The organism is Metabacillus sp. SLBN-84, from assembly GCF_053629595.1.
In genome coordinates, this window is record NZ_JBRJIP010000001.1 from 3,848,122 (window position 1) to 3,963,464 (window position 115,343).

Annotated in this window: 122 protein-coding genes and 1 pseudogene (1 of these 123 running past the window's edge); 13 read left to right on the forward strand and 110 right to left on the reverse strand. The window is 44.6% G+C overall.

All coding sequences use genetic code 11. The annotated features are described in order from the left end of the window. Nucleotides 1–205: 205 nt before the first annotated feature. The 7 genes from RKD52_RS19390 to RKD52_RS19420 all read right to left on the reverse strand — a co-directional run bounded on the left by RKD52_RS19390 (nt 206) and on the right by RKD52_RS19420 (nt 7,857). Nucleotides 206–652, reverse strand: a complete 447-nt coding sequence (locus RKD52_RS19390) for a threonine/serine exporter family protein (RefSeq protein WP_029285736.1) — start codon at nt 650–652, stop codon at nt 206–208. A 14-nt stretch (nt 653–666) separates the two neighbouring features. Beyond that, nucleotides 667–1,428, reverse strand: coding sequence for a threonine/serine exporter family protein (locus RKD52_RS19395; protein ID WP_454100992.1), 762 nt, complete (start codon nt 1,426–1,428; stop codon nt 667–669). A 941-nt stretch (nt 1,429–2,369) separates the two neighbouring features. Then, on the reverse strand, nt 2,370–5,066 hold the full coding sequence (locus tag RKD52_RS19400; RefSeq protein WP_454100993.1) for a GTP-binding protein: 2,697 nt from the start codon (nt 5,064–5,066) through the stop codon (nt 2,370–2,372). 321 nt (nt 5,067–5,387) lie between these two features. Further along, nucleotides 5,388–5,774: an SseB family protein gene (locus RKD52_RS19405; protein ID WP_454100994.1), complete on the reverse strand. Its 387-nt coding sequence runs from the start codon at nt 5,772–5,774 to the stop codon at nt 5,388–5,390. Further along, entirely contained in the window at nt 5,771–6,175 is a 405-nt protein-coding gene (locus RKD52_RS19410) for a hypothetical protein (RefSeq protein ID WP_454100995.1), read from the reverse strand. Before RKD52_RS19410 ends, RKD52_RS19405 begins: the two co-directional genes overlap by 4 nt. Then, on the reverse strand, nt 6,168–7,490 hold the full coding sequence (locus RKD52_RS19415) for a hypothetical protein (protein WP_454100996.1): 1,323 nt from the start codon (nt 7,488–7,490) through the stop codon (nt 6,168–6,170). Before RKD52_RS19415 ends, RKD52_RS19410 begins: the two co-directional genes overlap by 8 nt. Before the next feature lie 43 nt (nt 7,491–7,533). Next, nucleotides 7,534–7,857 (reverse strand): hypothetical protein, encoded by a 324-nt coding sequence (locus tag RKD52_RS19420; RefSeq protein WP_029285724.1) that lies wholly within the window; start codon nt 7,855–7,857, stop codon nt 7,534–7,536. Nucleotides 7,858–8,189: 332 nt separating this feature from the next. Between RKD52_RS19420 and RKD52_RS19425 the strand changes: the two genes are divergently transcribed. After that, on the forward strand, nt 8,190–9,860 hold the full coding sequence (locus tag RKD52_RS19425) for a glutamine--tRNA ligase/YqeY domain fusion protein (protein WP_454100997.1): 1,671 nt from the start codon (nt 8,190–8,192) through the stop codon (nt 9,858–9,860). Between the two features lie 467 nt (nt 9,861–10,327). Here RKD52_RS19425 and nadE read toward each other — a convergent pair whose 3' ends face one another. The 10 genes from nadE to RKD52_RS19475 form a co-directional block, all read right to left on the reverse strand. Further along, nucleotides 10,328–11,149, reverse strand: coding sequence for an ammonia-dependent NAD(+) synthetase (gene nadE, locus RKD52_RS19430; RefSeq protein WP_454100998.1), 822 nt, complete (start codon nt 11,147–11,149; stop codon nt 10,328–10,330). Between the two features lie 12 nt (nt 11,150–11,161). After that, complete coding sequence (gene nadD, locus RKD52_RS19435; RefSeq protein WP_454100999.1) at nt 11,162–11,776, reverse strand: nicotinate (nicotinamide) nucleotide adenylyltransferase; 615 nt, start codon at nt 11,774–11,776, stop codon at nt 11,162–11,164. Between the two features lie 27 nt (nt 11,777–11,803). Beyond that, nucleotides 11,804–13,279, reverse strand: coding sequence for a nicotinate phosphoribosyltransferase (locus tag RKD52_RS19440; RefSeq protein WP_454101000.1), 1,476 nt, complete (start codon nt 13,277–13,279; stop codon nt 11,804–11,806). Between the two features lie 16 nt (nt 13,280–13,295). Beyond that, a complete protein-coding gene (locus RKD52_RS19445) occupies nt 13,296–13,844 on the reverse strand; it encodes a cysteine hydrolase family protein (protein ID WP_454101001.1) in 549 nt (182 codons plus the stop codon). 54 nt (nt 13,845–13,898) lie between these two features. Beyond that, nucleotides 13,899–14,672 carry an NUDIX hydrolase gene (locus RKD52_RS19450; protein ID WP_454101002.1) on the reverse strand — a complete coding sequence of 258 codons (774 nt, stop codon included), beginning with the start codon at nt 14,670–14,672 and terminating at the stop codon, nt 13,899–13,901. 348 nt (nt 14,673–15,020) lie between these two features. After that, a complete protein-coding gene (locus RKD52_RS19455; protein WP_454101003.1) occupies nt 15,021–15,281 on the reverse strand; it encodes a YwqI/YxiC family protein in 261 nt (86 codons plus the stop codon). Then, entirely contained in the window at nt 15,282–15,710 is a 429-nt protein-coding gene (locus RKD52_RS19460) for a YwqH-like family protein (protein ID WP_454101004.1), read from the reverse strand. It lies immediately after the preceding gene. Between the two features lie 692 nt (nt 15,711–16,402). Then, nucleotides 16,403–16,633 (reverse strand): excisionase family DNA-binding protein, encoded by a 231-nt coding sequence (locus RKD52_RS19465; protein WP_369735233.1) that lies wholly within the window; start codon nt 16,631–16,633, stop codon nt 16,403–16,405. Nucleotides 16,634–16,678: 45 nt separating this feature from the next. Then, the gene (locus tag RKD52_RS19470; protein ID WP_454101005.1) at nt 16,679–18,022 is read right to left on the reverse strand and encodes a DUF6612 family protein; all 1,344 of its coding nucleotides are present in this window, start codon (nt 18,020–18,022) and stop codon (nt 16,679–16,681) included. Nucleotides 18,023–18,151: 129 nt separating this feature from the next. Then, entirely contained in the window at nt 18,152–18,445 is a 294-nt protein-coding gene (locus tag RKD52_RS19475; protein ID WP_454101006.1) for a hypothetical protein, read from the reverse strand. 157 nt (nt 18,446–18,602) lie between these two features. Here RKD52_RS19475 and RKD52_RS19480 point away from each other — a divergent pair, with 157 nt between their 5' ends. The 3 genes from RKD52_RS19480 to RKD52_RS19490 all read left to right on the forward strand — a co-directional run bounded on the left by RKD52_RS19480 (nt 18,603) and on the right by RKD52_RS19490 (nt 21,660). Further along, nucleotides 18,603–19,565 carry a D-2-hydroxyacid dehydrogenase gene (locus RKD52_RS19480; protein ID WP_454101007.1) on the forward strand — a complete coding sequence of 321 codons (963 nt, stop codon included), beginning with the start codon at nt 18,603–18,605 and terminating at the stop codon, nt 19,563–19,565. Between the two features lie 88 nt (nt 19,566–19,653). Further along, entirely contained in the window at nt 19,654–21,168 is a 1,515-nt protein-coding gene (locus RKD52_RS19485) for a UDP-N-acetylmuramoyl-L-alanyl-D-glutamate--2,6-diaminopimelate ligase (protein ID WP_454101008.1), read from the forward strand. A 102-nt stretch (nt 21,169–21,270) separates the two neighbouring features. After that, nucleotides 21,271–21,660, forward strand: coding sequence for a hypothetical protein (locus RKD52_RS19490; protein WP_454101009.1), 390 nt, complete (start codon nt 21,271–21,273; stop codon nt 21,658–21,660). An 83-nt stretch (nt 21,661–21,743) separates the two neighbouring features. Here the strand turns inward: RKD52_RS19490 and RKD52_RS19495 are convergent, their stop codons facing one another. The 34 genes from RKD52_RS19495 to RKD52_RS19660 form a co-directional block, all read right to left on the reverse strand. Continuing rightward, complete coding sequence (locus tag RKD52_RS19495) at nt 21,744–22,757, reverse strand: toxic anion resistance protein (RefSeq protein ID WP_454101010.1); 1,014 nt, start codon at nt 22,755–22,757, stop codon at nt 21,744–21,746. Continuing rightward, complete coding sequence (locus tag RKD52_RS19500) at nt 22,757–23,413, reverse strand: 5-bromo-4-chloroindolyl phosphate hydrolysis family protein (RefSeq protein WP_454101011.1); 657 nt, start codon at nt 23,411–23,413, stop codon at nt 22,757–22,759. Before RKD52_RS19500 ends, RKD52_RS19495 begins: the two co-directional genes overlap by 1 nt. A gap of 313 nt (nt 23,414–23,726) precedes the next feature. After that, nucleotides 23,727–24,140: a gas vesicle accessory protein GvpU gene (gene gvpU, locus RKD52_RS19505; protein WP_454101012.1), complete on the reverse strand. Its 414-nt coding sequence runs from the start codon at nt 24,138–24,140 to the stop codon at nt 23,727–23,729. A gap of 28 nt (nt 24,141–24,168) precedes the next feature. Beyond that, nucleotides 24,169–24,918 (reverse strand): GvpT/GvpP family gas vesicle accessory protein, encoded by a 750-nt coding sequence (gene gvpT, locus RKD52_RS19510; protein WP_454101013.1) that lies wholly within the window; start codon nt 24,916–24,918, stop codon nt 24,169–24,171. Between the two features lie 15 nt (nt 24,919–24,933). Then, nucleotides 24,934–25,266, reverse strand: coding sequence for a gas vesicle protein (locus RKD52_RS19515; RefSeq protein WP_029285694.1), 333 nt, complete (start codon nt 25,264–25,266; stop codon nt 24,934–24,936). A gap of 21 nt (nt 25,267–25,287) precedes the next feature. Continuing rightward, a complete protein-coding gene (locus RKD52_RS19520) occupies nt 25,288–25,572 on the reverse strand; it encodes a gas vesicle protein K (RefSeq protein WP_029285693.1) in 285 nt (94 codons plus the stop codon). After that, entirely contained in the window at nt 25,544–25,813 is a 270-nt protein-coding gene (locus RKD52_RS19525; RefSeq protein WP_029285691.1) for a gas vesicle protein, read from the reverse strand. Before RKD52_RS19525 ends, RKD52_RS19520 begins: the two co-directional genes overlap by 29 nt. A 21-nt stretch (nt 25,814–25,834) precedes the next feature. Next, the gene (locus tag RKD52_RS19530) at nt 25,835–26,638 is read right to left on the reverse strand and encodes a GvpL/GvpF family gas vesicle protein (protein WP_454101014.1); all 804 of its coding nucleotides are present in this window, start codon (nt 26,636–26,638) and stop codon (nt 25,835–25,837) included. Nucleotides 26,639–26,641: 3 nt separating this feature from the next. Further along, entirely contained in the window at nt 26,642–26,905 is a 264-nt protein-coding gene (locus RKD52_RS19535; protein WP_454101015.1) for a gas vesicle protein GvpG, read from the reverse strand. Nucleotide 26,906: 1 nt separating this feature from the next. After that, on the reverse strand, nt 26,907–27,674 hold the full coding sequence (locus RKD52_RS19540) for a GvpL/GvpF family gas vesicle protein (protein ID WP_454101016.1): 768 nt from the start codon (nt 27,672–27,674) through the stop codon (nt 26,907–26,909). A gap of 19 nt (nt 27,675–27,693) precedes the next feature. Beyond that, entirely contained in the window at nt 27,694–28,605 is a 912-nt protein-coding gene (gene gvpN / locus RKD52_RS19545) for a gas vesicle protein GvpN (protein ID WP_454101017.1), read from the reverse strand. Between the two features lie 22 nt (nt 28,606–28,627). After that, on the reverse strand, nt 28,628–28,891 hold the full coding sequence (gvpO, locus tag RKD52_RS19550; RefSeq protein ID WP_029285681.1) for a gas vesicle protein GvpO: 264 nt from the start codon (nt 28,889–28,891) through the stop codon (nt 28,628–28,630). 76 nt (nt 28,892–28,967) lie between these two features. Next, on the reverse strand, nt 28,968–29,228 hold the full coding sequence (gene gvpJ / locus RKD52_RS19555; RefSeq protein ID WP_029285679.1) for a gas vesicle protein GvpJ: 261 nt from the start codon (nt 29,226–29,228) through the stop codon (nt 28,968–28,970). A gap of 3 nt (nt 29,229–29,231) precedes the next feature. Continuing rightward, nucleotides 29,232–29,720, reverse strand: a complete 489-nt coding sequence (gvpQ, locus tag RKD52_RS19560; protein WP_454101018.1) for a gas vesicle protein GvpQ — start codon at nt 29,718–29,720, stop codon at nt 29,232–29,234. 25 nt (nt 29,721–29,745) lie between these two features. Beyond that, nucleotides 29,746–30,237 carry a GvpT/GvpP family gas vesicle accessory protein gene (gene gvpT, locus RKD52_RS19565; RefSeq protein WP_454101019.1) on the reverse strand — a complete coding sequence of 164 codons (492 nt, stop codon included), beginning with the start codon at nt 30,235–30,237 and terminating at the stop codon, nt 29,746–29,748. A gap of 40 nt (nt 30,238–30,277) precedes the next feature. Continuing rightward, nucleotides 30,278–30,544 carry a gas vesicle structural protein GvpA gene (gene gvpA / locus RKD52_RS19570; RefSeq protein ID WP_029285673.1) on the reverse strand — a complete coding sequence of 89 codons (267 nt, stop codon included), beginning with the start codon at nt 30,542–30,544 and terminating at the stop codon, nt 30,278–30,280. A gap of 380 nt (nt 30,545–30,924) precedes the next feature. Beyond that, the gene (locus RKD52_RS19575; RefSeq protein ID WP_454101020.1) at nt 30,925–31,470 is read right to left on the reverse strand and encodes a DUF5381 family protein; all 546 of its coding nucleotides are present in this window, start codon (nt 31,468–31,470) and stop codon (nt 30,925–30,927) included. 35 nt (nt 31,471–31,505) lie between these two features. Next, a complete protein-coding gene (locus tag RKD52_RS19580) occupies nt 31,506–32,048 on the reverse strand; it encodes a DUF5381 family protein (protein WP_454101021.1) in 543 nt (180 codons plus the stop codon). A 71-nt stretch (nt 32,049–32,119) separates the two neighbouring features. After that, complete coding sequence (locus tag RKD52_RS19585) at nt 32,120–32,668, reverse strand: DUF5381 family protein (RefSeq protein WP_454101022.1); 549 nt, start codon at nt 32,666–32,668, stop codon at nt 32,120–32,122. 175 nt (nt 32,669–32,843) lie between these two features. Further along, nucleotides 32,844–33,404 (reverse strand): DUF5381 family protein, encoded by a 561-nt coding sequence (locus RKD52_RS19590; RefSeq protein WP_454101023.1) that lies wholly within the window; start codon nt 33,402–33,404, stop codon nt 32,844–32,846. Nucleotides 33,405–33,444: 40 nt separating this feature from the next. Then, nucleotides 33,445–33,990: a DUF5381 family protein gene (locus tag RKD52_RS19595; RefSeq protein ID WP_454101024.1), complete on the reverse strand. Its 546-nt coding sequence runs from the start codon at nt 33,988–33,990 to the stop codon at nt 33,445–33,447. A gap of 2 nt (nt 33,991–33,992) precedes the next feature. Then, a complete protein-coding gene (locus tag RKD52_RS19600; RefSeq protein ID WP_454101025.1) occupies nt 33,993–34,559 on the reverse strand; it encodes a DUF5381 family protein in 567 nt (188 codons plus the stop codon). Nucleotides 34,560–34,582: 23 nt separating this feature from the next. Further along, the gene (locus RKD52_RS19605) at nt 34,583–35,131 is read right to left on the reverse strand and encodes a DUF5381 family protein (RefSeq protein WP_454101026.1); all 549 of its coding nucleotides are present in this window, start codon (nt 35,129–35,131) and stop codon (nt 34,583–34,585) included. A 45-nt stretch (nt 35,132–35,176) separates the two neighbouring features. Further along, nucleotides 35,177–35,737, reverse strand: coding sequence for a DUF5381 family protein (locus RKD52_RS19610; protein ID WP_454101027.1), 561 nt, complete (start codon nt 35,735–35,737; stop codon nt 35,177–35,179). A gap of 15 nt (nt 35,738–35,752) precedes the next feature. Continuing rightward, nucleotides 35,753–36,520, reverse strand: coding sequence for a hypothetical protein (locus RKD52_RS19615; RefSeq protein WP_454101028.1), 768 nt, complete (start codon nt 36,518–36,520; stop codon nt 35,753–35,755). Between the two features lie 21 nt (nt 36,521–36,541). Then, nucleotides 36,542–37,771, reverse strand: coding sequence for a hypothetical protein (locus RKD52_RS19620; protein WP_454101029.1), 1,230 nt, complete (start codon nt 37,769–37,771; stop codon nt 36,542–36,544). Nucleotides 37,772–38,143: 372 nt separating this feature from the next. Continuing rightward, entirely contained in the window at nt 38,144–38,311 is a 168-nt protein-coding gene (locus RKD52_RS19625) for a hypothetical protein (RefSeq protein ID WP_454101030.1), read from the reverse strand. A 17-nt stretch (nt 38,312–38,328) separates the two neighbouring features. Further along, entirely contained in the window at nt 38,329–38,649 is a 321-nt protein-coding gene (locus RKD52_RS19630; RefSeq protein ID WP_369735259.1) for a WXG100 family type VII secretion target, read from the reverse strand. 359 nt (nt 38,650–39,008) lie between these two features. Next, nucleotides 39,009–41,414, reverse strand: coding sequence for a carbohydrate binding domain-containing protein (locus RKD52_RS19635; RefSeq protein ID WP_454101031.1), 2,406 nt, complete (start codon nt 41,412–41,414; stop codon nt 39,009–39,011). A gap of 416 nt (nt 41,415–41,830) precedes the next feature. Further along, a complete protein-coding gene (locus tag RKD52_RS19640) occupies nt 41,831–43,096 on the reverse strand; it encodes a glutamate-5-semialdehyde dehydrogenase (protein ID WP_454101032.1) in 1,266 nt (421 codons plus the stop codon). 19 nt (nt 43,097–43,115) lie between these two features. Beyond that, nucleotides 43,116–44,237 (reverse strand): glutamate 5-kinase, encoded by a 1,122-nt coding sequence (proB, locus tag RKD52_RS19645; RefSeq protein WP_454101033.1) that lies wholly within the window; start codon nt 44,235–44,237, stop codon nt 43,116–43,118. Between the two features lie 29 nt (nt 44,238–44,266). Beyond that, the gene (proC, locus tag RKD52_RS19650; protein ID WP_454101034.1) at nt 44,267–45,109 is read right to left on the reverse strand and encodes a pyrroline-5-carboxylate reductase; all 843 of its coding nucleotides are present in this window, start codon (nt 45,107–45,109) and stop codon (nt 44,267–44,269) included. 434 nt (nt 45,110–45,543) lie between these two features. Continuing rightward, a complete protein-coding gene (locus RKD52_RS19655; RefSeq protein ID WP_454101035.1) occupies nt 45,544–46,701 on the reverse strand; it encodes an ABC transporter permease in 1,158 nt (385 codons plus the stop codon). Next, complete coding sequence (locus tag RKD52_RS19660; RefSeq protein ID WP_454101272.1) at nt 46,691–47,440, reverse strand: ABC transporter ATP-binding protein; 750 nt, start codon at nt 47,438–47,440, stop codon at nt 46,691–46,693. The genes RKD52_RS19655 and RKD52_RS19660 overlap by 11 nt, the downstream gene beginning before the upstream one ends. A 188-nt stretch (nt 47,441–47,628) precedes the next feature. Between RKD52_RS19660 and RKD52_RS19665 the strand changes: the two genes are divergently transcribed. Beyond that, the gene (locus tag RKD52_RS19665) at nt 47,629–48,327 is read left to right on the forward strand and encodes a LytR/AlgR family response regulator transcription factor (protein WP_454101036.1); all 699 of its coding nucleotides are present in this window, start codon (nt 47,629–47,631) and stop codon (nt 48,325–48,327) included. Nucleotides 48,328–48,339: 12 nt separating this feature from the next. Beyond that, on the forward strand, nt 48,340–49,347 hold the full coding sequence (locus RKD52_RS19670; protein ID WP_454101037.1) for a sensor histidine kinase: 1,008 nt from the start codon (nt 48,340–48,342) through the stop codon (nt 49,345–49,347). Here the strand turns inward: RKD52_RS19670 and RKD52_RS19675 are convergent. From RKD52_RS19675 to RKD52_RS19750, 16 genes are all read right to left on the reverse strand, one after another. Then, complete coding sequence (locus RKD52_RS19675; protein WP_454101038.1) at nt 49,344–50,183, reverse strand: NAD(P)H-hydrate dehydratase; 840 nt, start codon at nt 50,181–50,183, stop codon at nt 49,344–49,346. The two genes, RKD52_RS19670 and RKD52_RS19675, sit on opposite strands and share 4 nt — an antisense overlap. Before the next feature lie 10 nt (nt 50,184–50,193). Continuing rightward, entirely contained in the window at nt 50,194–50,988 is a 795-nt protein-coding gene (locus RKD52_RS19680; protein WP_454101273.1) for a cytochrome c oxidase assembly protein, read from the reverse strand. Beyond that, nucleotides 50,985–51,425, reverse strand: coding sequence for a DUF2243 domain-containing protein (locus RKD52_RS19685; protein WP_454101039.1), 441 nt, complete (start codon nt 51,423–51,425; stop codon nt 50,985–50,987). The genes RKD52_RS19680 and RKD52_RS19685 overlap by 4 nt, the downstream gene beginning before the upstream one ends. Before the next feature lie 138 nt (nt 51,426–51,563). Further along, entirely contained in the window at nt 51,564–52,382 is an 819-nt protein-coding gene (locus RKD52_RS19690; RefSeq protein WP_454101040.1) for an SDR family NAD(P)-dependent oxidoreductase, read from the reverse strand. A 320-nt stretch (nt 52,383–52,702) separates the two neighbouring features. After that, nucleotides 52,703–53,245 carry a signal peptidase I gene (gene lepB, locus RKD52_RS19695; protein WP_454101041.1) on the reverse strand — a complete coding sequence of 181 codons (543 nt, stop codon included), beginning with the start codon at nt 53,243–53,245 and terminating at the stop codon, nt 52,703–52,705. Nucleotides 53,246–53,298: 53 nt separating this feature from the next. Further along, nucleotides 53,299–53,445 carry a hypothetical protein gene (locus RKD52_RS19700; protein ID WP_168713777.1) on the reverse strand — a complete coding sequence of 49 codons (147 nt, stop codon included), beginning with the start codon at nt 53,443–53,445 and terminating at the stop codon, nt 53,299–53,301. A gap of 233 nt (nt 53,446–53,678) precedes the next feature. Next, nucleotides 53,679–54,104, reverse strand: coding sequence for a DUF1801 domain-containing protein (locus RKD52_RS19705; RefSeq protein ID WP_454101042.1), 426 nt, complete (start codon nt 54,102–54,104; stop codon nt 53,679–53,681). Nucleotides 54,105–54,120: 16 nt separating this feature from the next. Beyond that, entirely contained in the window at nt 54,121–54,543 is a 423-nt protein-coding gene (locus tag RKD52_RS19710; RefSeq protein WP_454101043.1) for a GNAT family N-acetyltransferase, read from the reverse strand. Nucleotides 54,544–54,705: 162 nt separating this feature from the next. Beyond that, nucleotides 54,706–55,767: a cyanophycinase gene (locus RKD52_RS19715; protein ID WP_454101044.1), complete on the reverse strand. Its 1,062-nt coding sequence runs from the start codon at nt 55,765–55,767 to the stop codon at nt 54,706–54,708. A 236-nt stretch (nt 55,768–56,003) separates the two neighbouring features. Beyond that, a complete protein-coding gene (locus RKD52_RS19720; RefSeq protein ID WP_454101045.1) occupies nt 56,004–57,092 on the reverse strand; it encodes an ABC transporter permease in 1,089 nt (362 codons plus the stop codon). Beyond that, on the reverse strand, nt 57,089–58,018 hold the full coding sequence (locus RKD52_RS19725) for an ABC transporter ATP-binding protein (protein WP_454101046.1): 930 nt from the start codon (nt 58,016–58,018) through the stop codon (nt 57,089–57,091). The genes RKD52_RS19720 and RKD52_RS19725 overlap by 4 nt, the downstream gene beginning before the upstream one ends. A 142-nt stretch (nt 58,019–58,160) precedes the next feature. Continuing rightward, nucleotides 58,161–60,479, reverse strand: coding sequence for a glycoside hydrolase family 2 TIM barrel-domain containing protein (locus RKD52_RS19730; protein WP_454101047.1), 2,319 nt, complete (start codon nt 60,477–60,479; stop codon nt 58,161–58,163). Nucleotides 60,480–60,555: 76 nt separating this feature from the next. Beyond that, entirely contained in the window at nt 60,556–62,199 is a 1,644-nt protein-coding gene (locus RKD52_RS19735) for a sugar ABC transporter substrate-binding protein (RefSeq protein ID WP_454101048.1), read from the reverse strand. Between the two features lie 88 nt (nt 62,200–62,287). Beyond that, nucleotides 62,288–63,106 (reverse strand): carbohydrate ABC transporter permease, encoded by an 819-nt coding sequence (locus RKD52_RS19740; RefSeq protein WP_454101274.1) that lies wholly within the window; start codon nt 63,104–63,106, stop codon nt 62,288–62,290. A 115-nt stretch (nt 63,107–63,221) separates the two neighbouring features. After that, complete coding sequence (locus tag RKD52_RS19745) at nt 63,222–64,157, reverse strand: ABC transporter permease (RefSeq protein WP_152554780.1); 936 nt, start codon at nt 64,155–64,157, stop codon at nt 63,222–63,224. 145 nt (nt 64,158–64,302) lie between these two features. Further along, nucleotides 64,303–65,259, reverse strand: coding sequence for a LacI family DNA-binding transcriptional regulator (locus RKD52_RS19750; RefSeq protein ID WP_454101275.1), 957 nt, complete (start codon nt 65,257–65,259; stop codon nt 64,303–64,305). Between the two features lie 210 nt (nt 65,260–65,469). On the opposite strand from RKD52_RS19750, the gene RKD52_RS19755 reads away from it, so the two are divergent. Beyond that, nucleotides 65,470–66,132 carry a YesL family protein gene (locus RKD52_RS19755; RefSeq protein ID WP_454101049.1) on the forward strand — a complete coding sequence of 221 codons (663 nt, stop codon included), beginning with the start codon at nt 65,470–65,472 and terminating at the stop codon, nt 66,130–66,132. A gap of 73 nt (nt 66,133–66,205) precedes the next feature. Here the strand turns inward: RKD52_RS19755 and RKD52_RS19760 are convergent, their stop codons facing one another. From RKD52_RS19760 to RKD52_RS19785, 6 genes are all read right to left on the reverse strand, one after another. Then, nucleotides 66,206–66,793, reverse strand: coding sequence for a DUF2441 domain-containing protein (locus tag RKD52_RS19760; protein ID WP_454101050.1), 588 nt, complete (start codon nt 66,791–66,793; stop codon nt 66,206–66,208). Nucleotides 66,794–66,823: 30 nt separating this feature from the next. After that, nucleotides 66,824–67,000, reverse strand: coding sequence for an amino acid transporter (locus tag RKD52_RS19765; RefSeq protein WP_454101051.1), 177 nt, complete (start codon nt 66,998–67,000; stop codon nt 66,824–66,826). A gap of 29 nt (nt 67,001–67,029) precedes the next feature. Further along, nucleotides 67,030–67,440 (reverse strand): GNAT family N-acetyltransferase, encoded by a 411-nt coding sequence (locus RKD52_RS19770; RefSeq protein WP_454101052.1) that lies wholly within the window; start codon nt 67,438–67,440, stop codon nt 67,030–67,032. Between the two features lie 369 nt (nt 67,441–67,809). After that, a complete protein-coding gene (locus RKD52_RS19775; protein ID WP_454101053.1) occupies nt 67,810–68,490 on the reverse strand; it encodes a CPBP family intramembrane glutamic endopeptidase in 681 nt (226 codons plus the stop codon). A gap of 12 nt (nt 68,491–68,502) precedes the next feature. Next, nucleotides 68,503–68,940, reverse strand: coding sequence for a hypothetical protein (locus RKD52_RS19780; protein WP_454101054.1), 438 nt, complete (start codon nt 68,938–68,940; stop codon nt 68,503–68,505). 14 nt (nt 68,941–68,954) lie between these two features. Then, nucleotides 68,955–70,391, reverse strand: a complete 1,437-nt coding sequence (locus RKD52_RS19785) for a hypothetical protein (RefSeq protein WP_454101055.1) — start codon at nt 70,389–70,391, stop codon at nt 68,955–68,957. A 51-nt stretch (nt 70,392–70,442) separates the two neighbouring features. On the opposite strand from RKD52_RS19785, the gene RKD52_RS19790 reads away from it, so the two are divergent. Together RKD52_RS19790 and RKD52_RS19795 are read left to right on the forward strand one after the other, a co-directional pair. Continuing rightward, a complete protein-coding gene (locus RKD52_RS19790) occupies nt 70,443–70,766 on the forward strand; it encodes a DUF1433 domain-containing protein (protein WP_161781226.1) in 324 nt (107 codons plus the stop codon). A 498-nt stretch (nt 70,767–71,264) separates the two neighbouring features. Then, nucleotides 71,265–72,161 (forward strand): endonuclease/exonuclease/phosphatase family protein, encoded by an 897-nt coding sequence (locus RKD52_RS19795; RefSeq protein ID WP_454101056.1) that lies wholly within the window; start codon nt 71,265–71,267, stop codon nt 72,159–72,161. A gap of 151 nt (nt 72,162–72,312) precedes the next feature. Here the strand turns inward: RKD52_RS19795 and pstB are convergent, their stop codons facing one another. The 5 genes from pstB to RKD52_RS19820 form a co-directional block, all read right to left on the reverse strand. After that, on the reverse strand, nt 72,313–73,083 hold the full coding sequence (pstB, locus tag RKD52_RS19800; protein WP_454101276.1) for a phosphate ABC transporter ATP-binding protein PstB: 771 nt from the start codon (nt 73,081–73,083) through the stop codon (nt 72,313–72,315). 63 nt (nt 73,084–73,146) lie between these two features. Continuing rightward, the gene (pstA, locus tag RKD52_RS19805) at nt 73,147–73,971 is read right to left on the reverse strand and encodes a phosphate ABC transporter permease PstA (RefSeq protein WP_454101057.1); all 825 of its coding nucleotides are present in this window, start codon (nt 73,969–73,971) and stop codon (nt 73,147–73,149) included. Between the two features lies 1 nt (nt 73,972). After that, nucleotides 73,973–74,887 carry a phosphate ABC transporter permease subunit PstC gene (gene pstC / locus RKD52_RS19810; RefSeq protein ID WP_454101058.1) on the reverse strand — a complete coding sequence of 305 codons (915 nt, stop codon included), beginning with the start codon at nt 74,885–74,887 and terminating at the stop codon, nt 73,973–73,975. A 50-nt stretch (nt 74,888–74,937) separates the two neighbouring features. Continuing rightward, complete coding sequence (locus RKD52_RS19815) at nt 74,938–75,771, reverse strand: phosphate ABC transporter substrate-binding protein (RefSeq protein WP_454101059.1); 834 nt, start codon at nt 75,769–75,771, stop codon at nt 74,938–74,940. 308 nt (nt 75,772–76,079) lie between these two features. Then, nucleotides 76,080–76,682 (reverse strand): vWA domain-containing protein, encoded by a 603-nt coding sequence (locus tag RKD52_RS19820; RefSeq protein WP_454101060.1) that lies wholly within the window; start codon nt 76,680–76,682, stop codon nt 76,080–76,082. A 92-nt stretch (nt 76,683–76,774) separates the two neighbouring features. Here RKD52_RS19820 and RKD52_RS19825 point away from each other — a divergent pair, with 92 nt between their 5' ends. Beyond that, nucleotides 76,775–77,296 (forward strand): hypothetical protein, encoded by a 522-nt coding sequence (locus RKD52_RS19825; protein WP_454101061.1) that lies wholly within the window; start codon nt 76,775–76,777, stop codon nt 77,294–77,296. Between the two features lie 38 nt (nt 77,297–77,334). On the opposite strand, the gene RKD52_RS19830 is transcribed toward RKD52_RS19825, so the two are convergent. From RKD52_RS19830 to RKD52_RS19840, 3 genes are read right to left on the reverse strand one after another with little or no spacing between them, the layout of a single operon-like run. Further along, nucleotides 77,335–77,991, reverse strand: a complete 657-nt coding sequence (locus RKD52_RS19830) for a GAP family protein (RefSeq protein WP_454101277.1) — start codon at nt 77,989–77,991, stop codon at nt 77,335–77,337. Continuing rightward, a complete protein-coding gene (locus tag RKD52_RS19835) occupies nt 77,984–78,748 on the reverse strand; it encodes a MerR family transcriptional regulator (RefSeq protein ID WP_454101062.1) in 765 nt (254 codons plus the stop codon). Before RKD52_RS19835 ends, RKD52_RS19830 begins: the two co-directional genes overlap by 8 nt. Nucleotides 78,749–78,778: 30 nt before the next feature. After that, nucleotides 78,779–78,922 carry a hypothetical protein gene (locus RKD52_RS19840; protein ID WP_454101063.1) on the reverse strand — a complete coding sequence of 48 codons (144 nt, stop codon included), beginning with the start codon at nt 78,920–78,922 and terminating at the stop codon, nt 78,779–78,781. A gap of 241 nt (nt 78,923–79,163) precedes the next feature. Between RKD52_RS19840 and RKD52_RS19845 the strand changes: the two genes are divergently transcribed. Next, complete coding sequence (locus RKD52_RS19845) at nt 79,164–80,135, forward strand: M20/M25/M40 family metallo-hydrolase (protein WP_454101064.1); 972 nt, start codon at nt 79,164–79,166, stop codon at nt 80,133–80,135. Nucleotides 80,136–80,185: 50 nt separating this feature from the next. Here the strand turns inward: RKD52_RS19845 and RKD52_RS19850 are convergent, their stop codons facing one another. The 3 genes and pseudogenes from RKD52_RS19850 to RKD52_RS19860 form a co-directional block, all read right to left on the reverse strand. Further along, complete coding sequence (locus RKD52_RS19850) at nt 80,186–80,638, reverse strand: SRPBCC family protein (protein ID WP_454101065.1); 453 nt, start codon at nt 80,636–80,638, stop codon at nt 80,186–80,188. Between the two features lie 91 nt (nt 80,639–80,729). After that, nucleotides 80,730–80,825: pseudogene (locus RKD52_RS19855) on the reverse strand (M48 family peptidase); the annotation flags it as partial. Beyond that, nucleotides 80,785–81,024 carry a hypothetical protein gene (locus RKD52_RS19860; RefSeq protein WP_454101282.1) on the reverse strand — a complete coding sequence of 80 codons (240 nt, stop codon included), beginning with the start codon at nt 81,022–81,024 and terminating at the stop codon, nt 80,785–80,787. The gene RKD52_RS19860 and the pseudogene RKD52_RS19855, both read right to left, overlap by 41 nt. Nucleotides 81,025–81,122: 98 nt before the next feature. Here RKD52_RS19860 and RKD52_RS19865 point away from each other — a divergent pair, with 98 nt between their 5' ends. Then, complete coding sequence (locus tag RKD52_RS19865; RefSeq protein WP_454101278.1) at nt 81,123–81,683, forward strand: M28 family peptidase; 561 nt, start codon at nt 81,123–81,125, stop codon at nt 81,681–81,683. A 113-nt stretch (nt 81,684–81,796) separates the two neighbouring features. On the opposite strand, the gene rbsK is transcribed toward RKD52_RS19865, so the two are convergent. The 8 genes from rbsK to abc-f all read right to left on the reverse strand — a co-directional run bounded on the left by rbsK (nt 81,797) and on the right by abc-f (nt 90,424). After that, the gene (gene rbsK, locus RKD52_RS19870; RefSeq protein ID WP_454101066.1) at nt 81,797–82,717 is read right to left on the reverse strand and encodes a ribokinase; all 921 of its coding nucleotides are present in this window, start codon (nt 82,715–82,717) and stop codon (nt 81,797–81,799) included. Between the two features lie 13 nt (nt 82,718–82,730). Next, entirely contained in the window at nt 82,731–83,744 is a 1,014-nt protein-coding gene (locus tag RKD52_RS19875) for an aldose 1-epimerase family protein (protein ID WP_454101067.1), read from the reverse strand. An 80-nt stretch (nt 83,745–83,824) separates the two neighbouring features. Next, nucleotides 83,825–85,165: an L-fucose:H+ symporter permease gene (gene fucP / locus RKD52_RS19880; RefSeq protein ID WP_454101068.1), complete on the reverse strand. Its 1,341-nt coding sequence runs from the start codon at nt 85,163–85,165 to the stop codon at nt 83,825–83,827. A 45-nt stretch (nt 85,166–85,210) separates the two neighbouring features. Beyond that, nucleotides 85,211–85,882, reverse strand: a complete 672-nt coding sequence (gene deoC, locus RKD52_RS19885) for a deoxyribose-phosphate aldolase (protein WP_454101069.1) — start codon at nt 85,880–85,882, stop codon at nt 85,211–85,213. Nucleotides 85,883–85,970: 88 nt separating this feature from the next. Further along, entirely contained in the window at nt 85,971–86,993 is a 1,023-nt protein-coding gene (locus tag RKD52_RS19890) for a LacI family DNA-binding transcriptional regulator (protein WP_454101070.1), read from the reverse strand. 229 nt (nt 86,994–87,222) lie between these two features. Then, nucleotides 87,223–87,930 carry a M48 family metallopeptidase gene (locus RKD52_RS19895; RefSeq protein ID WP_454101071.1) on the reverse strand — a complete coding sequence of 236 codons (708 nt, stop codon included), beginning with the start codon at nt 87,928–87,930 and terminating at the stop codon, nt 87,223–87,225. A gap of 3 nt (nt 87,931–87,933) precedes the next feature. Beyond that, the gene (locus RKD52_RS19900) at nt 87,934–88,410 is read right to left on the reverse strand and encodes a YehS family protein (protein WP_411334343.1); all 477 of its coding nucleotides are present in this window, start codon (nt 88,408–88,410) and stop codon (nt 87,934–87,936) included. 121 nt (nt 88,411–88,531) lie between these two features. Then, nucleotides 88,532–90,424: a ribosomal protection-like ABC-F family protein gene (gene abc-f, locus RKD52_RS19905; protein WP_454101072.1), complete on the reverse strand. Its 1,893-nt coding sequence runs from the start codon at nt 90,422–90,424 to the stop codon at nt 88,532–88,534. A 715-nt stretch (nt 90,425–91,139) separates the two neighbouring features. On the opposite strand from abc-f, the gene helD reads away from it, so the two are divergent. After that, complete coding sequence (helD, locus tag RKD52_RS19910; protein WP_454101073.1) at nt 91,140–93,473, forward strand: RNA polymerase recycling motor HelD; 2,334 nt, start codon at nt 91,140–91,142, stop codon at nt 93,471–93,473. A 51-nt stretch (nt 93,474–93,524) separates the two neighbouring features. Here helD and RKD52_RS19915 read toward each other — a convergent pair whose 3' ends face one another. From RKD52_RS19915 to RKD52_RS20000, 18 genes are all read right to left on the reverse strand, one after another. Beyond that, nucleotides 93,525–93,920, reverse strand: a complete 396-nt coding sequence (locus RKD52_RS19915; RefSeq protein WP_454101074.1) for a VOC family protein — start codon at nt 93,918–93,920, stop codon at nt 93,525–93,527. Nucleotides 93,921–94,033: 113 nt separating this feature from the next. Then, nucleotides 94,034–95,032: a tRNA dihydrouridine synthase gene (locus RKD52_RS19920; protein ID WP_454101075.1), complete on the reverse strand. Its 999-nt coding sequence runs from the start codon at nt 95,030–95,032 to the stop codon at nt 94,034–94,036. A 166-nt stretch (nt 95,033–95,198) separates the two neighbouring features. Then, a complete protein-coding gene (gene rlmD / locus RKD52_RS19925) occupies nt 95,199–96,578 on the reverse strand; it encodes a 23S rRNA (uracil(1939)-C(5))-methyltransferase RlmD (protein WP_454101076.1) in 1,380 nt (459 codons plus the stop codon). A gap of 83 nt (nt 96,579–96,661) precedes the next feature. After that, entirely contained in the window at nt 96,662–97,573 is a 912-nt protein-coding gene (locus RKD52_RS19930) for a diacylglycerol kinase (RefSeq protein ID WP_454101077.1), read from the reverse strand. A 171-nt stretch (nt 97,574–97,744) separates the two neighbouring features. Beyond that, on the reverse strand, nt 97,745–99,175 hold the full coding sequence (gene gatB, locus RKD52_RS19935; RefSeq protein WP_320155066.1) for an Asp-tRNA(Asn)/Glu-tRNA(Gln) amidotransferase subunit GatB: 1,431 nt from the start codon (nt 99,173–99,175) through the stop codon (nt 97,745–97,747). Nucleotides 99,176–99,187: 12 nt separating this feature from the next. After that, complete coding sequence (gene gatA / locus RKD52_RS19940; protein ID WP_454101078.1) at nt 99,188–100,645, reverse strand: Asp-tRNA(Asn)/Glu-tRNA(Gln) amidotransferase subunit GatA; 1,458 nt, start codon at nt 100,643–100,645, stop codon at nt 99,188–99,190. Nucleotides 100,646–100,661: 16 nt separating this feature from the next. After that, nucleotides 100,662–100,952: an Asp-tRNA(Asn)/Glu-tRNA(Gln) amidotransferase subunit GatC gene (gatC, locus tag RKD52_RS19945; protein WP_029285534.1), complete on the reverse strand. Its 291-nt coding sequence runs from the start codon at nt 100,950–100,952 to the stop codon at nt 100,662–100,664. Nucleotides 100,953–101,049: 97 nt separating this feature from the next. Continuing rightward, nucleotides 101,050–101,973, reverse strand: coding sequence for a glycerophosphodiester phosphodiesterase (locus RKD52_RS19950; protein ID WP_454101079.1), 924 nt, complete (start codon nt 101,971–101,973; stop codon nt 101,050–101,052). A gap of 340 nt (nt 101,974–102,313) precedes the next feature. Next, a complete protein-coding gene (locus RKD52_RS19955; protein WP_454101080.1) occupies nt 102,314–103,306 on the reverse strand; it encodes a LacI family DNA-binding transcriptional regulator in 993 nt (330 codons plus the stop codon). 36 nt (nt 103,307–103,342) lie between these two features. Then, nucleotides 103,343–104,380 (reverse strand): aldose epimerase family protein, encoded by a 1,038-nt coding sequence (locus tag RKD52_RS19960; RefSeq protein ID WP_454101081.1) that lies wholly within the window; start codon nt 104,378–104,380, stop codon nt 103,343–103,345. Beyond that, nucleotides 104,331–105,884, reverse strand: a complete 1,554-nt coding sequence (gene galT, locus RKD52_RS19965) for a UDP-glucose--hexose-1-phosphate uridylyltransferase (RefSeq protein WP_454101082.1) — start codon at nt 105,882–105,884, stop codon at nt 104,331–104,333. Before galT ends, RKD52_RS19960 begins: the two co-directional genes overlap by 50 nt. After that, entirely contained in the window at nt 105,881–106,879 is a 999-nt protein-coding gene (galE, locus tag RKD52_RS19970) for a UDP-glucose 4-epimerase GalE (RefSeq protein WP_454101083.1), read from the reverse strand. Before galE ends, galT begins: the two co-directional genes overlap by 4 nt. Then, nucleotides 106,876–108,057, reverse strand: coding sequence for a galactokinase (locus tag RKD52_RS19975; protein ID WP_454101084.1), 1,182 nt, complete (start codon nt 108,055–108,057; stop codon nt 106,876–106,878). Before RKD52_RS19975 ends, galE begins: the two co-directional genes overlap by 4 nt. Next, entirely contained in the window at nt 108,054–110,006 is a 1,953-nt protein-coding gene (locus RKD52_RS19980) for a beta-galactosidase (protein WP_454101085.1), read from the reverse strand. Before RKD52_RS19980 ends, RKD52_RS19975 begins: the two co-directional genes overlap by 4 nt. Before the next feature lie 3 nt (nt 110,007–110,009). Next, nucleotides 110,010–112,235 carry an alpha-galactosidase gene (locus tag RKD52_RS19985; protein ID WP_454101086.1) on the reverse strand — a complete coding sequence of 742 codons (2,226 nt, stop codon included), beginning with the start codon at nt 112,233–112,235 and terminating at the stop codon, nt 110,010–110,012. Nucleotides 112,236–112,249: 14 nt separating this feature from the next. Next, nucleotides 112,250–113,971 (reverse strand): beta-galactosidase, encoded by a 1,722-nt coding sequence (locus tag RKD52_RS19990; protein WP_454101087.1) that lies wholly within the window; start codon nt 113,969–113,971, stop codon nt 112,250–112,252. A gap of 12 nt (nt 113,972–113,983) precedes the next feature. Beyond that, entirely contained in the window at nt 113,984–114,775 is a 792-nt protein-coding gene (locus RKD52_RS19995; RefSeq protein WP_454101279.1) for a carbohydrate ABC transporter permease, read from the reverse strand. 89 nt (nt 114,776–114,864) lie between these two features. Next, nucleotides 114,865–115,343, reverse strand: partial view of a carbohydrate ABC transporter permease gene (locus tag RKD52_RS20000; protein ID WP_369735337.1) — the 3' portion only. The gene runs 373 nt beyond the window's last position; 479 of the gene's 852 nt are visible here — the last part of the coding sequence; its start codon lies off the right edge, out of view; it ends in the stop codon at nt 114,865–114,867.

Below are 115,343 nucleotides of genomic sequence, written 5' to 3' on the forward strand. Positions count from 1 at the left end.
CAAAAGCGCAAGTGCCTTGTTCAGATCCGACAGGCAGATAAGAATCCGACGGAAAAGTCCGGTTCCCGCCTTTTTTGTCGGATTTGTTCTGATTAGGATCTAGGCGCTTCCGCTTGCCGAGGATAACTTAGTAAGATCATACAAACTTTTTCTTTTTAACTCACATAGTAAAAAAACCTCCCGCTCAAAAAACGGAAGGTTAACGTTATTTCACTTTTGTCCGAAGCTGGGATTTTCTGATTACCTGATTAATTACTTCAGAAAAGACAAGACCGATCGCGATGGAACCGGAAATCATGAAGGCTTTTGCTGCAAGCGTAATCGCCGTATTGTAGTCATTTTCCACAAAATTGCGCATGGCATCATAGGCCATTCCCCCAGGCACTAACGGAATGATTCCGGCAACGCTGAAAATAATGATTGGCGTCTTGTAGATCTTGGCAAACATCTGGCTTGCAACCGCCACAAACACAGCAGCGATGACAGTCGCAGGCACTGCGTCATATCCGAGCCCGACGACTGAAATGTAAATAAACCACCCGCACATCCCGACGAGTCCGCATTTGACCAGAGACGGTTTTGGCGCCTGAAAAATAATGCCGAATGCAGCAGTTGATATAAACGCTGTCAGCAGCTGTCCAATAACCCACATCATTCATTGCTCCTTTAAAATAGTAAAAATACAACCGCAATTCCCGACCCAATCGCAAATGCCGTCAAGAACGCTTCCGCTCCCTTTGAGAGTCCTGAAATCAAATGCCCTGCCATCAGATCCCTGACTGCATTTGTAATAAGCAGTCCAGGAACAAGCGGCATGACTGAGCCGATAATCACCTTATCCATCTCTGAGCCAAACCCTGTTTTCACAAACAAATAGGCAAACAACCCAATCACGAAGGATGCCAGAAATTCAGAGAAAAACTTAATCGGAACAAGGCGGTGAAAATAGATTACCGAAATAAATCCCAGTCCGCCCGCAAAAACCGCAGGCAGAAAATCAGACCACTTCCCCTGGAACATAATCAGAAAACAGCCGCTCGCTATTGCTGCTGCAAGCACCTGCAGCCCAAGAGAATAAGTGGAACTCGCCTCTTCAATCTCTTTTAAAAGATCATAGGCCTGATCCACATTAAGCTCGCCGCTGCTGATTCTCCTGGAAATGGCATTTACCTTCGTCACCTTATCCAAATCCGTCGTCCGTTCCATAATCCGAATCAGCTTCGTCTTCGTCGGCTCTTCCGTTTCAATGGAGAAAATAATGCCTGTCGGCGTTACATAGCTGTGTGAATTCCTTACACCGTATGAGGCTGCGATCCTCATCATCGTATCCTCCACCCGGTACGTTTCCGCGCCGCTGATCAGCATAATCTTCCCCGCCAAAAGGCAAACCTCCATAATTTCATAAGAATAATTTTGCTGCGTCTCCATCTATCCGTTCTCTCCAATAGGCTTTTAGTTTTGATGTTAGGTTTCAGTTTAGCTGAGTTTTTGGGGATTATCAATTTTTGCATGAAAATATGCGGGAGGGCGGGGCCTCAGCTTCTTGTTTAGAACCACCAAACTTTGTTTTTAATCTCTTGATGGTTCTTATCCGCTTGTTAAATGCCATCAAACTTTGTTCCTCGTCTTTTGAGGGTCCTTATCCGCTTGTTGAGTGCCATCAAACTTTGTTCCTCGTCTTTTGAGGGTTCTTATCCGCGTGTTGAGTGCCACCAAACTGTCATTTCCGTCTCTTGATGGTTCTTATCCGCTTGTTAAGTGCCATCAAACTTTGTTCCTCGTCTTTTGAGGGTCCTTATCCGCTTGTTGAGTGCCATCAAACTTTGTTCCTCGTCTTTTGAGGGTTCTTATCCGCGTGTTGAGTGCCACCAAACTGTCATTTCCGTCTCTTGATGGTTCTTATCCACTTGTTAAGTACCACCAGACTTTGTTACTCGTCTTTTGAGGGTTCTTATCCGCGTGTTGAGTGCCATCAAACTTTGTTCCTCGTCTTTTGAGGGTTCTTATCCGCGTGTTGAGTGCCACCAAACTGTCATTTCCGTCTCTTGATGGTTCTTATCCACTTGTTAAGTACCACCAGACTTTGTTCCTCGTCTTTTGAGGGTTCTTATCCGCGTGTTGAGTGCCACCAAACTTTGTTCCTCGTCTTTTAAGGGTCCTTATCCGCGTGTTGAGTGCCACCAAACTGTCATTTCCGTCTCTTGATGGTTCTTACCCACTTGTTCGGAACCACCAAACTTTGTTTTCCGTCTCTTGATGGTTCTTATCCGCTTGTTGAGTACCACCAAATTTTCATTTGCGTCTCTTGAGGGTTGTTATCCCTCCCCAACCAAAAGAGACCTCCTCTAAAAAAGAAGGTCTCTTTTCACTCATCCTCTAATATAAGCACTCTCTTCATTCGCCTTAACCATAAACTCAGACTGCAGCAGTCTTACTTCAAAGAGGCGCAATGGATCGTAGTAAATTTCCGGATTTGATTTCATTTTTTCAAGTGCAGCTTTGCTGCTCGAGATGCTTGTTTCTGACTCGCGGATCGTTTCATCTACGTAAAGAATCGGGTCCTGATAGAAGATCACGATGTCTGATTTGAGCGCTTTTTCAAAGAGATCGAATTCCAGGAAGAATTTCTTCGAGATCTCGGCTGTGATTTCTTCATAGTTTTTGCTTTCCACATATTTTTTATATTGTGTGTAAAGCATCGATTTGTTTTGCGGAAGGGCAGCAAACAGTTTCCCTGCGCTTTTCAGGAGGAATTCTGTCGGCTTGAACCGGAGCAGGATGTTTTGTTCTTCCACGTCTGCACGGCTCGTCATCCGGTTCAGGTCCCTTCTCCAGTCTTCTAATACCTTAAAGTCGCAGACAAGCTTCATTTTTTCTTCGCCGTACAGGCCGTTAAATGATGTGCTCATCTCATTCAGGTAGCCCTGGCTTTCATTGAGCTCTTCGTTTGTCCGGACAAGCCATTCGCGAAGGGCTGTCTGAAGTTTAGGGATCAGGCTGTCATGGACATATGTCCCGATTTCCTCGTTCATTTTACGGTTCAGCGTAATGTGAAGCTGGCTGAAGTCGCTGTCCTCTTTTATATGAGAAGAGCATCCGCGCAGGATTTTTGGAAGCTCGAGCTTCAAGTCACGCTTCATTTCAGCTGTTGCTTCGCGGTATGAAGCCGTAATTGCTGCTGCTTTTTCCTGTTCGACGTCTCTTAAGTGATTCATGAATCCGTTCAGTCTCACTAAAATATCTTCGTTCCATTTGACGGTTTCGACAAGGTGGTTCTCTGTTTGCACACGCTTGTTCAAGAGGTCAGTAAGCGTTCTGCGGATATAATGCAGCAGTTTCGCTGTGCGTTTCTCTTCGTGCTTCGCTCCGCGCGTGCTGAATACAGTTGAAAGGAATTCACCCAGTCCTTTCATATTTCCGGATGAAAAGGCGAATACCTGGGACTGAGGGAAAAACTGATTAATGGTTCCCTGAAGATCCTCTGCCGCTCTCCGTTCGGCCGTGTTCAGGATAAAATGGATCGGCGTGTTAAGCGCATATTCCTGAAGCTGCCTTAAAATTTCAAGCTCCTGCTCATTAAACGGCGTGTTTCTGTCAAGCACAAACAGCATTCCATCTGAAAGCGGCAGGAACTCTGCCGTTTGAGAGATGTCGCTGTTCCGGCTGATTTCAGCTGTATGCAGGAAGGCCAGACGGTTGTCTTCAAGCAGTTCTGCAGGCCATTTCACTTCAATCCAGACATCCGGGGAATCAATCAGCTCCGACTGATCGGAACGCTTTTCTGTTCCGTTGTCTGTAATCTGGTTCATCTCTGCCAGATCACCCTCCGAGCGGACGAAAACCGGTGAACGTGTTTCTGTTACAAGATTTTCGCCAAGGATGCGGTTAATAAATGCAGCCTTTCCGCCTTCAGGTGTTCCGCTGACAAGAACATGAGATGTGTTTAAATCTGCAAGCTCGGAAACAAGCCATTTTTTCTGATAACCGACCTCTAAATGGTTATTTTCAGCCCATGCCACGAGTGATTTGAACAGATCAAGGCTGTAGTCAAATCTGACGCTGTCGTGCTCCGAATCAAAGATTAATGTTTCTGCTGTTTTCAATGATTCTGCATCCATAGAGGCAGGGAAAATCTCGTTCCAGGCAAGCACTGCCGTAGCTGCAAACAGAGCTTTTGACTGATTGGCAAGCTTCTGCCAGTTTGACAGAAGAACAGGGACGATGTCTTCCAGTTCTTTCACAAGATACGTGCCGTTGATGACGCTTAAATAGGTGTTCTGATGTATATCAGACATTTTCGACCAGCTTTCAAACGGCTGAACCTCCACGTTCAGGAAAATCGTGTTGACCGTTTTCAGCCATGAAAGATAAAACTCTCCGTTCCGGTAGCTGTCCCACAGAGAGGCAGTGACACGCTGGAACAGTTTCTGGTTTTTGCGGTAAAGAGAAATGAGCGGCTGATAGAAAAATTCCGGGTCGAATGATTTTGTGTAGCCTGCCTGAACATATTCATCAAGCAGTTCGAACCATTCCGGCTCCTCTGTCCGCAGTCCTTCATTGACAGCAAGCTCGGCAGCCATTTTCCAGTCCTGCTGATCTTCATAAAACGACCGGGCAAGATCCGTGACATTCGGATAATCTGGATCGAGATCAAGAGCTTTTTTAATAACCTTATAGGCAAGCTCCATTTTCTCCCTCAGGAGATAAAGAGAAAACAGCTCAAGAGCGACTTCCATTTTTAACGTCTTAGAGTCGCTTTTAATGCCCGTATAAATATCTTCGGCTGCAGAAAGATGACCAAGCGCATAATAGGAATCGGCAATATTCTTTCGCGCCCACGGCTCAAGCTCATTGCTGATGTTCTCCCATTTAAAAATCGCTGTTTCATAGTCCTTGTTATGAAAATAAATCTCGCCCTGGGCATAACGGATATAGGAAAGATCGATCACTTCTTTTGCCTGCTCCTCAAAGTGAAGCTCACCGAGAACCTGAACAGGCTGCTCTGTTCTGCCTTCCATAAAACGTTCGAAATATGATTTATGAATCAGCTGTTTATCGTTTGTCATAGTATCCTCCACCTAACGTACGCTAGAAACTTATATAATGATCTATTCTATCAAAACTTTCTCCTATATGGCTTAGTTTGTGTTACCCCTTTTCTGAGGGTTTCACACCGACTATCGATCTAGTTAGTGGGATATTCATCCAAAAACAGCACAGCAAATGCGATGAATACGGGTTTTATGCCGACATAATTGGCTGAAATTAGAAAATACCCTCTGAGTTGTTTCACAGGTTATGAAGATCATCATACAAAAGACTTATTTTGTTTTTGCGGTTTTCTTATAAAAACAAAAAGAGAGATTCCTCTCTCTTTTGGCTGAATGCTATTTAAAATAGTTTTGCCCTCTCTTCATCATCCCGAGTTCCTGCGGAATGAGAAGCTTTGAGAGAGGAGTATCCGGGTTCAGGATGATTCCCGTCTGTTCGTCAAGCATCTGCAGAAGCTCTTTGAATGGAACCTGAACAGACGTGTTTTTCTGAAACATTTTCCGGATGGGGAATTCCGATGAGAAGACCGGAAGAAGTTTTTTTTGTTTCTTCTCCATGATGTGGACGTGCTCCAAGGAAAATGGACTGTTCTTTTGAAGGCCCTGCTTTTGTACAAGCCAAACGCTGCTGTCTTTTAAAACGTCGTAAAAACCGGCGACTTTCTCATTGCTGCTCATGGCATCAATCAATGCTTTTTCTAAGGTGTTGAATGGTGTGCTCATTTTTCGCCAAATCCCAGAATCGGACTTTTCTTTTCTTGAATCGTGACGTCTTGAATGCTTACTTGTTTGATGTATTCATATTTGCCAAGCGAAGAAAAGCCGAGTTTGTCTACAGAATCAGGGTCTATTGACTTGAGGATAACCGTTCCGTTCTCTTCGTTTACACCTTCAATCGCGAATTCCTGGCCGCTGTAGTTTGCAGACAGCTTATATTCATACGCATTTTCAAGCTCTGACTGGTCAATTTGCTTAACGAACACATTCTTTTTTAGCCCCGCTGCCTGAAACCCGTTCTGAGCTGACGCTTTATCCCGCGTCCGAAGAGTCACTTTTCCGCTTCCTTCGGGAATGATCGAGTATTCCACACCTTGGTAAATCCCGTATTCTCCTTTTTTAATCATCGCTGTTTAACTCCTCTATGCTATAAAATCGCTGATCATATTTATCGTACATGCCGACAAGTTCCTCTGTGCCGTCCCTGACAATATAAATTTCAGCGGCACTTGGACGAGCATTATTGCCGTAAATGGTTTCGTACTCAGGCACAATTTTCCCGTTCTCTGCAGCTGTAAATCCATGGCCTGTCTGCGGGTAGCTGATGTATTCGTTCGGTTTGGCTGCATGCGGACTGTTCATTTCCTCTGCATAAGGAATTTTGAGCCGGTCGCTTTGATCTGTGGTGAATCGGATGACGGCATATTCTTTATCCGGCGCAAACGGAGTATTCGGATAATCCATTCTAAGAGAATGATACATATCCGCTGAATCCGTAAGATCGCTGACATCTTCCATTTTGGCAATACATCCGCCGACATCTGTTATGTCACCGGATAAATATAAAGCAAGCTTCTCCCCGTCAATGACTTTTTGCAGGACAGTAGTGCTTGTGACAGGCGGAACCGCCTCCCGCACACGATGCATGCTGTCCAGTTCTTCAGGCGTAAGATCTTTATAGTAGGAAGACTGGAGGTCTAAAAACTCATCCTTCGTGAGTCCAGCCTCATCCAGCACACCGTTAATCTCTGCAGCAAACCCTTTTCCCTGCGGAAGCTTCGCAAAATCAAAACTTGTGTCCATGCCGTGAGTGACGGTTGTAAGTTTAGGTACAGACGGTGCCCCCTCCGGCACATCAGTAAGTTTCGCAGCTTTGCCGAGCTTGTCAATCCCCTTTCCCCCAAGCAGACCAAGCCCAATGGAGACAATCCCGTATGTAAAAAATTCCGTCCTGCTGTACACATCTCCATTGATCACTTTTGTTTCCCACGCTTCTGTCAGCGTGTTCCACATGGTTTCAAGCGTTTCAAGGGGATGGATAATCGCATCCCACATCGCTTCGTACGTTTCCCATTCAAACAGGGACACAAGCCCGTCCCATGCATCTGTGAGGCCGTTGCTTGCTCCGTCCCACAGCCCCGAGAAAAAACCGCCCCAGCCCGAAGAAGCAGATGCTTTTGCGGCCTCATCTGCTTCCCTCATGCCAGACGCAGTATTTTCAATATGTCTCTTGGCATCCTCGGTCAATGTATGAAAACGATTGACCAAGTGCCTGATTTCTTCCTGAAGATCGAGTGCTGTGCTCACTCTGGCGACAGATGTGAAGCGCAGCCTTGCTGATTCCCAGCTTAAAAGATCCAATGCATCACCGGTATAAGAGCGGGACCTGTCAATTCGACTTGCGAATGATTCAAGTTCTTCCGGTCTGATTTTTATTTCCATGAATAGCTACCTCTCCTTTATCCCGTGAATGCGGATCTTTCTTTTATGCGAAAGTATCTGCAAGATGTCTCAGTCTTGCAATTTCCCCTCTCAGTTCCTGGTACAGCTCATCTTTGACATCATCTATTTGAAAAGCAACAGAACGGATTTCTGCATGGATGCTTTCATAGGCAAGCTTTGCCTGTCCTGTCCATTCATCTGCATACTGCTGATGGCTCGTTTCAAAATGAAACACCCCGTCATCGAACGTGCCCATGGCATTTTTGATGGCAGCAAGATACGCTTCAAGTTCATCTGCATCCCGGTTGTATTCAGCCTGTTTTCTTTTCCTCTCCAAGTCTTCAAAGAAGTCCTCGATCGTATCCAACAAGTTCTTTCCACGTCCTTCTTCCTGTTTTAGAAGCATCTTACTAGTTATGTTAAAATATGGGGATGATTCCTACAACTATCTATTAAACTATTTTTACATATAGGCGAATATGACTAGAAACCTAATTCACCTTTCCTACTATTAGAATATATAGAAAACTCCGTACAGTTTATTCCTTCCTTTAAATGTTTATTTTATACAAAAAAGCGGCGCAAGCCAAGAAACAGCTGAATTCATTTGAATAAATGCCGCGGGAAACTTATAATTGTAAAATGAACTGATGATTTATGGATATAATGAAGGTTACATAGAAGAAAGGACGATACATTTTGGAAAATAACTCGTCAAATTTTATTAAAAATATTATGAAAGAAGATCTGGAAAGCGGCAAGCATTCGACTGTCATCACACGCTTCCCTCCTGAGCCAAACGGCTATCTTCATATCGGACATGCAAAATCGATCCTTATTAATTTCGAACTTGCCGATGATTTCGGCGGCAGAACAAATCTCCGTTTTGATGACACGAACCCTCTCAAAGAAGATCAGGAATACGTTGATTCCATTAAAGAGGATGTAAAATGGCTGGGGTATGAATGGGACGAGCTTCATTTCGCATCCAACTACTTTGAAGAAATGTACAATCGTGCGGTTCTGCTTATTAAAAAAGGAAAAGCTTATGTGGATGATCTGACGCCTGATGAAATCCGCGAATACCGCGGCACACTTACTGAGCCGGGAAAAGACAGCCCATACCGCAGCCGTTCAGTAGAAGAGAATCTTGAGCTGTTTGAGAAGATGCGAGGCGGCGAATTCGAAACAGGAACCAAAGTGCTGCGCGCTAAGATTGACATGTCTTCGCCGAACATGAACATGCGCGACCCGGTCATCTACCGCGTTTCTCACGCTGTTCACCATAACACAGGTGATGCTTGGTGCATCTATCCGATGTATGACTTTGCCCATCCTCTGGAAGATGCGATTGAAGGCGTTACTCATTCCATCTGCACAACCGAGTTTGAAGACCATCGCCCTCTCTATAACTGGGTTGTTGAAGAATGTGAAATGGAAACGAAACCGCAGCAAATCGAGTTTGGTCGCCTGAATATCACAAATACGGTCATGAGCAAGCGCAAACTGAAACAGCTTGTTGATGAAGGTTTTGTAGACGGCTGGGATGACCCGCGCATGCCGACTGTATCCGGTCTAAGAAGAAAAGGCTACACGGCTGATGCCATCCGCAATTTTGTAAGAGAAACAGGCGTATCAAAAGGGTACGGTGCGGTTGATGAGGCGATGCTTGAATATTATGTTCGCGAGGACCTGAAGCTGAAAGCACCGCGCACAATGGGCGTGCTCAAGCCTCTTAAAGTCGTGATCACAAACTATCCTGAAGGACAAACGGAAATGCTTGATGCAGAAATCAATCCGGAAGTACCTGAAATGGGCTCACGCCAAATTCCATTCGGACGTGAAATCTACATCGAACAGGACGATTTCATGGAAGATCCTCCGAAAAAATATTTCCGCCTTTTCCCTGGCAACGAAGTTCGCCTGAAGCATGCTTACTTCATCAAATGTGAAGAAGTCATCAAAGATGAAAACGGCCAGGTCATTGAGCTGCGCTGCACATATGATCCGGAAACAAAGAGCGGCACCGGCTTTACAGGCCGAAAAGTAAAAGGCACCATTCACTGGGTGGAAGCATCGCAGGCCGTTCCTGCAGAGTTCCGCCTGTACGAGCCGCTAATACGCGATGCAGACCTTGAAGCAGAAAAAAGCGAAGAAGAAGCAGAGGAAAAAACATTCCTCGATTTCGTCAATGAAAACTCACTGGAAGTGGCTCAAGGCTTTGTCGAGCCAAACATGAAAGATGTAAAGGCACACGACAAATTCCAGTTTTTCAGACACGGGTACTTTAATGTTGACCCTAAAAACTCGACTCCCGAAAAAGCGGTCTTCAACAGAATCGTATCGCTTAAGAGTTCGTTTAAATTATAATAAACCTGAAAAGACCTGATTTCACCAGCTGAAATCAGGTCTTTTTCCTATTTTTATTCAAAACATTTCTTCATCTTTCGTCAGCGGTCTATGTTAAAATCTGTCGTTTCATGAGAAGTGAAGTCGAATACACCTGAGATTCTTCCCATTTCCCCATCAGCGCCCCGAACTTTGATGAACATTGTGTGGTTTTACATATTTCGGAATGCGGTATAAACGTACTAACAAAGAAAATAAGCGAATGTCCAAATACATATTTATTCGAAAGGAGGAACGTGAGATATGAAGATCAAGGCAGGGAGCTGGAGAATGCTCAGCGCGAAGGAAAAACAGTTCATTTTACAAGCCGTCAGCCACCGGGTGAAAAAATAATGAAATAGCTGTATTGAGCGCGGGGATTCCAGAATGCCCTGCCACATGTAGAAAGCAGCCGGAAACCCTCCGGCTGCTTTCTTAGTGTCTGCTGCTTATTTCCACCATCCGTCAAACTTGCTTGCAGGCAGCTGGCGCTTGTGTTCGGTGATCAGATAGCGCTTCTCTACTTTAGACGCGACTTCTTCTGATACCGGTTTTCCTTCAAGGTAATCATCCAGCTCATCATACGTAATTCCGAGCTCTGTCTCATCTGCCTGCTGCGGTTTATTATCTAGCAGGTCGGCTGTCGGCACCTTCAGATACAGCCTTTCATCAGCTCCAAGCTCCTTAAGCAGACTTCTGCCCTGACGTTTGGACAAACCGGCAAGCGGAAGCAGATCGGCGCCGCCATCTCCGTATTTTGTAAAGAAACCTGTTACAGCTTCGGCTGCATGATCGGTTCCAATGACAAGCAATCCTTCCTGTCCGGCGATTGCGTACTGTGTAATCATGCGCGTTCTCGCTTTCACATTCCCTTTGTTAAAGTCGCTCAGCTTGTCATCAGCTGCCTGAGCGTACTGATTCTCAAAAGATTCGACCGTTGATTTAATGTCAAATGTGACGGAATGATCCGGCTTAATAAACGCAAGGGCAAACTGTGCATCATCTTCATCGTGCTGCACACCATGAGGCAGTCTGACAGCAATAAACTTCGCCTCTTTCATGCCTTCTTCTCTCAATTCTTCCACCGCAAGCTGCGCAAGTCGTCCTGCAAGCGTAGAATCCTGTCCGCCGCTTATGCCAAGGACGAATCCTTTAGCATGCGCTTTTTTGACATAAGCCTTTAAAAAGTCAATGCGTTCTCTGATTTCGGCCTTCGGATCAATTTCAGGTTTAACATTCAAGTCATTTCTAATTTTTTCCTGCATGCTCATCTTCATTGCCTCCTAATGATATAAAGAATGATTTTTGATGTATTCGTAACAGGCATCAGGCAGCAAATAGCGCGGCTCTCCGCCTTTTGAAAACTCATCTCTGATGTATGTAGAACTGATTTCCATAGCAAGCCCCTTATCAATCAGGTGAAAAGTGGACCCGTCATCATGGTTTCTGAGAAGCGGCGAGCGGGAAATCGTCCGCAGCATATCCATGCCTTCCCTTGCCATGACGATGAATTTATTGCTCGCGACCAGTTCCTGATCGTACTTCCACTTGCCGTCCGCAATATCCACAAGCAAATCGGCACCCATAATAAAATAAATCTCATCGTTCGGGTACTTCTTCTTAAAGTGCTCAAGTGTGTAGTACGTGTATACATTCCAGGCCTCCTGATTAATCTCATAATCATCGGCGAGGAACTTATCATTTCCTTCAAGTGCAAGCTGAAGCATATTCCAGCGGTGAAGATCGGACGTTTTCATTGCTTTGTCTTTCCTTTTTCCCGAACACGGCAGGAAAATGACCTTATCCAGCCTGCAGCGGTGTGCTACTGTACTTGCTGTCCACAAATGAACATTTGTTACCGGATCAAAAGATGACCCGTAAATTCCGATCTTCCCCATTTTGCTTCTCTCCCATCAAGCTTATGTTTAGTTGTTTCCCTCTTCAATCATTTCTTTAACCTTTGTTTTTACTTCCTCGATGTTTCTCATTTTGTTCTCCCAGCAAGCTTCGCTCAAATCAACCGGATACTCCTCCGGGTGCATCGTCCGCTTGTACTCATCCCAGAGCACATCCATGTTGTCTGCCGCATATTGCTGAATTTCCTGTAGCTCAGGCAGCTCATATACAAGCTTTCCATCTTTGAAAATATCCTGATGAAGATCCTTTGCTTCAAAATTTGTCACAAACTTGCTGACAAACGTGTGAACCGGATGGAACATTTTCAGGCGCTTTTCAGACCCTGGATTTTCATCCTCAAGGGCAATGTAGTCCCCTTCTGATTTATGGTTCAGGGTATTGATGATCCGGTAGACCTTCTTAATGCCGGGTGTTGTTACTTTTTCCGGATTTCCGCTGATCTTAATCGTATCCTGCATCTTGCCATTTTCATCTTCAATTGAAACAAGTTTATAGACAGCACCGAGAGCAGCCTGATCGTAAGCGGTAATCAGCTTCGTGCCGATTCCCCATGAATCAATTCTTGCCCCCTGTGACTTCAGGTTAATAATTGTATTTTCATCAAGGTCGTTTGAAGCAATGATCTTCGTTTCAGTGAATCCTGCCTCATCCAGCATTTTTCTTGCTTTTTTCGAGAGGTAGGCGAGATCCCCGCTGTCTAGTCGAATCCCTTTAAAATTGATTTTATCGCCAAGCTCTTTTGCAACCTTAATTGCAGTCGGCACACCTGATTTCAGCGTATCGTACGTATCTACAAGGAACACGCAATCCTTATGGCGGCGCGCATATTTATGAAAAGCTGTATATTCATCGCGGTATGCCTGCACCAGAGCATGAGCGTGCGTGCCTGCAACCGGAATGCCGAACATTTTCCCTGCACGGACGTTTGATGTAGCATCAAATCCGCCAATGTAGGCAGCGCGCGTTCCCCAGATGGCTGCATCCATCTCATGAGCCCGGCGCGTTCCGAACTCCATTGCACTCTGCTCCCCGACCACATGCTTAATGCGCGAAGCTTTTGTCGCAATCAATGTTTGGTAATTCACAATGTTCAGCAGCGCTGTTTCCACAAGCTGTGCTTCAGCAAGCGGCGCTTCGATCCGGAGAATCGGTTCATTGGCAAAAACAAGCTCTCCTTCAACCATCGACCTTACATTGCCAGTGAAACGCACTCCCTTTAGATACTCCAAATAGTCTTCTCTATAACCAAGCTCATCACGAAGATATTCAATATCACTTTCCGTAAAAGAAAAGTGCTGCAAGTATTCCACAATCCGCTCAAGACCTGCAAAAACCCCGTAGCCGTTGCTGAAAGGCAGCTTTCTGAAAAAAACCTCAAACACCGCCCTGCGGTTGTGCATCTTGTCTTCCCAGTAGGTTTCCGCCATATTAATCTGGTAAAGATCTGTATGAAGCATCAAGCTGTCATCTGTGTATTTCATCATTGGAACCTCCATCTATCTATTCAACCTTCGCATTCAGGCTATGTTTAAAATGAGAAAGCGCCCACGCATGCCCGTCCTGATTAAAACTTGCCGTTGCTTTTTCATAAACCGTTATGCTGAACCCTTTATTGTAAGCATCTACAGCTGTATGCAGCACACAAATATCTGTACAAACCCCAACCAGATGAACCTCTGTTATCCCTCTTGCGCGAAGCTTGAGCTCAAGATCCGTCCCTGCAAACGCGCTGTACCTTGTTTTATCCATCCATTGTACATGACTTTGCGCTTTATTCTGTTCATAAATGGCTTCAAGCTTTCCAAAAAGCCTGCGGCCGTCTGTTCCTTTTAAGTTGTGAGGGGGAAACAAAGCTGTCTCAGGATGAAAAGGATCATTTTTTTCATGCATATCAATGGCGAAAACGATCAGATCACCCGCTTCAAGAAAGTCTTTCGTTACGTTTACGATCTCCTCTTCTATTGCCTGACCCGGCTTTCCGCAAGTTAAAGCCCCGTCATCCGCTACAAAATCCACCGTATAGTCAATGTTAATTAACGCTCTTTTCATTAAAGTCCACTCCCCTATAGTATTTAACACTTAATGAATTGTTAATTATCAAGTCTAGTAACGTGCTGTATAAATCGGTTTCACAACATCCATTTCAACAAATGTATAAAGCTGTGTAGGCTTTTTTGATGTTCTCGAAGTCTTCCCCTCTGCCTCTTTAATAAACGGCAGGGTTTTAATTTTCCGCGAAAAGGACTGCTCGCTTACAATCGCCGGATCATTCGTGACCGTTTTAAGCACTGCCTGCAGCTCCGAATAAGTAAAAAATTCAGGAAGAAAATTCTTCGCCACAGTCGTCTGCAGCAGATCGTTTGTAATGACTTTGATCGCATCCTCAATAATTGTCCGGTGATCAAAGGCCAAGTCGAGCTTCAGCACTTCTTTCACAGAAAACAGCTCAACCTCGGCCGCATCATCCTGCGCTTTTCTCAATGAGAGGGAATGCTCAGGCACAATCGCATAATGGGCATTCGAGATAATCCATCCGCGCGGATCGCGCCCAGGCTGATCATACACGCCGAAATGCTTCACATGCACCCCGGAAACACTCGTTTCTTCCTCCAGCTCCCGCTTGGCTGCTTCAAACGCCGACTCATCCTCCTGAACAAACCCTCCAGGAAGCGCCCATTTGCTCGCCTCAATATTCGGATTTCCCTCTGCATCAAGTGCAGCACGCTGAATCATCATCAGCTTCAGATCCATCAGAGGCGGTTTGTACTCCCCGTCAAACTCAGACACAATCGTAAACACACAAATATCGGACGTATACCCGTCAGGAGTTCTGTATTTTTTTAGATCATACTTCTTTAGAGCTTCATCATTGGACATCTATACATACTCCTTCGGTTTTTATAATTAACAAGTTGTTAATTGTTAATTTATTTATACTCTATTCTTCGGAATGTGTCAACGGATTATGTGCGGAAAATGAAAAAACCTTGAAGACGATTGGATTCAAGGTTTTGGGAATGTGTATTTAGAAGGGGAATGATCTGATGGCGCAGGTGTTGGTTATTGTTACCCTGTGTTTCTGTGCCGTTACAGGGATGCATTTTGTCTTTTTGCTATCCTATATTTTTTCATCGCTAATTTATAGGGTTGCATTTTGCCTTTTTGGTACCCTATAATTCTGCACTTCCAATTTATAGGGTAGCATCTTCATCCAAACTACAAAAGTTACCTTCGGACAATAGCTTCGTCCTGTTCTTTGAGCGTATCCAAATTGGCGCGGGTGTCTTCAAGATTTTTCTGAACGACAGCAGTATATTGAGCGACAAATTGATGAAGAGCCGCTTCACGTTCCAGCCATTTCTGCGTAAAGTCCAGCTTATTTTCGCCCGCTTCTCCAGGTACGTCCAGGGTCAGGGCTTCAAGCGCCCGCCGGACTTCATTCAGTTTTCCAATCATCTCTGCATGATTCAGTTTAATCTGGGTCATTTAAAACAGCCGCCTTTGCAAGTCGTTTATTTTGCTGCCGATCTCGTCCAATGCATCATCGCCAATGGCCAACAGCTTGTCCGCCTCGTTTGCAAGCCCGCTTGCTGCGCTGAGCATATTCAGCTGAAAATTCAGCCCGTCGATTCGATCTTGTATGCTTCCTTTATATTCATCATAATCGTATTCTGCAATGTTCCTCATGATTTCATAGGCCTGGTTCCGATCATCATGAAAATCCTCAGCCCTTAAACCTTTCCACAGCTGGTCCTGCTCAGGATCCAAAATCTTTCTCATCTCACTAAGACATGCTGACTGTTCCCGTTCAATCTGCTGCCTGGCACGCTCCAGACGGCTGATCTGGCCGTTCAGTTCTGACATTTGATAGGATATGACACCGTGAATTTGATTCAGCATTTCTGAATAGTTCAAGTTGATCACCTCTAATTAGTGAAAGATTATTTCCATATTTTATAGTATAAGGCAGATAGTAGCATCGTTGAATAGGACTATCAGCCTTCCTTCCAAGGTTATCTCGCACTTTCGGCGAAGAGCTTTCCTGAGTTTGTGCCGCTAACCCAAGTTAAGAACACTTTCAACAATGCCCGCTTCTCTGTTTCTGCTGTTAACTCAAGTTAAGAACATTTTCAGCTAACCGTGCTTCTCCGTTTATGCTGTTAACCCAAGTTAAGAACACTTTCAGCTAAGCGCGCTTCTCCGTTTCTGCTGTTAACTCAAGTTAAGAACACTTTCAGCCAAGCGCGCTTCTCCGTTTCTGCTGTTAACTCAAGTTAAGAACACTTTCAGCTAAGCGCGCTTCTCCGTTTCTGCTGTTAACTTAAGTTAAGAACACTTTCAGCTAAGCGCGCTTCTCCGTTTCTGCTGTTAACTCAAGTTAAGAACACTTTCAGCTAAGCGCGCTTCTCTGTTTCTGCTGTTAACCCAAGTTAAGAACACTTTCAGCTAAGCGTGCTTCTCCGTTTCTGCTGTTAAATCAAGTTAAGAACACTTTCAACAATGCCCGCTTCTCCGTTTCTGCTGTTAAATTAGCACTTCCGGGTGAAGCGTTTCTGCCGCTAACTCAGCCCTTCTCTATAAAAAAAGAAATGCACAGTATGCATTTCCTAGTCTTCATCCTTGATGTCAATGTCTTCAGGGATCGGCTTGCTGAGCCACTCCTCAAGCTGTTCTTTGTAGGTTTCCATCTGCTCGAGATGGGTGGTGAACTGGTCTTTATTGATCAGGTACTGCTCGCCGTCATGCACGGCTCTGATTTTTTTCTGAAGTATCAGCGCTTCGATGTAGTTTTCAGGCATGGACAGGTGCTCTGCGGTTTCTTTTATCGTCAGGTACATGTGATTTTCCGCCCTCTCTTTCAGATAACCCCTATTATAGTAAGATTACTGAACAAAAGAAAGGAGGTATTCATCCTGCAAAAGGACCTCGTAATGGCCCTCACCGTTTTTAATCACGTTAACAGATGCCTTCACAGGCGGCTCAAGCGGTACCGCCCCTTTGAAGCGATTCGCTGATGCAGTTATCAGCTCATCAACAAATTCTTCGTTTGTCAGCTCGCCGTTCTGCTGCTTTTGCATGACCGGCTGCACAGCTTCTGCGAGGAGACGGTTTTCACTGAAGCCCTGGATTTCAAGGTCAACCGTATAAGAGTCGGTGTCTGGATTATAGACTGCACCATTCACCTTATATTTGGTTTGCTTGATTGCCGCCAGGAATCCTTCTGTGTAGAGATTGATTTGGTCCTCCGAAACAGCAGTCGGCAATCCTTGAAAGTTATTCGCCGTATTGGATTTATAGATTTCTACGAAGGCAGACTTCTGGAAGTCTCCCCTTTTTTTCACTGCTTCCTGCTCAGGTGCCTCAGGATGACGTTTCATAAATTCGTCTGTATTCTGATAAACCGTCGCCTGGATTAGTGCATCGACATATTTGGCTGCTTCCTGAGCCGAAGCTTCCTGTTCAGGCGTTGCTTCCGGTTTAGCCTCAGCCGTTATCGTTGGGATGCTGTCAACCGTATCATAGGAATACGCGTGTGTTTTGCTCACGTCCTGCTCCTGCTTTTTTCCGTTTATTTCAAGCGAGTATTTGTGATTTCGTACAAGCTCTTTTACAAGAGACGTTTTTTTATCAACAGTCACCTTGTACTCAAAGCCCTTTCCTTTAATGGAAGAAAGATCCACCTCCGAAATGCCGGCCGCTTTTTGAAGTCCATTATAGTAATTCTCCGTCAAGTCACGCATCAGTTCCTGTGCTTCTTCTGATGAGCCTTCATATGTAAGGATGTATTCACTGTCTGTTTCTTGGAGCTTCAATTTTTCCTGAAAATCCGAATCGAATTTTTCATAGAAGGCAATTGGGTTTTTGTGCAGCTCAAACTCATACTGCTCTACAAACAGCATATAATCGCTGAGTCTTCCTTCAAGCACTTCTGTTTTTGTGCCGTCATCATAGGTGACTCCCTCTTTGCCAGTCGAGATTTTAGTGATTTTTCCCTCATCGTCATATTCCGAATAGGAAAGATCGTTTTCAAGATCAAGCTGCATGGTTCCTTTTAAGTCGTAGTCATCAGGTGAGACTGCTTTTTCATTAAATTTTATTTCCATCGTTTTTACGTCTTTATATGCTTTTTCCATATCAGAAGACGCTTCTTCTGCGGTTTTCCCACCGCAAGCTGCAAGCAATAGTGCCATCCCTGCAGCAATCAGCCACCCTTTCATTCTTTTCATGTCAATCCTCCCAGTATTTATAGATTCCTTTTTACCATGTGAACTAATAAGTATTTACACTTATTTCCTGATAATCAAACTATTTTTTTCCAAAAAAAAGAACCTCACCTTAAGCAGCGGGGTTCATCATTATCTCGCCTTGCAGATCCGGTTGAGCTTTCCGCTTTCATGATCCACTGCAAAATAATAGTCCGGCCAGCATCCGTAGGCATCTGCCTCCTTATATCCGCATACGACAGCCGCTTCTGCCGTCGTATGAGAACATAAATAAAGAAACGAGTAGCCTTCAGGACTTTGGACGTGAAACACCTGATTCCCATCTACATCATAGCCGACAAGGTACTCCGGGGCATCTTCCTTTTCCCCTGCAAGCGCCAAAACCCTTCTGGCACTCGGGTAAAACCGTTCTTGAAGAATTTTCATAGCAGGCAAGTCCACCCCTTGAAAAATAGTTCGATACCGCTAAGCATATATCTACAGGTTTATTTACCCAGTTTTTCACATTCCTAACGAGAAAAGCAAGAAATAAAAAACAAAAAATTCTGTTAAGATAAATCTATTGAGAGAGGGAGGAATGACGATGTCTAAAAGAAAAATGATTATCACACAAGATTTGCAGGAGAACCATCTAAATGAAATCAGGGAGCTTGCTTCAGGCTGGGAGGTAATTGCCGGACGGGATGAGTCTGTTTGGAGGACTCATCTCGCTGACGCTGAGATTATTGCCGGCTGGAAAAAAGGAATGGAGGAAACGTGCCTCCATGAATCATCCAAATTGCGCTGGGTACAGTCATGGAGCGCCGGTGTCAACAGCATGCCGCTTCAAGCTTTGGAAAAGAAGGAAGTGCTGCTTACAAGCGCAAACGGCGTCCATGCAAACCCCATTTCCGAAACCATTTTCGCTCTTATGCTCGGATTAACAAGGAAAATTCATGCCTACGTACGCAATCAAAGCGAAAAAAAATGGCACCATGAGAACATGAAGCTTGAAATACACGGCAAAACACTTGGTGTGATTGGAGTTGGCGCAATCGGGCAGGAAACAGCCAAGATTGCAAAAGCTTTTGGAATGACTGTTCTTGGCGTGCGGCATTCAGGCAAACCCGCAGATTTTGTAGATGAGATGTACACTCAAGTTGACCTCAACACCATTCTGCCAAGATGTGATTATGTAGCTGTGACCGTGCCGCTGACGCCGGAAACAGAACGCCTTTTTACATACGAACAATTTAAACGGATGAAGCCTTCTGCTTACTTCATCAATATCGGCCGCGGTGAAGTGGTTGAGGAAGCAGCGCTTATACGGGCTCTTGAGGAGAATGAAATTGCAGGAGCAGGTCTTGATGTGTTTGAACACGAGCCGCTCGGGGTAAAAAGTCCATTGTGGGAGTTTGAGAATGTCATTATCACCCCCCACACCTCCGGATCAACGGAGTTTTACAACGAGCGCCTTACAGAGAACATCCTGATTCCAAACTTGAAAACCTACCTGTCAGATCGCGTCCCTTCTGTTAATTTAGTCGATTACAAAAAAGGATACTGACAGCCGGAAATTTTAAGTATAGGAAGAGCGCTTGTATTGGAAAATAAATAAACGAATACAAATCTGGAATCATAAATGAGGAACCTACATGAACATACAGTTTAATGATCTGGAAAACGTGGCGTTTAAACAGATTTTCGGACAAGCCTCACAGGAAATCACAAGCCTGTCCTTTCACTCTAAGCAAGTCAAGCCCGGGGGACTTTTCTTCAGCATTGTCGGCGGCGAGCATGACGGGCACCAATATATCGATGAGGCCATCGAGCGAGGTGCTTCAGCTGTAGTCGGAACAAGCCGTGAAAAGCTTGAATTGCTGAGCAGAAAATACCCGGAGCATACCTTTCTACTTTCAGACAATGTCCGCGAGACGATGGCACAGTTTGCAAAGATGTTTTATGGCTTTTCAGACGAAAAACTGAAAACCGTCGGAGTTACAGGAACAAATGGAAAAACAACAGTTGCTGCCTATGTCCGCTCATTGCTGACTTTGCTCGGTCTTCCTGCCGGTTCGATAGGAACAACAGGCATATGGGCTTCAACCCATAAGCTTTCTTATAAAAAAAGCACGCCTACTACACCTGAATCAACCGATCTTCACCAAATTTTCCATGACCTCCTTGAGCTCGGAGACAAAGCGGCGGTGATGGAAGTATCCTCCATAGCAACAGACCAGAAAAGGGTTCACGGCATGGAGTTTGATGCAGCTATCCTCACCAATTTTTCTGAAGAGCACCTGGAGTACCATAAAACGATGGATCATTATAAAAAGTGCAAGCTTGCTCTTTTTAAACAATCTAAAACAGCCGTCATCAACATTGATGATATGGAAATGGGCGCAGAACTTGCTGAGACGTTTCCGGGACGGAAGATCACATACAGTCTCGTGCCGGATAGCGGAGCTGATTTGTGCGCAGATGACATATCGTTTTCAGATATAGGCAGCTCGTTCACATTGATATACAAGGGCCAGCGCCACCATGCAGCTGTGCCGGTGTTTGGCACCTATAATATCGCCAATGCTCTTTCTGCCGTTGGAACTGCCCTGCTTTTCGGATACAAAATAACGGATATTCTTCAGGTCCTTCCAATGCTCGAAAGCCCCGAAGGCCGTTTCCAAGTCATCACAGGGCCAGACAACAGGAAAATCATTCTCGACTATGCCCATACGCCGGTTGCACTGACACGGCTTGTGGAAGAGGTCAAAAAAATGAAGTACAACCGTCTGATCGTCATGATTGCAGGAATTGGCATCAGGGATTTCAACAAAATGCCGAAAATGGCTGCTGCCATTGAAGGGCATGCGGATGAGGTGATCGTCACTGTTGACCACCCGGGACATCACGATCCGCAAGTCATTATTGATCAGGTGATGAAGGGATTTTCCGAACCAAAATCACCCAATATTAAAGTAGCGCTTACCCGTAAAGAAGGCGTTATAGCATCACTTGCAGCTGGAGAACCGGACGATATTATCCTTCTCACAAGCGGCTGCATCAACGGAGCACAAATCGTCAAAGGTATGGAAATCCCTCACTCAGATGAAGAGATTATTCAGTCCCACTACGATTCATATTCAGAAGTACGCCATGAGCTTGAAGCCTGAGCCCATGGTTTTTTTCTGTGCAATTGGGCAGTCGCCCTGTCAACATGGGCAGAGCCGCATAGGCTAATGAAGGATTCACTACCATAAAGGAGACTTCAACCTATGAACCCATACCATTTTTATCAAGGCTACGTGCCTCAGCAAACCGACTATTACATGAACTATCAATACAATCCCTATCAGCCTCAATTCCAGCAGGATCAGTTTCAGCAGGATCAATTGGACCCTGACCGCCAGCCGCAGCAATTTCAGTCACTCGAAAGAAGAATTAACCAGCTTGAAAGACAAAACGAGCAGCAGTCCAGAGAAATAAACCGTCAGAATCAGGAGATCCGCAACCTCCGCCGCGAACTCAACCAGACAAACCAGGAAGTCACAAGACTGAACCAGGTTGTCGAACGCCACACAAGAAGACTAAACCGTCTGAACCAGCGCCTGAGAGCCGTCGAAAACAGATTGAATATACCGTTTGCGGCTGAGGATGGATTCTAATTAGAAAAGCAAGAGCTAGTAGTGATCTCCACTAACTCGAAAAGTTATAAAAAACAGGAATCGGACCATCCGATTCCTGTTTTTTATGTCTGGAGTTTTTTCTGTTCTATGTCCAGTAAGGCTGCTTCGGTTTCTTCCCGTGTATGTTTCCCGTCCTTGTGAATGGTAAGTGTTTCTTTGATGGCCATTTGCAGATTTTCCTGTATTTCTTTCAAAGTCTGCAGGTCAAACTGGTTTCTCCCAAGCGTGGAGGTCTGTTTTTGGAAAAGATCATTCGCAGAACGGGTCATTGTTTTGCCGGCATCGGCAGCATGTTTTTGCCTCAGCAGTGTAAGGGCTATAGTTACTTGGTTTTTCCAAAGAGGAATGGCAGTCATAAGGGATGACTGAATTTTTTCTGCGAGCTTCTGGTTTGTTTGTTGAATCATGCGGATCTGCGGTGCACTTTGAATGGTAAGCTCTCTGCTGACTTTCAGGTCGTAAAGTCTTTGATCCAGCTGGTCTGCAAATTGCAGCAGGTCCTCTTCCTCCTGCCGCTTCATCGGGTCGTTATAGCCTTCATTTGCTTTTTTCAGGGCGGGTATTGTCTCGTTGTGCAATTCGCGAAGTTTTATTTCTGCTGCTTCGATGTAGGTATTCAGAGAATGAAAATATTCCTTATTCGTCTCATAGAGCCTGTCGAGCATGACGATATCTGAGAGAAGAACGTTTTTGCTGCGTTCAAGTCTGACACTGATTCGGTCAATCTGTACGCCTGCTTTATGAAATCTAGACAGCACTTCCTGCACAGAGCGTTTTTTTCTGCCGAACAGCCTGCCGAAAAAAGAGGTCTCATCCTGCATGAGATCCTCCGGATTGACATCACTCAGGCTTTTAATGAACTCATCCAGCGTGTCTCCGATCTGTCCAATATCTTTGCGCTGCACCTGATCAAGCATGGTGTTTGAAAAAGCAAGGAGCTTGGATTGAGCAGGGAGACCGAATGATACTAGCATGGCGTGGTTCCTTGGGCTGAGCTGATTGACAAGGTGAAGAACCTTCTCGTTTTCTTCAGCCTGGAGAAGGTTTTCACGCTCTTTAAAAAGGTCGTGATTCATTACATTTTCCACTTTTCATCAAGAGATTTTTTATCCTTGTTAGATTGAATCGAGTGCCTGGCAACGTCAATCTCAAGATTCAGATCATCCAGGTCATCCTGAACCATATTGAAGAGATCCTGTTCAATCAGCCGTTTTAAGTCAGAGAGCGTCCTGCGGGTCTCATTCAGCGATTTTTCAAGCTCGAAATTTCTTTTTGGCTGTGACGATAAAAAGGCATATTTCTCACTGAGCTGGACGGCCGAATCCAGATGGGAAAAATAAAACTTCTCCGCCTGATAAAAACGGCGCGGTTCTCTTTTTGTCAGGGCAACTATTCTTCTCGCTACACGGACCAGTTCTGCACGCTCTTTTAAAGATGGTAGATGCCTGATCGTCAAAAGGGTCTTCTGGAGGCGCGCCATCTTGGGTGCTGCTTCCTCGAGCTGCTTTTTAATGTATTTATAGTCTTTGCGGGTAAGAGCATTTTTCTTTAAAAAACGTGACTTCATCGTCACAGAAGCAATTGAATAGGCGGAAGCTCCGCCTGCAACCGAATAGGCGGCCGCTGCTATTAAGGGCTGATCAAATCCGATCAGGCTGACTGTTCCCGCTGTCCCTGCAGCAGGTAGCGCAGCCATCATCCGGACACTGAATGCCACAAACGGATTCATCATCAATCGACTCCTAACATAAAAATTCTGCCTGTTTATACGTATGTAGCACATGCGGGGTTTCAGTCCTGTGCCAGTAAACTGGAAAAAAAGGCCTTTCTTTTTACTATACAGCATCCCCGCCTATTTTTCTATTGGCCGGTGAATGTACGGGAGGTAAGACTTGAGGCTTAGATGGAGTTATGGTAAAAAAAGAAGTCCTTTTAGCGGATCCTGTTCCATTAAAACTATTTCCAAGCGTGCTTAAATCAGCCCCTTGGGCAAAATAGACAGCAGAAAAAACCGGAAGATTCTCTTCCGGTTTTCATGTGTTGCGTTATTCCGCTTTTTTAGCTGCCGGCTTCGCATCTGATATTTTCCCGAGGAAGAATCCATTCACTTCGTTCAGCTTGCCGCGCCAGATGATCTGGCCTTTTGAAGGGGTGGATTTGCTGTCACCGATGTACACTTTCGTGTTTTTCAAGTGAATGAAATGAGCTTCCCCGCTTCCGTTTTCTTCAATGGATTCACTTGCCCGGGATAACTGCTCGCTCAGATTTTGTGCGACTTCGCTTCCATCTTCGAACGTTTCGCTCAGCGTGTCAAAATACTCTTTCGCTGAGATCATCGTGCCCGAAACAACAGCGCCGTTCACATTGAGCGTAATATCAAGCGCAAAACCGTGCTTGTTTGAAGCCTGTACAAAAAATTCAAGAACACTGTCTTTGGATGAGGCTGTTGCCGTACTCATTTCCACATCTCCTCCTCTTCACACCGTTTTATGATGAAGTGTCGTCGTCACTGCTTAGAGAAGTATCTTCTGACTCTTCATCGTCCTCTTCTTTTTCATCTTTCGCTTTTGAAGCTTTTGCCGTTTTTGCTTTCTTGCGCGCTGGCTTTCTCGGTTTTTTCACTTCATTTTTGCCGTCGTCCATCATTTCCTCTTCTTCTTCGTCTTCTTCGATTTCATCGTCGTCCTCAGAATCATCTTCTGATGCCGCTTTTGATTTGCCCGATTTATTCTTGCTTTGTTCTTCCTCTTCTTCTTCTTCATCATCTTCTTCAACTTCAGAGCTTGTCTGAGTCAGCTGGTTCATTTTTTCCTCCAGCTGCTGCAGACGTTCCTGAAGCGTCTGATTTTCCTGCTTTAATGCTTCATAGTCTTCAGTCGTTGATTCGGCTGATGGTGATTCATCCTGTTCTGTATCATCCGATTGGCTTTTATCCTTCTTGAAAAGATTAGCCGCAGACGATTTTAAGCTTGATGCACCTTTAAATGATTTTTCCTTTGCCGCTTTTCCAAAATCGGCTGCTTTGCTCTTTAAGTCGTCTGTATCAATTTGGGATAATAGTTTTTTTCCGTTTTCAGGTGTTGCCAGGTAGCCTACTGTCGCACCTAGGATTCCTCCTGCAACCGTGCGTTTAATCGGCATGCTTCTTCTTGATGATTTTTCCTGTGTATTCGTTTCTGTTTGTTTATTTTCCTTCTTGCTTTCTGCCTGTGTATTGTCTAATTTTTGTTCTGCCATTGTAAATCCCTCCGATTATTTTAGTTGGTTTGATGTATTTAAACGATTTGAGCCAAGCTGATTTTCAAGCAGCTCCAATCGTTCGTTCAGTTTGCGGTTTTCTTCTTCCAGCGCTTTAGTGTTGCTGTTCTCCGCTTTGGAACTGAGATAAGGATCGTTCTCCCACCAGTCCATGCCGATTTCTTTCGCTTTATCGACAGAAGCGACAATCAGTCTTATTTTGATGGTAAGCAGTTCGACATCGGCGATTCCTACGGTAATATCACCTGCGATGACGACTCCTTTGTCTAAAATCTTTTCAAGCACATCGACAATTGAGCTCGATTGCCCAGTCGTTTGGACTGCCATAGCTTGTCCCTCCAGTGGCCGTTAAAGCAAGCTGCCTAACGGGCCGAGATCTATATTCAAATCTTCGGCATCAAGGCCGAAGACCTCTTTCAATTCTTCCATCTTTTCCTCAAGGTTCATAAGGGCAACTCCAAGATTTTCAATTTGCTCGTCCGTCAGCGTTCCACCCTCCACCCGCCTCATCGCATGACGTTCGACAATTTGCCTGAGAAGCTCAATCACCGTCATGACCAGCTGGGCAAGTCCGTGCTCGGCATTGTCTGGATCAAGCTGGATTCTACCATTTGTTTGGCTGGCCTGTTGCATCGATTAATTCCTCCCTTTGTCTGTCAAATTGTTCGCTTGTGACAGGTTTGCGGTTTCCCGCTTTTGATTGCACAAGGGTTTCAACAGATGCAATCAAAACCCTCAGATCCAGATACACCAGATCCACACCTGCTATCGAGATGATTAAGTCTCCCTTGATAGCAACACCCTTGTCCAAAATGACATCCAATATATCAATAAGGGCGATATCTTTGTTTTCAACTGACTCTCTAAGAGACATCCGGAAAATCCCTCATTTCATTTAAAAACTGGAAAAATGATAAGCTGGCCACGGGCCGGTTGCTTCAATTCTCCATCCGGTTCCCCCTAGCTTTTCATCAGCCTGTTTCATCTCTTCAAGAAACGTTTCCACCTTCTCCGACTGAAGGAGAAAAACACTGTTCCAGGCCATATTCTCTTTCAAGCCTGTAACGTCTTTGTTCCAGTTCTTTTTAATCGCTGCATGCAGGGCATAATGCTTCAGCTGTTCATGCAGCTGTTCACAAACTCGATTCTTCTCGTTTTCCAGCTCATCCTCAATCAGCTTGTCAATCTTCTTCTTTTCAAAAAACTGCCTGCCTTTAGGCAAGACGCTGATTTCCTGCAATTTTGCTTCTACTGCAGGATGGGTTTCGCCAACCTTCTTTTTCAGCACCGGGTCATCACTGTAAATCTTTACGTTCCATTCCTCGTTGCCTTTGAGCGACTGCAGGGTTTCGCTGATTTTAGGCCCGCTTGCCTCAATTGTCTGCTTAAGGCTTTCTTCGCTCTTGTAAATGGTGCAGAACTTTAGAGGAATGATTGTAAAAGATTTATAAAGTGCCGTAACCGTTTCATGATGATGGAACGCTTTTTCCTGCAGCCATTCCATATCATTGTCGATTTTGTCTTTTATGGCTTCTTCTGAAAACTGCTCAGAATCCAGTCTGCAAACAACTGCGCTGACATCGCCAGCTGGGATGGTATATATGTTTTTCTCACCATCAAAGCCCTTAAAAGATGGAAACGATTGATGGTCTGCCTCGTCCGAAGGAATCAGCCCGTATAAATAAATCAAATCGTCCATCTGCTATCCCTCATTTCCCCGTTTGGTCAATTTCTCCCACTCTTCCATCTCTCTTCGTTTGGCTATTTCATACCGTGTTAAAAGCTCATCTTCCTTTTCCTGATACGCTTTTTCCGGTATCTCGCCAAGCTCAAACATCATTTGAAGCTGAATGAGTTTCTGCTGGATCGTCGGGAGATCGTACAATTCTTTTTCTGCTTCTTCCTGAACCTTCTGCCCGATTTTAATCACAAGGTTAATTGGCGCTGCCACCAATTTGTGAAGCATATCAGCTCTCCTCCACTTTTAACCTGATATTAACGAAGTTATAAGCCGGCCACGGACCGCTGTAATGGAAATTCACTTTATCCTTCCATTTCTCATGTGCTTCGTTTACTTTCTCATCAAATTGCTGCTCTTTGTCGCGGTCGATGAGAAACGCCGCATTGAGGAGCATCGTTTCACCTGTCGGCTCATTCGCTTTCGCGGCTTCTGATGCTTCTTGAAGAGGTGTGAAGACTTCCGCCTTAAGTTCATTCTGAAGATCTTCAAACACCTTCTGGGCAATGCCGCCAAGCTTGATGCGCTCGTAGTATCCTGCTGCCTCAGATTTGCCCTTCACGGAAGAAGACATTTTTCCAACCTGCGGATTTTCGTTCACTTTTTCCTCAAGCCACTCTTTGCTGCCGATGACTTTTAACCCGACCTCTATCTTGCCTTTAATGGCAGGAAAGAGCTTTTCAAACTGCGGGTATAAGTTTTCAAGAAGAACTTTGACATCGTCTTCTGTTTTGAACACATTCCCAAAGCTGATCGGAATAACCGTGTCGTTTTTTTCCATAACCTTTGAAACTGTCTGCTGATGCATCATCAGATTCTGCCTGTTTGGATGAAAGATTTTCATCGGTACTTCAGCTGCTACCATTGCTGCGTCTTTGTACCGGATTGTAAAGAGGTTTGTTTCTTCTCCTTCAATCTCTGCTTTCCCGAAATCTTCCTCTTCTGTTAATTGGATACCGCAAAAAAGATAAATACCCATTTCCTGTTCACTCATCATCAAACACTCCCTCTGCACACTACAGTTTGCTGCATTCATCTATAATCAGCCTGGTTGCATCTTCCTGTTTGTTATCCGAATCAAGACACCTGCTGATCGGATGGCACAGAACATCGATGCATAAGCTTTGAAAATCTGAATCTTCCCCGTCAATCGGAATGTCCTGCTCTGATGCAAGCTTTGCAATCATGATTGAAGCTCTTAAGCTTGGACCATTGTTTTTCTGATTCGAGCACGCATCCCGCAAATTCGTAACAAGAGTTGTTATTATTCTTGCTTCATCTTCATCCACATCTGTTTTCTCTGCGACAATTTTCGTTTCCCTCTCAACATCCTTGTAATCGATAAAAATCGTGATGAGACGGTCAAGAAGAGCATCCTGAGTATCATAAACACCTGCATACTCAGCCGGATTGCTTGTGAAAATGACGGCAAAATCAGGGTGGACTTTTATAAAAGGGTCGGTCAATTTAGAACCGTATAAGGGCAGTACACCTTCTTCTAAGATTGATAGAAAAATATTATTCGTAGTAGGCTTGGATCTCGTAAACTCATCATAAACCAGCGTATACCCGTGTTTAACTGCTTCCAGAAGCCTTCCGTCCCGCCACATCTCGCTTACACTTTCGTCCTTTTTATAAACGGACCTAACATAATTATCCACCACTTTTTTACTTGTATAGCCCGTAAAATCACCAATTAAGTCTTTGTTGTTTAATTCATGATTCCCGTGCATAAGCATGACCGGCCGTTTTCTCTTTTTGGCAAGAGCCAGGGCAAGCGAGGTTTTTCCTGCACCGGAGGGTCCCGTAAAATGAACGGAATAGCCCGATTTCAAGTAATGAAGGGATCTCTTGAGAATCCGTTTCGTCTCATCATCCTGTATGAGGGTTCTGGCATCTTTTTTCATTTTCTCTTTTAGGACCGTCATCTTATCTTCCCTCCAAGCACCCTCACTGTTCGGTTCCTATTGCACTTCTGTATCTGATATCAAGCCTTTTAAAAGAAACAACCTCTTTCTCTTTATCAAGCTGGCAATCATAGGTTCCAAGCATTTCATCCTTTGCGTACCGTTTCATGTACTCTTTTTCCTCTATCACTTCAACTGTCACCCGCCACCCCTCGTCCATTGCTTCAACAGAGGTAATTTTATGGGGCGGTGCGACATGCTCACTGAAGAAATCATTCACATTTTTCATAATCTCTTTTATAGACACCTAAAGTCGCCTCCGATTGTTCCGCCGTTGCCTAGCAATAAGCAGGAGCCATCAGGCTCCATGCCGACTATCATGATTAAACGCTGAATTGTGCGCCACGCTCATTTGATTGGGACGGAAGACCTTTTTCTTCCACCTCATCACGCAGCAGGCCGACAGCCTCTGCATAACGAAGCCATGTGTCCACACTCGCGATGACAACGCGCGCTTCAACAGTCAGAATTTCAATTCCAACGACAGACACTCTGACAAACGCATCAATGACAATCCCCTTGTCGAGAATCCGGTCAATAACCTCTGCCAGACTTGAACTGTCCGTACTTTTTTGAATAGCCATTCTTCATTCTCCTTTCGGTTGTGAACCCATTGTCCTGACGTTGGAAGACGATTTAATATCATTGGAACTCTTGATTTTCACCGAGCTTTTAATGTCAGTCGAGCTCTTTATTTTCCGGGCGCTCTTGATATCGTTATACCCTTTAACCTTTTTCTTTTCAGATGATGATGATGAAGACATCTTTTTCTGAAACTCATCACCGGCTTCTTTCACATTGCCGAGCTTATCTTTTACAGACAGAAGAACATCCTGAACTTTTTCCTTTGCTTCCTCAGCCTTGCCGTGAACTTTATCGGCATTCTCATCTTTAGCACGGCCAAGCTTTTCCGAAGCTTCGTTCATTTTCCCCTGCAGCTTTTCTTCTGTAGCCTCGACAAATTTTTCTTTCGCCTTTTCCTTTACCTTTTCTTCTATCTTCTCTTTTACAGGCTCGGGACTCTTGTCGAAGATTTTCTTGCCTGCCTTAAAAAGCGATTTTTTCATGTCATCCATGCCATCACCCTTTCAGGGCAAACTGCTATTTCTTGGCCTCTATCAGCTGATTCAGCATCTCTTCAATCCGCTGCAGCTGGTCGTTCATATTCTTGTTCTCTTCTTTCAGCTCATTATATTGAGAAGAATTCAATTCATTCTCGCCGCCTGAATCCTTTTCTGAATTTGATTCTTTGTCTCTCTTCTTCTTAGGGGCCAAAAGGCTCGTAATATTGCCTTTGTCCAAATATCCCGTTGCCGTCTGGCGAAGCGCTGCCATCGCCTGTTCTGCAATAATTTCCTGTGCTGTTCTTCTGAGCTCCTTGCCTGCCGATCTTACAATCTCGGACTGGCTGAGGCTTCCGAACACTTTTTTGCTCGTTTCAGGACTTGAAAGCAGCCCGATTCCCGCTCCAACCACACCGCCGAGAATCGCCATATTGATTTGATTCTGCCCCCTGTCATCCTGCTCTTCGCTTTGATTCTGCTGTTCCGTTTCTTCCTGGTTTTCCATTTTCTCTTTTGTCTCTTTAGCCATGTTTCATCCTCATTTCTCCATAGATTTATAGTTTTTCCTATTAAAATGTAAAAGCTGACTGGCTGCCTCGCTCATTCTTTTGGCTCTTAAGACCCTCTTCCTCCACTTCGTCCCGAAGAAGACCAACAGCTTCTGCATAGCGAAGCCATGTATCGACACTCGCGATGACAACCCTCGCTTCTACTGTTAAAATCTCGATTCCCACAAGCGACACTCTGACAAATGCATCAATGACGATCCCTTTATCAAGAATCCGGTCTATCACTTCAGCCAAACTGGAACTGTCCGTACTTTTTTGAATACTCACTAGACTAACAAGCTCCTTTCATTGACGATAGAGGCGTGCCCTTATCGCTTTGTTACTTGGGATATACCTTCTAAAACGCCCCTTAAAACATGACTTGGATAATAGTAGAAATAAGATTCCGTGATTTTCCAGTATTTCCGCTTCAAATTTCGAAAACGTCTTCAAAAAAGCCTGAAACGAATGGATTTTCAGAAGATTTCAAAGAGTTTTATGACAATTAAAACAGTTTTGTTACAAGATGATGACGGAGTGATCCAGGAGAGGTTTTTTTACGTTAAGACGTGAAAAAGCCCCGCATTGGAGAATACGGGGCTGATAATGACGTCTATTATATTGACTGGAAGGTAAACGTCCTTTTGGGGATGAAAAAGAGATTATACTTATAAACCATGCTTCCGTTCAAACTTCAAACTCTTCAGCAGATCGTGATTGCTGACCTTATGGTCCCATGTTTTTTTAGCTTCCAGATTCATATAGGGATAAACAAATTCGTCTATCCTTTCATAGAAGGTAAAATCATTCAGTACATTGTAAGTTTTGATGACATATTTTTTTCCGCTTGTTGTTTTCACTGCTACATTATTGTATAAAGTAAACCGGTTACGCTCTAAATCAATATCCTGTATGTCAGATAGGTTAATGGAGAATTTTTTTGAAGCAAGAGTGCCGTCTCTTCCAGGATATATGCTGAAGAGGACTTTTCCGGGCAAAAAACCAGGCAGACCCCAGAAGGTCAAATAGCTCATAATTGGAAGAAAGATCACACCTGCCCCAATATACAAGATGGAATAGGCTGAGCTAAACTGAAACCCCTGGAAGATTAAGAAAAGGCAGACGGCTGTCCCGCCGATTGTGAACAGCCCTGACCAAACACGCATGAAGGTGGAGGGTTTGATTTTCACTTCTGATTCAGGATGATGGTGCACAGCACTTTCCTCCTTACGTTTTGCCTGCTTATTTTTCAGCTTGTATGATTTTTTCTTACATACCTCACATCTTCTAAAAACTGGCTGTTTTCCATTTTTCGATTCCAAACCTCTTTAGCAAGGGGATTCATATACGGAAAAACATAATTATCAAAGTTTTTGACGAAGGTTATTTCACTAATAACGTTATAGGTTTTAATGTAATGAGTTTTTCCGTTTGTTGTTGTAATACGAATATTGTTAAATAAAGTGAGTATATTTCTGGCCAACTCAATTTCTTTTATCTCTTTGATGGGAATTGTATTTTTCTTATATTTTACTAACCCATCTTCACCCGGAATAATCTCAAATAATACTTTTCCGGGAATGTATGCAGGAAGGCCCCAGAACGCCATGTTAGCAAAATACGGAAACAGGAAAAGTCCTGTGCCTAGATAAATTAGAGAGTAAGCAGAACTAAACTTTATTCCTTGCCATGCAAGAAAGGCACATGCGGCAGTTCCCCCCATGGTAAAAAGCCCTGACCATACCCTCAAAAAGTTCAACGGACGAATTTTAATTGCAGTTGTTGAAACCATGGTTATTCTGCCTCCTCCTTTCTATTTTATTTTCATCCACCAATCGATTAAGCTCATTTTGGTAGAAGTTTTTATATCTCATGATTTCTTCTTTCATACCCCATACTCTTTAGAATTTGATCATTTGAAATTTTTCGATCCCATACTTTTCTTGCATTTTCCTCCATATGCGGGTAGACGTGTTCGTCAACAATGTCATAAAAGTTGACTTCATGAAGAAGGTTATATGTTTTGAACTTGATTCTTTTTTCATCAAAGGTTTCCACATAAATTTCGTTAAACAAATTAATGGGGTTTCTTTTGTAGTCGATATTTTTTATGTTAATAAATTCTACTTCGGCTTTTTTTGAAACAATTTTACCTTTACTGCCAGGGAAAATTCTAAATAAAACCTTACCAGGAACAAAACCCGGCAATGCCCATATCGCTTCGTAAACGAAGAAGGGCAAAAACATTAGCCCGCCTCCCAAATAAATGAGAGCATAATTAGATTCAAACTTTAATCCGTTATATATTAGAACAACACAAGATATTAATCCGCCAAATACAAATAAAAACATCCATACATACATGAGAAATGGACCTCTTATTCTAATGACATCTGATGTTTGAGAAGACATCCCCTGCAGCTCCTTTTTGCTGTTAATGGATTCTGGTAAGATTTTGCGCTATTTATCAAGAGGATAGATGGCCTATTATAGTTACGGGTATCAACTTATTTCACTTTGTACTAGTTCGATTGCAAATGTTACTGAAGTTTCCTTATATTTGGGATTCAGGTCGCTGTATTCGGTATTATTGATCGATATTATGATTTTTCCTTACATAATTCATATCATTCAAATATTGATTATTTTCCACTTTTCGGTCCCAAACTTCTTTGGCGTAAGGATTCATATAAGGATACGCATAGTTATCAATCGCTTCTACAAAGGAGTATTCCATCAAAACATTGTAAGTTTTGATATAAACAGTTTTTCCATGAGTTGTGCTAATTCGAATATTATTATATAAAGTAAAGTTATTTCGAACCATCTCAATGTCATTAATCTCTCTAATTGGAACCGATTTGTTTTTCGATCTTATCACGCCATTTTCCCCACGAGTAATCTCAAATAATATTTTACCTGGGATATAAGCTGGAAGGCCCCAGAACATCAGATTCGCCATGAATGGTAAAAACATGAGACCTGTACCAAGGTATAAAATAGAGTAAGATGAATTGAACTTTAACCCTTGAATAATAAGAAATACACAGGCAGCAGTTCCGCCTATTGTAGCTAGACCTGACCAAATCCTCAAACCATTAGAGGGTTTGATTTTTATAGGTTGGTATTGTTCGTGATTATTGTTCAAGTTAAACTCCCCTTCATCGAGCCAGCTAGGAAATTCTATATTAATCAATGTTATGATTTTTCCTTATATATCTCACATCTTCTAAAAACTGACTGTTTTCCATTTTTCTATTCCAAACTTCTTTCGCTAAGGGGTTCATATACGGAAAAACATAATCATCAATATTCTTAATAAAGGTTATTTCACCAATAACGTTATACGTTTTAATATAGATTGTTTTACCATTTATTGTGGAAATGCGAATATTGTTAAATAAAGTGAGTATATTTCTAGCTAACTCTATGTCCTTTATGTCTTTAATGGGAATTGTATTTTTCTTATACTTAATAACCCCATCTTCACCCGGAATAATCTCAAATAACACTTTTCCGGGAATGTATGCAGGAAGGCCCCAGAACATCATGTTTGCAAGATAAGGAAAAAGAAAAACACCTGTAGCAAGATAAATAAGAGAGTATGGAGAATCAAATTTTATTCCCTGCCACGCAAGAAAAGCACAGGCTGCCGTTCCTCCCCATGTAGCAAGTCCTGACCAGACTCTTAGAAAATTCAGGGGACGAACTTTAATTGCAGTTGCTGAATTCATGGTCATTCTGCCTCCAACTCCCTTACTACTTCATTTTCAGCACTTCTTTCATACCCAACATCGTCATACAGCTTCTTCAAGTTCACTTGTCCGTCCCACATTGCTTTTGCCTCCACATTCATATATGGATAAATGTACTGATCTACCAATACAGCAAAATCCGTATCATCAATAAGGTCATACGTGGGAATCCGGAACGATACTCCTTCAACATTTTCGACGTATATGCTATTTACTAACGTCAGTCCATTCCTTCGCAATTCTATGTGTTTGAAATCTGCGAATGATATGTCCCCTTTTCTCGATGTGACAGAACCCCCGGGGCCCTGAACAATTGAAAAAAGGCTTCTTCCCGGTATGAGGCCAGGAAGAAACCAGCAAAATAAATAGAGAAAAACCGGGAAGAAAATAAGTCCCCCAAATAGCCATATGAATGAGTAACCGGAAGTGAATTTAAACCCTTCAATTAGTAAATAACCGGTGCCCAGTAAGCCTCCGATAATGAAAGCGGACAAGATTGAATAATAAAAACGGCTGCCTTTAATATCAATGGTATTTGATTTCTTCATTCACAAGAACTCCTCTATAAAAGTTATTCCACTTTCCTTTCATACTTTGCATCTTCGAACAGCTGATCAAGATTAACATGCCGGTCCCACACTGTTTTAGCATCCTGATTCATATGCGGGTAGATATACCGGTCAACTAAAACAGCAAAGTCCGTATCATCAAGCTGATTGTATGTTCGGATTCTAGCGATTTTACCATCATATGTTTCAATGACAATATCATTGATCAAATTAAGGGGATTCCTTACGAACCTGATATTTTTTATGCTTGTAAAAGGAATGTTCTTGCTTTTACTGTTCACACTGCCATTCGGACCCTCAGTTAAACTTAGAAGAACCTTACCTGGAACAAATCCCGGAAGCGACCATAATGTCAGATAGAGAAAAACAGGAGACAGCAAGATGCCTCCCCCAAGGTAGAAGAACGAATACTTTGAATCAAATTTCAAACCATTTGCGATAAGGAAAGCACATGCTGCGAGACCGCCGAACGTGGCCAGCAACATCCAGACGTACATGAATTTGGAGCCTTTGATATGGACTATGTTTTGATTGGTTGTAAGATTAAGCAAGATGAAATCACCCTTTACTTCTTTATAAGAAGTGACACCCTTTCTTCAATCTATATCATGATTTCTTCTTTCATACTCCATGCTTTTTAAAAGTTGATCATTTGTAATTTTTCGATCCCAGACTTTTTTCGCATTTTCTTCCATATGCGGGTACACGTGTTCGTCAACAATGTCATAAAAGTTGACTTCATGCAGAAGATTGTATGTTATAAATTTAATTTTTTTATTATCAAAGGTTTCTACTTGAATTTCATTAAACAAATTTATTGGATTCCTTTTATAGTCTATGTTTTTTATATTGCTGAACTGCACTTCCCTTTTTTTTGAAATAATTTTACCCTTTTTTCCTGGAATAATAGTAAACAAGACTTTACCAGGAACAAGACTTGGCAATGCCCAAATTGCTTCGTACAAGAAAAAAGGGAAGAATATCAACCCTCCGCCTAAATAAATTAGAGCGTAATCGGACTCAAACTTTAGTCCATTTTGTATTAAAACAATACATGCTATTAAACCACCAAAAATAAACAGAAACATCCATACATACATAGCAAAATGTCCTCTTATTTTAATGGCTTCTTTATCTGGTGATGTTATAGAAGACAACCAATACAGCTCCTTTTAAAGTAAAGAGTATTCATTTTTATTAATAAATTGATTCAATATATCTTCATTATAATTTTCAACTTTATAAGCATCTTTCTTTGTCCTGGTTATTAACCAAGATCTCTTAATACCTGGTATTATAAAACACACGTCCAATAAATCAGGAGTGTTTTCTTGATCATATTCTAAGTAGACTAAGCTATTCATTTTCCCCTCTCTTCTAGTTAAATCTTCAATGAACTCGCTACCCACAATAGATTTTATAGTAGAAGCGATTTCTGTTTTCTTTTCGCTGACTGATTCTAACAAACTCTCAAATTCTTCTCTTTCAATTTCAAACACCTGTTTATCAGAAGCTCTGTCAATAAGTTCAAAAAAGTTCTGTATATTTTCTGAAATATTTTCTAATGAAGACTTACTGACTTGGTGCACTTGATTATCATACAAGAGTTTATGCGAATAAATATAATCACCTCTTAAATGATAAGAGATTGTTTCCTCACTCATTGTATCGGTAAACTTAGAGGCTTTAATTGTCTTATCAGCATATATAAGAATTTCTACAAATTCTTTGTATTCTTCTTTTAAAATATACCTGTTTTTTTCCTCAGTAACCATATCCTTTGCAAGGAGAGACCTAGCTGAAGATTCTAACAGCTGTCTTAATTCTGCTTCTGTCATATCAGGAAAATACATATCTTTAATTGACATACCCTGTTCATAATAACCTTCACTGTAAAATGCAAAAATCAGCTCTTCAACGCTTAATTTAATCGTAGTCATAAATCCTCCCTTAAACATTTATTAACCAAAAATACTTTTAGCCCCTTTTAATAATGAACTCGCTGTATCTTTAGCTTTTGAAAGACCTTCACCAATTTCTTTGACTTTTTTTATTGGATTATTCAAGGTCTCTCTTATTTGTTCGTTCGCTTTATCTTTCAATTTATTAAATCCTTCAACCGCTTGACCAGCTGCTTCAATTCCACTTTTCCCGAAATCCAGAGTAGCCTGAATTGGAGTTTCAAATGCAATGGCTGCTTTTTCAGCAATTCCTGCTGTCAGTTTAGCTGCTTGTTCTCCAACAAGTCCTCCAACAAAAGATCCTACTGAAGCTCCAACTACAGTACCAACCGGCCCTGCAAAGCTTCCAATGGCCCCACCAATTACTGCACCACCAATTGCTCCTCCAGAAACAAATACAGTTTTATTTACTGCATTTCCAACTGCTTTAGCATTTTCTCTTTTCAGTACATCAGGCATATCTCCATACTTTGCGTAGTTTTCAGAGATTTTCAGTCCCATTCCTACAGTTTCAGTAGCTCCTGTTATTACTAAAGTACTTACTACATTTGTTTTCCCGAATTTAAGGAGGTTGTTACCGAAATCTTTCAATACCGAAGGTTTAACCTGACCCTTAGTTATACCTCCCCATAGAGCTTTTGAACTATTACTATAATTAACAACATCACCCGGCAAATATTTTGCATACTTCTTATGAACTAAATCAGCGAAAGGCGTGTCTTTGTATTTATTAAAAATGAAAGAAGGACTAAGTAATCCTTTTGCAACACGTTTGTAGTTAGATGCATCTACTATGTCAGATAACTTTCCAAGAGTACTTAAATGTCTGAAAGAATATGCTCCATCCATATTTTTTGCAAACTGAGTTACTCCCAGCCCATAATATGCAAGCTGTCTAGAAACTAGCCCTCCCATTGCAACCATTGTTCCATATTTGTTATGGATGTTGTACATCCTTCCAAGCAAGTCATCTTTTTCTGCAAATTTATTCGCAGTCATTCTAACATCTTGTTCAATTTCACTCAATCTATCAGAAAGAGCCTGGCCTGTATGCCATGGGTCTCCAACTGAATAAAAACAGTGAGCATATTCTGGAGGAGCGCTCAATATTAAACTAGCCAGCGACCTATGAAGTTGTTTTGATTCTTCATCAATATCTGTCAACTTAAAGACCAGCTCATTTGAAAGTTCATCCAGTTTATTAGGATCCACTGAAATTTTGTTGCTCATAAGAATAAAACCTCACTTCCATTTTTAAATATTGCGCTCAAATCATCTGAAAAAATTGATATCCTAATATTGTGATTTGAATAGGCAGAATAAAAAAGTCTATGCAGCCGGGAAGTACACAGCCTCCTCTTGCTGCGTCATCAGGATCTTGGTTGTTTTTTTTCTTGTTTGTCAAAATACACACCTCATCGTTCAAATTAAATTCAGCAGTTGATAACCTAATACTCCAAGCTGGAGAGGAATGATGAAAAAATCCAAACAGCTCGGCATACAGCCATCGTCTCCTGGAATATCCTTTTTCTTCTTCTTGCGATTGTAGTTTGGATCATGGTCATTTCTGTGATCATTTCTCATATTACACCTCAGAGATTCTCACACAATCTGTATCAACTGATAAGCAACAATGCCTATCTGCAATGGGATGATAAAGAAATCAACACAGCCGGGAACGCAGCCATCATTCATTCCCTGCTTCCCGTCAACTTCTTTCTTCTTTTTCTTCCGGTTATAATTTGGATCGTGGTCATAACGATGGCTCATATCAAATTCCCGCTTTCTTACTGCACATCCAGCTTCTTCAGCCTCAATATGCGCTCCATTCTCTCTAATTCTTCCTGTCTTTCAATCTCTTCGCGCACGCGGTCGACGGAGTCTGCTGCTGCTTCTAGTTCGCGGCTGATGTCGTACAGGTTGTCTGAGTGGCGCTGGAAGAGGATCTTGGCTTCGTCCATGGCGGAATCGAATTTGTCACGGGCCTTGCCGCTCCATGTTGCTGCTTTTTCGTTTGTTTCCTGCACTAGCTTTGATTCCTGGTCTTTGACGGAATCAGATGCGTGCTGAAAAGTTCTTGCAAGGGATCTGACTTGATCTGAATTCATCGTTTTCACCTCTATTTTTTTGACATTTTCTATGTACTTTCGTCTTTTTTCATCAAGATTTACACGTTTTTGAACATATAAGAAAATATTACTAGAACACACTCCTAATTTCCATAAGTCCCCAGTAACAAATTCTGATTCTGTTTGTTCAGCTTTTCATATGGTAAAAGTCATGTTTTTACCACACATTGAAAGAATGGCGTTATTTAACAGGACTATCAGATGGGATAACAAAAGAAAATTATCCCATTTATCTGATACCACATACCCACGTATTTTCAAACCTGATTCTGTAAAAATTTCCAATTAAAATAACCCGGAGAAGTCTCCGGGCTTTTGTTTCGTTCTTTTGATCAGCATTATTGCTTTACTTTAAGGACCACATCATCAATCACTATTTCATGCTCTCCAATCGGTGATCCGGCTGCTTTTCCCATCAGGAATTTTAATGCAGCTGTTTCGTCGGAAGGCATGACGAACTCATACGTATATGTCTGCATCTCTTCTGTAACGGTAGGATTTTCTCCGAGGAAGCGGGTGTATTGTGCATTTTCAATCGTCAATTCCAGTTCTCTCGGCTTGCTTGATTTTGCTTTAAAGGAAACCTCGTACATTATGTTCTTGGACAGCTTCATATTCTCCTGCTGAAGAATGACGCTCCAAGGTTCATTCCCTTCGTTACCAACCGTGATTTTCGCTTCATCCTTCTCCGCAGATACTGCTGCACCTGCGTCGTAATGGATGTAAGAGGTCCATGGTGTTAAACCTGCACTGAAATCTCCGTTTTTCAAAGGATTTTGATCCACGTTGCCGTCTTTCGTTTTTATGAGAACGACATCATCGAGGTACACATCCTCTTTTGATCCTCCAGCGTTCAGAAGAAGCTGTGCTTCCATGTCACTTTCTTCAGTCATCGTGAAGACAATTGTATTTTCTTCCATAGAAGTTGTCAGATCGATTGTTGTCGGCTGTGAATAATGGATGCTGCCATCCTGATCACTCACGTTCAGTTCGATTGTTCTTGGTTTTGCAGCTCTTGCTTTAAACGTCAGGGTATATTCATTTCCCTTTACAAGCTGAAGGCCTTTTTGCGAAAACTGAACAGACTCCGGTGTTTTTCCGCCGTTCTTGATGTCCAATCGCGCTTCTCTAGTCCCCTCTTCAACGCTTGCATTTGCTTTTGCACCTTCTGTATGAAGGTTCCAGTACGTCAGCCTGTCCATGTTTCCCTGGTCGAAGGTTCCGTTGTAAACATGATTTCCATTGGAAAGCACTGGTTTTGAAGCATTTTCGTCAAGAGGCTCTCCTGATATATCCTCCACGCGCACATTTCCAATCCATACTGGACTTGTGCCGTTTCCGCCGAGATTAAATTCCAGCCTGGACAGGATGTCTGTTTCATTGCCCATCTTAAATGTATAGGAGTAGGATTTCAGCTCTTCCGTAAGAGCGAAAACTTCTTCATTCGAGTACTTTACCCAGCCTCTTTCAGCGCCGGCACCCGTTTTCACCATGATATTTCTGACTGAATCAGACTTTGCATCAAAGCTCACTTTGTATGTGCCGCCCTCGGCGAGAGAAAGATTCTGAATCAGCTGCAGCGAATAGAGCTGACTTCCCGGGTTTGCGACCGTTATCTTCGCTAAATTCTGATCCACTGAAATTGCGCCCTGTCCGCCAAAATCAGGGAGATGGACAAAATTCCAATAATCGCGGCTGAAAACATCGTCTCCAGAATCCACATCGGTAATTGGCTGCTCAAATGCTGCATCGTAAATATAATTGCCGTCGCTTAAAGGCTGTTTCGCATCAGCCGGAAGTACAGCAGGTTCATCAGCAAGCTCTGTCGGTGTCTTATATTTGCCGTTTTTCAGATCAAAGACGCGCACATAATCAATTTCCATTTGCTTCGGGAAGACAGTTGATGCATCCGGGTCTCCGTCAAACCATCCGCCAACGGCCAGGTTCATGATCAAATAAAAGTTCTGGTCAAAAGGTGCAGGATAACTGAAATTCGCAGCGTTGCCGGTTCCTTTTGAGTACCATTTGTTCTGTGTTTGATAATGCTCACCGTCTACGTACCAGCGAAGCTCGCCAGGCTCCCATTCAAGGGCGTAAGTATGCCAGTCTTCAGTTGTCGAGCCATCCTTAAATTCATAATCTTTGCCTGTATATTTATTGTTCGGCCATCCTTCCCCGTAGTGAATCGTACCGGCTACAAGGTTTGGCTTGCTTCCCCATGATTCCATAATGTCGATTTCCCCGGAAGCTGCCCATGTACCGTATTTATCTTCTTCAGGAAGCATCCAGAGCGCAGGCCATATTCCTTTTCCAGTAGGAAGCTTTGCCTTAATTTCATAGCGTCCATATTTATGGCTGAAGAGTCCTTTTGTTTTTACTTTAGCCGACGTATAGTCGTATGTGCCGAACTGATCTGTGGTCTGCTCTTTTATTGCTTTTAAAATGAGCTTTCCATCTTTTGTGTAAGCGTTTTCTTTAGAGTCCGTATAATACTCTTTTTCATTATTTCCCCAGCCCGGCGCAATTCCGTTTCCATTTTCATCTACAATCCAGTTGCCGATATCAAAGTCCCATTTACTACTGTCAATTTCACTGGTGTTAAATTCATCTGCCCATACAAGCTCCCACTTGGGTTTCTTCACGTTTTCTCCCTGCCCTTTCTTTTCGGTTCCATTGTCTGCATGAACAACACTGCCCCCAATGGCCATAAAGAAGCTAAGCATTAAAGCGGCGGTTTTCTTCAAAGAATCCCCTCCCCAAAAAATAGTCTGCATCTATAAGTCTACCTTCCGCTTTATTTAAACTGGAGGCAGATAATTTTGTATAGGGGAGCAGGATTTTGGAAAAATGGAGAGGCTTATTTTTTACTTGGCATTCTAGCTTTTCTTTAAAATGGGTATTTATGTTAAAATTAATTTATAATTAGTGAGAGTGATGTAAGGGGGTGCTGATTTTGCATAATAGCAGCAAAAATCAGAAGAAATCAGACGAAAAATGGACAGTGATGTCATTGGCTTTTGGTGCAGCGATCGGAGCAATATTAGGATTAATAGCTTACAATAATCATTGGCTGGGCTGAAGGTTTATTTTTTATGTACGTTTTACAACATAGCCTTTTCATAAGAAAGAGCACCCATTTTCATGGGTGCTCTTAGAAGTCCTATCGAATCTGGCCGTTTCCTCTCATCATAAACTTCACTGTTGTCAGCGCCGGCAATCCCATCGGCCCGCGTGCGTGAAGCTTCTGTGTGGAGATGCCGATTTCAGCGCCGAATCCAAGCGCGCTGCCATCTGTAAATCTTGTTGAAGCATTATGATAAAGGGCTGCTGCATCGACTAAGTGCATGAAGCGCTTAGCTGTTTCCGCATTTTCTGTGATGATTGCTTCTGAATGCTTCGTGCCGTACTGATCGATATGATCAATAGCTTCATCAAGATTATTTACTGTTTTAATCGCAAGATCCAGGCTTAAATATTCGTCCGCCCAGTCGTCTTCATCCGCAGGAATGACATTTGGAAGAGCATCGGCTGCTTCCTTGTCGCCATGAATGGTAATGCCGTGCTTTTTCACAGCATCTGCAAGTATTTCTTTATTTTCAAGGAGCCAGTCACGATGAACAATCAGTGTTTCCGCAGCATTACATACTGCAGGACGGTCTGTTTTAGCATTGATGAGAATGTTCAGCGCCTTATCCGTGTCAGCTTCTTTATCAAAATATATATGGCAGTTTCCTACTCCAGTCTCTAAAACAGGTACTGTTGCATTTTCAACAACCGCCTTGATTAAAGAAGCGCCTCCTCTTGGAATCAGAACGTCAATATGCTCCTTCATTGTGAAAAGCTGCTGTGTTGCCGCTCGATCCGTTGAAGCGATAAACTGAACGGCTTCTTTCGGAATTTTCGTTTTCTCAAGCGCACGGTGCATCACTTCCACAATCATTTTGTTTGATGATAATGCAGACGAGCCGCCTTTCAGGACAATCGCATTGCCTGATTTCAACGCAAGTCCTGCCGCATCTGCCGTCACGTTTGGGCGTGCCTCGTAAATCATGCCGATAACGCCGAGAGAAACGCGAACTTCTTCTACCTTCAGCCCGTTTTCAAGTGTCCATTCAGATAAGACATCTCCTGTTGGATCGGGAAGATCAGCTACCTGCCGCAGCCCCTCTGCAAAGTCGCCGACGCGCTCCTGTGTAAGCGCAAGACGGTCCATGTAGGCTTTGTCATATCCTTTTTCTTTTCCTTTTGAGAGGTCTTCCTCATTTGCTTTTAAAATTTCTTCATAAGAACGCTCAAGCTCGTTTGCCGTGATTCTCAGTGCCTCGTTCTTTTCTTCCGTCGTTAACATGCTTAACGTTTTCGCTGCTTTTTTTGCTGTGATTGCCTGTTCTTCCACCGTCATCGGTTTAAGAGCTGCAATACTCATCAAAACGCCTCCTGTTTAATTAGCTCGGCACCTTCATCGAGAAATCCAGAGAGCAGACAAAGGTCTCCTGATCAATCGCTGCGGCCGATTCATTGTTTTCCTTCACATCTTTAAGCTGCTCTGTAGAAAAATTGATGCGGCCAAGGCCGAATTCTTCTTCGTCTTCATCCAAAATCGTGACAACTGCCCCGCCGTTAAAGCGTCCTTTCACTTCCTGAATATCAAGCGCGTAAATATCTCTCCGTTTATCAATAATGGCTGCTTTGGCTTCATTCGAAATCATCACTTTGCCTTCCGGACCTGAGTGGAACGCAATCCATTGTTTCTTGCGGTCAAGGTTAAAGGCATTGGCTTTCGGTTCAAAATACGTTCCTTTCGCCTTTCCGTTTACAGCATCCATTAAAATATCTCTTGTGCTGGATTTCCCAAGGAATGACTGGATACCTGAAGCCATGGCAATCTTAAATGCGGCAATCTTGGATTTCATGCCGCCTGTGCCGACTGCACTTCCCGAACCGCCGGCTGCCGCTTCAATCTCAGGCGTGATGGCATCCACTTTTTCAAGCAGCTTCGCATTTGGATTACTGTTCGGATTATCATCATAGAGTCCGTCGATGTCGGATAAAATAATCAGCAGATCAGCTCCGATGAGAGCGGCAACTTTAGCTGAAAGCGTATCATTGTCTCCGAATTTCAGACGGTCGACTGTGATTGTGTCATTTTCATTCACAATTGGAATGATCCCGCGCTGAAGCAGCACTTCCATCGTGTTTTTCATGTTTCCGTAGCGTGTTTCATCTGAAAAGTCGCCTCTTGTAATTAAGAGCTGGGAAGCGACATATCCGTGAGATAAAAAGAGCTCTGAATAAGATTCCATCAGCAGTCCCTGTCCGATTGAAGCGGCTGCCTGCTTTTCCGGAAGGTCTGATGGCCGGTTAATGCAGCCAAGCTTTCTGTAGCCTGCCGCAACAGCTCCTGATGACACAACGACGGTTTCATAGCCTGCATCTTTCAGTTCAACAATCTGGTCTGCAAGCTTTTCAAGCTTTCTGCGGCTGACTTCGCCGTGCATGCTTGTCAGTGAACTGCTTCCAATCTTAATAACAACTCTTTTTATCTGTTTCTCTTCTTCGTTTACCATCTTATCCCTCCTGATTTTTTTAAAACGGGCTAAGACGTCACCAACGCTCCGGCCATTTCTTCGTTCAGCTCTTTTGAACGTTTTGCAGCATGATAGACTGCTTCGGAAATGGCTTTTCCTCCATTGTTTTTGCGCAATGCTTCAAGCCCTGATGCCGTCGTTCCATTTGGAGAAGTTACTTTTTCTCTCAAGCTTGACGGTGCTTCATCATTTGAAAGAATCATTTTGGCTGCACCGAGAATCGTCTGGGCAACAATTTCGCGCACCATGTGTTCGTCCATGCCCTTCTCGACGCCTGCTTTCTCCATGTGCTCCATTAAATAGTAGAAATAGGCGGGTCCGCTTCCTGCAAGACCTGTGAAAATATCCATCTGGCTTTCTTCTATTAAAAATACTTTCCCCATACAGCTCAGCAGTTCTTTTACATGCAGAACGCTGTCCATGTCTGTATGCCTGCCCGGACTCAAGGCGGTCGCAGATTCCTGAATCATGCTTGACGTATTGGGCATGACACGAACCGTTTGCTGTCCGTCCTTCAAGTGATCTTCCATGAATTCAGTCGAAATTCCGGCTAAAACGGAGATCACCACTTGATCCGGCCTTATTTTGTCTTTCAGTTCACCGAGTGCATCCGCTGCACCCTGGGGTTTCATTGCGAGAATAAATAAATCAATTTCGCCATATGGCAGTGCGTCTTTAGTCAGCGCCTGAATACCATACTTTGCATTCATCTCCTGAAGCCTCAACTGATTGCTTCTGTTTGTCACATACAGCTGATCAGCAGGAATAATTTCTTTCTGTACTATTCCAGCGATCATCGATTCTGCCATCGATCCCGCACCTAAAAACGCTACTCTTTTTTCTCTAAGCATAATGTGCCCCCTCTGTGTTCGCTGTGTTTCCGTTCGTTTTTTCAACGGTTACTATCGTAACATGCTGAGAAGCAGATTCAAGGGATAACAGGACATTCGTGAGGATACGGTCGAGATAGTGAAAGGAAGCGCTATCATCATGCGGTTTGCCTTCAACAAATCCGTTTAATCATGATTAATTCGGTTTTAAGCGGAAATATGGCGATATTTGCAGAGAACAAAAGCGCAAGCGCCAAGGCCCGCTCCGATAGGCAGATAAGAATCCGGCGGAAAAGTCCGGTTTTGACATTTTTGACGGATTTGTTCTGACAGAGGATCTAGGCGCTTCCGCTTGCCGCTGATAACTTTATTATGTTATTCACAGCCGTTTATTCTTTATAATTTCCTAACAAATGAAAAAAGCTGCCGGCAATGTGATTGCCCGCAGCATTATCCTAATTCATCACCCATTTGTCTTTTAAAAACAGGATTCTTCCAATGATTAATGCAATGACCATAACGGCCAGGTTGCTTCCAAGGACAAGGAGAATATGATCATACTGGACGACTCCAAACAGGAGCTCCTTTAGGATTGTAAACAAATTCAGAACCGGAATGGCGAAGTGCTGGAACTCAAATTCATTGATTCCGATGCTTGTCGTCGTTAATGCAGGGATGGTTCCGATCATCAGAACCGGAGAACTGTAGCTTTGGGATTCTTTTACTGTCTTGCCGATGATGCTTGTCAGCATCAGAACAGATGCCATAAACATCGCATAAATGACAGAGATGAGGAGAGCCATGCCGATGATGATCGGTGCATCGCTTCCAAATGAAACAGCTTTTCGAAGGTTCTCTGTTAAAAAGGCAACTTCAAGCGAGACGACACCAAGTGTAATCAGCCCTGTAATGGCTCCAAGAGAAGAAATGGCCAGCCACTTTGAGAAAAGCAGAGTCGTTCTGCTGACAGGTGTCATAAGAAGTGCTTCCATCGTTTTCTTCTCTTTTTCTCCAGCAAAAAGATCGGATGCTGCCGGACTTGCGCCAATCCCGATTGCAAGTGCAAGAATCATCGGCACTAATAAAGCCACGAGGTTAATGGTCGGGTCTTCCTGTGTCATTTCCTTCTGCTCAATGGCAAGCGGCTGGATCATGGACGGATCTGTACCATTTTCAGCCAGGCGATCACCTACAACCGTTTTTTCATAGGCAGTCAAAGCTCCCGATACAAGTGTCATCAGCGTCGATGAATTCTGACTGAAGGAGTCCCCGATCATGGTAATGGAAGCTGTTTTTCCATCCTCAATTTTCGCAGTAAAATCACTATCAAGAATCACAGCGGCCTGCGCATCGCCCTCCTTGACAGCCTCTTCAGGATTTCCGGTTTTGACCAGCTCCACATTTTTAAGAGGGGTGAACAGTTCCGCTTCGGCCTGACTTATCGTTTCTTCAACCGCAAGCGTATACATATCTTCTTCCCCGCCTGAAACCATGCGTTCATAAAACAGTGTCAGCCCCGTCATTAAGATAATTGGCAGAAGGACGGTCAGGATTAGTGTCCGGCTGTCGCGGAAACAATCCTTCATCTCTTTTAAATAACAATTAAGAAGCATATTCATCTCTCCTCACAAGCTTACTCATGAAAATGTAATTTAGATCACTGCTGCCTTCTTCTTTATAAAGTCCTTCAAGATCTCCCTGATACACAAGTTCCCCTTTATGCATCATTGCGACAGAGTCGCACAGCATCGAGACTTCTTCCATAATGTGGCTTGAAAACACAATCGTTTTTCCCTCGCGCTTCAGCTGGTGGACAAGCTGCCTAAATACGTTTGAAGAGGTAATATCAAGACCTGTTGTGGGTTCATCAAACAGAATGATTTTCGGATTGTGGATGATGGCTCTTGCGATGGCCACTTTTTGGCGCATGCCTTTTGAAAAGCCGCCGACTTTTCTGTCCAGGTAGTCTCTCATGCCGAACATTTTTGACAACTCATCAATCCTTACTTTTGTTTCATGCTTGCTCAGACCGTAGAGGCGGGCGAAATATTCAAGGTTCTCCCTCGCAGTCAGCCTGTCGTAAAGGCCTGTTTCTCCTCCAAACAGGACGCCGATTTGTTTTTTGATTGAGGCCGGTTCTCTGACCGTATCAAAACCTGATACCGTCACACTTCCTTCAGAAGGTGTGAGCAGCGTTGCGATCATCCTGAGAAGCGTCGTTTTTCCAGCGCCGTTCTCACCGAGAAGTCCGGTCACTTCGCCTTCTTTCATAGAAAAGGATACATGCTTAAGGGCAGTGACAAATGTTTTCTTATCTTTAAACGTTTTAGTTACAGCCTGAACATCAATCATTTCCTTCACCTCATATGCGTTCGATTTGATGTCTTTATCATACAAAGCTTTTAAAAGAGAATCTGCACTTATGTCGTGAATTGTCCGTTTCATGTCGTGAAAATGCCAAAAAAGCTTTTAAATGGTAAAATAAAGTGATTATTCCTCCATTATGAAATTCAGCAATCCATTGAAGAGGAGACCTATTTATGAAAGTTGGTTTAGTGGATGACCGTTTCATTGATCTCGACAAACTGAACGGCATCATCTCAGGCATTCCGGATGTAGAGATTGTCTTTTCTACCCAATCCGCCGAAGAAGCCTATGAATACATAAAAAAAGAAGTGGTGGATGTCCTCATAGCCGATATCGAAATGCCTGACCTTTCAGGCTATGAGCTTGCGGATGTCATTCACTCTCATGCACTCAATATATCTGTCATCTTTGTGACCGGAAACAGCGGCTATGCCGTGCATGCCTTTGAACTTAATGTCCATGACTACATCATGAAGCCTTATCCGAAAGAAAGGCTCATAAAATCAGTTGAGCGGCTTATGGAAAAAACACAATCAGCGGATATTGCCGGGAGGCTTTACCTCAAGCAGAAAAACGACATTCACATCCTTCAGAAAAAGGATATTATCTTCATTGAACGTTCCGGCCGGTCGACGACCATCTACACGAAGAGCGGGGCCGTTAAAACATACCTGACACTAAATGAACTTGAAGGCGAACTTAGAGAGCGGGACTTTATCCGTTCACACCGGTCCTTTATCATCAACATTCACTACGTAAAAAACTTCTCTCTGTACGCCAAGAATTCTTATATTGTCACTTTCGAAGGATTAAACGGCCAGGCAATGATTACAAAAGAAAAAGTGGATTTTCTGCAGAAGCATTATTTTTAAGGCGGGGAAACAATGATCAATGAAAAAACATACTGGGTTCTGGCATCCTTAATTGGAGCGGTTCCTCTTTACATGGCTCTTGAGAAATTGTCCATTTCCTTTTCCGCTTATGCAGCAGGGTTGATTGCAGGAGGAGCGGGACTTATTCTAAGCCGGACAACCGTCTTTCATATGAATGGGCTGAGCGGAAAATGGCATCTGTTTTTAACGGTTCTTCAGATGGCTGTTGTTTCATTGTCATTAAGCGATCTGCCGATTCTTTTTCACACAGTGGTCCTTATCCTTTTTACGGGGACAGAAGCAATCAGGCTGACCGCCGCAAACAAGTTTTATGCTCTCAATCATGAGCTTGAACAGGCTGAAAAGCAGCAAACGCACCTTAACGAAACCTTTAAAGCGGTGCGGAGTGAACGGCATGACTTTTTAAAACATGTATCAGCCCTGCACTTTTTGCTTGAACATCAAAAGCAGGAGGAGGCTAAAGCCTATTTAGATGATCTTGTCGGGGAATATGAGCAAACGAACCTTTCAATAAAAGGCGAGCGCGGCATTGTGGCCGGAATGCTTCATCAGCAGTACAAACGCGCTCAAGCGGCAGGAATATCGCTTGTTTATGACCTTGACCATCCTGTATCAGCCCTTCCTTTACCTGACAGGCACATTGTAGCCCTTACAGGAAACCTGCTCTCAAACAGCATAGATGCGGCGGAAGAATGGCAAGCAGCAAGAGGCAAACAGGCTGAAGTGTCCATGCAGCTTTATAAAAAGAGCGGGCTTTATCTTCTTACCGTAAAAAACGCAACCCTGCCGCTGCCCTTAAATATTGTTGATCGGCTGTTTGAAGTTGACGGACTCACAACAAAAGGCGGAGAACATGATGGCCTTGGGACAAAAATCGCAAAAGATATTGTCCAAAAACACGGGGGATACCTCGACTTTATCCATAAAGATGAACAATTTACAGTGAAAATTAAATTACCTGCGGTTACAGGAGACATACAAAAAGAGCAGAAGGACTAATCCCTCTGCTCTTTTTCTTTCCAAACTTCAGGAAGCAAATCCGTCAATTCATGCGCGAGCATTGTATGAGCCGATCTGGTCTTTGTCCACCTGTCCGCACAGGCGCCGTGAAGATAAACGGCGTTTAATACGGCATGTTTCCAATCCTTGTGACAGCAGAGCATGCCGAGCATCATCCCGGTAAGCGTATCGCCGGTCCCGCCTTTTGCAAGGGCGCTGTTTCCGGTCGGATTGGTCCAGGCACTGCCATCCGGAAATGCCGTTACCGTGCCATTTCCTTTCAATACGATTGCAGCTCCGAGCTTTTTTGCCCAGTGCGAGGCAAGATGAAGTCTGTTTTCCTGCAGCTCAGTCACCTCTATACCTGTCATTCGGGCAAATTCTCCGGGATGCGGAGTCAGAATAACAGGAGATCTCCTCATTTCGTAAGTGCGCTCTGACAGCGCACCTGCATCCAGGATAATGGGACAATCCCCCTGAAGAAGGTGCTGTACCGCCTTTACGGTCTCCTCATTTGGTTCAAGTCCGGGGCCCGCAGCAATCGCTTTATATTCTGCTGTATTCACTTCTCCGTCCGACGTTTTTTTGAGGCCGTTCCGCAAATACGTCGACTCCGGAAGTACCGGCACAACATAGGGAATGACCTCTTCCTCAGTCCCGATTACAAGCTTTCCAATGCCGCTGCGCATGGCCCCAAGCCCTGAAAGCAAAGCAGCTCCAGGCATATCCTTGCTTCCTGCCAGAAGAAGGCCGGTTCCATATGTGCCTTTATGTCCAGAATTCGTTCTTTCCGGGAGTGTTTCTTTTACATGACCTTCCGTCCATTCCTCCATCATTTTTCTCCTCTCAGTAAGTGTTAACGCTCTTGGGTTTGAATACCGGTTTTGAAGATCGGTACCATTTCAAACAAAGAATACAGATAATCAGTGCATCAATCACATCCCCGCCGTAATACATCAGCATGCTTCCAAGCTCTGCCTGATTGAGCGGCACTCCCTCAGGAGGGTGCGCATACAAATACTTGGACAGGATGCCATGGGCGGCAAGAGCTCCGAGCAATACCGCCGACCTGTACAAATAGCTTACTCTGTGAAAAAAAGGATCTATGTAGAGCAGAGCCGCCGTAAAGAAATATCCTGCAAGAAACACGTGAAAATGAACGGCTGCATGCCAAAATGCCGACTGGTGCATCATGTGATACAAATCAGATGTATAAAGCAGCCAAAGCCCCCCGACATTTAAGAACGCTGCCGTGACTGGATGCGACAGGATGAAAAAAGGCCTGCTTTTCAGAATTCCCGTTACACGCCTAGCCCGGTCAGTATCAAGTGTTCTCAGCAAAAGCGTTCCAGGTGCAGCAAGGACCATTAAAAGAGGTGCAAGCATGCCCAGCAGCAAATGGCCGGTCATATGAAAAACAAAATGGCCGTGCGCTTTCTCAGCCAGCGGACCAAAAACAGCAGCGGCGGCACACAGATTTCCCGCAAACCAGAATGCCGTCCGGTAAACAGGCCATTTCCGGTACTGTCTGTTTGAATAAATAACGGCTGCGGTGTATAAAACGGCAGCCAAAACAAATGGCGCAGCCATGATATATTGAATGCCTGCACTTAATGTGTGATGAGCATGGTGCATCTTCAGCCCGCCTGCTTTCTTTTTTCACGGAGAATGAAATACACTCCTGATAGGAGCATCAGGACAGCTGTGACATTCCAAATCCAGTCATAGATATAAACATTTTCGACATACCTTATCTGGTGCAGCCCCATAAGCTTATGCTGCACGGTGCCGTCGTAAAGCTGAAACGCCCCTGCACCTGCAAGAACGCCACCCGTCCATCTCCTCACATTGAGTGACTGCCGCCTTCTCAAATCAGCAAACAAAAATAATCCTCCGATTGTCGCAAACCAGCTGAATGCATGGAACAGCCCATCCGAAACGAGCCCGATATCCGTCGTTGCCTTATCATAGAAATGATGCCAATGAAGCAGCTGATGAAAGATGGTTTCATCAATAAAAGCGACAAGCCCAAGACCGAAAAGAATGCCTGACAAAAGGTTCTTCCTGCGCGCTGTCATATGTATCCCCTCTCAAATAAAGTATCTGTTAATCAAATTTCCCTTCCGAACCTGGATGTAAACGAAGCGGCGGCAGGGCTTTTGGATGATTTTTAAATGGAAGCCAACAAAGAAAAAACCGCCGTAATGGCGGTTTTCTCATTCCATTCTTGCTTCTCGGCTGACTCTGCACACAAGCCTCATTAATGCCCGGTGCGCGGCTGGAACCAGGAGGAAGAAGCCATCCATCGTTTTTCTTAGGGGCATTGGACAAATAACTGGCTGATTCCGGTGAACGCCCTCAATGGCAAGCTTCGCAATCTTTTCAGGTGTCATCATTTTTTGCTTTTTCATCTGGCTGCTCATTTTGTCTTTGTCGATGTTAATGGCGGTGGCTTTATTAAAAATAGGAGTATCCACGAAGGCGGGACAGAGGGCCGTTACTTTTACCCCGTATTCCTCGGCTTCATAGTGCAGGGATGTCGTGAGGCCGACAACTGCGTGCTTAGTGGCAGAGTAGGCGGCAGAGACAGGTGCAGGTCCGAGTCCTGCTGCAGATGCGGTGTTGACAATATGTCCAAAACCCTGTTTTTTCATAAGAGGATAAGCAGCCTGAGTACCGTTCACTGCGCCCCAGACGTTGACATCCATGATTGTTTTCCAGTGGTCTATAGACATGTCGTACAGCTCGCCGTACATGGCAATGCCGGCATTATTAAACATATAGTCCAGACGGCCAAATTCCCGGAACGTTTCAGAAATAAGCTGTTCAACAGAATTGAATTCGCTTACATTTACATGCACATACCTTGATAAAATCTCTATATCATTAAATGCTGCTTCTGTTGTCTTACCTTCCTTGTCATCCACATCTGCGATGATGACAAAAACCCTCTTATCAATAAGTTCCCGGCATATTGCTTTGCCGATTCCTGATGCCCCGCCTGTCACAATCGCAACCTTTTTGACCTCATCCATGCACATTCCTCCAATTGGAATATTTACCCACAAATCTATTATATAGGAAGATTTAACACATGAGACAAAATACCTGGATTGTTCCTGAAACCGTCACAAAAACAAAAGCGTAAGCGCCAAGGCCCGCTCCGATAGGCAGATAAGAATCTGTCGGAAAAGTCCGGGTTCCGCCTTTTTTGACAGATTTGTTCTGACAGAGGATCTAGGCGCTTCCGCTTGCCGAGGATAACTTTTTCAAATTATTCACAACCTGATACTCTTTATAATTTCCATAACAATTAAAAAAACCTCCATTCGACAAACAATGGAGGTTTTTCAAGTTATTCAGGAATTCCGGCCTTATCAAACGGGAAAAAGCGAAGCTTCACTTCCCCAATCACTTCATCTTTTGCTATGGAGCCAATTTCACGGCTGTCCCTGCTCTGACGGCGGTTGTCCCCCATGACAAAATAGGAATTGTCAGGCACTGTGACCTGAAAATCTTCTGTTAGCTGTTCCCCATAGCCCAGCATATTTTTATTCGCTGCCAAGTAAGGTTCCTCAAACTGCTTTCCGTTGATGTACAGAACATCCTGTTTCATTTCAATCTGATCACCGGGCAGGCCGATCACCCGTTTGATGTAATCCCGGCCTGGCTCGGGTGAATGAAAGACGATCATATCAAATCTCTCAATGCCGCTTGTTTTTGAGATAATCAGCCGGTTTTGATCCTCGAACGTCGGCTGCATTGATTTTCCTTCCACCACTACAGGAGCAAATAAAAACTCTCTGCAAATGACTGCAATGGCCAATGCAAAAAGGATGGATTTAATCCAGCTCCATATTTCTTTTCTTGCATTGCTGGTTTTTTCATGTTCTGTCATTGCGGTCCCTCCAATGATTCAGCCCGTATTAAACAAATGACCCTTTGCAGAAGTTACGGTTTTTTTCCTGAACTGAATATGATTGCAAAAGCGACGCCAAGAGCGATTCCTATCGAAATATTATCAATCGCGATACCAAGTCCTGCCCCTGCAGCCATACCAAAAACCCAGCCTGCACCTGCCATCTTTTTTGTGCTCATGTCCTCATCTCCTTGCTTATTCTACGAAGGATAATGCTGGAAAGTTTCACTTTTGGCATGAGTACAGCAGAAAAGATCATTTCTTCATGTATGTTTGTCCGAATGCTGCTGCACTTCTTATTATATGTTTCTCAGCTAAAAAAAGAAATTGACAGCATGTGCTGAAACCTTTTTTATGAGAAAAACCTTTAATCCTAAAGAAGAAGCGGCGCCTTAATGGCACCGCTTCTTCTTTAGGATTTTGGATAGGTTTTATTCAAAAAGTCCACCGACTGGTTAATAAGCTGTCTCAGCACGTCTTCATCGACGTCAGCCAGCTTGTTTATATAAACACACGCCTTGCCCGTTGTATGTTTTCCAAAGTCCTTTAAGAGTTTTTCCCGTTCAGAATCACCTGTTGCAAAATAAAGGCTGATTTTCGCTTTGCGCGGTGAAAAGCCAACAAGCGGCGCGTCTCCTTCATGTCCTGTAGGATACTTATAATGGTACGAGCCGAACCCGATGATGCTCGGACCCCACATCTTAGCGTCAAATCCCGTTGTTTCTGTAAAAAGGTCCAGAAGCCGGTAGGCGTCCTCCCGCTTTTTTGGAGATTCGACTGCTTCAATAAACTCCACAACGCTGTGATCCGTTTCCTTCGTTTTCAGTTCATAGGCCATCTGATCCGCTCCTTATTCACAGGTTTTTTTTCAAGTAATGATGCTTGAAATCGCGTCCGACTCCGTCAAGTGTGCCGTACACCTCATACCCGTGCTTTTTATAAAAATCAACCGCCTGGAAGCTCAGTGTATCCACTTTGACAAAATCGCATTCTCTCTCTGCGGCAATCTTCTCCGCTTCGGCAAGAAGCTGTGAACCATACCCTGAGTGGCGCAGATCCTCATCAATCATCAGCGTATGAATCTCAAGCCAGTTCCAGCAAATTTCGCACAGGATACCGCCGCGAACTAAACCGCTTTCATCTTTAAGATACACATTTACTTCCTCATACCGTCCGTTTAGATCTTCAGGAAAATGCATCGCGTTGTACTCATAAAGTTTTTGATTCACAAAGTTCTTATTCGTTTGGCTGTTTTCTTTTGAAATGATAAATCCCATATGCTGTCTCCCCATTTACATAATGTTATACATACATTCGTTTTAATCGTATAATTTCCTTCATTTTACCACAAAAAAGAGGGTCAGTCCCCTGTCACTTTAACGTGTTGGTGGACTGACCCTCTTTTTATTACAGCTTTAAAGCAGAAGGGGAATTCCCCATTAGTTTCCGTATACTTTACCAGTTGAAGAGCTGATTGTTCCGCTGTTCACGTTAAGCGTATAGGAGAGCCCGCCGGAACCGGTCCAGGTTGATAAGTTGAATGTGTTTCCGTCTTTCAGTTTATAAATGGAGATATTATTGTATGTAAGCGAACTTCCGCTCACACATCGGGTTGGCGCCTGGTTGGATTTTGCCATGTAGACAGCTGCATTTACAGCTCCTGGCTGGGTTACAACTTTTGCTGTTCCGTCTTTTTCAACAAGCAGCGCCGATTGTTCATTAAGGCCGATGCCTTTGGCCGAGGTTCCTGTCTCTTCCCCGTCCTGAATATTACGGGCCATAAACGTAAGCAGTCTTCCCATCCTGTCTCGCTGCTCGAAATGTGTGTCAGTCTGAATGTTATTATTGTGAGGGGTCTGGATCAGATAATCGGTGAATGAAATGAGACTGCTGTATGGATTTCTCAGAGCAGTTAAAGAGTCCAGTGTTTGTGAACCTGCGGATATTGCATCATAGATGTGGTCTCCCTGAATCATTGCACCCGCGCTTGTGCCGCCAAACGGCACATTCTGAATCCGATTGTTCAGAGCTGTTAATGCAGGAGATCCCTCAAGAAACTCCACATAATCCGCCTGGTTCCCGCCGGCGAAGAAAATGGCCTCTGCTTTATTAATGCGATCGATCAGCGAAGAATCGGAACCTGCCTGGGTTAGATTCGTTACTACGACGGTGTTGACTGAGTTCAGCGGTTTGCCGATGGATTGTGCCAGATCGTAGAGATACTGATTATAGCCGTTGGAACCTGTCGCCCTAATAATGAGGAAGTCTCCTCCGTTTGCTTTTTGTATCATCCATTCCATCGCTTTATCTACATCTGTGCTTCCGCCCATATAAACTTGGCCAAACGATGCGGCAGTCACTTTATCGGTGGTGCTTCCTGTCGTATACAGTGTATACGAGGACGCTGCTTCAACATTATTCACTCCTGAAAACGACACAAGACCACCGACTAAAGCTGCACATACCATTACCTTTTTTCCTGCTGTTTTTAAACTCTTCATAAAAAGCCTCCTTTTTATTTGAAAATTCAAATAAATAGATGCAAGTTGTGTGCCAACTTACGGGATGCCCGTCCTTTCAAGGGTTGCAGTTCACCACACCCACTAATTGGGCGATTTAGGCTGTTAGAAAAACCTAAAATAAACCCAAATCGACCAATAATTTTCCATTTTCTAACAAAAGGGGTCAGTCCCGCTGCACGTTAAAGCACAGCGGGACTGACCCCTTTTTTCACTTTTCATTCCCACTTAAACGTAAAACTTGCTACAATAAACGCCCCCACCGCCCAGCAAGCCAGGATCAGCATTTCTGTCCCGAGTGTCGTGACAGCGGCCCCGACATTCATGACTTCTCTTAGTGCATGGCTCAAATGGGAAATCGGAAGCGCATAGACGACCGGCTGAAGGAAATCAGGCATGTTGCTGATCGGGAAAAAGACGCCTCCCAGAAACAGCATCGGGAAAGATAGAAATCCTGCAATCGGAGCTGCACTTTCCGGCGTCTTTGCAATGCCGGCAATGATAAAGCCTATAGCCATAAACGCAAGAGTGCCGAGCACCACAAACCCGATCAGCGTAAGCCATGATCCGCGCACATCCACCCCGAATATCAACTGGGCTATAACAAGGACAAGCAAGGCCTGCAGTCCGTTCAGCATCAGCCGTGCCGTAATCTGTGCAGCAATAAACGTCGAAGCTCTAAGCGTGGTTCCCTGCATTCTTCTCAGGATTCCCCGCTCTCTCCATGCTGCAATCTGTCCCGCTACCCCGTTCATATTGTTGCTCATAATCATCATGGCAACGATGCCCGGAACAAGAAAATCGATATACTGCAGATTGAGGGTTTCAATCCCTTTTGCCTCTGTCACGACAGCGGGCTTGTAGCCGACTTTTTCTTTGCTGATCTGATCGACCGCCCCATTTACGAGCTGAAGGCCGATTTGAGAGACCGCTGCATTTGTTTCATCGTAGTAAACCGGAAGTGAGGCTGGATTTTCGTCTCCATTGTTCTCCCCGTACCCTTCAGGAATCACAATTGCAAGTTGAAGATCTCCTTTTTTCACTTTCCCGAGTGCACGGTCTTCCTTAGTTTCTTCTTGAACCTTCATTGCCTGGTTTTTCTTAAGTGCTGTCACCAAAATCTTGGATTCATCTGATTGATCCTGATCCACCACACCGACGGTCACAGACATAGTGTTTCCGCCGCCAAGAAACGAGCCAAGCATCACCATGAGAAAAATCGGAAAGAGCAGAGTCCAGAACAACACCTGCTTGTTCCGCATGAAAATGCGAAGCTGGGTTAACGTCAACTGCCAGTAAGCTCTCATGCTTCCCTCAGCCTCCTTCCAGTCATGTGAATAAAGACATCTTCAAGAGTCGCCGTGCGTATTTGCAGATCAGCAAGCTTAAGCCCCTGCTCTGCCGATGTCTCAATCAGGCTCGTCAGCGTTGCCTGCAGATCATCTGTATAAAGAATAACCGCATCCTTCTGGCTTCCGACCTGCTTTACTCCTGCAATCCGGCTGAAATCAACCTCAGCCGCCTCTTCTTCAAAACGGAACTCCACCGCATTTTCAGAGTGAAGATTTCGGACCAGCTGAGCCGGTGTATCAAGGGCAATCAGTTTTCCCTGATCCATGATGGCAATTCTGTCGCATAATACGTGTGCTTCATCCATATAGTGGGTTGTTAAAACAACAGTCACGCCACGTTCCTTCAACTTAAAAATAATATCCCACAGCGTTCTTCGCGCCTGCGGATCAAGTCCCGTCGTCGGTTCATCCAGAAAAATGATCCACGGGTCGTGCACAAGGGCAAGAGCAATCGCGAGCCGCTGCTTCTGTCCGCCAGACAGACTCTTTATTCTGCTCTTCGTTTTATCCGTCAGCAGCATATCCTCAATCAGCGGATGGATAGGGACATGCTTCTTGTAAAAACTGGCATACAGCTGCAAAATCTCCTCCACCGTCAAAAGCTCAAAAAGAGTCGTAGACTGCAGCTGCACTCCAATAACCTCTTTGACCTTCTTTAAATCCCTGACAACATCAAAGCCCCCAATATCAGCCGACCCGCCGTCAGGCTTCCGCAGGCCGACAAGCATTTCAAGTGTCGTCGTTTTTCCCGCTCCATTCGGGCCGAGCACGCCAAACACTTCGCCTTTGAAAACCTCAAACGTAATGCCGTCCACTGCCGTAAAGTCCCCGTACGTTTTGATTAACCCGTTTACGCTGATCATCTGATTCTGTTCAGACATTTTTCACACTCCAAAAGGAGACAGATTGGTGCTGCCTCCGGTTTGATAAAGATATGTATTTATTCGCTTTTTGGAGTGAATATTCCTTTAAAGGGGTCAGTCCCTCATCCCTTTAGAGTGATGAGGGACTGACCCCTATTTCTTATTTCCCGAACATGCCGCTCATTATTTCAACAATCTCGAGTTTTCGGCCACGTGTATGGGTGATCGTTATTTTTGATGCCGTTTTGATGACTTCTTTATTCAATTTCCAAAGCGGGACATGAACAGGGAATGCTTCATTTGTTTTGATGCCGTAAGTTTGATAGGAATCGGAAATACCGGAAGCGTTTGTAATTGAAACGCTCATTCCCTCTTCACTCTCTGAATCAAGGGCAGTTACAATCAAGTAATTTTCTTCACTTAAATCCTTTACCTCTTCAAGGAAGTATTCTCCTGTATCCTTCTCTATCGTCCCCTTTATTTTGCTCAGGTACTGTTTATATGAAACCTCACCGACTCCATTCGTTTCTCCCATCATCCTGCGGTGGTCTTCAACAAAACGGTCATAGAGCGGTTTTGTTGTCTTTCTGTCCATATGATACATGCCCATTGTCTGATAGAATTCATTATGATTTACATACCAGTCAAAGACCGTCCAATAGTCAATAGCCGCCACATATCCGTTTTCATTGACGATTCCCTGAGGAGAGACAGTCGCTTTTTCAATCAGGGCAAGCTGGACATCCTCATAAATCTCAACCTGCTTTTCAATAAAGCTCTTGTCCGCATTGCTCCAGATTCCGTATTCCGTGTTGATGATCGGTTTGTCAGGCCATCTCGCATGAGCTTTTTCAATAAAATCACGGGTACCTTCATAAGGCGTACTGCCGTGGAAGATACCGAAATACATCGTCCAGCCTGCAACATCCAGCGGCTCCATCGAAGCATCATCAAAACCGGGCTGATCCGCGGCAGCACTCTGTGTAATGAGGCGCCCGTCATTATAGGATTCTCTAACCTCTGACACTAATCGCTCATTATAGTCCTTCCTCAGAAGAACATCCTTTGATTCATTTTGCGTGCTCCACATGATGATTGACGGGCGGTTGTAATTGGAATATATCATTTCCCGCCACATTTGATAGGAGATGCCCCGCTGCTCCTGTGCTTCGTAATGGTGTGTTTCGAACTGCCAAAGCGGAATCTCGCTCATCGCCGTAAGCCCCAGGCGGTCGAGCATAAGGAAGGTATAGACATGATTTGGGTAATGAGCGGTCCGAACCATATTAACAGACAAATCAGCAATCTGAAGGAAGTCACTCTTGATCCGTTCCCAAGACGCGGTTCTTCCATTCGCCGGCCACTCCTCATGCCTGGCAACGCCTGCGAGAAAAACAGGTTTTCCGTTCAGCTTGATTTGAGCTTTATCCGTTTCCAGTTTCCGGATGCCAAACTGTGAATAAAATACATCAAGCTGTTTCTCGCTGTTAGAAACCTGTACCTCTATAACATATAAATTCGGTTCCCGTATGCTCCACAGCTTAGGAGCAGCAATTTTCACCTGACAGGAAATGACCTTCGTTTCTCCTGCCCCCAGAAAAACAGGTCTTTCATCCATCCCGTTGAACTCCGCTTTACCTGCACAAATGCTTTTCGCATCAGGCTCTGTTAAAAAATCGGGTGATAGATTGTCAGTTTCATGTACATACCCCTTAAGGATCAAATTCTGCTCGCTGTCTGTTCTATTTTCAAGCACAACCGTAACCTCAAGGTCGCCTTCCGTATTCTTCGGCACCACATCTGTCCTCACGACCTGTACGGAATCTGTGGATTCAAGATAAAGATCGTGAATGATTCCTGTATAGTTAAAAAAGTCATTGTTAACAGCAGGGACCGTATCAATGCGCGTCGTCCAGGGAGGATTATCAATCCTTACCGCAATCGTATTTTCTCCAGTGATGACCAAATTTGTAACGTCAAAAGCAAAAGGTGTATACCCGCCCTCATGACAGCCTGCATATGTCCCGTTGATCCAAAAATCTCCGACATATGAAACACCAAGACATTTAAGAGTAATCACTTTTTCACTCCAGGTATCATCGAGAAGAAACGCCCTTCTGTACCACACCCCGTTTTCATAGGTTTCCGCTGAGTTTACTTCTTCTTTTCCAGTCAGGCTGTTTTCAGGAAGCGGAAGACTTCGGGAATCCCAGCTGCTGTCATCAAATGTCAGCGAATGGTACCCTTCTCTCTCAGTTTTGCGGATCCACTCATCATTTCTCTCACTCATCGACCAATCATGATCTGCTTCAAAGCGCTGTTTTTTCCATTCACCGGCAAGATTAAGAATCTTTCTTTGCTGCTGCTCAAACGATGGATAAGGGATATCATTTTGAAAAGGCACGGCCCTCCCGTCGATTGTTTTCAGCTGCATCGTAGCTTTTAAGCTCCCAATCTTTTCATATGTATTAGATGTCACGCTGCTGCACCAGCCTCTCTTTTAATATAGTAAAACGAAGAGAATCAAAGCGATATGCTCTGATTCTCTTTTTGTGTTATTCCGAACCAAGCTTTTTGGCGTTTTCTTTCATTTTTTCATTTCTGATTTTAACAATAGAATCGAAGTTGTTTGCCTCAAGGAACTTTTCATAGTCCGCTTTAAGCTTGTCAAATTCTTCGTCGTTCTTAGCCCGCAGCATATTGGCAAGCGTCGTAGCCCAGTAAGAATTGATATTTGTTAAGCTCCGTGCTTCTCCAGTCCCCTGATCAGGGTCTGTATTCTCAAGAATGAACTGAGGCTTCAGCTTTCCTTTTGCCCAGTCTGTAATTTGAGAGGTAGCTTCTACAGGTTCATTTTGTCCTTTTTCAAGCGCAAATGTATCGTGCCCGAAGAACCAGAATTCGCCCAGGCGGTACTTCTTCTTGAACTCATCAGGGTTTGAATCGCGAAGCTGTACAACCTCCGGCTTCAGGACAGCTTTTCCTTCAGCATTCAGATCATATGTTTCTCCTTCAATTCCATATGTGGTCAAATACTGCCCTTCATCGCTAAGCAAATAAGTAAACAGCTGAATCGCTTTTTGAGGATCCTTCGCGTTTTTCGTCACATACGTTACAGACCAGCCGGAAATACCCGTTTGACTCAGCGTCGGCTCATTTCCTTTCGTACTCTTTGGTCCATCAATGGCAATGTATTTTTGCTCAGGGTTCGAAGCAATGTTTTTCTGAAGGGCGCCTCCGAGCTGAATGGCTCCGCTTATAAACATTGTCGCATAATCCCCGCGCGCCACTTTTTCTTCAAATTTCACGTTGTCATCAGAAAAGTTGTCATCACTGATGTAGCCTTCTTTATAAGCCTTATTAAATGTACTGATCCAGCTGAGATAGTCTTCATCCAAATTTCGGTTATACCATTTGCCGTCTTCTGTTGTGATTGGCACCCCTAGATGATTTTGCAGAAAGTGAGAAAGGGAGCCTGTATCACCGGCTGCCGAGAATCCGCGGAATCCGAATGGCACTGTTTCCGGGAATTGTGATTTAATTTTTTCCATAGCGGCCAGAAATTCTTCGGGTGTAGACATACTTGGTTTCCCAATCGCTTCATAGATATCTTGTCTGATGACAAAAGCGTCCATACCGGGAATCATATTGGCTTCATAATGCTTTTCTGTATTTGAAAAACTAGGATACCCGTAAGTATTGCCGTCCTTCAGCTGATACCAGTCAAGAGTCTGCTTTTCTGCTACTTTATAAAAATATGGATCGTATTTATCGGCAAGTTCATTCAGCGGCAGCGCCCACGTTCCGGCTTTTTGGGCAGTTGGTGAATTCCCCCCAAAGATCGTTATGATATCAGGCAGCTCGCCGCTTGCAAAATACGTATTCAGTTTTGTATCGTCACCCGTCAAAAATTTGATGTCCAGATTCAGGTCTTCCTTCAGTTTCTTTGTAATCGTATCGTTGCCGTATTCTTTGTTGAACCAATCTGCATTGACATACCAAGTCAGTTCTGTGCTTTCTTTTTTATCGGCCTTCCAGGCAGGTGTATTTTTGTCCACCTCATAGCGCGCTTTCTCCTTCGTTCCTAATCCTTGCTTGCTTGAAGCACTCTCAGAATTGAAACACCCTGTCAAAAGCATCGTGAGTGCCAGCACCAGAATAATCCCCTTTGAAAACAATGATTTCAACATTCTCTCCATCCGCTTTTCCCCCTAAGTAATAAAATAACTATCAGTCCCCCGTGAAGTGTTAACGCTTACAAATAAGCTCCTGCGCATAAAGGAAATCCTACTCTTTCACCGCTCCAATCATCATGCCTGAGATAAAATACTTTTGCAGAAACGGGTACACAAGAACAATCGGCACAGTTGCAATAACGATGGTCGCAAGCTGGATGGATTCAGATGATGTTGGAATCACAACAGAACCTACCGTCTGCATCGTTTGTGCCTGCTGCTGAACAATAATTTCATACAGCTTCATTTGAATCGGGTACAGCGCTTCATTGCTGATATAGAGCTTGGTTGTAATATAATCATTCCACTGGTATACCCCGTTAAACAGAGCAATGGTCGCGAGTACGGGCATAGACAGCGGAATAATGATTTTCATAAAAATGGTCCATACCCCGGCTCCGTCCATCTTCGCTGATTCTTCAAGCGAGCTCGGGATCTCCCGGAAAAAATTCATAATGATAATCATGTCGTAATAGCTGAAGAGTGCCGGAATAATGTATACCCAGAAACTGTCGAGCAGTCCGAGTGACTTCATCAGGAGGTAGGTCGGAATCATCCCGCCTGAGAAAAACATTGTTCCGATTCCCATTGCCGTATATACATTCCGTCCCAAAAGATCCTTTTTGCTCATCGCATAAGCAACCATGGCTGTGAAAAACACATGAGTGACAACTCCGATGACCGTTTTTAAAATAGAAATCATAAAAGCATTCCAAATACTTGGATCATTGAATACCAGTTTGTAGTTTTCTAGCGAGAACTCTTCCGGCCAGATCCTGAGCCTTGAACTTCTAAGCGTATCCGGACTGCTGAATGAAGCGACGACAATATCCCAGATCGGAAAGATGATCACAAGCGCAAACAGCGACATAAAGATAATATTCACAATGTTAAACAGCTTGTTTTCCTTTACTTTCGTGCTTCGTTTTGGACTTTTCACGGCAATTTGTATGTTTTCTGTATTGGCTACCTTCATAGCACCCTCCTTAAAACACCGAACGGTCACTAAATTTCTTAGTGAGGCGGTTTGTAATAAGCACCAGGATCAGCGAGATGATTGAAATTCCAAGACCGACAGCAGTCGCATACGAGAAATCCCCCTGGGCAAGCCCTATTTTATAAACATACGAATTGATTACCTCTGCATGAGATGCATTCAGCGGATTCATGAGTACTAGCGTCTGGTCAAGGTTGGAACCAAGAATGCCTCCAACTGCAAGAATAAACATTAGCGAGATGATAAATTTCATCAGCGGCAGCGTAATGTGCCAAATTTGCTGAAGCTTGGTGGCACCATCCATTTTAGCCGCTTCATAATAGGTAGGATCAATTCCGGCCATTGTCGCAAGGTAAATAATCGTTCCCCAGCCCACACCCTTCCATACATCTGAAAGGACAGCAATCATCCAATAGCTTTCTGGTTCCACAAGGAAGTTTCTAGGACTGTCCAGTACACCAATTCCGACTAAAATTGTATTGAGCATGCCGGTTGTCGACAGCCAGCTGATCAGCATTCCACCAACAACAATCCATGACAGAAAATGCGGCAGATAGGAAATGGTCTGAACCCACTTCTTAAACCATCCATCCTTTAATTCAAAAATCATAATCGCAAGGATAATCGGTGCTGTAAATCCGATCAGCAGTTTCAGAAAGCTAATCGCAAGCGTATTGACAACCGAATCCCAGAAAAACTTGTCTCCGAATGCCACTTTGAAATTCTCCCACCCCACCCAGGGTGCTGAGGCAATCGTGTCTGTAACCGAGAAGCTTTTAAAAGCGATAGTTAATCCATAAATTGGCACATAACAGAAAATAATCATAAAAATAATGCCGGGAAGCACCATGACCTGAAGTGGCCACTGCTCCTTAAGCTTTTTCAAGAAAGGCTTTTTACTTACTTGCACTCCTTCTATTGCCATTTCCCTTCTCCCTTCGCTGTTGTATAAAAACGTTTTTATTTTAAAGTAAATATAAAAGCACTTAGTTTGTAAGCGCTTTTATATTTAGTCATTCATAAAAACCATTTTATTTACCGAGCATGAATTTCTTACAACCAGTGTTCCTTCAAGCTTGTCTAGCCTGCCTGTATCCTTTTTCTGGATCATGGCGAGCAGCCGCGTTCACTGCCAGAAGCCCCTGTCTTGCAATCGGATTGTTCACAGTCGTAATTGGGGGATTAAAAAAGCCGCTGATGTCGATGTCATCAAACCCAATAACGCTTATATCATCTGGCACTACTAACCCTTCTGATTTCAATGCTTTTATTGCTCCAATCGCGCTGAGATCATTTGCTGCAAAAAACGCATCGGGAAGCCGTTTTCCATTCCTGACGTAGGATTTCACAGCCGAATAGCTCGCTTCTTCTTCGAAGTACCCGACCAGCCGGTGATCTTCATGAAATTCAAGACCCGCTTCCATAATCGCATCCCTGAATCCGCGGAACCGTTCGATGTCGTCGTATAGATTCGAGTATCCCTGTATGTATCCAAGACGTTTATGACCCAAATTCATTAGATAACGGGCAACAACCTGCCCCCCCTTGTAGGAATCAAATACAACACTGGACATCGTCCCGCTCACTTGCTCCCTGTCGAGAAACACAACCGGCGCCTTTGCCTGTTCGAGCTGCTCAACATTTTTGTCCGTAATATAATCGTTCAAAATAATTGCTCCGTCTACGCGTTTGCCCAGAATACTGCTGAGTGCGCTCCGGTCATTTTTTGTCACAAACACATTCAGTTCATAACCATTGCGCTCACATTCCTTGTAGACAGCATCGGTCAGAATTCCGTAGTACGGTCCCTGCATGCTTGTAATAAATAACCCAAGAACCTTCGTCGCGCTTGTTTTCAAATTCCGTCCGTTCACATTGGGAATGTAATTCAGCCTGTTGGCGACATTCAGCACATGCTCACGTGTTGCTGCATTGAGCACATCCACGCCGTTCAGAGCATTGGATACGGTTGAAATGGAAACACCCGCTTCTCTTGCAACGTCTTTAATGGTGATTTTTGTCGTAATTGTACTCTCCTGCCTTCAATAAAAACGTTTTTATTTATGAATCTAGCATACTCCCTAAAATATCCCTTCGCAACGTTTTTTTTACAAAATAAGATGAATTTTTTTAATAGACTGATAATTAATCTTGGAAATTCGGATTTATATTCAAAAAAGTCCATCCTTTATGCTATGATAATTATAAAAACGTTTTCAATCATCAGGGGGAAAGCTATGAAAACAGGAGGATTGGTGCAGCAGCTCTACACCGCAACCGAGTGGATCACACGAATCTTTACAGCCAACATCGTCTGGCTGTTCTTCAGTCTGCCCATTGTCTACTTATCCTTTAATCTATTTGCCGTCAAAGATCCGGCCGGCTTACTAGTAAACGGGCTGACAATCGCTATTTTTACACCTTTCATCCTTTTTCCGGCGACAACCGCTCTTTTCGGCCTCTCGCGGAAATGGATAACAGCAGACAGCCAGGTTCCGCTGCTCCGCACCTATTGGAAGCTCTACAAAGAAAACTACACCCGCAGCATGACCGGCGGACTGCTGATTGTCCCAATCTGGATCATCCTTGTCATCGACTACTTTTACTTCGCAAAATCCGGCTCGCCGCTGTATTATCTCTTTCTGGCAATCGGAGTATTCATGTTCGTGTTCACGATGCATTTCTTTTCAAACACCGTGCACTTTCATCTGACTTTGTTCCAGTCCCTCAAAAACTCTATGCTGCTTTCAATCGGAAAGCCCTTGCACACAATCGGGATTGCAGCAGGAGTCGGCGCTCTTTTTTATGTCAGCACGAGCGTTTTTCCTCTTCTCATTTTGCTTGGCTTTGGGAGTTTGACGGCCTGGGTTGCGTTTTATTTGTTTTCAAAGGCTGTTTGAACGGCCTTAGTGCAAGTGAAAAAACTCGTCATTTTGTATGGCGAGTTTTTTTAGTATTTGTTGCTGTAAGATTTCATTCAAATTCATCTATTATCTCAACCACTTCTATTTTCCCATTGACCAAAAGCTCCGGCAGCTCATTTTCTTCGCGGTTCTCCCAATATGCCTTTGCCTGCTTCATCTTACTTGAAAACGGAATACAGTCTTCCTTTGGCAGCAGGCTGCCGTTGCCTTCAAAGCAGGTGCCTTCTACCTTAAGTTTTACAATCTGCAAAACGTTCCGGTTATAAGAATCAAAGATTCTTTTCCATTTCAGAATATCTTCATACGTTTTCGCTGCATATAAACAAGAAAGCCGTGAAGGGTAATCAGGGTAATCTTGTAATCTGACCATTTCAACGACTGCTTCTCTGACAGCTCTCATTGTTTTGTCCATGTACTTCAATGTTGTTTCTGCATCATCTTTATTCAATTTTAAACCATCATCACATATTCCATTCTGAAGAATCCGGTCAACTGTTTCACCTTTGGAATTTATAATATTGGGTTCAAAAAAGAATCGGAACAAAGAATTATGCTCATAATTGTCAAAGACAATGATCTGACCGGGACTCATTTTTTTCTTTGTGACTAGATGATACACGTAAAAGGGGTTGTTCATAGGTTCCTCCTGTTGACTGCTATTGAAAGATTATGTGAGTAGAACCCCAAGCACAATAAAAAGAAGGGAAACGGCAAAAAAGACAAGAAAAAAATATCCGAAGTAACGAATTGGTTTGGGCAGTTTTTTCATATCAGTCTGCGCAGGCAGTCCCTCTATTGTTTTCATGTGATCCACAGCATCATTGAATGGTTTTTGATCGGACATTTTGGGAACTCCTCCTTAAGGTTTGATTTTTAAGTAACCTTCGTAAACGCCACCAAATCTCCCTTATCACAGGATGAAAATCCGTTCTTTTCATAAAATGACCTAATTTCTTCTGACTCATCAGTCAGTAATACAGTTTGCCTGACGTCCTTGTATTGTTCCAGTACCAGCTTCAAAAGCTTTGAACCAACACCTCTGTTCCGGCAGGATCCAAGTACCAGTAAATCCTGAATATAAATAATGGTCTGCCCATCTCCAACCACTCTGACTAATCCAATTAACATCCCATGCTCCCAGGCAGTTATGACCACGAGAGAAGACTTGATCGCGTTCATCAGCCTTGGCATATCTTCTGTATAGGAAGTCCAATTTGCATCCCTGTACAAAAGCCCGACTTGTTTCTCATCTAGTATGTTCGTTTCTTTATAGGTAATATCCATCTACTTGCCTCCTCATGTTTTAAATATGAAGTAGTTTTCTTACCGCTGCTTAACCACATCTTCACCTTCTCTAACACATTTCATATTTATCTATAATTCCACCATAAACTGTTAAAACCTCTTAAACTCAAAAGATTCTCCTCCCAACGACGGTTTGACAAAATTAAACAGGTGAATGCAGCGTTTCCTGCGGATTGAAAGGAAATTAGTTACTTGAAAAGGACTGGTCGCTTAGACCAGTCCTATCATTGTTCATGCTATTTTATATTACACCTTGATACTTGGATTATTTATCAGACTACCTTATAACATGGGGGTTATTTTTAATCACATAGATTAGATTAATTTGATCATAAAATGCGATAGAATCTATAAAGCCAAAAACACATTCCAAACCATATGAGCTCCTATAACCAGCCACAGAGAGCGGGACAGCCCATAACCAATCCCAAAAGCAAATCCTTTAACAATTCCGCTGATAGGATCAGGGTGCATGATCCCGAACAAGACAGAAGTGAAAATGAGGCCCGCAAGAAAATGATACCGTTCTGTGAGGTATCTCTGCAGGATTCCTCTAAATGTCAGTTCCTCTGTAACTGGGACAAGCAATCCAATAACCAGCAGGTGAAGAAGGATTTCAGACACACTGTATCCCAAAAATGCTGTGCCGTCCATTACGGAAAAGAAACTTTCAAAAGGTGCTGTGCTGTCTTTAACAAGCCATTCATAGAGAACAGGAAGGCCCAGGGCTGCTGCAAATCCTGCGAGAAGCCTCCATAAAGATGTTCTTCCTTTTAATAGACTTTCTTTTCCGTAAGCCCATACAGATGGAAATATCTTAAACAGCAGGGCTACCAGCAAAACAGCCGTCCCCATTGCAGCTGCGCCATTGACTGTAACGATGTAATCTCTCGTATAAACGGGACCAAGAAAAATAAACACGCCCATAATCACCGAATAAAACACCGTATTCAAAGTTAAAAAAAGAGCTAAGAGCCCGCCCCTTGGCCGTTTTGATGCTGTTTCCCGCAATACAGGCTCAGTGCTCACCTTCATTCCTCCTCAATATAAGCCTTTTACATTTCTGACAACCCAGTTTGCCATCGCGATGCTTTCTTTTAATGATTGAAATTCCTCTTCCGCCCCTACAGCCGTTTCATGGTTCTCGACGGCTTTATCATGCAGGGCCTGAATGGCTTCCCCGTCGAGCTCTGATACGAGCCTTCCCTGAATTTGAACTAAGAAGGCTTTATACGATTCGTATGAATCAATTGCCGACAGACCTGATTTAAGTTCACTAAGCTCACTTTCAACCTTTGCCTCCATCTGCCTCTTCAGACTTTCCCTCTGACGGATCCGTTCAATTTCCCTGTTGATGGTTTTTTGAACACTTTCGATTTGCTCCATGATGGCGTCCTGCGCATCACCTATCTGTTCAGCTGCTTCTTTTTGGAGCTGTCTAAGCTGCGCGGTCGCATCTTCAAGCACATTTCCGATCATCCTGGTTTCCTCCCTTACTGTGAGAGCCAGCTGGCAAGCAGCCGGTCTCTATCCTCAAACTGAACTGCCATGCTTTCAAACAGCGATTGAATGCTTTCAAGATCTCTCATGGTTTTCTGCAGACTTGAGAGCGCGCGGTCCAGATCCGCATCCTCATAGAACATCGGAAGCCCTCCACTCTGGGACAGTGACAAATCACGGATCGCTTCCCTCACGTCTGCCTGTGACAGGAGATGAAACTCTCCCGAAAGCTTTGCGTCAAAGTGGCTGATGACATCCTGAACAGCTTCATTATGCACCTGTTCAAACTGCACCATTTTCATCTCAAACGCCTTCATCTCTTCCACCTTCTGCCCGATCATGTCTGCCATTTCCCTGACGGATGCCAGATCAAGCTTGATTGACCCGCTGCCGTCTGATGAAAGGGGTGTCCCATAGACAAACTCGTCTTTATTCCGGTTATAGAGATATGGCGTATTTTGAGAAGGATCGGTATTAATGGCGTTTCCGTTTTCATCAAATTTAAAGTTTTGTTCGTTCAGGCCGTGTGTCCCGTCTTCCATAACAGCTGTATCCGTTAAATAGCCAATTGTGCCTCCCAAAAACCCCGGTAAGCCAAACTTCCATGCAAAATTGCCATTATCCGTACGAAGCTGCCGGTCAAGCATTGGATTATGCGTATAATAGGTGGTTCCACCATGACGCTCATATTCAGAAGACCACCCCGCACCTACAGCATCGTATGGATCCACGAGATTAATAGCCGTTTTTTCAAATTCTCCGCTGTAGATTCTTTCTTTCATTTCATCCGTATATAGATTCATAATCGACGGACCGTTAAATCCGTACGAAAAGACTCCGTTATGAATCCCAGCATATTCAGCTTCGGCTTCTCCAAGGGAATGACCAGTAGCAGATATAGTGGAATCTTTATACTCTGCCTTCACCTCTGCAACAAGCTTATTGGACTGCTCGAACGCTGTATCTTTTTTTACCAGCTCATACTGGCCGTTCATCAGCAGGGCTTCCTGACCGGGGCTTCCCGTATACTTAACCAGAGTTTCAGTTCCTTTTTCCTTCAAATACAAGGTAGGAACCTTCGGATCCGCGCCCATTACCACATGTTTTCCATCAGATGTAAGCACATCGGTCGCTACCTGGCTCGTATCCGTCCCGGCAAAGCCGACCACAACATTTTCAGGAGTTTCACTCTTGATCCACTCTCCATTTACTTTTTCTCCCTGCGAAAAAACAAATGCATCAAGACCTGTGTGCGGATCTCTTTCTACTCGTTCTACAAACCAATACTCATCCGTATGAGCGTTTACCTTAATCTTTATAGGAACTTCAAGTTCATGGGCTTTCTCCAAACGCTCATAATTGTAAGTATTTGAAGAAATGGAATAATAGGTTTGTTCGGTAAGATTTGGAATATTTATTTCCTGTTTCATATACAACACCTTCTTATTTTTGTAAAATAAATAACAGAGAGGAGAATGAATGTGAAAAACAACAAATTCATCACCTTTAGTTTGATTACTTTAATCGTGTTAGGAGCTGTTCTGATGGGCTGCAACAATAGTACAAATGAACAATCGGAAAAAGAAGCAGAATTAGAAGAGGCAAAAAAAATTACAGAGAAACATATTAAAGAGAATTATAAAGACATTGACACCGTTACTTTTACAGAAAACAAAACCAATCCAATGGGCATTTTAGTTTTAGAAGGCTACATAAACAATGATAAAGAAAAAACTTTTTCACTTGACTACGACTACGGACAAAAAGACGTAATCGGAGGACTTGTACTGGCAGATATAAAATAGAGATGGATCAAACTTCATTACTATATAATGAAGTTTTTTTATTTCCTATAACTCACAAAATTGTCTTTTAAAGTCTATATCCCAAGTCACACAAGTTAAAACCACTTATTTCCATATACATTAAATGATTATAGGTATTTCCTCAGGTTTAGAAAAATTCAACAATTTTTATTTTCCAAATCCAACATTAGCGGTAAAAAATGAGAAATGCTATTAGAATAAGCTTTACAAGCCTGCTCGAACATCTAGTTCTTTTCTAACGGTTTATAAGTGATGAATACGTCTGCTTCTATGTTAAATTAAGGAAACTTATAATTAAACCCTGCAAATATCACTTTCTATTTTCAGGGTAATAAGACCTATGAATCAGATAATTTTAATGTTACTGTCAACATAAACATTACCCCGTTTATTCATACAGTCCCCCTTCAGCACATAATCCCCTCAAATAAATACAACCTAAACGGAAGGCTACTTAAAGACGGAGGTCTACTATCAGTGAAAAAATCAGCTGTCCTGCTAATCCTTTCTCTCGCTTTCATGCTATTGCCAAGCACAATCATTAAGCCCATTTCAGCAGCGCTATCCGACACCTCGATGCGGCTAATGACCTACAACGTCCGGTATCTGAACAGCTCAGATCCATCACCTCATACATGGGCAGAGAGGCTTCCTGCCATTGTGAAGCTGATTCAAAAGGAGAATCCGGATATTATCGGTACGCAGGAAGCTGTGTATCAGCAAATCCAGGCCCTTGATGCATCTCTGCCGGAGTACAACTGGGTTGGGATTGGAAGGGAAGGCGGAAGCAGCGGGGAATATACAGCCATCTTCTACAGAACTGACCGGTATGAACTGCTTGAGTACAATTACTTCTGGCTATCGGACACTCCGGAGACGGTTGGATCAAAGAATTGGGGCAATGTCATTTCGCGGATGGTGACGTGGGCGAAATTCTCAGATCGAAAAACAAATCAGTCCTTCTACGTTGTAAATACTCATTTCGACCATGTCTCGGCAGAAGCCAGGGAAAAAAGCGCCGGATTGATTCTGGAGAAGATCAAAAACTTCGATCCCGCTCTTCCCGTTCTGCTGACCGGAGATTTCAATGCAGCTCCAAACAGCCCACCTTATCAAATATTGACACGGGAAGGTGCATTCAAGGATTCATGGAAAACGGCAGCTGTGCGTGTTAATGAAGATCTCGGAACCTTCAACCGCTTCAGCGATCCAACAGGCGAGGGTCCAAAGCGCCGTATTGACTGGATTTTGACCAAGGGGAATGTTCTTGCTGACACTGTGAAAATTGTGAATGATTATGAAAACGGGCAGTTTCCAAGTGATCATTTTCCGGTTATGGCGGATATAAAAATATGGTTTAGAGTAATTGATTAACGGTTTGATGACATGGGCTCTGCCTCCCTGAAGATAGCTTCCGCCCAATATCTAAAAAACCTGCGCGCGTGTAAAGCCAAAAAAAGAACGCCACATTGTGACGTTCTTTTTTCTTGGATAATAACCGCATACTGTTTGTGCTCTGCGAAAGTTAACCGAATCTGCCGGTAATATAATCCTCTGTTCTTTTATCCTTTGGTACAGAAAAGATTTTATCTGTTTCGTCACTCTCAACAATTTCCCCATTAAGGAAAAATGCGGTCTTGTCAGACACGCGTGCAGCCTGCTGCATGTTATGAGTGACAATTACGATAGTGTAGTCTTTTTTCATGTTTGCAATCAATTCTTCTACTTTTAATGTCGAGATCGGGTCTAAAGCAGAAGTTGGCTCGTCCATTAAAATAATGTCCGGCTTCATGGCAATTGCACGTGCTATACAAATACGCTGCTGCTGACCTCCTGACAGTCCGAGTGCCGAGGTTTTCAGGCGGTCCTTGACTTCGTCCCAAATGGCTGCACCGCGCAAGCTTTCTTCAACAATGCCGTTCAATGTTTTTTTATTTTTAATTCCCTGCATCCTCGGGCCGTATGCCACATTATCGTAAATACTCATAGGAAACAAGTTTGCTTTTTGAAACACCATACCTACTTTTGTTCTGAGTTTGATTACATCATTCGATTGATAGATATTTTCTCCATCAATGAAAATGTCTCCGCTCAGCTTAACACCGTCAATCAAATCATTCATTCGGTTTAATGTACGTAAAAACGTCGACTTTCCGCATCCTGAAGGACCAATTAAGGCGGTAACCTCTTTTTCCTGAATATCCATTGAAACGGTATAAAGGGCCTGTTTTTCTCCGTAGAACAAATTTAAATCTCTTACACTGATTTTCGTATTCTTCCCGGCAGCCTGTTTCATCTCTGGGCCAGTGTTTTCATTATTGGGTTTAGTTATTGTGTTTTTCATTATCAAACACCTCTTTTAATAGTCAGCTTTGTTTAACTTTTTTGATATAGCCGTCGCCGAAAGGTTTAAAACCAGTATGATGACAATCAGGACAATCCCTACTGCAGCAGCAAGTTCGATGTCTCCGGCTTCCTGCGTAACCAGATAGGAATGAACAGTTAATGTTCTGGCCGAAGAGAAGACACTCTCTGGTATGGCTGCAACCGTACCAGCCGTTAAAAAGATGGCAGCTGATTCTCCGACAATCCTCCCAATGGAAAGAATAATCCCGGCCAATATTCCAGGTATCGCACTTGGTAAAATCACTTTATATAATGTCTGCAGCTTCGTCGTTCCCAGTGCAAGAGACCCTTCACGATAGGAACGAGGCACTGTTTTTAACGATTCTTCTGTTGTTCGGATAATGACAGGCAAGATGATAATGGTCAATGTAAGAGAGGCAGCGATAATTGACATACCTAACTTCAACGTAGTGACAAAGAATACCGCTCCAAACAATCCATAAATAATGGAGGGGATTCCGGTTAAACTTTCCGTCGCAAATCGAATCAGCCTGACAAGCCGTCCTTGCTTGGCATATTCCTGCAAGTACACAGCCGCCAGTATACCGATCGGGGTTGCAATGACTAATGAGATGACAATCGTATAAATGGTTGTCACAATCATCGGCCAAATGCCGCCGTCTCCTGATGGAGAATAATCGCTGAAGATAAAATCAAATGTAATCAGCCGGTATCCCTTATAAAAAATATATCCAACGATCGTGACGAGAACGGCAACTGTTAAAAAAGCTGAAAACCAAAGAAGTCCGCGCAGTATAGTATCTTTAATCTTTCTCAACTTAATTACCGCCTTTCGAACTGATTTTTGCCAGGACAAAATTCAGTAATAAGATAAAGGAGAATAACACAATCCCTGTCGCAAACAGCATTTCCTGATGTGTCCCTGCTGCATAGCCCATTTCCAGAGCAATGTTTGTCGTTAATGGACGTACACTGTCTGTTAGACTGGTTGGAATAATAAGACTATTTCCTGCTACTAAGATAACAGCCATCGTCTCGCCGATTGCCCGGCCCATGCCCAGCACAATTGCGGTCATGATGCCCGATTTAGCTGCAGGTACAATCACTTTAAAGATCGTGCCAATTTGAGATGCACCCAATGCCAGCGAACCTTCGCGATATGTTTTCGGAACAGCTCTCAGGGCAGTCTCTGATACTGTAACAACTGTAGGCAGCATCATAATTGCCAGCACAAGGATAACAGCCAGTAAGTTTTGTCCCTTCGGGAGATCCAAATTCGTCTGTAAAAAAGGAACAATAACAGCCAGTCCGAAAACGCCATATAATACAGATGGAATACCTGCAAGCAGCTGAACAGCAGGCGAAATAAATTTCGCTAAACTCTTTGGCGCAATTTCAGCTAAAAAAATCGCCGTAAACAGCGCTACAGGAACTCCTATAATTAAAGCACCTGCGGTAGCAAATACCGATGCCACAATCATTGGGAAAATCCCGAATTTGTCTTCACTTGGAACCCAATCCACTCCGAAAAGGAAATTAAAAAAGCTGTACCCCTCTGCTATAAATGGATGGAATCCTTTGTAAAAGACAAATCCAATGATTAAAACTAAACTGATTACAGAGAGAAGGGCACAAAACAGAAAGATTCTCCCTGATAATTTTTCAAGCATATATTTTCTTTTATTTGATTTTTGAATTTCATTGGTTTGTTTCTCTGTAGACGGGCTTGACATTCATCATTCCTCCATGATTGCTTTCACGATGGCGTGTATTACACCATTAGTTATTTTAAAGGGATAACTCCTGCTTCTGATGCAATTTTTTGTCCTTCTGGACTTAAAATATAATCAATAAACTGCTGTCCCTCATCACTTAAATTTTCATCCTTGTAGACAAATAAGAACGGGCGGGACAGGCTGTATTTCTGCTGCAGAACATTTTCCGCTGTAGGCTCCACACCATTAACTTTCATAGTGGAAACAGATTCATCAATGTATTCGAATGAAACAAATCCTACTGCATGTTTATTAGTCGCAACAGTTGTTTTGATATTGCCGTTTCCGCTCGCAACAATTGAACTTCTGACTAACTCCCCTGATGAATAGCCCACTATTTCCTGGAAAGCATCACGGGAACCTGAGCCATCCTCCCTTGAAACAACGACGATCTCCATGTCATCTCCGCCAAGCTCGCTCCAGTTTGTAATCTCACCCGTGAAAATCTGTTTAACCTGATCCATTGTAAGATTCTTTACTTTGTTGCTTGGATGAGTAACAACTACAATGCCATCATAAGCGATAATGCTCTCCGTTAAGCCATTCGCTTTTTCGTCCTCTTTTAAATCACGGGAAGACATGCCAATCTCTGACACACCATTTGTCGCATTTGTTATTCCAGCAGAAGAGCCTATTTGATTAATTTCTATATTTAAATCACTTTGTTTTTCAAATTTATCTGCTAATTTTTCAGCTAAAGGTCCAACAGATGTTGATCCTGAAATGGATAGAGTATATTTATTACCGTTTGAGGATTCTTCATCAGAACCTCCGCATGCCGATAAAATAACGGTCAGGGAAAGCACCATAAATCCTATCGTTGTTCTTCTTATAAAGTTCATTTCTAAACCTCCAAGATAATCTATTGGCAACTTCTCTAGATTAAATCCAGAATGTAAATAAACAATTAAGACATTGTAAAGGTTTTGTAAATTCGTGAATTTAACGTAAATATTATGTAAACAATGTTAAAAGTTACCTTTACTTACGTTTAAAAATTATACCCGTTCGAGAATATACATGAATCTGTAAAATAAATCCAAAGGAAAGAAGAGCATGTTTTCAGTGAAAACTTGCTCTTCTTTCCTTTTATATGTCCTTCTCACATGCCAGTTAACGCTTTTGAAAAGCTATAACCCCCGGCATCTTGTTATACCTTTTTAAAGGCTGAATCTATCCTGATCTGATTCACAGATTGACAAACAACTTCATACATTTCCTTCATTCCGACCTCCGATGCGTCAAAAGAATACGCATTGTCGCTTCTAATCCCAATATTCTCAGCTTCTTTTGCAACATCTATGTTCGCGCCCATAAAAATGAATTCCCACCTGTATGTTTCCTGCTGATGCTTGATGAGTTCATGGACTTTATCATATGAGAATTCTTTACTGGCATTTTCCTGTCCGTCCGTTGTAATGACAAAAATCACTTTGTCGGGACGCTGTTCTTCCGAAGTCTTTGAAAGTCTTCGGCCCACATCGGTAATCGTTTTACCAATGGCATCTAAAAGGGCAGTCAGTCCTCTGACATAGTAGTCTTCCACGGTCAGTTTGCAGGATTTTGCATCTTCGCCCTTCCAAAGCACTTCATATTCATCATCGAATAATACAGTGGTCAGCACTGTATCTCCTTCAAGCCTGCACTGATTTTCAATAAAAGAATTGAACCCTCCAATAACATCCTGTTCAAGTCCGCCCATTGATCCGCTGCGGTCCAGCAGAAAGACAATTTCAGTTAAGTTATGATTCATGTTCATCAGCCTCCATACATATTCATGGTATAATCTTATCAATAATTATCCATATAATGGTCGCTTTGAAAGCGACATTTGGAGGCGGTCATTTGCTTACTCAACCATTTATAGATGAACTGAAAGACTACATAGACAACGCATTATTTTCTTCAGATTTTATTTGCTATTCACCGGCATCAGAAAATATTCTGGTGTATTCGCCTGAAATCATTTCTCAGGATATCGAAGATTACATAGACAACAACCGCCAGCCTGTTTTAAACCAGGTGTTATTTGACTTGATTGATAAACGGGGCCTTACTGATGCACAAGTGTACAATAAGGCCGGATTAGACAGAAAGCTGTTTTCGAAAATAAGAACAAACCCCTCCTATAAGCCTAAGAAACATACGCTTGTATCCATTGCATTCGCATTGAAGTTAAGTAAAGATGAGTTTGACAGTTTCTTAGAAACCGGTGGTTATTCACTTTCAAACAGCGACACACAAGATCTTATCATTAAGTTCTTTCTTGAGGAAAAAAGATATGACATCGACGAACTAAACGAAGCATTTAACAGGTTCATCTCTAAAAAGCAAAAAGCTGAAAGTCTGCTGGTAAACAATAAATAACAAGCTCGGACATTTTCTAATGTTTACTTGTATATGCCTCACAAGTAATCAAGACTAGTAAAGATAAGAATGACACCCACTATGCACATGATCCAAGAAAGAGCCGATCCAGATTGAGCAGCTATCTTCAAGCGCAGCTGCTCAAGTTTTTTTTGCATGCTGTGCCCAAGAAGAAGAGATAACATATACAGCAAAAGAGAAGGCATCACCATAATAAAATTGTACCCGGCTAAAACAGGAGACCATTCCGTCCACGGCAGATTAGAAGCAGTCATAATACCGATTGCAGTAAAATAAGGGAATGCGGTGCCTGCTTCTGCGATTGAGGCAGTGAGTCCCAGAGCTGCAGCCGATCGGACACCAGCGAATTTTGAATAGGACGGGACTGAACGTTTTCTTGCCGGCACATAAAAACTTGCGATGAACAGAAAGACTCCAGTTAGAAAGACTGTCCAGCTAACAAAGCGAATTTGAAAAAAATCAGAGATAATGTCAGCCAGAAAACCTAACCCCAGCATCAGAAAGACTCCAACAGTAAAATAAAACCCGGCAACTGTCAGCAAAAAAACCATTAGCCGTTTGGCAAACCCCTCTTTGTTTCCAAGCAGCATATACACGGTTATCCCCAATGTAGCAGGACTTAATGTATCCAAAAGGGCAAGACCGCCAATGGCAAGAAGCATTTCACTATTCATCGCTCTGTCTTGACGAAGAGGCATTCTCATTTCGCACATAAATTTCATGTGCCCGTGTCATAAACTCAAGCAAATCGTCTTCAATAGGATACAGCCCCATCTTCTCTGACTGTTCTTGCGATATTCTTATATTCCAAAGCTTATCTAAAAATTCGTTCTCGCCATCAAATTCTTCTATACGCTTTTCATCCATCCTTCTTATAATCGTTTGAACTTCAGGTGTATCTGGCCCATCCTTCATGCAGCGCTTCAACTGACCAATCAGCTTCATCCATTCCAGCGAATCCCCTTTTGCCATATTGGGAACCTTATTCAATAATTGGATTTCTTTCTCCCTGAATACAGCTTCACGGTACTTCCTTTGTATCTTTTTGTCTCTGCTTGATACGTGCATAAGCTTTTGAACCGCAATCCATTCTTCCTCTCCTTCAACAGCTATTCCATGGATGAGCTCCCGCAGGGACTGTTCAACCTTCTTCAGGTTTTCGATTTCTTCTAATATAAAAGATAACTGGCTCTTTAAGTGAACCGACCAATTCCACTCATTTGAAGCGAGCATTTCCCGAATCTCATTTAATTGAAACCCTGCCTTTTTTAAAAATTGAATCTGCTGCAGTTTTTTGATTTCAGTGTTTGAATATAATCGATGACCTCCTTCCGTTTTGGACGCAGGCCTCAACAAACCGATCTTATCGTAGTGACGCAGCGTTCTGACTGTAACACCTGTTTTCTCCGCCACTTTGTTAATGTGCATCAAGCTGTATCCCCCCGATTCGTTTTAGGTAAGCTATTCTTCTTTACGAAAATACATTTTTAATAAATACCCTGCACCCAGGCCAATCAGCGCTCCCGGAAACGCATTGTCCAGGACCAGCCCGATTCCAGCTCCTATAATGACACATCCATAAATGACAATATCCTCCTGTTTCATAAAAAAACCTCCCCGCTTCAAGCAGTATTGTTTTAAAGGGTGCATCACCAGCTGTTTATCAGTATATAAGATGACGCAGCGTCAACTTCAAGTTCCATTTGCAGAAAAAGCCTGACACGTTACCTTGGCCAGGCTTTTTACTTTTCGCCTATTGGCGCTGAGCTTAAAATAGAGGTTGAAAATCTATGAATCTATATTTATAATTATGCATGTAAATGAATTTTAATAAAGGGAGACACTCATGCAAAAACAGATTTTCACTATACTCACTATTCTATTTCTGCTAATCTCATCAGCAGGAGCAGCTTCGGCTGTCACATATTCCCCGTCATTGGTACATAAAAAAGGCGCAATGGCTTATCAGCATACGAAATACCTGTCTGAAAAAATCGGCCAGCGAGTAATGGGCACTCCAGGGGAAACGGCAGCAAAAACCTATATCCATGATCAATTTAAGCGCATGGGTTACAAGCCGGCTGAACAATCTTTCACATTTACGAGAAAAGGAAAGTACTACTCATCTGTAAATGTTCTGGCCTATAAAAAAGGCAAATCAAGCAAGCAAATCATTGTCGGCGCGCACTATGATTCTGTTGCAACGGGCAAAGGAGCTGACGATAATGCATCAGGCGTCGGAGTGATGCTTGAAGTGGCAGAAGTTCTTAAAAAGAAAAAGACTCCATATTCCATCGTATTCGTTGCCTTCGGCGCTGAAGAAGGCGGATTAAACGGATCAAACCATTACGCCAAACAAATGACCGCAAAAGACATTGAGAACACAGTCGGCATGATCAACCTGGACAGCCTTGCAGCAGGCGACAAAATGTACGTGCACGGCAGCGCAGGCGAGGATGGCTTTATTCGTGACCAGGCAGTGAACATTTCTAAAAAGAAAAAACTCGATATCGGCATCAACCCAGGATTAAATCCTGACTATCCGGCAGGCACAACAGGAGATTGGAGCGACCATGCACCATTCGATAAACTCGGTATTCCTTTCGCGTACTTTGAATCTACCAACTGGGAAATCGGTGACCTTGACGGGTATGAGCAAACGGAAGAATACGGCGGAATCTGGCATACAGAAAACGATACTCTTGCTTTCATTGAGGAAGTATTTCCAGGCAGAACAGAGGAACGCTTATCCTCTTACAGCCAGGTGCTGACTGAGCTTTTGAAGCATATGAATAACCCAAGTCTATCAAACAAATAGAATGAAAAAAGAAAGGCAGACGCCTTTCTTTTTGTTTTGTCCATATAACATTACATCTTCTCAGCAATCCTTTTCAGCTCCAATGCACGAGCAGCAATAAACTTATTCATATATCTTTCCAGAAATAACAGATCAGCTGTCTTTCCAAAAATGCCAAAAGGAGATTCATAGGAAAAGACATCCTTCATGATTGTTCCTGTGCCGCTTTCTTGGAATTCGTGCGTATGCGTGAATGAACGGAAAGCTCCCTTAACCATAACATCTGTAAATCGATAGGGCTTCTCCATCTCAATAATTTTAGCTGTTAATGTCTGCCTCACTCCAAGATGAACAGCTTCCCAAGTGACTGAATCGCCAAGTTCCATCAAGCCGCTGGTAACACCGTCAACGGCTCTTTCCTGAGTTTTTCCTGTCGTTTCCATATGGACATCTACGCTGCGTGCAAGGTCGAAACAGATTTCAATGGGTGCCTGGATAAAAATTTCGTGCTTAATTGTAGGCATAGCAGGTACCTCTCATCTATTGGATACACCAATTGTAAGCAACGGCTGACTAGTAGACAAGAAAGACGATTACATTTGATGCGCTACCTTATTAAACCGTCATCCTCCAACTAGACACAGCCAGCCAGGCCTCACGCTCTTTATAATCAGGCATAATCTTCCCGACCAGTCTCCAGAACGACCGGTCGGGAAGCATGGGGACGGTTCTGCTGCTTCCTCATTACAAGTATGGTAGCAAGAAAACCGTCCCTGCGCTTCTTCAATTTGATATAGAAGGCTTGGCTCCCAACTTCTAAGTGCCTGTCTACCTGGTCATCCAGGTGCTTATAGTAAATCAGAAGATTCCCATCTTCTGCCTTTTCCTTCAGTTCAAGAGTGAATGTCACTTTATCCCCTCTGTTGAAGCTTCTATTTGTTTATCATAATCGGTCACGACGTCGTCTACTTTTTCTCTCATACAAACTAGGCAAATCAAGCAAAAATCATCGTTGGCGCCCACTATGACTCTGTTGCAACAGGCAAAGGAGACCACGATAATGCATCAGGCGTTGGTGTTATGCTGGAAGTCGCTGAGGTCTTGAAAAAAGTATCAACACCTTATTCCTTCGTCTTTGTAGCATATGGAGCTGAAGAAGGCGGTCTGAACGTTTCAAACTATTACGTGAAGCAAACGACAGCAAAAGAAATTAAGAACACAGTCGGAATGATCAACCTGGACAGCCTTGCAGCTGGAGACAAAATGTATGTCCACGGCAGCGCAGGCGAAGCTGTCTTCATCCGTGACCAGGCGATGAACATTGCTAACAAGAAAAAACTCGCCATTGGCATCAACACAGGTCTGAACCCTGAATATCCAGCTGGCACAACAGGAGACTGGAGTGACCATGCCCCATTCAATGAACTGGGTATACCATTCGCATACTTTGAATCTACTAACTGGAAAATTGGTGAATTAGATGGATATGAGCATACGGAAGAGATGGCGGGATTTGGCATACAGAGAATGATACACTTGCTTATATTGAAGGAGCGATTGACAACTTAAAGTCAGGTTCTTACTGAGTTGTTGAAGTTTATGAATAAGACAAGCACGTCTAAATAAGCACCATAATGAATGAAAAACAAGACAGGAAACGTTGTTTCCTGTCTTGTTTTCTCTTATACTCTTGCATTCAATAACTCTTCAACTTCCTCCGCAGTCGGATAAGAAGACTGTGTTCCACGTTTAGTAACACTCAATGCCGCAAATGCTGTAGCCATTTTTATAGATTGAAGCACGTCCCCTTTTTTTGCAAAATAGTGTGCAAAGCATCCAATGAATGCATCACCTGCTCCAGTGGTATCAATCGCTGCCACTTTATGTGACTCGATAACTTCTGTTTTTTCCTTCGCAACCCACATTACACCGCGGCTGCCCATTGTCACAATGACATCTTTTACTCCTTTTTCAATGAGGACGGTTGCTGCTGCTTTGACTTGCTCATCAGACTCTACTGGCATGCCAGTCAAGATCTCAAGTTCACTTTCATTCGGGATGAAAAAGTCGCTTTTGCATACATATTCAAAATCCAAGTCCTTAGATGCAGGTGCCGGATTCAAGATAACTGGAATACCATGCTCATTACCAAATTCAATTGCGCGGTAAACCGTTGGAAGCGGAACTTCAAGCTGAAGAACAATAAGAGAACATTTTTTAAGCTTTTCTTCTGCCCGGTCTACATCATCTGGCTGCAAGTGCTGGTTCGCTCCTTTTATGATCAGGATGCGGTTCTTTGACTCCGGGTCTACAAAAATCGGTGCTACACCACTTGAAGTGCCTGGTACTTTCTTTGTAAACTCCGTATCGATTCCATAGTTTTCAAGGTTTTGAATCGTATTATCTGCAAAAAGGTCATCACCAACTTTGGTGATCATCATTACTTTAGAGCCCATTTTGGCAGCTGCAACTGCCTGGTTTGCTCCTTTGCCGCCGCAGCCGATTTCAAAGTCAGGTGCCTCAAGAGTTTCTCCTTCTTTAGGCATTTTATCAATGTATGAGATAAGATCCACCATGTTGGATCCGATTACTGCTATATCCATGTTCTTTTCCTCCTTATTTTTTTCCGGTTACAACCGTGAATGATCGTTCTTCCCCTGCAGCAAGCGAAATTAGTGTTCCAGCTTTCTCGGCAGCCTTAAAGCCTTCAGGACGGCATGTTGCCGGCAGGACAAACGCTCCCACCTGCTGGTCCTTATTATGTAATAACCATCTTGTCGCATAATTTAATTCCGCTGTATTAAATTTCGTAAAGAACGTTAAGCCATTTGGTGAAACCATTTCAAACTCTGCTACGTCTTGGTATTGGTTGAGTGCATCTGCAAAAAACACAATCTCAGGATCATACATATCTGGATTGGTTAATTGAGTGAGCGATTGTTCGCCATTCAATAGCTTCTTGTTATAATTCAACCATTTTCCAGTCGGTTTCACATGATCTGGAATCGATTCCCTAAGCTTGAAAGTATCCTGTGGAATATTCTGCTTCATCACTGCCTGATCAAGATAAGCATAATTTGTATGGCACATATATTGAAGCGGCATAGCTGTACCTGAGAGGTTTTTCACCGTCATATTCATCTTAATGAAAGATTCTCCGTTTATCATTTTAACACTAGGTGAAGCCATATAATGATGGCCGAAGCCTCTGACATACTCTGTCTCACCGCACACTTTAATGTCTTTATCCGAAATCTCAAGCCACACTCTGTCCATTTCTGCACATGCCATTTCTCCGTGGAGTTCATGATTATCCTCGGGACCTGGGCATCCATTGCTGATTAAGCCTGAATGAAAAGCGAAGCAGCCATATGTATCAATTACCTGTTCTGCCCTTTTAGGCTGAGAGAACATGTTTTTCATTTTAAGATCGGCACCGTCAAATTCCAAATCCCAAATCATCTGCCCCATATATGGAAGCACAACCATTCTGCCGCGGGAATTTTTCAGTTCAATCGCTTCAACACCAGATGGATATTTAAATAAGCTTACAGTAAATTCAGTGTTTCTAAAAATCAATTTGCTGCTTTCTGAGAAAAATGCACGCTGTAATTCTATCATACCTGTCATTCTTTCCATTCCTTTCAAGCCCATATAGATCGGGCAGCCAGGTAAGCGGCTGCCTAATCTATTAGATTGGAGTTTAAGTCTTACGCTGTGGCTTTTGTTTTTACTTCCTCAGCGTTTTTTTGTGTTTTCATTTCACCGTAGAAATAAAAACCTACATAAACAAAGCAAGCCATTGATACAAGGAAAGCCGTCTGCATAGAACCGAAGATATCAGAGGCAAACCCCTGAACGGCTGGGACAACAGCTCCCCCGACTATTGCCATTACAAGAATGGCGCCTGCTGTTTCTGTGTATTTTTTCTCTTTAACGACTTCAAGCGTTTCTGCATAAATTGTCGGCCAGCAAGGTCCAAACAGCATGCTCACAGCAACAGCTGCATACACCGCTGTCATGTTCGGCACGAATGCCACATAAGCGAGCAGAGCTGAACCGATGATTGAATACGTAACCAAAACCTTCGACGGTGAAAAACGAGTCATTAAGAAATTTGCGATGAATTTGCCAATAAAGAAGGCAATAAAGCTGTATATCATAAAGTTTGAAGCTGTACGTTCATTAATGTCAGGATTAAGATCCAGCGCTAGACGAATTGTAAAGGACCAAACTGTTACCTGCATTCCTACATATAAAAATTGAGCGGCAATTCCCTTGCGGAAACGTTTGATGCCAGCTAAATATTTTAGTGTCTGCAAGATGCCAGGTGCTTTCTCTGAAGCTTTGCTGCTTTTCACTTCAGGTTTACAAGATGGGAATTTCGTCAGAACAAACAGAATAAGTACACCGACAAGAACAAAGATAATATATTTATAAGGTTCAAGAGTATGCTCTAGCATTTTCAATCCAAAAGCCTGCGCTTCTGCCGGAGTCATCGTCGCCATTTGAGCTTCAAGACTAGCGCCTTCCTGGAACACAAGATATTTTCCAAGCAGGATTCCGGAAATGGCACCAATCGGGTAAAACGTCTGGCTGATGTTCAATCGGAGAATCGCATACTTGCGCGGTCCAATCATCGAACTATATGTATTCGCAGCCGTTTCAAGGAAACCTAAGCCAATCGCAATTGAAAAAATGGCAAATAAGAACATTGTGTAAGTGGCCATATGTGATGCCGGGTAAAACAGTGAACAGCCCACAATATAGAAAAGCAAACCTGTTAGAATCGCAAATTTATAATTTGTTTTTTTAATGACCATAGAAGCAGGAATCGCTACTAGGAAATAACCTCCGTAAAAAGCACTCTGCACTAAAGCGCTTGCAAAATCACTAAGTTCAAACACATGCTTGAACTGTGTAATCAGAATATCATTCAAGCTTGCCGCCACTGCCCATAACGGGAACAGGAGAGACAATAGGATAAACTGAAAAATTGGTGTGCGGTTCAAATACCCATCCTGAAGCTGAATAATGTTGTTTGTTTTCATTTCTAACATCCCCTTTTGTCCTTTGTAATCTATTACTCAATAAAATTAGTATCCGCCTTCAACAGCTTCACCGTTCATAATCTTTACACCTGAGCTTGCCCCGATGCGGTTCGCACCAGCCTCAGCCATAGCTCTCAAATCGTTCAAATCGCGAATGCCTCCAGATGCCTTTACGCCAGCCTTGTCTCCAACAACCTTTCGCATTAATGTTACATCTTCAACCGTCGCTCCCCCTGTTGAAAATCCAGTAGACGTTTTGACAAAATCGGCACCAGCGCTAAGGGAAAGCCCACAAGCACGTACCTTTTCTTCTTCAGTAAGCAGTGATGTCTCGATAATGACCTTCACAATCGCTTTTGATTCAGCGGCTTCAACAACCGCTCGAATGTCAGCTTCAACCGCTTCCTCTGCTCCTGATTTTAAAAGACCAATTGCCAAGACCATGTCCACTTCTCCAGCGCCATTTTGAATAGCATCCGCTGTTTCTGCAGCTTTAACTGCAGTTGTTGAAGCTCCGAGAGGAAAACCAATAACCGTACAAACCTTTACATCGCTTCCTTTAAGCTCCTGTGCCGCCGTTTTAACCCATACTGGATTTACACAAACTGATGCAAATCCATATTCTCTCGCTTCTTCACAAAGCTTCACAATCTGTTCTTTCGTTGCCTCTGCTTTTAACAGGGTATGGTCAATCATTTTTGCTGTGTTCATATCCATTTCTCCTCTTTCCTAGTAGAATGAAACGCTTTCATTATATAGAAAGGGTTAGGATCAAATTTGATCCATTGGTACCCTATTCTTATTCTCAGACTGGTTGATTCGCAAATCGGCAAGATTCCCTGATCTTCAGCTCTGGAGACAATAAATACTCCCGCTTCGGAAGAGCTCCTTTAAATGAAATCCTCTCATGAAGCAGCTGAAAAGCAATCTCACCAATCGCATTCATGGGTCTTGCAACAACACTAAGCTTAGGATTCAAGAATGTTGCAATGTCCACTTCATCAAACCCAATGAACGAAACCTCGCTGCCAAGCTTCCAGTTCAATTCATCCAGCGCTTTCATACAGCCGATTGTCATCAAGTTGTTGGAAGAAAAAATCGCAGTCGGCTGATCATCCAGCTCAAAAAGCTTCTTTGTACTCTCGATACCGCTCTGCTCTCCGAAATCCCCATGAATAACATACCGCTCGTCCAATTCGATGTTGTAATCCTCAAGTGCTTCCTTATAACCTAAGAACCTCTCAAGTCCAGGAGTCGTTTTCTGCGGCCCACATATAATCGCAATCTTTTTATGCCCCTGAAGGATCAAATGCTGAACCGCCTGGTAAGATCCCTTCTTGTTATCCACGAGAACGGTGTCTACATCGAATTTCTTGATACTACGATCAACCGCCACAACTGGAATCCCCTGCTCATGAAGCAGCCTCAAGTGGTCCCCGTTTTCATTGGCAGTCGTAATAATGACACCATCAACACCTCTTTCAATAAAATTCTTTACAATCTCCTCTTCAACTTTCGGAGATTCATTTGTACTGCTCAAAATCGTAAAGAATTCCTTCTCACGGGCTTTCTGTTCAATCCCTGCCATAACCAGAGGAAAGAACGGGTTCTTAATATCAGGAACAATCACGCCAATAGTATTCGTTTCTTTTCTCTTCATCGTTCTGGCTGCTGCACTGCGGATATAGCCCAGTTCCTCTATCGCCTTAAGGATCCGTTCCTCCGTTACTCTGCGAACGCCACCCTGATTATTAATAACCCGGGACACAGTTGCAATCGAAACATCTGCAAGCTTAGCCACATCTTGAATATTTGGTTTCGCTTCCACTTATCAACACTCCAAAAATGTAAACGTTTAGATTTTTATATAAATAAAGGCTATTAACGTGATTTTAACTATGTAATCCTAACTCTTAAAATGTAAACGTTTAGATTATGTTCTTGGAAATAGATTAGCATGTTTGATACGGGATAGCAAGAAGTTTTTGAATGCGGTTTCAAACTTAGACTTTTATATAAAAAAGGCGGCTCTTAGTTTCATATCAGAGCCGCCTAATTTAAACCGTCATCCTCCAACTAGACACAGCCAGCCAGGCCTCACGCTCTTTATAATCAGGCATAATCTTCCCGACCAGTCTCCAGAACGACCGGTCGTGATTCAGATGCACCATGTGGCACATTTCGTGCACAACGACATAGTCAATTACCTCTTGGGGAGCCATCGCAAGCTTCCAGTTGAAGGTGAGCTCCAGGTTTCCGTTGCACGTCCCCCAGTTCTTCTTGCTGTCGACAATTTTGACAGAGCGGGGCTTCATTTTAAAATGGGATTGATGGGATTTGATGCTCTTTTCCACAATGGATTTGCACTGTTGGTAATAGTAGCGTTTTAGCGCCTGTCTGATGCTGGCATCCTCCTGCTGCTTTACTTGAATGCGCAGGGTTTTCCCGTCAAATACCACGTTGTCCTTTTCAGTGATCTCATCGTGCGTAATGCTGATGGGGTACGCCTTTCCCAAATATAGAAAAGTCTCCCCGTATTCATAGGTTTTCTTCAGCGTGCCCTGCATCCTGGCCTGCACGTCCTTCAGCTTTTCCTGAATCAGTGCCCAGTTTGCCTCAAGCACCTGATGCACTTGCTCTTCGCTTGTGCCCTTCGGAGCCAGGACCTCCACAATCCCGTACTGGTCCATGCGCAGCCCGATGGAGGTGCGGTTTTTATGCGTCACCTCATACCGGATTGTTTCTCCTGCATATGTGTGGATCATCTTTTACGCTCCTCGGTATTTAACAGCCAGTCCCTTTAAAAAGTTCCGGGCGAACTTATCTCCGCATGCTTTGTAATTTTTATGGCCTTCTTTTCTGAGGAGAGCACCGAGTTCTCCTTTAGTCACCTGCAACCCTGCCAGGTCAAAGATCTCAATCATTTCCTCAGTTGTGAGCGCAAGAGCAATTTTCACTTTTTTCAAAAGATGATTGTTTACGTTCGTGCTTCTGCCAAGCGTCAGTTCCGGTGTCTCTGCCCCAGGCTTCGGACCGCGTTTGAAAGTAATCAGTCCATTCAAGAACGACTCAAACATCACATTATCGCACGTAATATTTTCTTCCTCTGAATCAGACTTTGTCAAAATGAGCGGCAGCTCCAGGGGACTTACTTCGATCCCGCCAAGCTTAAAAATCTCGACCATCTCTGCATTTTTCAAATCCAGCGCATATCGTAAGCGAATTAAAATATCGTTATTATCCATTATATGACCTCCTGTCCGTCAGTTACCAATTAACCGGCGGGTGTTTGCGTGATTGCTTTGTTCATTATAAAGGGTAGACGGCCAATAATAAAGCCTGCCCCCTAAAGGACAGGCTTCCGCGTTATTCTTTCAGCCATTCTTCCATTGCTTCATCAAGTTCCGCCGTGACTTGCACCCTCCGTTCATGCAGCCCGCCCAGCTTTTCATAGTCCAGTTCAGCCGCCATTAAGGAATCGAGATGAACTAATTCCTTTTCAAGCCGCTCAACCTTCGCCAGAGTAGTTTCAGCCGCTTCCATTTGCTTCACAGTTTCCACTCGTTTTTTCACTTTAACAATTGTCTGCGGAGGAATCTGCTTTACCTTCTGCCGCTTGTACTCATCATAGTTTCCAAAATAGCTTTTAAACGAAAAATCCTCAAGCGCCACAATCCGCTGACTGATCTTATTGATAAAATACCGGTCATGCGAGATAAAGAAAATGGTTCCGGTGAACTCTTCCAGCGCTTCTTCAAGAGTTTCAATCGAATCAATATCCAAGTGATTCGTCGGTTCATCCAGGATCAGCAAGTTCACATCCTGAAACAGCAGCATCCCAAGCTTCAGCCTGATCCGCTCTCCCCCTGACAGCTGATTCACTTTTTTGAAGACCGTATTTTTATAAAACATAAATTTCGCCAAATACTCCCGTGACTTGCCCTCCGGAATCGAGATATCTTCTCTGAAGCATTCAAGGACGGTGTGCTGCTCGTTGTTAAAAGTGATTTTCTGCGGCAAATAGGCAGCCATCACATTCGCACCAGCCTCGACCACCCCCGCATCCGGCTTCACTTCTCCAAGCAGCATTTTCAAAAATGTCGTTTTTCCGCTGCCGTTCCCTCCAATCAGACCGACCCGTTCCCCGTAGCGGATCATCAGGTCTGCATTTTTAAGGAGCACCTTATCTCCGTAGCTTTTCGAAAGACCCGCCGCTTTAATTGTTTCATTCCCGGACCGTTCCGCCTGTTTAACGTTTAGTCTCAGATTCCGTCTTTCAAAAACCGGCTTATCAATCCGCTCCATCTTCGCGAGCTTTTTCTGAATGCTCGCTGCCCGTTTGAAGAACTTGGTGTTGTCGGCACGCATCGCCCAGTCTCTGAGGTCCTTAACTGTAGTTTCCATGGAATTGATTTTCTTTTGCTGCTCACGAAAATGCTCAAACTGAATCCGCATGTTTTCTTCCTTTTGACTCACAAACGAGGAGTAGTTCCCCTTATAAGTGATGGATTCCATGTCTTCAATCTCCACGATTTTGGTCACAACTTGATCAAGAAAATAACGGTCATGCGAGACGATGATGACGATCCCCTTATAGCTTTTCAAATAGCCTTCAAGCCATTCAAGAGCCTCCATATCCAAATGATTCGTCGGCTCATCCAGCAGAAGAATGTCCGGATCATGCACTAATAGCTTCCCAAGCATGACCGTCGTCTTCTCCCCGCCGCTAAGCAAATCAAAGTCCTGATCCAAGAAAGCATCGCTGAATTTCAGCCCCGTGCACACCTTTCCAAGCTTCTCCTGAATCTCATAGCCGCCCTTGCCTTCATACAGCTGGACTAGCTCGCTGTATTTCATCAGGCCCTTCTCAAGAGCAGCATCCGTAAGAGTCTGCATCTGCTCCTCTAAATCGCGCATCTGCTTCTCAATCTTATGAACATCCTCAAACGCCATGTTCAGCACATCTATTACCTTCAGTCCTTCAGGAAAAGACGGCATCTGTTCCAAATACGCGATGGTCGCTCCCCTCGGCCGGTGGATCAGCCCCTCATCATACCCGGGACTCGAAGTCTGCGGATAACCCGGATAGTAATGCATCTTCAAAATACCGGCAATCAGCTTTAAAACCGTACTCTTGCCGCTTCCGTTGGCTCCGACAATCCCAACCTTATCTCCGGCATACACCTCGAAGCTGATATTCCTCAGCACAAGGGTCGCCTCCATATATTTCTTCACACCCTGCAGCGTCAACTCAAACACAAAATCCCCTTCTTTCATCATTGTGTGAGTTATGCCGTCTATGGACAGGGCAAAGAAGTCAGTTACTATTCTTTTTTCACATGCAAAAAGGCCGCAAGAAGAGATCTCTTCCTACAGCCTAAAATCGTCCGAAATTATAATTGGGGTAAGCTTAAATAAGCAGGCGTCTGCCTAAATTCACAGAACATGCTGTATTTAAAAAACAGCAAACCTTCATCATCTCAGGTTTTAGAAAAGTAAGCGATCCTCTGTATTGCCAACATTCCATAAAGAGCATAACCAAATAAACCTGTTAATCAGGCACATTTTAATACTCGTTATAAAATTCGTATGAATTTTATCTGGAAATGAATTAGCAATAAGATGGCATCATATAGTTACTTTCCTCCTCCTAATATTTGTTTTATTGTCTCATTTTTAGGTAAATATGTAAATGTTCCACTTACTATTTAATCGCATCTTTTATTCGTTCCATTTAGGTTTTAAGGGCATAAAAAAAAGGACAGAGAAAACATCCTCTGCCCGCTTCGTTTAAATTTTTTTAAAGATATATCTTAAGAAGTCATTGATAAATAAAAGCCACCATGATATATTACGTTAGAAACACTGATTTCAATACGTTATTAAAATATATTTATCCCTATCTTAATCTTACATCAAAACCCCTCTCTCAGTCAACACATTTTACAATAAGTTTTTTAAAGGAGTGCTTCGAATGAAAAATGACCTTCGGCAGGAGCAAGAACGACTGGATCTGGTGACCGGCACTATTACGGAGCAGATGAGCAAGCTTGCGGATGAAGCCGGCCGGCGCCGGAGTGAAGTGACCCATATTCAAAGGCACTTTTGGGATGAAGTCAAGGTCAATACTGATACGTTTGACGACTATCTTGAGACAATCATCGGCTTAAGGCAGCAGGCGCAGGCCCTGACTGTCAGCCAGAGCACCCACAGGCATGCCAAAAGCCGCCTCTCAGTCCTTGAGCGCATGCAAAAATCGCCTTATTTTGGCCGGATTGATTTCACCGAGGAAGGGACCGGGGAAACCGAAAAAGTATACATCGGCATCTCAACTCTCACGGATTCAAGCGGCGAGGATTTCCTGATTTATGACTGGCGCGCTCCGGTTTCGAGCGTTTATTATGACTATCCCCCCGGCCCTGCTGAATACACGACTCCAGGAGGCGTGATTAAAGGAAATCTGGAGACAAAGTGGCAATATATCATCCGCGAAGGCATGGTCGAGTCGATGTTCGATACGAGCCTTACCATTGGGGACGAAATATTAAAAGAAGTGCTCGGAAAAGGGACAGACAAACACATGCACAGCATTGTAGCGACCATTCAGCAGGAGCAAAACCGGATTATCCGGCATGTAACGGGCAGACTGCTCATTGTTCAGGGAGCAGCCGGCAGCGGAAAGACATCGGCAGCTATGCAAAGGATCGCTTATTTGCTTTATAAGTACCGCGATCGTCTGAAAGCTGATCAAATCATTCTTTTCTCCCCTAATTCCATGTTTAACAGCTACGTATCCAATGTCCTGCCTGAGCTTGGCGAAGAGAACATGCAGCAGGTTACGTTCCAGGAATATATGTACCACAGGCTGAGCGACTCCTTCAAAGTCGAGGATCCTTATGAGCAGCTGGAATATGTGCTGACCTCAGCAGGTGACCCTGTCCACCAGACAAGAACGGCAAGTATCCGGTTCAAGGCGTCCACTTCCTTTTTCGAGACGGTAAAATCGTACAGCCACTCCCTTGAGGAACTCGGCATGATATTTAAAGGAATTAAATTCAGAGGAAAACCATTCGTCTCCGCCAAACAAATCGAAGAAAGATTTTACGGCACGGATACCTCTATCCGCTTTTCGAACAGAATTGAGAAGCTGCAGGAATGGCTGAACGCAAAAATTGATGAAGCGGAGAAAGCCGAGCTGAACGAACCGTGGGTCCAGGAGGAAATTGAGTTTCTAAGCAAGGATGAGTATCAAAAGGCATTTGCCTATTTAGAGAAAAGAAAGGGCTCTGAAGAAGATCTTGATGATTACGAACAAGAGATCAAGGTGCTCGGACGGATGGTCGTCCGCAGGAAACTGAAGCCGCTCCGGAAATGGGTGCAGGGTCTTCGCTTTGTCGATTTTACCGCCTTATACAGACAGCTTTTTTCAGACCCTTCAAACATAACCAAATGGATGACAGGGAACCCCCCTGAAGAGTGGGCAGATATTTGCAGGTTGACTATGAACATGCTTGATGAAGGAAGACTGTATTATGAGGACGCTCCTCCATTCTTATATTTGAAAGAGCAGATTCAGGGCTTTCAGACAAACACTTCGATTAAGCACGTTCTTGTAGACGAGGCACAGGATTATTCTCCTTTTCAGTTTGAATTTTTGAAACGGCTGCTTCCAATGGCGAAGATGACCGTGCTCGGTGACTTTAACCAGGCCATCTTTGTTCACGCAAGCGGCCTGTCCGATTTTCACCCGCTTATGAGCTTATATGGCCCCCATGAAACAGAAGCCATTCTCTTAAACCGAAGCTACAGATCAACTAAGCCGATAACAGATTTTACTCGGAAACTTGTTCCTAACGGTGAACAGATTGTCTCTTTTGAGCGCGGCGGCGAAATGCCTGTTCTGACTGCCTTATCAGACAGGTCGGAGCTGCACCAGCGCATCACAGCCAAAGTTGAAGACTTTCAAAAGCAGGGGCACCAGTCCATTGCCATCATCTGCAAATCCGCTGCCGAAAGCAGCGAAGCTTTTAGTGCGCTTGGTCATATTCCGGACATTAAACTTGTAAAAAGCGGATCGGCTGAATACGAGCAGGGCATCGTTGTGATCCCTGCCTATCTGGCCAAAGGCATTGAATTCGACGCCGTCATTATATATGACGCATCCACTCAAGTTTATGGAGACGAGAGCCTGCGCAGATTGTTTTATACGGCCTGCACCCGGGCGCTGCATTTCTTGCAGATTTACAGTGAAGGTGAGCCGTGTGCGTTTTTGCAGGAGGTCCCGCGGGAGAGTTTGATTTGGAGTTAATCTCAGACTAAAAAAGGAAGGAAAGGCTGACATTCTGCCTCTCCTTCCTTTTTATTTTGCATTCGCGTCAGGCTGATGAATTCCGAAGATGTTGCCTTCCGTATCAAGGTAGTACCCTTGCCATGCCATTCCGGGAAGCGCATATTTCGGCAATGCGACCTTGCCGCCGCACTCAAAAATTTTCGCTTCCGTGACGTCATAGTTTTCAACGCCCATCGTACAGGAGAACCCGTTTAACGGCTGGTTTTGCTCAGGCGAAGGACCCTGTCTCTGCATCAAAGCGCCGTTGACTCCCGGTTCATTCTCGTCCCCTGTCACTGCACCGAAATAGGGCAGTCCTGCATATTCGCTCCAGTCCTGGAATGTCCATCCGAATACCTCTCCGTAAAACGTCTTTGCGCGCTCCATGTCGTTTACGTGAATTTCAAAGTGAACTAATCTGCCCATGTCGGCCTCCTATTTGCATATGTATTTTTATTATTTTTTCTAAACCGGCACAGAAATGTATTTCTGTTTCATCTGCCTCAAACCCTCTTTCAAAATAAAAAAAGCAGGAACCCCTATAAGGTCTCCTGCTTTTCACTCAACTGTTCTGTCATTTGTTTTTCCTCAAACCGCTCAAGCATTGCCCTCACTTCATCCGTCGATTTCGTGTTCATCAATTGACTCCGCAGCTCTGCAGCTCCCGGGAATCCTTTGACATAGATTTTGAAAAAGCGGTGAAGGCCTGTGACGGAGCGCGGCACTTCTTCTGCATATTGATCCTGAAGGTCAAGCTGCAGTCTCAGCAGGTCGAGGTATTCTTTGCTGCTGTGTTCTCTCGGCTCTTTTTCAAAGGCAAACGGGTTTTTAAAGATCCCCCGGCCGATCATGATGCCGTCAATGCCATATTGTTCTGCAAGCTGAAGACCTACTTGGCGGTCAGGGATGTCGCCGTTGATGGTCAGCATCGTGTCCGGCGCGATGCGGTCACGCAGTTTTTTGATTTCCGGGATAAGCTCCCAATGCGCATCGACCTGGCTCATTTCATCTCTTGTGCGCAAGTGAATGGAAAGGTTCGCAATGTCCTGTTTCAGGATGTGCCCGAGCCAGTCCTCCCACTCGTCTATCTTTTTGAACCCAAGTCTTGTTTTCACGCTGACAGGCAGTCCGCCTGCTTTTGCAGCCTGAATGAGTTCTGCCGCGACGTCCGGGCGGAGGATGAGGCCGCTGCCTTTTCCTCTTGATGCCACGTTCGGGACCGGGCAGCCCATGTTGATATCGATCCCTTTAAAGCCCATTTCTGCCATGCCGATGCTCATTTGACGGAAATAGTCGGGATTGTCTCCCCATATATGTGCAACCATCGGGTGTTCATCTTCTGTAAACGTCAATCGGCCGCGCACACTTTTCAGGCCCTCAGGATGACAGTAGCTGTCCGAGTTAGTAAACTCTGTGAAAAATACATCCGGACGGCCGGCTGCACTGACTACGTGACGGAACACAACATCTGTCACGTCCTCCATTGGGGCAAGTACGAAAAATGGCTTCGGCAAATCACGCCAAAAATTGTTGGTCATGCCAAACTCAAATCCTCTCAATTTGAAACTTCCGTTAAAAAATATTCTTTTACACTTATAACATGTTTCCTGCCTGTTTATCAATCTCTGCTCGTTTATAAATTTATGGAAAACCAAATAAAAAGCAGATGGAATAGAATGATTCTATCTCAGCTGCTTTTATCTATTAAACCAATTTCAAAGACGCGACCGCTTCACAATGCGTCGTATGCGGGAACATATCCACCGGCTGGACTTCCACCGTTGCATATCCTCCGTCCTCAAGCACTCTCAAATCACGCGCAAGAGTGGCCGGGTTGCAGCTTACATACACAACCTTCTTCGGTTTCATATCAAGGATTGTCCGCAGCAGGGCTTCATCGCACCCTTTGCGCGGCGGGTCGACTACGATGACGTCGGCTGCATTTCCTTCTTCATACCATTTCGGAATGACAACTTCAGCTTCACCTACTGCAAAGTCTGCATTTTCAATTCCATTCAGTTCGGCATTGCGCTTTGCATCTTCAATGGCTTCAGGGACAATTTCAACGCCGAACACGTTCTTTGCCTTTTGAGCGAGGAACAAGGAGATAGTTCCAATGCCGCAATATGCATCAATAACAGACTCCTCTCCGTTCAAATCGGCATACTCCAGCGCTTTTTCATAAAGAACTTTTGTCTGTTCAGGATTTACCTGAAAGAAAGATCGCGCTGAGATGGCAAATTTGATATCGCCGATGTAATCATAGATGTATTCTTCTCCCCATAGCACGGTTGTTTTTTCGCCAAAGATGACATTTGTGCGTTTAGGGTTAACGTTTTGAACGATGGACTTGATGGCCGGGAATTGGGCCGTGATGTCTTCAATGATGGCTTTTTTGTTCGGAAAGTCCGGCGTCCGGGTGATGAAGACGACCATCACTTCATTTGTCACGGTGCCGCGGCGGACCATGATGTGGCGCAGCCAGCCTTTGTTTTTCTTTTCGTCGTAGGCGCGGATGCCATGGCGGTTTGCGATTGCCTTCACGGCTCCGACGACTTCATCGTTTTCGCTTTGCTGGATCAGACACTGTTCCATATCGATGATTTCATGAGAGCGCTGCTGGTAGAAGCCGGCGATGAGGCCGCCTTCGCGTTCTCCGACTGGGACCTGTGCTTTGTTTCGGTAGTTCCACGGATCATTCATGCCGAGTGTCGGGTGGACCCTGACGTTGTCCAGATTCAGCTTGCCGATTCGGGCGAGCACTTCTTTGACCTGCTTGTGCTTAAAGTCAAGCTGACCCTGGTAGCTTAAGTGCTGCAGCTGGCAGCCGCCGCATTGTTTATAGATCGGGCACGGTGCATCGGTGCGCTGCGGGCTTTCCTCTTGCAGCTCAACAAGGCGTCCGAATGCGTAGCCTTTATTTATTTTCGTGACTTTGATCTGGCCTTTTTCGTTTGGCAGGGCGTTAGGAACGAAAATCGGGTATCCTTCAATTTTTGCAACGCCTGATCCGTCATGCGTAAGGTCTTCAAAGGTCACGTCATAGTATTCATTTTTTTGTACAGGCGCAATTGCCTTTGTCATGGTAATCTTCCTTTATATTTACTGATTCATTTAATTTTACCATACTGAAGACATAAGAAAAACTTGGCCCCAGGGCCAAGTTTCTATTCGTCCATTTGCTGGGCTTTTGCAAGCGGCACGAGGACTTCAATATGACGGTACAGGTTGACGAATTCGCCCGGCAGATCGCCGCCGTATTCGCCGTCTAAGTTCAGCTGCATTTTTTGAGCGGATGTGACCTTCACTCTGTTGGCCGTTGTGTAGATGATGTTGCTGTCGCTGATGTGCTCGCCGCGGAGCGCAAGGCTTGCGACCCGGATAAAGTCGGCTAGGTTTGCTTTTTTCAGGATCAGCAGATCAAACATGCCGTCATTCAGCTTGCTGTCAGGAGCAAGCTTCTCAAAGCCTCCGACCGAGTTTGTCAGGGAGACGAGAAACAGCATGATTTCGCCCTTGAAGAGCTTTCCATCGTATTCAATCTCGACTTCTGCGGGACGGATGGACGGCAGCATTTCAATGCCCTTTAAGTAATAGGCAAGCTGGCCAAGGACGGTTTTCAGCTTGCTTGGGACTTCATATGTGAGTTCGGTGAGACGTCCGCCGCCTGCGATATTGACGAAGTAGTGGCCGTTTACGCGTCCGATGTCGATGGCTCTGGCTTCGCCTGCAAGGATGGCATCAACTGCAGTCAGAATGTTGTCGCGCGGAATGCTGATGGCGCGGGCAAAGTCGTTTGTTGTGCCGACCGGAACGACTGCAAGCTGCGGGCGCTCCTCAAGTTCAGCAAGGCCGTTCACAACCTCATTGACTGTGCCGTCTCCGCCTGCTGCAACAACAAGATCAAAGCCGCGGATGCCTGCTGCACGGGCAGCCTGAACAGCATCCCCTTCGCATGTCGTGGCGTGGCAGGATGTCTCGTAACCGGCAATTTCAAATTTCTCCAGAACCTCTGGAAGTTGTTTTTTAAAGGCTTCTCGGCCAGATGTTGGATTATAGATTATTCTTGCTCTTTTCATTTTCCCCATCATCCTATGTCAGAATGTATTTCCATGATTTGTTGTATCTTACAAGCCAAGGATTAGTCTACACTTTTTTTGTCCGATACGCAAACCATAGAACCAGTATAGCCAAAGCACGGTAAAAACAACGGCGCCATTCCTGAAATCAGTCGCGGCGCCGTCTGTGTATTAACGTTTTTGCAGTTCTTCCTGAAGCAGTTTGTTGACCAGCTGCGGATTTGCCTGGCCTTTTGTTGCTTTCATGATCTGGCCGACAAGGAAGCCGATCGCTTTTTGCTTTCCGCTCTTGAAGTCTTCTACAGACTGAGGGTTTGCATCAATTGCTTCATTGACAGCCGTGCGGAGCGTGCCTTCGTCAGAGATTTGGACAAGTCCTTTTTCTTTGACGATTGTCTCGGCATCACCGCCGTTTTCAATCAATTCTTTAAATACTTTCTTCGCAATTTTAGAAGAGATCGTGCCGTTCTCAATCAGTTTGATCATGCCGGCAAGTCCGTCCGGAGTAAGGGCGACATCCTTCAGCTCTTTGCTTTCAGCATTCAGATAGCCGCTTACCTCACCCATGAGCCAGTTGGACGCCTGCTTCGCATCGGCGCCTTTGTCCACAGTTGCTTCAAAGAAGTCTGCCATCTCTTTTGTCAGAGTCAGCACCTGAGCATCATAGGAAGGCAGGCCAAGCTCTTCTGTGTAGCGTTTTTGGCGCTGGTCCGGAAGCTCAGGGATTGTTGCACGGATGCGCTCCTTCCACTCATCATCAATGTAGAGGGACACAAGATCCGGTTCCGGGAAGTAGCGGTAGTCGTCAGAGCCTTCTTTTACGCGCATCAGAATTGTTTTGCCTGTTGCTTCGTCAAAGCGGCGGGTTTCCTGGTCGATGACGCCTCCTGCACGGAGCACTTCCTCCTGACGGATCTCTTCGTGCTCAAGACCTTTGCGGACAAAGTTGAAGGAATTTAAGTTTTTAAGCTCCGTCTTTGTTCCGAATTCCTCTTGTCCAACGGGACGAAGGGAGATGTTGGCGTCACAGCGGAGTGAGCCCTCTTCCATTTTGCAGTCGGAAACGTCTGTGTACTGAATGATCGCTTTCAGTTTTTCAAGATACGCATACGCTTCTTCAGGCGTGCGGATATCCGGCTCTGATACGATCTCGACAAGCGGTGTACCCTGGCGGTTGTAGTCGCAAAGGGAATAGCCGTCGCCAGTATGCGTCAGCTTGCCCGCATCCTCTTCAAGGTGAAGGCGCGTGATGCCGATTCGTTTCTTTTCACCGTTTACTTCGATGTCAATCCAGCCGTTCTCGCCGATCGGCTTGTCAAACTGGGAAATCTGATACGCCTTCGGGTTGTCCGGATAGAAATAGTTTTTGCGGTCGAATTTCGTGTCTGTCGCAACTTCGCAGTTCAGTGCCATTGCAGCTTTCATGGCGAAATCAACGGCTTGTCTGTTTAAAACCGGAAGAACGCCCGGATATCCGAGCTCAACCACGGTTGTGTTTGTATTCGGATTCGCGCCGAAGTGGTTCGGTGCGCTTGAGAAGATTTTTGATTCTGTTTTCAGCTCTACGTGGACCTCAAGTCCAATGACCGTTTCATACTTCATGGTTTTCACCCCTTACAGTTCAGGTTTTGCTTTATGATGATCCGTTGCCTGCTCGAATGCATGGGCAACGCGGTATACAGTGCTTTCGTCAAAATGCTTTCCGATGATCTGCAGGCCGAGCGGCAGTCCGTTTGAGAATCCGCACGGGACAGAGATTCCAGGGACGCCTGCAAGATTTACAGGGATGGTTAAAATATCGTTCGCATACATCGTAAGCGGGTCATCCGTTTTTTCGCCCACTTTAAAGGCAGGTGTCGGAGTTGTCGGTCCAACGATGACATCGTATTTTTCAAAGACATCTTCAAAGTCTTTTTTAATAAGCGTACGGACCTGCTGTGCTTTTTTATAGTAGGCATCGTAGTAGCCTGAGCTCAGCGCGAACGTTCCAAGCATGATGCGGCGCTTGACTTCATCGCCGAAGCCTTCGGAACGGGACTGCTTGTACAGCTCGATCAGGTTTTTCGCATTGTCTGAACGGTAGCCGTAGCGGACGCCGTCAAAGCGCGCAAGGTTTGCCGATGCTTCAGATGAAGACAGCAGATAGTACGTCGCAAGCGCGTATTTGCTGTGTGGAAGAGAGACTTCCTCCCACGTTGCTCCCTGTCCTTCAAGCACTTTCAGGGCATCAAGGACAGACTGCTTTACTTCTTCGTTCACGCCTTCTCCGAGGTATTCCTTCGGCACAGCGATTTTCAGCCCTTTTACGTCACCTGTCAATGCTGATAAAAAGTCAGGCACTTCAACGTTCGCAGACGTGGAGTCCATAGGATCCACACCGGAAATGGCCTGAAGCAGAAATGCGTTGTCTTCCACGCTTGTTGTGAGCGTTCCGATCTGGTCAAGAGATGAGGCAAAGGCAATCAGACCAAAACGGGATACGCGGCCATATGTAGGTTTTAAGCCAACGACACCTGTATAGGCTGCCGGCTGGCGGACCGAGCCGCCTGTGTCTGAGCCAAGCGCAAACGGCACTTCGCGTGCTGCAACGGCTGCAGCAGAGCCGCCGCTTGATCCGCCTGGCACAGTCTCAAGGTTCCACGGGTTTTTCGTTACTTTGTAGCCTGAGTTTTCCGTAGAGGAACCCATGGCAAACTCGTCCATATTCAGCTTTCCGATTGTGACCGCTTCTGCTTTTTGCAGGTGCTGTACAACGGTTGCGTCATAGATCGGATCAAAGTTTTCTAGAATTTTGCTCGCTGCAGTTGTGCGCAGGTTTTTCGTCACGATGTTATCTTTTATCCCGATCGGCATTCCGAAAAGAAGGCCGAATTCATCGCGAGTGCCGATGGCTTCGTCAAGTTCCTTTGCGTAGGCGCGTGCTTTTTCCTCATCTAATGCAAGGAACGCGTTCACTTTTCCGTCGACAGCTCCGATGCGTTTGTAGGATTCGTCTACAAGGTCTGAGACGGTGATTTCTTTTTTATGTAAACTTGCTTTCAGTTCTGACAGTTTCTGGTCAAATAATGGCATAGCGCTGCTTCCCTCCCTATTCTAAGATTGACGGTACGCGGATGTATCCGTCTTTATGGTCAGGAGCGTTCTTCACAACGTCCTCAACCGGCAATCCTTTTTCTGCTTTGTCCTCGCGCAGGATGTTTTTCATCTCAAGGACGTGTGTTGTCGGCTCTACGCCAGTTGTATCGAGCTCATTCAGCTGCTCGGCGAACGTGATGATCGCATCGAGCTGCGTTGTGAACATTTCCGTTTCTTCTTCTGTTATCGCTAAACGTGCAAGATTTGCAACGTGCTTCACTTCTTCTTTTGAAATGCGTGACATGGGGCTCCACCTCCGATAAATCTCGTGTAAACAATACTCTGATGATAACAAAAGTCATTGCATTAAAGCAACAAAAGGCCGTGATTATTCAGCTTTTCTACAGTTCCTGTTCAAGTACCTTCTTCACAATGTTCGGATGATCCGTCATAATACCGTCTGCGCCAATCTGGGCAAGCTTCCTGACGCTGTCTTCATCGTTGATTGTCCAGTACTGGACTGCGATGCCTCGCTTGTGGAGCGATTCTGTCAGCCGCTCCGTTGCCAGGTTAAGGCCGCTTGCCTCCATCGGGATTTGGACGGCAGTGTATTTTTCCATTGGAATGATGCGGTCTGCGTAAAGTTTGTGGGCGATGACAAAATTACGCGTGGCTTCCCGGGCAGAGCTGACAGGAACCGTCCCGTCCGTCGCTTCAATAAAATAAGCCAGTGCATCGTCGTAAAAGGAGGCGATAATCACTTTGTCGCTCATATTGTGCTTTCTGATCAGTTCTGCCATTTTGTCTGCTAATGCCGGATCGTCCGTTTTAAGTTCAATCGTCATCGGATAACCGGGGAACTCTTTGAAGATTTCATCCATGGCGGGTATGGTGATGCCTTTATTCCGGTAAGGATAGCTTCCGTCCGGACCGATGAAATGATAGCCTGCATCAAGTTTCTTCAAATCATTTAGCGTCATGTCTTTGACAGCCCCTGTACCGTTTGTGGTTCTGTCAACAGTGTCATCATGAATGACCACTGCTTCACCGTCTTTTGATAAATGAACATCCATCTCCAGCATATCCACTCCGAGCTTTTCAGACAGCGAAAAGGCGGCCATCGTATTACCGGGCGCCATGCCGGCACCGCCCTGGTGAGCGATGATGAGCGGCCGGTTTCCTTTTTTGAGAAACGTCTGGTTTTCCATTTGAGTGACTGGGATGAATTGAATGATGATTAAAAAGAGCAATGAAGTGATGAGGATGACTGAGGATATTTTTAGTGCGGTTTTCTTTTTTCTTTCGGGCTGAGGAATGGTTTGCACGGGCTGGACCTCCATTGTAATTGTAGTTTCTTTATATCATGGAGGGGCTTTGATTATGTATTAAAATTTGGTTAAATTCAGCCAGGTCCGGTTGTGTGCGGTTTACCTGAGATTTTCTGGAATTACTTGCCTCTTTTAGAGATTTACTTGCCAGTTTTCTCAATTTACTTGCCTCTTAAGCAAGGTTACTTGCCGGAGTTTTCGTTTTACTTGCCACCCAGGCACATTAACTTGAACATTTCTAAACACTTCCAAAATACACGCTCCTTCCTTAATCTCCAATGCAAAAAAACACCGCACGCGGTGTTTTCCCATTTAAACAAACGTTTAATTAAACGCCTTATCTGCAACTCTGGCGCAGCTTCAGCTTTGTTGCAATCGTCACCTGTTTGGCGATTTTGCGCTCGGTGATGCGTTCGACCATTAAGTCGACGGCAGTTTCCCCCATGACTTCGGTGTAGACTTTGACCGTTGTCAGTGACGGGAAGATGTATTTTGAAACGCTGATGTCATTGACGCCGATGATGCTGACCTGCTCGGGCACGCGGATGCCTTTTTCGTGCAGGGCCTGGATGCTGCCGATGGCGATGCTGTCATTGGCTGCAAAGAAGGCGGTCGGCAAATTGTCGCCAAGCTTTGCGATGGCTTCTGACATCATGCGGTGGCCGTCCTGAACGGTGAAGGCGCCGATGAAAATAGCATCCTCTCGCAGCATGTTCCGCTCTCCCATGTACTTGATGAACGTTTGCTCACGCTGATCGTCGAGCTTTTCTGTGTGCTCACGGTAGGTTTCACGGCCCCCGATATAGCCGATTTGCGTGTGGCCCTTTGCGATAAAGTGGTCGAGGACGCGTTCCGTTGCCCGCTCGAAATCAACGATGACCGAATCAAAGCGTTCTGAATCCGGACTTGAATCGACAAAGACGACGTTGCGGGCCGCTTTTTTGAATTCCTCTGCCTGCTGCCTGCTGAATTTGCCTACAGCAATGATTCCCTGCAGCTGATCCTGATTGATCTCGTCAAAGTCATCATAAAAGTAAGTCGCAAGCTGAAGATTGTGATGCTTCGCCCGCTCCTCAATGCCAAGTCTGATTGACATGTAATAAAGGTCATTCAGCTCCTCAAGGGCTGTGTACCAGTGGACGATCGCAATCTTCGGCACGAGGCTTTTTTTCGTCTTCCGCTTTTTATAAGACAGCTCCTCGGCCACTTCAAATATGCGTTTTTTCGTTTCGTCCCCGACTGACAGCGTTTCGTCGAAATTCAGCACCCTTGAAACCGTCGCAATGGAAACACCCGCTTTTTCAGCTATATCTTTAATTGTAGCCGCCATATACCTTACCCCTTTGTTCACTCAATATCTTCTGGTTTAAACCAGTCCAAACGTAAATGATGTTCTGGATCTGTACGCTTCATGTGCTGCAAGCCTGTGCGTCGGGAGTCCCGGCACGAGCAGTGATTCCGGAATCCGCTGTGTTTCTACGCAGATTGCTGCGTATGGCCCTTTTGCCTGTTCCGCCTTCAGCGGATGCACCGTGTCCATTTTGTTGGCCGTATAGATAACTGCTGCAGGCTCTGACGTCTGCACCGTCATCCTCCGGCCGCTTTCTTCTTCCTGAACGATGATCTGGTTAAGGTCCCGCTGTTCAAGGAGAAAAAGGTGATCAAACCCGTTTCCGGCATTTACGATGTGCCGGTTGTCCGACTCTGCTGCTTCTCTTAACAGTTTACCAGTTTTCAGATCAAACGGGGTGTCTTTTACAGGAATCCACTTTCCTGTCGGGAGCTGATTTCCATCCATTTCTGCGATGCCTTCTGCATTCAGCTGCAGCGAATGGCTGAGAACGTCCCGCCCGCCGTCTGCAGACAGGTTAAAGTACGCATGGTTTGTCATGCTGAGCCACGTGTCTTTATCAGACCGCGCTTCGTAGTCAATCGTAAACGTATTGTCGCAGTCAAGCGTGTAGGTCACCTGCACGTCAAGGTTGCCGGGATATCCGCCCTCTCCGTCCCTGCTGAAGTGTGTAAGGACGGCAACAGCCGCATCATCGCGTTTTTCTGTCCTGACGTTCCAGTAAACACTGTGGAATCCATGAGTACCGCCGTGCAGCTGATGCTCTCCCTCGTTTGCCTCAAGCTTGTAAGGTCCAAGCTGCGCATCCTGAATGCGGCCGGCAACGCGTCCGATCAGAGCGCCGAGGTAATATGGATTTTCAAGGTACTGCTCCGCATGGTCATATGCGAGAACAACATTTTCAAAGGTTCCGTTTTTGTCAGGTGCCATGATGGATGTGATGGCCCCGCCGAGGTTCAGGAAGCTGACTGAATAGCCCTGGCTGTTTTCAAGGGTGTATTTCTCAATGTTTTGCTGCGGATGCTTGAGAATCGTTTCGTGAAGGATGTTCATGCGTATCGTTCCTCTCTGTTTTTAAACACTCTATAAAGTGGTTAAAATGCTTATTCCCTTCAATAGTTCGTTTAAAAACGCCTGCATCCTCCAGAACCCTGCTGAATTTTATGCCAACTTCTTTTTTCAGGACAGCATCGATGGTTTTCTTTTCAAAAGTGCCGTATTTGGCCTGCAGCTGGTTAACCCATTCAAGGTGATGTTCAGGAACAGAACTGCCTTCGCCAAGCAGGTTGGCTTCGATCTGCTGCAGTTCGTTTTTCAGCCGCTCCGGAAGCACCGCAAGTCCCATGACTTCAATCAGGCCGATGTTTTCTTTTTTGATGTGGTGGAGGTCCGCATGCGGATGGAAAATGCCCATCGGGTGCTCCTCGCTTGTACGGTTGTTGCGCAGAACAAGATCAAGCTCAAACTCGCCGCCGCGCATTCTGGCGATCGGCGTGACCGTCTGGTGCGGTTCATCTCCTGTAAAGGCCAGAATATCCGCCTCAGGGTTGGAGTACGTTTTCCACGTATTCAGCACGTGCTCTGCTGCCTCTACAAGTGCCGCTTTGTCCGCCGAACGCAGACGCAGCACAGACATTGGCCACTTTACTCTTGCGAACGACACTTCAGGAAAATAAGGAATTTCAAATACTGCTTCATCCGGTGCCTCCGCCATCGCAAATGAGTAGCGCCCTGCCTGATAGTGGTCGTGCGAGAGAATGGAGCCGCCGACAATCGGCAGATCTGCGTTTGAACCGATGAAATAGTGCGGGAACTGCTCAACGAACGCAATCAGCCTCCTGAAGGCGTCCCCGTTGATTTTCATGTCCCTGTGCTCTCCTGATAAAACAATGGAATGCTCGTTGTAATAAATGTACGGAGAGTACTGGAAATACCACTTCTCGCTTTCAAGCGACAGTTCGATAATCCGGTGATTGGCGCGTGCAGGATGGCCGATGCGCCCCGCGTACCCTTCATTTTCTGCGCAGAGGAGACATTTCGGATAGGCTGCATCGTTTTTGACAGCCCGCTCTCTTGCAATGTCGCGCGGGTCTTTTTCCGGTTTGGAGAGATTGATGGTGATATCAATCTCCCCGTACTCAGTAGGGGTTTTGTAATGGATGTTTTTCGCAATCCGCTTTGTCTGGATGTAGTTGCTGTTCTGACTGAATTTATAAAAGTAATCGGTCGCAATTTCAGGCGACAGGCTGTAGTATTCTTCGAATGTCTGCTGAATGTGGGAAGGTTTGTCTAAAAAGACATTCATCAGACCTGCAGACAATTTTTCTTTTTCATCAAAGGTTCCTTCAATCACTCCGCGGCGTGCTGCGTCTTCAACCAGTACGTCCAGGAGATCCGGAACTGTCAGAAGAGTTTCAGGCAGACCGCATTCTTCATAGGCATCAATCCCAAGCAGACCGATCAGCTGATTCCGTGCGTAAACGCGGTCTCTGTCTGTGATGAATTTTTTCTGGATGGCTTGCTCTGTTAATTGATTGACGAATGAAGACATGTTCATCTGGAATCCTCTCCATATCCGTGTGGTTTTGTTTGATGCCAGTTCCACGCATCCTGCAAAATCGTTTTGATGTTTGTCCGCGCCGGCTCCCAGCCGAGAATGGCTTTTGCTTTTTCGGATGAAGCGACGAGCGTGCTCGGGTCGCCTGCTCTGCGGGGTGCGGCGGCAGCAGGAATCGGATGGCCCGTCACTTCGCGCGCCTCCCGAATCATCTCGCTCACTGAGAAGCCGCGGCTGCTGCCGAGGTTGATAATGGTGCTCTCACCTTGTCTGCTCAAATAGTTCAGGGCAAGAAGGTGTGCATCAATCAGGTCTTCGACGTGAACGTAATCGCGGATGCAAGTGCCGTCAGGCGTTGGATAATCATCGCCGTAGATCGAGATATGCTCTCTTTGTCCGAGCGCCACCTGCAGGATGATTGGCACAAGGTGTGTTTCAGGTGTGTGATCCTCGCCGATTTCAGCATCTGCACGCGCGCCAGCCACATTGAAATAGCGGAGTGATACATAGCGGATGCCGTATGCCTCTTCGCACCAGCGCATCATTTTCTCCATCATCAGCTTGGATTCGCCGTACGGGTTGGTCGGGTTTGCCGGTTCGTTTTCGGTAATCGGAACGGACTCCGGTTCCCCGTAAACAGCTGCCGTAGATGAAAAGACGATCTCTTTCACACCGTGCTTTTGCATCACTTCAAGCAGGACCTGCAGCCCGTATACGTTGTTGCGGAAATACTCCAGCGGCTTTTCCACTGATTCGCCCACTAAACTGCTTGCAGCAAAATGCAGCACCTGGGTGATGGCCTCTTTTTCAAAGACGCTGTTTAAAAAGGCTTCGTCTCTTAAGTCCCCTTCGTAAAAGCGTGCTTCAGGGTGAACGGCTTTTCTGTGTCCGGTCTGCAGGTTGTCGACAACAACCGTGTCAATCCCCCGGTCAATGAGTTGATAGACGGCATGGGAGCCGATGTAGCCGGCCCCGCCAAGAACTAATACGCTCATATGTGAACCCCCAATTCGATTTCGCATGCTCCGTCCCCGATGCTTGCGATGTAAAAGGACGCTTCGTGCCCGATTTCATTGAGATATACGCTGCCGACTTCTCTTAAGAAGTCTTCAGCAGCCGTTTTTTCAACGATCGCAATGGCGCAGCCGCCGAAGCCTGCTCCCGTCATCCGCGCCCCGATGACGCCGTTTTGTTTCCAGGCAGCTTCTACTAATGCATCAAGCTCTTTTCCCGTTACTTCGTAATCATCGCGCAGGGAGCGGTGGGATGCGTTCATGAGCTTGCCGAATGTATACAGGTCGTTCCTTTCAAGCGCTTCGAGCGCCTGAATCGTCCGCTCGTTTTCCGTTACAGCATGACGCGCGCGTTTACGGACGGTTTCACTGCTGATCGCTGATGCATAGCGTTCAAACGTTTCAGCAGATAGTTCGCCAAGGGACTGCGCAGGTAATTTTTCCTGCAGAATGCTCAGCGCCTCCTCGCATTCCCCGCGGCGTTCATTGTACTTTGAACCTGCGAGCTCTCTTCGTTTGTTCGTATTCATGATGACAATCACGTGGTGATCAAGTTCGATCGGTGCATAGCGGTAGTTCAGCGTCTGGCAGTCAAGCAGCATCCCGCACGCTTTTTTCCCCATGCCGATGGCAAACTGGTCCATAATGCCGCTGTTGACTCCGATATACTGATTTTCAACCACTTGGCCAAGCTTCACCATTTCAATCCGGTCGATTTTCAAATTGAACAGCGCTTCCAGCATGACGCCTGTCACCATTTCAATTGAAGCTGATGAAGAAAGCCCTGCCCCGTTCGGAATGTTTCCGTAGATTAAAAGGTCAAGCCCTTCCTCAATGACGTATCCGCGTTCCTTCAGCGCAGCTATCATGCCTTTCGGATAGTTCGCCCAGTCGTCTTCGGACCTGTAAGCTAAATCGTCAAGCGGGCACTCCACAATGCCTTTGTCAGGAAAATTCACGGAGTACATGCGAATCATCCGGTCCGGCCGCTTAGCTGCAAGGGCATACGTTCCGTAAGTGATCGCACATGGAAAGACGTGTCCGCCGTTGTAATCCGTATGTTCCCCGATCAGGTTAATGCGTCCCGGAGCGAAAAAACTGCGGTAGCTCCCGCTTCCGAACGTTGATTGAAATAATGTTTCCAGTTCCGCCGCATTCATTGTGTGTGTCCCCCTTTTGACCGTGCCAGAATTTTCGTCTCAAACGGCTGCAGCACTTCTCCTTCAAAGACCGCATCCTCATCATTGTGGTTCATGACGATCGCATGCTCTCCTCTGATGACGACTTCTACACCCGGGTCTGATTCGATATAGGTGATGCCGGCCCCGTTCAAAACAGATAACGCTAGCTCTCTGAGCACCTTTTCTTCTGCACCGGTTCCGACGTAATAGGCTTTTCCTTTCCCGTATCCGTTCACCGTAACAGCGGCATAGTTTTTATAAAAACGGTCGCTGTAGGTATACAGGGTTTCCGCTGCTGCCGGACGGACAAGGTCTCTCCACACGCTGCCGGATGCTTCGTTTTTGCCGTCGTTTGAAAGGATGGAGACGTGCTGGCCGCCGTGAAGCGATTCAGCCTCATCGATTTCAATTCCGAGCAGATCCTTCAGCTGATAAGGTGTCTTTTCACCGAAAGGAATATTATTGTCTTTGTTTTTCATGCCTGCACGGAAGGAGAAAATCACCGTTCCGCCGTTTTCAGCAAAAGCTTTCAGTCTTGCGGCAAGTTCGTCGTCAACCAGTGTGAGCACCGGGACGAGCACAACTTTATAGGATGAAAAATCATGGTCGTACCGCAGGACGTCAACCGGCACATTCACATCATGGAAAGGCTGGTAGAGCCTCATCAGTTCGTTTGTGAATTCAAGCTGCGAGCTCTGCTGCTGGATGCGCATTGACCAGACATTGTCAAAATCATAAAGGACGGCAACATCTGCCTGTATCGGCGCCTGGAATACCTCTTCATGCTTCCGTACTTCTTTGAATACTTCCTGCACCTCGTAGAATTTGCGGGAACGCGTGTTGTCTGCGTCAAGTATGCCGAGGCAGTACTGCTCAGCTCCCCTGTTCATGCCGCGGAACCGGAAGTAAAGCATGTTGCTGCAGCCGTGTGCAAATGCATGATAGGACCAAAGCTGAGCCTGGCCGGGTCTTGGCAGGTAGCCGATGATATCATGGCCCTGTGCGCCCATCAGCTGCTCAACGATCCAGAAGTTTTCGCGCTTAATACCGCGGACAAACCCGAGAGTAAATGACAGAAAGGCCGGTGATACCGGTTTTGTCAGTCCGCCCCATACCGGGTAATTGTCATAGGAAACGAAATCAAGTTCTCTTGAAAACTCGTTATGGTCAAACCATTTTCCGAAAAAGCCGCCCGGTAGATTCGTCGTGACTTCCTGATGAGGGCCTTTCAGTTTTTTTACGAGATTTAAGTGCATTTTCGCGAAGCTGCTGAGAGATTCGCTTCTGAATCTTGCCCAGTCAAGCATCATAGCCGGGTTATGAACCGTTATGGTCGGTTTCGGGACAGGGACTTCATCAAATGCGTTGTACGTCTGCCCCCAGAAAATCGTGCCCCAGCGTTTGTTCAGCTCTTCAGCAGTTTCATATTTTTTCTCAAGAAACCGGTGAAAGGCTTCTCTGCACTCGCCGCAATAGCACATGTCACTGCCTTCGTGGCCAAGCTCGTTATCAATCTGCCAGGAAACAATGCCGCTCTCATCCTGATAGTGTGTGACCAGTTTTCGGGCGATGGCAAGAGAGTAAGTCTGATAGGTTTTTGAATTATAGCAGTACTGTCTTCTGCCACCGAATGATTTCGGATGGCCGTGTTCATCTTCAAGTAGGATATCCGGATGCTTTTTCACAAGCCAGGCAGGAAACGTAGCCGTCGGTGTGCCGAACATAACGGCGATGCCCTCTTCTTTAAACCTTTTGATGACTCCGTCAAAAAAAGAGAAGTCGTACTTTCCTTCTTCAGGCTCCATCAAGTGCCAGGCGAACTCGCCGATGCGCACCATATTGACGCCCATTTCCTTCATTTTTTCAATATCTTCGCCGAACAGGGATGGATCCCAATGCTCTGGATAGTAATCAACGCCTAAATACATGTCTCATCCCCCATTTTTCGTAAGGTAAAATACGTGTGACTGAAAATCTCCGCCGCGTTCTGCCATCTGTTTGTTGACGCCGTTGTACTGTACAGGAAGCGGTATACCTCTTTGCATCAGCTCATCCCCGCCGTATGCGGCGCCGTCCACCTTGTACGTGCTGTCTGCTTCGAGCCCCGCAAGCTTGAGCGTCCGGATTTTTTTCGGAGTTGCTTCCGCCAGTACCTGATACCAGCCGACAAGCGCTTCAGAACGGTCTTTGGACACAATCATCCAGGCGGTTTCGTTTGATTCAAACGGACTGATCAGGCGGTGGAAATCGCCGTTTCTGACCAGTGTGCGGTGTGACTTGTATGTCTCGATTTGTTTTTTTACATCTGCCTTCTCTTCCTCTGTCATCTTGTTCGGATCAAGCTCATAGCCGAATGTACCGAAGTATGCGGCATCCCCGCGCATTTTCAGCGAGGTTTTGCGCAGCGTCTGATGGTTTGGCACGTCGGATACGTGAGAGCCGATGCTGTAGATTGGATAAACAAAAGATGAGCCGTATTGAATCTTGAGGCGCTCAACGGCGTCCGTGTCGTCACTTGCCCATGCCTGCGGTGCATAGTAGAGCATGCCGGCATCAAACCGTCCCCCGCCTCCGGCACACGATTCAAACAGGACGTCCGGATACTTCTCGGTCAATCTTTCATATAATTCATAGACTCCGAGAATGTAGCGGTGGAAAAATTCACCCTGCCGGTCCTGTCCAAGCGCTGCGGAGTAAGCCTCCGTGATGTTTCTGTTCATATCCCATTTGATGTAGCTGAGCTTTGCCGACTCGATGATGGAGGACATCCGCTCATACAGATAATCAACGACTTCACCTCGTGTATAGTCGAGCACCCACTGATTTCGTCCGTATGTGACCGGCCGCTCAGGGTCATGAATCACCCATTCAGGATGCCTCGTGAAAAGATCGCTCTCCTCAGAAATCATTTCCGGCTCAAACCAGAGACCGAATTTCAGCCCTTCGCTGCGGACCGCATCAGCCAGGGCATCGATGCCTTCAGGCAGCTTGTTCAGGTCGACGAACCAGTCTCCGAGGGAAGTTGTATCATCATTGCGCTTTCCAAACCAGCCATCATCAAGGACAAACAGCTCAACACCGAGCTCTTTAGCCTGCTTTGCAATCGCCGTAATCTTTTCAGCGTTAAAATCGAAATACGTGGCTTCCCAGTTGTTGATCAGAACCGGACGGTCCCGCTTCTGCCAGACTGGTGCGATAAGGTGCTCCCTGAACAGGTTGTGCGTGGACTGCGTGAGCCCGTTCAGTCCTTCATCTGAATACGTCAGAATGGCTTCAGGTGTATGAAACACTTCGCCCGGGGCCAGATGCCAGCTGAACTGAAACGGATGGATTCCCATCTGGATGCGTGTTGCATCGTAGTGATCAACTTCCGCCTGGGCTAAAAAGTTGCCGCTGTATACGAACTGGAAGCTGTACGCTTCTCCGGAAGTTTCTGTTGTATTTGCACGTTTAAACGCCATATACGGATTGTGGTGATGCGAGCTTGCACCTCTTATGCTAGAGATGGACTGGATGCCCGTCTGAAGCTTCCGTTCTTTTAAATGGCGTTCCCTTGACCATGTACCGGCAAGATGCACCATCGTAAAATCACTGTCCGAAAGGTCGAGGGAAAGACTCATCAACCTCTCAATGTCGACCGGCTGCTCCCCTTCATTTTCAAGACTAGCGTGACGGGCAATGGATGCGGAATGTTCAAAAATCGTATAATAAAGCTTCAATGTCAGCTTTCTCAGTTTATCTGTGAGCGAGATGATCAATGTGCTGGCATCACCCGCATTCGCAAATGTTGCAGGAAGTCCCGGAATCCGCTCTTTTCCTTCCTTTATTTCAAAAGATGTAAATTCAAACTTGCTTACAGAACTTCCGCCCGGATGCCTCAGGGAGATGGCCGGTTCTCTGAAATCACTCGTGCCGTACACCGGATATTCCTGGCATACTGTCTCAAGGGAAAAAGCCGGATCATCCTTTTCAGGGTGGCAGCTTGCTGCTGTCGGAATGTGATAGGCGGCAAAATGGGAAAAGTCAGGCTGGTGATTCAGCCGTTTTCCGTAGTACAGCTGGCCAAGCTCCCCGTTTTTCATCACATGAAAGATATAGCTGACCGTTTTGTTTGCAAGGTGGAATTGGTTGCGTTCTTCATTCATGAATATAGGCATCGCAGTATGCTCCTTTAGCCGAGTTTTGGTTCGTCCGTAAACGTGATGCAGCAGGTTTCATTACCCTCAAGCTCCATCACGAGAATGTCATTCTTTCCTTGTTTCAAAAGCGGGCCCGGAACGTACAGACGCTGCTGCGGACCTTCTGTCACCCAGTAGCGTCCGAGGTTAAACCCGTTTACCCAGACATTTCCTTTTGTCCATCCTTCAAGATCAATAAAGGTATCTGCCGGCGCGTCTGCCGTCATCTCCCCTTTGTAAAAGCGCGGATAGCGTTCGTCTTTTCCTTCTATAAAAGCAAAATCCGCATCATCCATCTCAAGCGGATAAACCTCCCAGTGGAACCAGTACTGATTTCCGATCCAGAGATTTTCAGTGATGCCTTTTTTGTCCTTTAAGTGCTTGCCGTAGTTTACGCGGCCCATGTTTTCCACGAATACCTCAAGTATGTTTTCCTCATGTGGAAACGAAAGGGTAATCGTTTTTTCCGGATCATTCCGGTATATGGTGCGTTCAAGCTTTCCGTTGATATAGATAAACGCTCTGTCGCGAATCGGCGCGGTGTCCATTTCAAGGTCGCCCTGTTTCGTAATCACTGTTTTATAAAGAATATAGCCGTAATTCTGGTCGAGCTCCTCCATCGGTTTCGGAGCGATAACCGTTTTAGGCTCCAGTGTGCTGATATAATCAAACACGCTCATCTTGGCGTCCAGATTCACTTTGCCGTAGCTTTTCTTAACAGAAGGTGCCGGATTTTCCTCCGGTACTTCTCTGTATTTTGAAAGAACGTTTTTTACCGCAAAGTACTTTTCACCAGGGTCTCCCCATTCGGTTAAAAGAGCATCATAGTCATAGCTTGTAATGGTCGGCGTGTAGAACTCATAATGGTTGGCGCCGTTCATAAAACCGAAATTTGTTCCGCCATGGAACATATAGAAATTCACGGACGCACCCTGTGAGATCATTTTTTCATATTCTGCAGCAACATCAGCGGCTTCCCGCGTGTGATGCTCTCCCCCCCAATGATCGAACCAGCCAATCCAAAATTCGGCACACATTTTCGGGGAGTTTGGTCGAAACGTTTCGAGTGCGGCAAAGGCTTCCCCCGAGCGGGAGCCGAAATTCAAGGTTGTCACAGCATCCTGCATGGAGCCGTGCTGAATGAATTCGGGTCCGTCCGAGGTGAAGAGCAGAACATCAATGCCTGCTTTTTTAAAAAGATCTGCTGATGCATTCAGATACTGCAGGTCATTTCCGTAGGCGCCGTACTCATTTTCCACCTGTACGGCAATGACCGGGCCGCCGTTTGACGATAGATGCGGCACAATTTTCGGCAGCAGCACATCAAAGTACGATGCCAGATGATCAAAGAACACTGGATCTGAGCTTCGGAGCACCATGCCAGGCTCTTTCAGAAGCCAGCCGGGAAAGCCTCCGAATTCCCACTCGGCACAAATGTAAGGTGCCGGTCTGAGAATGACATACAGACCAAGCTCTTCTGCTTTTTTAATAAAGCCTTCAAGATCTGCCATGGCTTCAAAGCAGTACTGGCCTTTTTTCGGTTCATGGACATTCCACGGAATATACGTTTCGACTGTGTTCAGACCGAGCTGCTTCAGTTTCAGCAGCCGGTCCTCCCAGTACTCGGGAACAACGCGGAAATAATGAATGCTTCCCGATAGGATCTGAAACGGTTCTCCGTTTAAATAAAAGTGGTTCCCCTTTGTTGTCAGCATTTTGTTTTCCCCCTATTTAACAGCGCTTCCAAGCATTCCTGAGATAAACTGCTTCTGCAGCACCAAGAAGAAAACGATAATTGGAACGGTTGCAATGGATACACCCATCATCACCTGGCCGTAGTCAATATAAGAAAGACCCATCAGTGTCGATAGTGCGACAGGGAACGTGTACATGCCCGCATCGTTCAGAATAACAAGCGGCCACATAAAGTTGTTCCATTGCGTCATGAACAGGAAGATGGATGCGGCAGCAAGCGCCGGGCGCATGGATGGAGCCACAACTTTGAAGAAAATCTTGAGTTCTCCTGCACCGTCAAGTCTTGCCGCTTCGATCAGCTCCGTCGGGAACGCAAGGAAGTTCTGTCTTAAAAGAAAGATTGCAAACGGATAGCAAAGCTGCGGCGCGATGACCGCAAAATACGTATTTAAAAGATTCAGCTCTGACATCATGCGGAACAGCGGAATCATCGTTGCCTGATACGGAATCATCATTGATAAAAGGAACGCTGTGAAAATAAAGTTTCTGCCTTTAAATTCGAATTTTGCAAGTGCATAGGCGGCAAGCGAACAAACAGCAAGTGCCGCAACTACATATAAGAGAGACACAAACAGCGAATTGAACATCACCTGAGGAATGTTGATCGATGCATTCAGGTTCTGGAAGTTCGTCATCAGCTGATCGCCGGGCGTGAGTGTAGGCGGGTTTGTGAACATCTTGCCCGATTCATTTGTCGCCCCGATAAACATCCAGTAAAACGGGAAAATCGAGATGATCATAAACAGGATTAAAATGGCGTACATGCCAATTTTCTGCGGCAGCGACCTGCTGCGCTTTTTCTTTGTCCCTGTTACGAACGTTGATTGAATCTGGTTGGTTGTTTCAGCATTCATCATCGATCACCTGCCAATTTGAATTGAATAAATGTGAGAATACCCACTAAAATAACAACAACATAAGCGACTGCCGATGCGTAGCCGAACTGGAAGAACTCAAATCCATTCTGGTAAATATACAGACCGAGAGTCATCGTTGAATCGGCCGGTCCGCCTTTTGTTAAGTTGAACGGTTCATCAAAAAGCTGCAGCGTTCCGATTGTTGATAGGGTTGCAGCGAAAAGAATAACCGGCTTAAGCTGCGGGATTGTAATGTAGAAAAACTGTCTGATTTTCCCCGCGCCGTCGAGTGAAGCTGCCTCGTACATATCGTTTGGAATGTTTTGAAGAGCAGCAAGGAAAATGACCATGTTATATCCTGTCCATCTCCATGTCATTGCAAGGATGATGGAAGCTTTTGCCCAAAAACTGTCTGACAGCCATGGAATCGCTTCCAGACCGAAGAAACCGACGACTGTATTAATGATGCCTTCCT

Bases quoted from the DNA above. Each gene is read 5' to 3' on its own strand.
- nadD (WP_454100999.1), bottom strand. From the start codon at position 11,776: ATGGGGAAGATCGGAATTTACGGGTCATCTTTTGATCCGGTAACAAAT.
- gatC (WP_029285534.1), bottom strand. From the start codon at position 100,952: ATGTCACGCATTTCAAAAGAAGAAGTGAAGCACGTTGCAAATCTTGCA.
- RKD52_RS19815 (WP_454101059.1), bottom strand. From the start codon at position 75,771: ATGAACTTTATAAGAAGAACAACGATAGGATTTATGGTGCTTTCCCTG.
- RKD52_RS19920 (WP_454101075.1), bottom strand. From the start codon at position 95,032: ATGACCAACAATTTTTGGCGTGATTTGCCGAAGCCATTTTTCGTACTT.
- gvpU (WP_454101012.1), bottom strand. From the start codon at position 24,140: ATGAGTACGGCAACAGCCTCATCCAAAGACAGTGTTCTTGAATTTTTT.
- RKD52_RS19400 (WP_454100993.1), bottom strand. From the start codon at position 5,066: ATGACAAACGATAAACAGCTGATTCATAAATCATATTTCGAACGTTTT.
- fucP (WP_454101068.1), bottom strand. From the start codon at position 85,165: ATGAAAACAAACAACATTATTCAGCTTCAGGATGGGTATTTGAACCGC.
- RKD52_RS19660 (WP_454101272.1), bottom strand. From the start codon at position 47,440: ATGATTGATGTTCAGGCTGTAACTAAAACGTTTAAAGATAAGAAAACA.
- RKD52_RS19465 (WP_369735233.1), bottom strand. From the start codon at position 16,633: ATGTACCTGACGATAAAAGAAACCGCAGAGCACCTGTCCATGCCTGAA.
- RKD52_RS19700 (WP_168713777.1), bottom strand. From the start codon at position 53,445: ATGAGCACAAAAAAGATGGCAGGTGCAGGCTGGGTTTTTGGTATGGCT.
- RKD52_RS19755 (WP_454101049.1), top strand. From the start codon at position 65,470: ATGAAAACAGGAGGATTGGTGCAGCAGCTCTACACCGCAACCGAGTGG.
- RKD52_RS19530 (WP_454101014.1), bottom strand. From the start codon at position 26,638: ATGGACGATTTGATTTATTTATACGGGCTGATTCCTTCGGACGAGGCA.
- RKD52_RS19705 (WP_454101042.1), bottom strand. From the start codon at position 54,104: ATGGCCTATGAACTGAAAACGAAGGAAACGGATCACAGCGTTGTGGAG.
- RKD52_RS19900 (WP_411334343.1), bottom strand. From the start codon at position 88,410: ATGGATAATAACGATATTTTAATTCGCTTACGATATGCGCTGGATTTG.
- RKD52_RS19765 (WP_454101051.1), bottom strand. From the start codon at position 67,000: ATGTCCGATCAAAAACCATTCAATGATGCTGTGGATCACATGAAAACA.
- RKD52_RS19415 (WP_454100996.1), bottom strand. From the start codon at position 7,490: ATGGAAATAAAAATCAGACCGGAAGAACTTGAATCATTCGCAAGTCGA.
- RKD52_RS19770 (WP_454101052.1), bottom strand. From the start codon at position 67,440: ATGGATATTACCTATAAAGAAACGAACATACTAGATGAGAAACAAGTC.
- pstC (WP_454101058.1), bottom strand. From the start codon at position 74,887: ATGTCAAGCCCGTCTACAGAGAAACAAACCAATGAAATTCAAAAATCA.
- RKD52_RS19475 (WP_454101006.1), bottom strand. From the start codon at position 18,445: ATGAAAATTCTTCAAGAACGGTTTTACCCGAGTGCCAGAAGGGTTTTG.
- RKD52_RS19725 (WP_454101046.1), bottom strand. From the start codon at position 58,018: ATGTCTGAACAGAATCAGATGATCAGCGTAAACGGGTTAATCAAAACG.
- RKD52_RS19600 (WP_454101025.1), bottom strand. From the start codon at position 34,559: ATGAAGAAATCAAATACCATTGATATTAAAGGCAGCCGTTTTTATTAT.
- RKD52_RS19930 (WP_454101077.1), bottom strand. From the start codon at position 97,573: ATGAAAAGAGCAAGAATAATCTATAATCCAACATCTGGCCGAGAAGCC.
- gatA (WP_454101078.1), bottom strand. From the start codon at position 100,645: ATGCCATTATTTGACCAGAAACTGTCAGAACTGAAAGCAAGTTTACAT.
- RKD52_RS19615 (WP_454101028.1), bottom strand. From the start codon at position 36,520: ATGACTACGATTAAATTAAGCGTTGAAGAGCTGATTTTTGCATTTTAC.
- RKD52_RS19595 (WP_454101024.1), bottom strand. From the start codon at position 33,990: ATGAATTCAGCAACTGCAATTAAAGTTCGTCCCCTGAATTTTCTAAGA.
- RKD52_RS19975 (WP_454101084.1), bottom strand. From the start codon at position 108,057: ATGAATGCGGCGGAACTGGAAACATTATTTCAATCAACGTTCGGAAGC.
- RKD52_RS19955 (WP_454101080.1), bottom strand. From the start codon at position 103,306: ATGGCGGCTACAATTAAAGATATAGCTGAAAAAGCGGGTGTTTCCATT.
- RKD52_RS19630 (WP_369735259.1), bottom strand. From the start codon at position 38,649: ATGAATTCAGATCAAGTCAGATCCCTTGCAAGAACTTTTCAGCACGCA.
- RKD52_RS19395 (WP_454100992.1), bottom strand. From the start codon at position 1,428: ATGGAGACGCAGCAAAATTATTCTTATGAAATTATGGAGGTTTGCCTT.
- pstB (WP_454101276.1), bottom strand. From the start codon at position 73,083: ATGAAACAGGCTGCCGGGAAGAATACGAAAATCAGTGTAAGAGATTTA.
- gatB (WP_320155066.1), bottom strand. From the start codon at position 99,175: ATGAAGTATGAAACGGTCATTGGACTTGAGGTCCACGTAGAGCTGAAA.
- nadE (WP_454100998.1), bottom strand. From the start codon at position 11,149: ATGAGCATGCAGGAAAAAATTAGAAATGACTTGAATGTTAAACCTGAA.
- RKD52_RS19470 (WP_454101005.1), bottom strand. From the start codon at position 18,022: ATGAAAAGAATGAAAGGGTGGCTGATTGCTGCAGGGATGGCACTATTG.
- RKD52_RS19840 (WP_454101063.1), bottom strand. From the start codon at position 78,922: ATGAAACAGGAGGATATTGTCATTTATGGATGTGTCATTATAGGAGCT.
- gvpN (WP_454101017.1), bottom strand. From the start codon at position 28,605: ATGACGGTCCTAAAAGAGAAAATGAAAAAAGATGCCAGAACCCTCATA.
- RKD52_RS19895 (WP_454101071.1), bottom strand. From the start codon at position 87,930: ATGATCCACACATATGCAGGAGAAACAATCCGGTATGAGGTGACGCAT.
- RKD52_RS19525 (WP_029285691.1), bottom strand. From the start codon at position 25,813: ATGTCTCTTAGAGAGTCAGTTGAAAACAAAGATATCGCCCTTATTGAT.
- RKD52_RS19690 (WP_454101040.1), bottom strand. From the start codon at position 52,382: ATGGATGAGGTCAAAAAGGTTGCGATTGTGACAGGCGGGGCATCAGGA.
- RKD52_RS19665 (WP_454101036.1), top strand. From the start codon at position 47,629: ATGAAAGTTGGTTTAGTGGATGACCGTTTCATTGATCTCGACAAACTG.
- gvpQ (WP_454101018.1), bottom strand. From the start codon at position 29,720: ATGGATGACATGAAAAAATCGCTTTTTAAGGCAGGCAAGAAAATCTTC.
- RKD52_RS19405 (WP_454100994.1), bottom strand. From the start codon at position 5,774: ATGAGCACACCATTCAACACCTTAGAAAAAGCATTGATTGATGCCATG.
- RKD52_RS19830 (WP_454101277.1), bottom strand. From the start codon at position 77,991: ATGAATAGTGAAATGCTTCTTGCCATTGGCGGTCTTGCCCTTTTGGAT.
- RKD52_RS19915 (WP_454101074.1), bottom strand. From the start codon at position 93,920: ATGGGCAGATTAGTTCACTTTGAAATTCACGTAAACGACATGGAGCGC.
- proC (WP_454101034.1), bottom strand. From the start codon at position 45,109: ATGCTTAGAGAAAAAAGAGTAGCGTTTTTAGGTGCGGGATCGATGGCA.
- galE (WP_454101083.1), bottom strand. From the start codon at position 106,879: ATGAGCGTATTAGTTCTTGGCGGGGCCGGCTACATCGGCTCCCATGCC.
- RKD52_RS19850 (WP_454101065.1), bottom strand. From the start codon at position 80,638: ATGCCTACAATTAAGCACGAAATTTTTATCCAGGCACCCATTGAAATC.
- RKD52_RS19685 (WP_454101039.1), bottom strand. From the start codon at position 51,425: ATGACAGCGCGCAGGAAGAACCTTTTGTCAGGCATTCTTTTCGGTCTT.
- helD (WP_454101073.1), top strand. From the start codon at position 91,140: ATGAAAAATGACCTTCGGCAGGAGCAAGAACGACTGGATCTGGTGACC.
- RKD52_RS19410 (WP_454100995.1), bottom strand. From the start codon at position 6,175: ATGATTAAAAAAGGAGAATACGGGATTTACCAAGGTGTGGAATACTCG.
- RKD52_RS19620 (WP_454101029.1), bottom strand. From the start codon at position 37,771: ATGAGCAACAAAATTTCAGTGGATCCTAATAAACTGGATGAACTTTCA.
- RKD52_RS19995 (WP_454101279.1), bottom strand. From the start codon at position 114,775: ATGTACGCCATTTTAATCCTGTTTATGATCATCTCGATTTTCCCGTTT.
- RKD52_RS19490 (WP_454101009.1), top strand. From the start codon at position 21,271: ATGAACCCATACCATTTTTATCAAGGCTACGTGCCTCAGCAAACCGAC.
- rlmD (WP_454101076.1), bottom strand. From the start codon at position 96,578: ATGACAAAGGCAATTGCGCCTGTACAAAAAAATGAATACTATGACGTG.
- RKD52_RS19445 (WP_454101001.1), bottom strand. From the start codon at position 13,844: ATGAAAAGAGCGTTAATTAACATTGACTATACGGTGGATTTTGTAGCG.
- RKD52_RS19710 (WP_454101043.1), bottom strand. From the start codon at position 54,543: ATGGGATTTATCATTTCAAAAGAAAACAGCCAAACGAATAAGAACTTT.
- RKD52_RS19785 (WP_454101055.1), bottom strand. From the start codon at position 70,391: ATGAAACAGGAAATAAATATTCCAAATCTTACCGAACAAACCTATTAT.
- RKD52_RS19670 (WP_454101037.1), top strand. From the start codon at position 48,340: ATGATCAATGAAAAAACATACTGGGTTCTGGCATCCTTAATTGGAGCG.
- gvpT (WP_454101013.1), bottom strand. From the start codon at position 24,918: ATGGCAGAACAAAAATTAGACAATACACAGGCAGAAAGCAAGAAGGAA.
- RKD52_RS19980 (WP_454101085.1), bottom strand. From the start codon at position 110,006: ATGTATTTAGGCGTTGATTACTATCCAGAGCATTGGGATCCATCCCTG.
- RKD52_RS19735 (WP_454101048.1), bottom strand. From the start codon at position 62,199: ATGGAGAGAATGTTGAAATCATTGTTTTCAAAGGGGATTATTCTGGTG.
- RKD52_RS19480 (WP_454101007.1), top strand. From the start codon at position 18,603: ATGTCTAAAAGAAAAATGATTATCACACAAGATTTGCAGGAGAACCAT.
- RKD52_RS19585 (WP_454101022.1), bottom strand. From the start codon at position 32,668: ATGTCTTCTCAAACATCAGATGTCATTAGAATAAGAGGTCCATTTCTC.
- RKD52_RS19640 (WP_454101032.1), bottom strand. From the start codon at position 43,096: ATGAGTATTGCAGCTCTTAAACCGATGACGGTGGAAGAACAGGCAATC.
- deoC (WP_454101069.1), bottom strand. From the start codon at position 85,882: ATGGATATGAACACAGCAAAAATGATTGACCATACCCTGTTAAAAGCA.
- gvpT (WP_454101019.1), bottom strand. From the start codon at position 30,237: ATGGCTAAAGAGACAAAAGAGAAAATGGAAAACCAGGAAGAAACGGAA.
- RKD52_RS19985 (WP_454101086.1), bottom strand. From the start codon at position 112,235: ATGCCTATATTCATGAATGAAGAACGCAACCAATTCCACCTTGCAAAC.
- RKD52_RS19715 (WP_454101044.1), bottom strand. From the start codon at position 55,767: ATGAAGAGTTTAAAAACAGCAGGAAAAAAGGTAATGGTATGTGCAGCT.
- rbsK (WP_454101066.1), bottom strand. From the start codon at position 82,717: ATGGATATAGCAGTAATCGGATCCAACATGGTGGATCTTATCTCATAC.
- RKD52_RS19390 (WP_029285736.1), bottom strand. From the start codon at position 652: ATGTGGGTTATTGGACAGCTGCTGACAGCGTTTATATCAACTGCTGCA.
- RKD52_RS19520 (WP_029285693.1), bottom strand. From the start codon at position 25,572: ATGCAACAGGCCAGCCAAACAAATGGTAGAATCCAGCTTGATCCAGAC.
- RKD52_RS19485 (WP_454101008.1), top strand. From the start codon at position 19,654: ATGAACATACAGTTTAATGATCTGGAAAACGTGGCGTTTAAACAGATT.
- RKD52_RS19540 (WP_454101016.1), bottom strand. From the start codon at position 27,674: ATGATGAGTGAACAGGAAATGGGTATTTATCTTTTTTGCGGTATCCAA.
- RKD52_RS19500 (WP_454101011.1), bottom strand. From the start codon at position 23,413: ATGATGAATCCGTTTGTGGCATTCAGTGTCCGGATGATGGCTGCGCTA.
- RKD52_RS19960 (WP_454101081.1), bottom strand. From the start codon at position 104,380: ATGAACATCCTTCACGAAACGATTCTCAAGCATCCGCAGCAAAACATT.
- RKD52_RS19495 (WP_454101010.1), bottom strand. From the start codon at position 22,757: ATGAATCACGACCTTTTTAAAGAGCGTGAAAACCTTCTCCAGGCTGAA.
- RKD52_RS19740 (WP_454101274.1), bottom strand. From the start codon at position 63,106: ATGTCGCTGTTTGCGCTTGTGATCATCTTTCCGATCTGGGATATTGTC.
- gvpJ (WP_029285679.1), bottom strand. From the start codon at position 29,228: ATGGCTATTCAAAAAAGTACGGACAGTTCAAGTCTGGCAGAGGTTATT.
- RKD52_RS19675 (WP_454101038.1), bottom strand. From the start codon at position 50,183: ATGATGGAGGAATGGACGGAAGGTCATGTAAAAGAAACACTCCCGGAA.
- RKD52_RS19745 (WP_152554780.1), bottom strand. From the start codon at position 64,157: ATGGCAATAGAAGGAGTGCAAGTAAGTAAAAAGCCTTTCTTGAAAAAG.
- RKD52_RS19990 (WP_454101087.1), bottom strand. From the start codon at position 113,971: ATGCTGACAACAAAGGGGAACCACTTTTATTTAAACGGAGAACCGTTT.
- RKD52_RS19515 (WP_029285694.1), bottom strand. From the start codon at position 25,266: ATGGCAGTCCAAACGACTGGGCAATCGAGCTCAATTGTCGATGTGCTT.
- RKD52_RS19625 (WP_454101030.1), bottom strand. From the start codon at position 38,311: ATGAGCCATCGTTATGACCACGATCCAAATTATAACCGGAAGAAAAAG.
- RKD52_RS19535 (WP_454101015.1), bottom strand. From the start codon at position 26,905: ATGCTTCACAAATTGGTGGCAGCGCCAATTAACCTTGTGATTAAAATC.
- RKD52_RS19450 (WP_454101002.1), bottom strand. From the start codon at position 14,672: ATGTCCAATGATGAAGCTCTAAAGAAGTATGATCTAAAAAAATACAGA.
- RKD52_RS19820 (WP_454101060.1), bottom strand. From the start codon at position 76,682: ATGAATCATAACTTAACTGAAATTGTCTTTCTGCTGGACCGCAGCGGA.
- RKD52_RS19720 (WP_454101045.1), bottom strand. From the start codon at position 57,092: ATGAGAGCTTACTGGCAGTTGACGTTAACCCAGCTTCGCATTTTCATG.
- RKD52_RS19455 (WP_454101003.1), bottom strand. From the start codon at position 15,281: ATGACCCAGATTAAACTGAATCATGCAGAGATGATTGGAAAACTGAAT.
- galT (WP_454101082.1), bottom strand. From the start codon at position 105,884: ATGAACATGTCTTCATTCGTCAATCAATTAACAGAGCAAGCCATCCAG.
- lepB (WP_454101041.1), bottom strand. From the start codon at position 53,245: ATGACAGAACATGAAAAAACCAGCAATGCAAGAAAAGAAATATGGAGC.
- RKD52_RS19655 (WP_454101035.1), bottom strand. From the start codon at position 46,701: ATGCTTCTTAATTGTTATTTAAAAGAGATGAAGGATTGTTTCCGCGAC.
- RKD52_RS19440 (WP_454101000.1), bottom strand. From the start codon at position 13,279: ATGATGAAATACACAGATGACAGCTTGATGCTTCATACAGATCTTTAC.
- RKD52_RS19580 (WP_454101021.1), bottom strand. From the start codon at position 32,048: ATGGTTTCAACAACTGCAATTAAAATTCGTCCGTTGAACTTTTTGAGG.
- RKD52_RS19760 (WP_454101050.1), bottom strand. From the start codon at position 66,793: ATGAACAACCCCTTTTACGTGTATCATCTAGTCACAAAGAAAAAAATG.
- RKD52_RS19780 (WP_454101054.1), bottom strand. From the start codon at position 68,940: ATGATCGGAAATGTGCTTGAAGATGCGACCGCGCAGCTTAGACAGCTC.
- RKD52_RS19845 (WP_454101064.1), top strand. From the start codon at position 79,164: ATGCAAAAACAGATTTTCACTATACTCACTATTCTATTTCTGCTAATC.
- proB (WP_454101033.1), bottom strand. From the start codon at position 44,237: ATGGTAAACGAAGAAGAGAAACAGATAAAAAGAGTTGTTATTAAGATT.
- RKD52_RS19875 (WP_454101067.1), bottom strand. From the start codon at position 83,744: ATGACAGGTATGATAGAATTACAGCGTGCATTTTTCTCAGAAAGCAGC.